This window comes from Polynucleobacter sp. AP-Feld-500C-C5 (assembly GCF_018882265.1).
Taxonomy (GTDB): domain Bacteria; phylum Pseudomonadota; class Gammaproteobacteria; order Burkholderiales; family Burkholderiaceae; genus Polynucleobacter.
This window is the reverse complement of the sequence record NZ_JACVOW010000019.1, coordinates 113,606-226,857: the sequence shown is the minus strand read 5'-3', so window position 1 is coordinate 226,857 and position 113,252 is coordinate 113,606. Positions and strand designations below refer to the sequence as shown.

The 113,252-nt window shown below is 46.2% G+C and carries 123 protein-coding genes, 3 tRNA genes and 1 pseudogene (1 of these 127 cut by a window edge); 88 read left to right on the top strand and 39 right to left on the bottom strand.

What is annotated here, in order from left to right:
* Window positions 1–8: 8 nt before the first annotated feature.
* Window positions 9–896, top strand: a complete 888-nt coding sequence (locus ICN21_RS02925; RefSeq protein ID WP_216176587.1) for a DMT family transporter — start codon at window positions 9–11, stop codon at window positions 894–896.
* A gap of 84 nt (window positions 897–980) precedes the next feature.
* Window positions 981–2,027: a serine hydrolase gene (locus tag ICN21_RS02920; protein WP_251372002.1), complete on the top strand. Its 1,047-nt coding sequence runs from the start codon at window positions 981–983 to the stop codon at window positions 2,025–2,027.
* Between the two features lie 10 nt (window positions 2,028–2,037).
* Here ICN21_RS02920 and ICN21_RS02915 read toward each other — a convergent pair whose 3' ends face one another.
* The 13 genes from ICN21_RS02915 to ICN21_RS02855 form a co-directional block, all read right to left on the bottom strand.
* On the bottom strand, window positions 2,038–2,862 hold the full coding sequence (locus tag ICN21_RS02915; RefSeq protein WP_216176585.1) for an IclR family transcriptional regulator: 825 nt from the start codon (window positions 2,860–2,862) through the stop codon (window positions 2,038–2,040).
* Window positions 2,863–2,972: 110 nt separating this feature from the next.
* Window positions 2,973–4,007 (bottom strand): quinone-dependent dihydroorotate dehydrogenase, encoded by a 1,035-nt coding sequence (locus ICN21_RS02910; protein WP_216176584.1) that lies wholly within the window; start codon window positions 4,005–4,007, stop codon window positions 2,973–2,975.
* A gap of 9 nt (window positions 4,008–4,016) precedes the next feature.
* Window positions 4,017–4,763 carry an arginyltransferase gene (locus ICN21_RS02905; protein WP_216176582.1) on the bottom strand — a complete coding sequence of 249 codons (747 nt, stop codon included), beginning with the start codon at window positions 4,761–4,763 and terminating at the stop codon, window positions 4,017–4,019.
* Window positions 4,760–5,497, bottom strand: a complete 738-nt coding sequence (gene aat / locus ICN21_RS02900; RefSeq protein WP_216176580.1) for a leucyl/phenylalanyl-tRNA--protein transferase — start codon at window positions 5,495–5,497, stop codon at window positions 4,760–4,762. The genes ICN21_RS02905 and aat overlap by 4 nt, the downstream gene beginning before the upstream one ends.
* Window positions 5,498–5,506: 9 nt before the next feature.
* Window positions 5,507–6,061 (bottom strand): NUDIX hydrolase, encoded by a 555-nt coding sequence (locus tag ICN21_RS02895; protein ID WP_216176578.1) that lies wholly within the window; start codon window positions 6,059–6,061, stop codon window positions 5,507–5,509.
* 9 nt (window positions 6,062–6,070) lie between these two features.
* Entirely contained in the window at window positions 6,071–7,894 is a 1,824-nt protein-coding gene (locus tag ICN21_RS02890; protein ID WP_216176576.1) for a bifunctional chorismate-binding protein/class IV aminotransferase, read from the bottom strand.
* A gap of 14 nt (window positions 7,895–7,908) precedes the next feature.
* Window positions 7,909–8,484, bottom strand: a complete 576-nt coding sequence (locus ICN21_RS02885; RefSeq protein ID WP_216176574.1) for a peptidylprolyl isomerase — start codon at window positions 8,482–8,484, stop codon at window positions 7,909–7,911.
* A 72-nt stretch (window positions 8,485–8,556) separates the two neighbouring features.
* The gene (locus ICN21_RS02880) at window positions 8,557–9,186 is read right to left on the bottom strand and encodes a 2-hydroxychromene-2-carboxylate isomerase (RefSeq protein WP_216176573.1); all 630 of its coding nucleotides are present in this window, start codon (window positions 9,184–9,186) and stop codon (window positions 8,557–8,559) included.
* A gap of 21 nt (window positions 9,187–9,207) precedes the next feature.
* Complete coding sequence (locus tag ICN21_RS02875; protein ID WP_216176572.1) at window positions 9,208–10,521, bottom strand: replication-associated recombination protein A; 1,314 nt, start codon at window positions 10,519–10,521, stop codon at window positions 9,208–9,210.
* Window positions 10,522–10,525: 4 nt separating this feature from the next.
* Entirely contained in the window at window positions 10,526–11,017 is a 492-nt protein-coding gene (locus ICN21_RS02870) for a DUF3429 domain-containing protein (RefSeq protein WP_323482114.1), read from the bottom strand.
* A 35-nt stretch (window positions 11,018–11,052) separates the two neighbouring features.
* The gene (locus ICN21_RS02865; RefSeq protein ID WP_216176571.1) at window positions 11,053–11,907 is read right to left on the bottom strand and encodes a 3-hydroxybutyryl-CoA dehydrogenase; all 855 of its coding nucleotides are present in this window, start codon (window positions 11,905–11,907) and stop codon (window positions 11,053–11,055) included.
* 1 nt (window position 11,908) lies between these two features.
* Window positions 11,909–12,649: a glutathione binding-like protein gene (locus ICN21_RS02860; RefSeq protein WP_216176570.1), complete on the bottom strand. Its 741-nt coding sequence runs from the start codon at window positions 12,647–12,649 to the stop codon at window positions 11,909–11,911.
* Between the two features lie 17 nt (window positions 12,650–12,666).
* A complete protein-coding gene (locus ICN21_RS02855) occupies window positions 12,667–13,875 on the bottom strand; it encodes a pyridoxal phosphate-dependent aminotransferase (protein WP_216176568.1) in 1,209 nt (402 codons plus the stop codon).
* A 98-nt stretch (window positions 13,876–13,973) separates the two neighbouring features.
* Between ICN21_RS02855 and yaaA the strand changes: the two genes are divergently transcribed.
* A complete protein-coding gene (gene yaaA, locus ICN21_RS02850; RefSeq protein WP_216176566.1) occupies window positions 13,974–14,750 on the top strand; it encodes a peroxide stress protein YaaA in 777 nt (258 codons plus the stop codon).
* The gene (locus tag ICN21_RS02845; RefSeq protein WP_215294840.1) at window positions 14,750–15,961 is read left to right on the top strand and encodes a DUF2863 family protein; all 1,212 of its coding nucleotides are present in this window, start codon (window positions 14,750–14,752) and stop codon (window positions 15,959–15,961) included. Before yaaA ends, ICN21_RS02845 begins: the two co-directional genes overlap by 1 nt.
* An 84-nt stretch (window positions 15,962–16,045) precedes the next feature.
* Here the strand turns inward: ICN21_RS02845 and ICN21_RS02840 are convergent, their stop codons facing one another.
* Both ICN21_RS02840 and ICN21_RS02835 read right to left on the bottom strand, forming a co-directional pair.
* Window positions 16,046–16,420 (bottom strand): hypothetical protein, encoded by a 375-nt coding sequence (locus tag ICN21_RS02840; RefSeq protein ID WP_215294839.1) that lies wholly within the window; start codon window positions 16,418–16,420, stop codon window positions 16,046–16,048.
* Between the two features lie 17 nt (window positions 16,421–16,437).
* Complete coding sequence (locus ICN21_RS02835; protein WP_215294837.1) at window positions 16,438–17,427, bottom strand: malate dehydrogenase; 990 nt, start codon at window positions 17,425–17,427, stop codon at window positions 16,438–16,440.
* 156 nt (window positions 17,428–17,583) lie between these two features.
* Here ICN21_RS02835 and ICN21_RS02830 point away from each other — a divergent pair, with 156 nt between their 5' ends.
* The 24 genes from ICN21_RS02830 (at window position 17,584) to ICN21_RS02715 (ending at window position 40,055) form a co-directional block, all read left to right on the top strand.
* The gene (locus ICN21_RS02830; protein WP_215318106.1) at window positions 17,584–18,321 is read left to right on the top strand and encodes a GntR family transcriptional regulator; all 738 of its coding nucleotides are present in this window, start codon (window positions 17,584–17,586) and stop codon (window positions 18,319–18,321) included.
* A gap of 131 nt (window positions 18,322–18,452) precedes the next feature.
* Entirely contained in the window at window positions 18,453–18,872 is a 420-nt protein-coding gene (sdhC, locus tag ICN21_RS02825; protein ID WP_216176564.1) for a succinate dehydrogenase, cytochrome b556 subunit, read from the top strand.
* A 24-nt stretch (window positions 18,873–18,896) separates the two neighbouring features.
* The gene (gene sdhD / locus ICN21_RS02820; protein WP_216125824.1) at window positions 18,897–19,262 is read left to right on the top strand and encodes a succinate dehydrogenase, hydrophobic membrane anchor protein; all 366 of its coding nucleotides are present in this window, start codon (window positions 18,897–18,899) and stop codon (window positions 19,260–19,262) included.
* 4 nt (window positions 19,263–19,266) lie between these two features.
* A complete protein-coding gene (gene sdhA, locus ICN21_RS02815) occupies window positions 19,267–21,045 on the top strand; it encodes a succinate dehydrogenase flavoprotein subunit (RefSeq protein WP_216176562.1) in 1,779 nt (592 codons plus the stop codon).
* A 16-nt stretch (window positions 21,046–21,061) separates the two neighbouring features.
* A complete protein-coding gene (locus ICN21_RS02810) occupies window positions 21,062–21,766 on the top strand; it encodes a succinate dehydrogenase iron-sulfur subunit (protein ID WP_215294049.1) in 705 nt (234 codons plus the stop codon).
* The gene (locus ICN21_RS02805) at window positions 21,763–22,032 is read left to right on the top strand and encodes a succinate dehydrogenase assembly factor 2 (protein WP_216176560.1); all 270 of its coding nucleotides are present in this window, start codon (window positions 21,763–21,765) and stop codon (window positions 22,030–22,032) included. The genes ICN21_RS02810 and ICN21_RS02805 overlap by 4 nt, the downstream gene beginning before the upstream one ends.
* A gap of 83 nt (window positions 22,033–22,115) precedes the next feature.
* On the top strand, window positions 22,116–23,429 hold the full coding sequence (gltA, locus tag ICN21_RS02800) for a citrate synthase (RefSeq protein WP_216176558.1): 1,314 nt from the start codon (window positions 22,116–22,118) through the stop codon (window positions 23,427–23,429).
* A 17-nt stretch (window positions 23,430–23,446) separates the two neighbouring features.
* On the top strand, window positions 23,447–24,856 hold the full coding sequence (gene leuC, locus ICN21_RS02795) for a 3-isopropylmalate dehydratase large subunit (RefSeq protein WP_216176556.1): 1,410 nt from the start codon (window positions 23,447–23,449) through the stop codon (window positions 24,854–24,856).
* An 11-nt stretch (window positions 24,857–24,867) separates the two neighbouring features.
* The gene (locus ICN21_RS02790) at window positions 24,868–25,077 is read left to right on the top strand and encodes a hypothetical protein (protein WP_215294821.1); all 210 of its coding nucleotides are present in this window, start codon (window positions 24,868–24,870) and stop codon (window positions 25,075–25,077) included.
* Window positions 25,078–25,104: 27 nt separating this feature from the next.
* The gene (leuD, locus tag ICN21_RS02785) at window positions 25,105–25,752 is read left to right on the top strand and encodes a 3-isopropylmalate dehydratase small subunit (RefSeq protein ID WP_215294819.1); all 648 of its coding nucleotides are present in this window, start codon (window positions 25,105–25,107) and stop codon (window positions 25,750–25,752) included.
* A 22-nt stretch (window positions 25,753–25,774) separates the two neighbouring features.
* Window positions 25,775–26,848 carry a 3-isopropylmalate dehydrogenase gene (gene leuB / locus ICN21_RS02780; RefSeq protein ID WP_216176554.1) on the top strand — a complete coding sequence of 358 codons (1,074 nt, stop codon included), beginning with the start codon at window positions 25,775–25,777 and terminating at the stop codon, window positions 26,846–26,848.
* Between the two features lie 32 nt (window positions 26,849–26,880).
* Window positions 26,881–28,038 (top strand): aspartate-semialdehyde dehydrogenase, encoded by a 1,158-nt coding sequence (gene asd, locus ICN21_RS02775; protein WP_216176552.1) that lies wholly within the window; start codon window positions 26,881–26,883, stop codon window positions 28,036–28,038.
* 8 nt (window positions 28,039–28,046) lie between these two features.
* A complete protein-coding gene (locus tag ICN21_RS02770; RefSeq protein WP_216176749.1) occupies window positions 28,047–29,426 on the top strand; it encodes a FimV/HubP family polar landmark protein in 1,380 nt (459 codons plus the stop codon).
* Window positions 29,427–29,435: 9 nt separating this feature from the next.
* Window positions 29,436–30,263, top strand: a complete 828-nt coding sequence (gene truA, locus ICN21_RS02765) for a tRNA pseudouridine(38-40) synthase TruA (RefSeq protein ID WP_216176550.1) — start codon at window positions 29,436–29,438, stop codon at window positions 30,261–30,263.
* Window positions 30,264–30,289: 26 nt separating this feature from the next.
* Entirely contained in the window at window positions 30,290–30,967 is a 678-nt protein-coding gene (locus ICN21_RS02760) for a phosphoribosylanthranilate isomerase (RefSeq protein WP_216176548.1), read from the top strand.
* Window positions 30,968–30,997: 30 nt separating this feature from the next.
* Complete coding sequence (gene trpB / locus ICN21_RS02755) at window positions 30,998–32,191, top strand: tryptophan synthase subunit beta (protein ID WP_071465577.1); 1,194 nt, start codon at window positions 30,998–31,000, stop codon at window positions 32,189–32,191.
* A gap of 12 nt (window positions 32,192–32,203) precedes the next feature.
* A complete protein-coding gene (gene trpA, locus ICN21_RS02750) occupies window positions 32,204–33,007 on the top strand; it encodes a tryptophan synthase subunit alpha (protein ID WP_215294805.1) in 804 nt (267 codons plus the stop codon).
* Window positions 33,007–33,894: an acetyl-CoA carboxylase, carboxyltransferase subunit beta gene (gene accD, locus ICN21_RS02745; RefSeq protein WP_216176546.1), complete on the top strand. Its 888-nt coding sequence runs from the start codon at window positions 33,007–33,009 to the stop codon at window positions 33,892–33,894. Before trpA ends, accD begins: the two co-directional genes overlap by 1 nt.
* A gap of 4 nt (window positions 33,895–33,898) precedes the next feature.
* Window positions 33,899–35,224 (top strand): bifunctional tetrahydrofolate synthase/dihydrofolate synthase, encoded by a 1,326-nt coding sequence (gene folC / locus ICN21_RS02740; RefSeq protein WP_216176544.1) that lies wholly within the window; start codon window positions 33,899–33,901, stop codon window positions 35,222–35,224.
* A gap of 3 nt (window positions 35,225–35,227) precedes the next feature.
* Window positions 35,228–36,040 carry an SPOR domain-containing protein gene (locus ICN21_RS02735; protein WP_216176542.1) on the top strand — a complete coding sequence of 271 codons (813 nt, stop codon included), beginning with the start codon at window positions 35,228–35,230 and terminating at the stop codon, window positions 36,038–36,040.
* Window positions 36,040–36,606 (top strand): CvpA family protein, encoded by a 567-nt coding sequence (locus ICN21_RS02730; RefSeq protein ID WP_216176540.1) that lies wholly within the window; start codon window positions 36,040–36,042, stop codon window positions 36,604–36,606. Before ICN21_RS02735 ends, ICN21_RS02730 begins: the two co-directional genes overlap by 1 nt.
* A gap of 4 nt (window positions 36,607–36,610) precedes the next feature.
* Entirely contained in the window at window positions 36,611–38,149 is a 1,539-nt protein-coding gene (gene purF, locus ICN21_RS02725) for an amidophosphoribosyltransferase (protein ID WP_215318072.1), read from the top strand.
* 59 nt (window positions 38,150–38,208) lie between these two features.
* A complete protein-coding gene (locus ICN21_RS02720) occupies window positions 38,209–39,417 on the top strand; it encodes an O-succinylhomoserine sulfhydrylase (protein WP_215294795.1) in 1,209 nt (402 codons plus the stop codon).
* A 14-nt stretch (window positions 39,418–39,431) separates the two neighbouring features.
* Window positions 39,432–40,055: a bifunctional 2-polyprenyl-6-hydroxyphenol methylase/3-demethylubiquinol 3-O-methyltransferase UbiG gene (locus tag ICN21_RS02715; RefSeq protein ID WP_216176538.1), complete on the top strand. Its 624-nt coding sequence runs from the start codon at window positions 39,432–39,434 to the stop codon at window positions 40,053–40,055.
* Window positions 40,056–40,061: 6 nt separating this feature from the next.
* Here ICN21_RS02715 and ICN21_RS02710 read toward each other — a convergent pair whose 3' ends face one another.
* Window positions 40,062–41,168: an ABC transporter ATP-binding protein gene (locus ICN21_RS02710; RefSeq protein WP_216176536.1), complete on the bottom strand. Its 1,107-nt coding sequence runs from the start codon at window positions 41,166–41,168 to the stop codon at window positions 40,062–40,064.
* Window positions 41,168–41,821, bottom strand: coding sequence for a molybdate ABC transporter permease subunit (gene modB, locus ICN21_RS02705; RefSeq protein WP_216176534.1), 654 nt, complete (start codon window positions 41,819–41,821; stop codon window positions 41,168–41,170). Before modB ends, ICN21_RS02710 begins: the two co-directional genes overlap by 1 nt.
* 107 nt (window positions 41,822–41,928) lie before the next feature.
* Between modB and ICN21_RS02700 the strand changes: the two genes are divergently transcribed.
* The 17 genes from ICN21_RS02700 (at window position 41,929) to mnmH (ending at window position 54,736) form a co-directional block, all read left to right on the top strand.
* Window positions 41,929–42,264 (top strand): metalloregulator ArsR/SmtB family transcription factor, encoded by a 336-nt coding sequence (locus tag ICN21_RS02700; protein WP_215318057.1) that lies wholly within the window; start codon window positions 41,929–41,931, stop codon window positions 42,262–42,264.
* A gap of 62 nt (window positions 42,265–42,326) precedes the next feature.
* Window positions 42,327–43,682 carry a sulfite dehydrogenase gene (soxC, locus tag ICN21_RS02695; RefSeq protein ID WP_370624044.1) on the top strand — a complete coding sequence of 452 codons (1,356 nt, stop codon included), beginning with the start codon at window positions 42,327–42,329 and terminating at the stop codon, window positions 43,680–43,682.
* On the top strand, window positions 43,666–44,754 hold the full coding sequence (locus ICN21_RS02690) for a c-type cytochrome (RefSeq protein ID WP_216176530.1): 1,089 nt from the start codon (window positions 43,666–43,668) through the stop codon (window positions 44,752–44,754). Before soxC ends, ICN21_RS02690 begins: the two co-directional genes overlap by 17 nt.
* A 67-nt stretch (window positions 44,755–44,821) precedes the next feature.
* The gene (gene soxY, locus ICN21_RS02685) at window positions 44,822–45,274 is read left to right on the top strand and encodes a thiosulfate oxidation carrier protein SoxY (protein ID WP_215294781.1); all 453 of its coding nucleotides are present in this window, start codon (window positions 44,822–44,824) and stop codon (window positions 45,272–45,274) included.
* 68 nt (window positions 45,275–45,342) lie between these two features.
* The gene (gene soxZ / locus ICN21_RS02680; RefSeq protein WP_087909856.1) at window positions 45,343–45,651 is read left to right on the top strand and encodes a thiosulfate oxidation carrier complex protein SoxZ; all 309 of its coding nucleotides are present in this window, start codon (window positions 45,343–45,345) and stop codon (window positions 45,649–45,651) included.
* Window positions 45,652–45,695: 44 nt separating this feature from the next.
* A complete protein-coding gene (soxA, locus tag ICN21_RS02675) occupies window positions 45,696–46,508 on the top strand; it encodes a sulfur oxidation c-type cytochrome SoxA (RefSeq protein WP_215294779.1) in 813 nt (270 codons plus the stop codon).
* Window positions 46,509–46,527: 19 nt separating this feature from the next.
* The gene (gene soxX / locus ICN21_RS02670) at window positions 46,528–47,166 is read left to right on the top strand and encodes a sulfur oxidation c-type cytochrome SoxX (RefSeq protein WP_216176528.1); all 639 of its coding nucleotides are present in this window, start codon (window positions 46,528–46,530) and stop codon (window positions 47,164–47,166) included.
* A gap of 56 nt (window positions 47,167–47,222) precedes the next feature.
* Complete coding sequence (gene soxB, locus ICN21_RS02665; protein WP_216176526.1) at window positions 47,223–48,953, top strand: thiosulfohydrolase SoxB; 1,731 nt, start codon at window positions 47,223–47,225, stop codon at window positions 48,951–48,953.
* A 21-nt stretch (window positions 48,954–48,974) separates the two neighbouring features.
* Window positions 48,975–49,412 carry a DsrE family protein gene (locus ICN21_RS02660; protein WP_216176524.1) on the top strand — a complete coding sequence of 146 codons (438 nt, stop codon included), beginning with the start codon at window positions 48,975–48,977 and terminating at the stop codon, window positions 49,410–49,412.
* Window positions 49,413–49,417: 5 nt separating this feature from the next.
* The gene (locus ICN21_RS02655) at window positions 49,418–50,395 is read left to right on the top strand and encodes an MBL fold metallo-hydrolase (RefSeq protein WP_216176522.1); all 978 of its coding nucleotides are present in this window, start codon (window positions 49,418–49,420) and stop codon (window positions 50,393–50,395) included.
* Window positions 50,396–50,453: 58 nt separating this feature from the next.
* Entirely contained in the window at window positions 50,454–50,771 is a 318-nt protein-coding gene (locus tag ICN21_RS02650; protein WP_216125898.1) for a hypothetical protein, read from the top strand.
* Between the two features lie 17 nt (window positions 50,772–50,788).
* On the top strand, window positions 50,789–51,910 hold the full coding sequence (locus ICN21_RS02645) for a YeeE/YedE family protein (RefSeq protein WP_216176520.1): 1,122 nt from the start codon (window positions 50,789–50,791) through the stop codon (window positions 51,908–51,910).
* Between the two features lie 18 nt (window positions 51,911–51,928).
* Entirely contained in the window at window positions 51,929–52,366 is a 438-nt protein-coding gene (locus ICN21_RS02640; RefSeq protein WP_216176518.1) for a YeeE/YedE family protein, read from the top strand.
* A 1-nt stretch (window position 52,367) separates the two neighbouring features.
* The gene (locus ICN21_RS02635) at window positions 52,368–52,805 is read left to right on the top strand and encodes a DUF6691 family protein (RefSeq protein ID WP_216176516.1); all 438 of its coding nucleotides are present in this window, start codon (window positions 52,368–52,370) and stop codon (window positions 52,803–52,805) included.
* Between the two features lie 60 nt (window positions 52,806–52,865).
* Window positions 52,866–53,210, top strand: coding sequence for a TIGR01244 family sulfur transferase (locus ICN21_RS02630; protein WP_215318038.1), 345 nt, complete (start codon window positions 52,866–52,868; stop codon window positions 53,208–53,210).
* 68 nt (window positions 53,211–53,278) lie between these two features.
* Window positions 53,279–53,650: a thioesterase family protein gene (locus ICN21_RS02625; RefSeq protein ID WP_255534177.1), complete on the top strand. Its 372-nt coding sequence runs from the start codon at window positions 53,279–53,281 to the stop codon at window positions 53,648–53,650.
* Window positions 53,651–53,659: 9 nt separating this feature from the next.
* Window positions 53,660–54,736 carry a tRNA 2-selenouridine(34) synthase MnmH gene (mnmH, locus tag ICN21_RS02620; protein WP_216176513.1) on the top strand — a complete coding sequence of 359 codons (1,077 nt, stop codon included), beginning with the start codon at window positions 53,660–53,662 and terminating at the stop codon, window positions 54,734–54,736.
* Here the strand turns inward: mnmH and ICN21_RS02615 are convergent.
* Complete coding sequence (locus ICN21_RS02615) at window positions 54,733–55,911, bottom strand: acyl-CoA dehydrogenase (protein ID WP_216176511.1); 1,179 nt, start codon at window positions 55,909–55,911, stop codon at window positions 54,733–54,735. The two genes, mnmH and ICN21_RS02615, sit on opposite strands and share 4 nt — an antisense overlap.
* 95 nt (window positions 55,912–56,006) lie before the next feature.
* On the opposite strand from ICN21_RS02615, the gene ICN21_RS02610 reads away from it, so the two are divergent.
* The gene (locus tag ICN21_RS02610) at window positions 56,007–56,717 is read left to right on the top strand and encodes a queuosine precursor transporter (protein ID WP_216176509.1); all 711 of its coding nucleotides are present in this window, start codon (window positions 56,007–56,009) and stop codon (window positions 56,715–56,717) included.
* Window positions 56,718–56,827: 110 nt separating this feature from the next.
* Window positions 56,828–58,435, top strand: coding sequence for an ABC-F family ATPase (locus ICN21_RS02605; protein ID WP_215294752.1), 1,608 nt, complete (start codon window positions 56,828–56,830; stop codon window positions 58,433–58,435).
* A 48-nt stretch (window positions 58,436–58,483) separates the two neighbouring features.
* On the opposite strand, the gene ICN21_RS02600 is transcribed toward ICN21_RS02605, so the two are convergent.
* Genes ICN21_RS02600 through ICN21_RS02585 form a run of 4 tightly spaced genes read right to left on the bottom strand, consistent with a single transcriptional unit; the run spans window position 58,484 to window position 61,988 of the window.
* Window positions 58,484–58,756, bottom strand: coding sequence for a DUF1289 domain-containing protein (locus ICN21_RS02600; protein ID WP_215294750.1), 273 nt, complete (start codon window positions 58,754–58,756; stop codon window positions 58,484–58,486).
* Window positions 58,753–59,925 (bottom strand): GNAT family N-acetyltransferase, encoded by a 1,173-nt coding sequence (locus tag ICN21_RS02595; RefSeq protein WP_216176507.1) that lies wholly within the window; start codon window positions 59,923–59,925, stop codon window positions 58,753–58,755. Before ICN21_RS02595 ends, ICN21_RS02600 begins: the two co-directional genes overlap by 4 nt.
* Before the next feature lie 2 nt (window positions 59,926–59,927).
* Window positions 59,928–60,314 (bottom strand): lactoylglutathione lyase, encoded by a 387-nt coding sequence (gene gloA / locus ICN21_RS02590; RefSeq protein WP_215318031.1) that lies wholly within the window; start codon window positions 60,312–60,314, stop codon window positions 59,928–59,930.
* Between the two features lie 3 nt (window positions 60,315–60,317).
* The gene (locus ICN21_RS02585; RefSeq protein WP_216176505.1) at window positions 60,318–61,988 is read right to left on the bottom strand and encodes an electron transfer flavoprotein-ubiquinone oxidoreductase; all 1,671 of its coding nucleotides are present in this window, start codon (window positions 61,986–61,988) and stop codon (window positions 60,318–60,320) included.
* Window positions 61,989–62,145: 157 nt separating this feature from the next.
* Here ICN21_RS02585 and ICN21_RS02580 point away from each other — a divergent pair, with 157 nt between their 5' ends.
* From ICN21_RS02580 to ICN21_RS02505, 16 genes are all read left to right on the top strand, one after another.
* Window positions 62,146–62,847, top strand: coding sequence for a CoA transferase subunit A (locus ICN21_RS02580; protein WP_216176503.1), 702 nt, complete (start codon window positions 62,146–62,148; stop codon window positions 62,845–62,847).
* Window positions 62,848–62,887: 40 nt separating this feature from the next.
* Window positions 62,888–63,538, top strand: a complete 651-nt coding sequence (locus ICN21_RS02575) for a CoA transferase subunit B (protein ID WP_215294741.1) — start codon at window positions 62,888–62,890, stop codon at window positions 63,536–63,538.
* Window positions 63,539–63,573: 35 nt separating this feature from the next.
* The gene (locus ICN21_RS11150) at window positions 63,574–65,436 is read left to right on the top strand and encodes an alpha/beta fold hydrolase (RefSeq protein ID WP_216176501.1); all 1,863 of its coding nucleotides are present in this window, start codon (window positions 63,574–63,576) and stop codon (window positions 65,434–65,436) included.
* Between the two features lie 24 nt (window positions 65,437–65,460).
* Window positions 65,461–67,497 (top strand): bifunctional (p)ppGpp synthetase/guanosine-3',5'-bis(diphosphate) 3'-pyrophosphohydrolase, encoded by a 2,037-nt coding sequence (locus tag ICN21_RS02565; RefSeq protein ID WP_216176499.1) that lies wholly within the window; start codon window positions 65,461–65,463, stop codon window positions 67,495–67,497.
* 18 nt (window positions 67,498–67,515) lie between these two features.
* Window positions 67,516–67,592: transfer RNA gene (locus ICN21_RS02560), tRNA-Val, on the top strand.
* A gap of 100 nt (window positions 67,593–67,692) precedes the next feature.
* The gene (gene thrS, locus ICN21_RS02555) at window positions 67,693–69,615 is read left to right on the top strand and encodes a threonine--tRNA ligase (protein ID WP_216176497.1); all 1,923 of its coding nucleotides are present in this window, start codon (window positions 67,693–67,695) and stop codon (window positions 69,613–69,615) included.
* Window positions 69,616–69,658: 43 nt separating this feature from the next.
* Window positions 69,659–70,183: a translation initiation factor IF-3 gene (gene infC / locus ICN21_RS02550; RefSeq protein ID WP_191904683.1), complete on the top strand. Its 525-nt coding sequence runs from the start codon at window positions 69,659–69,661 to the stop codon at window positions 70,181–70,183.
* A gap of 137 nt (window positions 70,184–70,320) precedes the next feature.
* Window positions 70,321–70,518: a 50S ribosomal protein L35 gene (gene rpmI, locus ICN21_RS02545; protein ID WP_011902674.1), complete on the top strand. Its 198-nt coding sequence runs from the start codon at window positions 70,321–70,323 to the stop codon at window positions 70,516–70,518.
* Between the two features lie 25 nt (window positions 70,519–70,543).
* A complete protein-coding gene (gene rplT, locus ICN21_RS02540; protein WP_215294733.1) occupies window positions 70,544–70,909 on the top strand; it encodes a 50S ribosomal protein L20 in 366 nt (121 codons plus the stop codon).
* A gap of 27 nt (window positions 70,910–70,936) precedes the next feature.
* Complete coding sequence (pheS, locus tag ICN21_RS02535) at window positions 70,937–71,983, top strand: phenylalanine--tRNA ligase subunit alpha (protein ID WP_216176494.1); 1,047 nt, start codon at window positions 70,937–70,939, stop codon at window positions 71,981–71,983.
* Window positions 71,984–72,007: 24 nt separating this feature from the next.
* Entirely contained in the window at window positions 72,008–74,464 is a 2,457-nt protein-coding gene (gene pheT, locus ICN21_RS02530; RefSeq protein ID WP_216176493.1) for a phenylalanine--tRNA ligase subunit beta, read from the top strand.
* A gap of 60 nt (window positions 74,465–74,524) precedes the next feature.
* A complete protein-coding gene (locus ICN21_RS02525; protein ID WP_215294729.1) occupies window positions 74,525–74,848 on the top strand; it encodes an integration host factor subunit alpha in 324 nt (107 codons plus the stop codon).
* Window positions 74,826–75,176, top strand: coding sequence for a MerR family transcriptional regulator (locus ICN21_RS02520; RefSeq protein ID WP_216176492.1), 351 nt, complete (start codon window positions 74,826–74,828; stop codon window positions 75,174–75,176). The genes ICN21_RS02525 and ICN21_RS02520 overlap by 23 nt, the downstream gene beginning before the upstream one ends.
* A 25-nt stretch (window positions 75,177–75,201) precedes the next feature.
* Window positions 75,202–75,278 (top strand) — tRNA-Pro (locus ICN21_RS02515).
* Window positions 75,279–75,310: 32 nt separating this feature from the next.
* On the top strand, window positions 75,311–75,730 hold the full coding sequence (locus ICN21_RS02510) for a PaaI family thioesterase (protein WP_251371998.1): 420 nt from the start codon (window positions 75,311–75,313) through the stop codon (window positions 75,728–75,730).
* A gap of 201 nt (window positions 75,731–75,931) precedes the next feature.
* The gene (locus ICN21_RS02505) at window positions 75,932–76,216 is read left to right on the top strand and encodes an H-NS family nucleoid-associated regulatory protein (protein ID WP_215294726.1); all 285 of its coding nucleotides are present in this window, start codon (window positions 75,932–75,934) and stop codon (window positions 76,214–76,216) included.
* Between the two features lie 75 nt (window positions 76,217–76,291).
* Here the strand turns inward: ICN21_RS02505 and ICN21_RS02500 are convergent, their stop codons facing one another.
* A complete protein-coding gene (locus ICN21_RS02500) occupies window positions 76,292–76,990 on the bottom strand; it encodes an excisionase family DNA-binding protein (protein ID WP_215318003.1) in 699 nt (232 codons plus the stop codon).
* Window positions 76,991–77,289: 299 nt separating this feature from the next.
* Between ICN21_RS02500 and ICN21_RS02495 the strand changes: the two genes are divergently transcribed.
* The 9 genes from ICN21_RS02495 to bamC all read left to right on the top strand — a co-directional run bounded on the left by ICN21_RS02495 (window position 77,290) and on the right by bamC (window position 88,687).
* On the top strand, window positions 77,290–80,145 hold the full coding sequence (locus ICN21_RS02495) for a 2-oxoglutarate dehydrogenase E1 component (protein ID WP_216176491.1): 2,856 nt from the start codon (window positions 77,290–77,292) through the stop codon (window positions 80,143–80,145).
* 39 nt (window positions 80,146–80,184) lie between these two features.
* Window positions 80,185–81,378 (top strand): 2-oxoglutarate dehydrogenase complex dihydrolipoyllysine-residue succinyltransferase, encoded by a 1,194-nt coding sequence (gene odhB / locus ICN21_RS02490; RefSeq protein ID WP_216176490.1) that lies wholly within the window; start codon window positions 80,185–80,187, stop codon window positions 81,376–81,378.
* A 12-nt stretch (window positions 81,379–81,390) separates the two neighbouring features.
* Window positions 81,391–82,827, top strand: coding sequence for a dihydrolipoyl dehydrogenase (gene lpdA, locus ICN21_RS02485; RefSeq protein WP_216176489.1), 1,437 nt, complete (start codon window positions 81,391–81,393; stop codon window positions 82,825–82,827).
* Complete coding sequence (gene zapE / locus ICN21_RS02480; protein WP_216125968.1) at window positions 82,828–83,931, top strand: cell division protein ZapE; 1,104 nt, start codon at window positions 82,828–82,830, stop codon at window positions 83,929–83,931. It abuts the gene before it with no gap.
* A gap of 9 nt (window positions 83,932–83,940) precedes the next feature.
* Window positions 83,941–84,789: a 3',5'-nucleoside bisphosphate phosphatase gene (locus ICN21_RS02475; RefSeq protein WP_216176487.1), complete on the top strand. Its 849-nt coding sequence runs from the start codon at window positions 83,941–83,943 to the stop codon at window positions 84,787–84,789.
* A 31-nt stretch (window positions 84,790–84,820) separates the two neighbouring features.
* The gene (locus tag ICN21_RS02470; protein ID WP_216176485.1) at window positions 84,821–86,023 is read left to right on the top strand and encodes a tryptophan--tRNA ligase; all 1,203 of its coding nucleotides are present in this window, start codon (window positions 84,821–84,823) and stop codon (window positions 86,021–86,023) included.
* 8 nt (window positions 86,024–86,031) lie between these two features.
* Window positions 86,032–86,562 (top strand): bifunctional 2-polyprenyl-6-hydroxyphenol methylase/3-demethylubiquinol 3-O-methyltransferase UbiG, encoded by a 531-nt coding sequence (locus ICN21_RS02465; RefSeq protein WP_216861634.1) that lies wholly within the window; start codon window positions 86,032–86,034, stop codon window positions 86,560–86,562.
* Window positions 86,563–86,672: 110 nt separating this feature from the next.
* Window positions 86,673–87,545 (top strand): 4-hydroxy-tetrahydrodipicolinate synthase, encoded by an 873-nt coding sequence (gene dapA / locus ICN21_RS02460; RefSeq protein ID WP_216176483.1) that lies wholly within the window; start codon window positions 86,673–86,675, stop codon window positions 87,543–87,545.
* Entirely contained in the window at window positions 87,542–88,687 is a 1,146-nt protein-coding gene (gene bamC, locus ICN21_RS02455) for an outer membrane protein assembly factor BamC (RefSeq protein WP_216176481.1), read from the top strand. The genes dapA and bamC overlap by 4 nt, the downstream gene beginning before the upstream one ends.
* Before the next feature lie 87 nt (window positions 88,688–88,774).
* Here bamC and ICN21_RS02450 read toward each other — a convergent pair whose 3' ends face one another.
* Window positions 88,775–88,972, bottom strand: coding sequence for a hypothetical protein (locus ICN21_RS02450; protein ID WP_215317994.1), 198 nt, complete (start codon window positions 88,970–88,972; stop codon window positions 88,775–88,777).
* Window positions 88,973–89,080: 108 nt separating this feature from the next.
* On the bottom strand, window positions 89,081–90,313 hold the full coding sequence (locus ICN21_RS02445) for a cupin domain-containing protein (protein ID WP_216176479.1): 1,233 nt from the start codon (window positions 90,311–90,313) through the stop codon (window positions 89,081–89,083).
* Between the two features lie 54 nt (window positions 90,314–90,367).
* Between ICN21_RS02445 and ICN21_RS02440 the strand changes: the two genes are divergently transcribed.
* Window positions 90,368–90,988, top strand: a complete 621-nt coding sequence (locus tag ICN21_RS02440; RefSeq protein ID WP_215297397.1) for a peptidylprolyl isomerase — start codon at window positions 90,368–90,370, stop codon at window positions 90,986–90,988.
* 15 nt (window positions 90,989–91,003) lie between these two features.
* Here ICN21_RS02440 and cysE read toward each other — a convergent pair whose 3' ends face one another.
* A complete protein-coding gene (gene cysE, locus ICN21_RS02435; RefSeq protein WP_215294706.1) occupies window positions 91,004–91,762 on the bottom strand; it encodes a serine O-acetyltransferase in 759 nt (252 codons plus the stop codon).
* A 23-nt stretch (window positions 91,763–91,785) separates the two neighbouring features.
* Entirely contained in the window at window positions 91,786–92,532 is a 747-nt protein-coding gene (locus tag ICN21_RS02430) for an RNA methyltransferase (RefSeq protein ID WP_216176478.1), read from the bottom strand.
* 131 nt (window positions 92,533–92,663) lie between these two features.
* On the opposite strand from ICN21_RS02430, the gene ICN21_RS02425 reads away from it, so the two are divergent.
* Window positions 92,664–93,452: an inositol monophosphatase family protein gene (locus ICN21_RS02425; protein WP_215294702.1), complete on the top strand. Its 789-nt coding sequence runs from the start codon at window positions 92,664–92,666 to the stop codon at window positions 93,450–93,452.
* On the opposite strand, the gene ICN21_RS02420 is transcribed toward ICN21_RS02425, so the two are convergent.
* Genes ICN21_RS02420 through ICN21_RS02410 form a run of 3 tightly spaced genes read right to left on the bottom strand, consistent with a single transcriptional unit; the run spans window position 93,449 to window position 95,593 of the window.
* Window positions 93,449–94,237 (bottom strand): UDP-2,3-diacylglucosamine diphosphatase, encoded by a 789-nt coding sequence (locus ICN21_RS02420; RefSeq protein ID WP_216176477.1) that lies wholly within the window; start codon window positions 94,235–94,237, stop codon window positions 93,449–93,451. The genes ICN21_RS02425 and ICN21_RS02420 overlap by 4 nt on opposite strands.
* Complete coding sequence (locus ICN21_RS02415) at window positions 94,234–94,737, bottom strand: peptidylprolyl isomerase (RefSeq protein WP_216176476.1); 504 nt, start codon at window positions 94,735–94,737, stop codon at window positions 94,234–94,236. The genes ICN21_RS02420 and ICN21_RS02415 overlap by 4 nt, the downstream gene beginning before the upstream one ends.
* A 4-nt stretch (window positions 94,738–94,741) precedes the next feature.
* A complete protein-coding gene (locus ICN21_RS02410; protein ID WP_255534176.1) occupies window positions 94,742–95,593 on the bottom strand; it encodes a tetratricopeptide repeat protein in 852 nt (283 codons plus the stop codon).
* Window positions 95,594–95,653: 60 nt separating this feature from the next.
* Between ICN21_RS02410 and cysS the strand changes: the two genes are divergently transcribed.
* From cysS to ICN21_RS02375, 7 genes are all read left to right on the top strand, one after another.
* Entirely contained in the window at window positions 95,654–97,075 is a 1,422-nt protein-coding gene (gene cysS / locus ICN21_RS02405; protein WP_216176475.1) for a cysteine--tRNA ligase, read from the top strand.
* Window positions 97,075–97,731, top strand: a complete 657-nt coding sequence (locus tag ICN21_RS02400; protein ID WP_216176474.1) for a DNA-3-methyladenine glycosylase — start codon at window positions 97,075–97,077, stop codon at window positions 97,729–97,731. Before cysS ends, ICN21_RS02400 begins: the two co-directional genes overlap by 1 nt.
* A 9-nt stretch (window positions 97,732–97,740) precedes the next feature.
* The gene (locus ICN21_RS02395) at window positions 97,741–98,712 is read left to right on the top strand and encodes an acetyl-CoA carboxylase carboxyltransferase subunit alpha (RefSeq protein WP_216176473.1); all 972 of its coding nucleotides are present in this window, start codon (window positions 97,741–97,743) and stop codon (window positions 98,710–98,712) included.
* Window positions 98,678–99,994 (top strand): tRNA lysidine(34) synthetase TilS, encoded by a 1,317-nt coding sequence (gene tilS / locus ICN21_RS02390; protein WP_216176471.1) that lies wholly within the window; start codon window positions 98,678–98,680, stop codon window positions 99,992–99,994. The genes ICN21_RS02395 and tilS overlap by 35 nt, the downstream gene beginning before the upstream one ends.
* 60 nt (window positions 99,995–100,054) lie before the next feature.
* The gene (locus tag ICN21_RS02385; protein ID WP_215317983.1) at window positions 100,055–101,305 is read left to right on the top strand and encodes an aspartate kinase; all 1,251 of its coding nucleotides are present in this window, start codon (window positions 100,055–100,057) and stop codon (window positions 101,303–101,305) included.
* Window positions 101,306–101,393: 88 nt separating this feature from the next.
* Window positions 101,394–101,488: transfer RNA gene (locus tag ICN21_RS02380), tRNA-Ser, on the top strand.
* Between the two features lie 201 nt (window positions 101,489–101,689).
* Window positions 101,690–102,262 (top strand): phasin family protein, encoded by a 573-nt coding sequence (locus tag ICN21_RS02375; protein ID WP_216176469.1) that lies wholly within the window; start codon window positions 101,690–101,692, stop codon window positions 102,260–102,262.
* A 99-nt stretch (window positions 102,263–102,361) separates the two neighbouring features.
* Here ICN21_RS02375 and ICN21_RS02370 read toward each other — a convergent pair whose 3' ends face one another.
* Window positions 102,362–102,898 carry a hypothetical protein gene (locus ICN21_RS02370; RefSeq protein ID WP_216176467.1) on the bottom strand — a complete coding sequence of 179 codons (537 nt, stop codon included), beginning with the start codon at window positions 102,896–102,898 and terminating at the stop codon, window positions 102,362–102,364.
* Between the two features lie 380 nt (window positions 102,899–103,278).
* On the opposite strand from ICN21_RS02370, the gene ICN21_RS02365 reads away from it, so the two are divergent.
* Window positions 103,279–103,575: a hypothetical protein gene (locus tag ICN21_RS02365; protein ID WP_215294684.1), complete on the top strand. Its 297-nt coding sequence runs from the start codon at window positions 103,279–103,281 to the stop codon at window positions 103,573–103,575.
* A 68-nt stretch (window positions 103,576–103,643) separates the two neighbouring features.
* Here the strand turns inward: ICN21_RS02365 and ICN21_RS02360 are convergent, their stop codons facing one another.
* Window positions 103,644–104,738 carry an alpha/beta fold hydrolase gene (locus tag ICN21_RS02360; RefSeq protein WP_216176465.1) on the bottom strand — a complete coding sequence of 365 codons (1,095 nt, stop codon included), beginning with the start codon at window positions 104,736–104,738 and terminating at the stop codon, window positions 103,644–103,646.
* A 44-nt stretch (window positions 104,739–104,782) separates the two neighbouring features.
* On the opposite strand from ICN21_RS02360, the gene ICN21_RS02355 reads away from it, so the two are divergent.
* Genes ICN21_RS02355 through ICN21_RS02340 form a run of 4 tightly spaced genes read left to right on the top strand, consistent with a single transcriptional unit; the run spans window position 104,783 to window position 106,272 of the window.
* A complete protein-coding gene (locus ICN21_RS02355; protein WP_216176463.1) occupies window positions 104,783–105,244 on the top strand; it encodes a Smr/MutS family protein in 462 nt (153 codons plus the stop codon).
* 26 nt (window positions 105,245–105,270) lie between these two features.
* The gene (locus ICN21_RS02350; protein WP_216176461.1) at window positions 105,271–105,612 is read left to right on the top strand and encodes a YqjD family protein; all 342 of its coding nucleotides are present in this window, start codon (window positions 105,271–105,273) and stop codon (window positions 105,610–105,612) included.
* A gap of 6 nt (window positions 105,613–105,618) precedes the next feature.
* Complete coding sequence (locus ICN21_RS02345) at window positions 105,619–105,987, top strand: phage holin family protein (RefSeq protein ID WP_216176459.1); 369 nt, start codon at window positions 105,619–105,621, stop codon at window positions 105,985–105,987.
* Window positions 105,988–105,990: 3 nt separating this feature from the next.
* Window positions 105,991–106,272, top strand: coding sequence for a YqjK-like family protein (locus tag ICN21_RS02340; protein ID WP_216176457.1), 282 nt, complete (start codon window positions 105,991–105,993; stop codon window positions 106,270–106,272).
* Window positions 106,273–106,280: 8 nt separating this feature from the next.
* On the opposite strand, the gene ICN21_RS11060 is transcribed toward ICN21_RS02340, so the two are convergent.
* Both ICN21_RS11060 and ICN21_RS11055 read right to left on the bottom strand, forming a co-directional pair.
* The gene (locus ICN21_RS11060; protein WP_255534175.1) at window positions 106,281–106,520 is read right to left on the bottom strand and encodes a phosphoribosyltransferase family protein; all 240 of its coding nucleotides are present in this window, start codon (window positions 106,518–106,520) and stop codon (window positions 106,281–106,283) included.
* 9 nt (window positions 106,521–106,529) lie between these two features.
* A complete protein-coding gene (locus ICN21_RS11055) occupies window positions 106,530–106,799 on the bottom strand; it encodes a hypothetical protein (protein WP_255534174.1) in 270 nt (89 codons plus the stop codon).
* Window positions 106,800–106,801: 2 nt separating this feature from the next.
* Between ICN21_RS11055 and ICN21_RS02330 the strand changes: the two genes are divergently transcribed.
* Both ICN21_RS02330 and ICN21_RS02325 read left to right on the top strand, forming a co-directional pair.
* A complete protein-coding gene (locus tag ICN21_RS02330) occupies window positions 106,802–107,368 on the top strand; it encodes a 5'-methylthioadenosine nucleosidase (protein WP_370624039.1) in 567 nt (188 codons plus the stop codon).
* A gap of 19 nt (window positions 107,369–107,387) precedes the next feature.
* A complete protein-coding gene (locus tag ICN21_RS02325) occupies window positions 107,388–109,058 on the top strand; it encodes an AMP-binding protein (protein WP_216176455.1) in 1,671 nt (556 codons plus the stop codon).
* A gap of 6 nt (window positions 109,059–109,064) precedes the next feature.
* On the opposite strand, the gene ICN21_RS02320 is transcribed toward ICN21_RS02325, so the two are convergent.
* The 5 genes and pseudogenes from ICN21_RS02320 to ICN21_RS02300 form a co-directional block, all read right to left on the bottom strand.
* Complete coding sequence (locus ICN21_RS02320) at window positions 109,065–110,813, bottom strand: IlvD/Edd family dehydratase (RefSeq protein WP_216176454.1); 1,749 nt, start codon at window positions 110,811–110,813, stop codon at window positions 109,065–109,067.
* Window positions 110,814–110,880: 67 nt separating this feature from the next.
* Window positions 110,881–111,318 (bottom strand): annotated as a pseudogene (locus ICN21_RS02315) (transporter); the annotation flags it as partial.
* 12 nt (window positions 111,319–111,330) lie between these two features.
* Complete coding sequence (locus ICN21_RS02310) at window positions 111,331–111,648, bottom strand: hypothetical protein (protein ID WP_216176450.1); 318 nt, start codon at window positions 111,646–111,648, stop codon at window positions 111,331–111,333.
* Window positions 111,649–111,781: 133 nt separating this feature from the next.
* Window positions 111,782–112,321 (bottom strand): hypothetical protein, encoded by a 540-nt coding sequence (locus tag ICN21_RS02305; protein ID WP_215294665.1) that lies wholly within the window; start codon window positions 112,319–112,321, stop codon window positions 111,782–111,784.
* 23 nt (window positions 112,322–112,344) lie between these two features.
* Window positions 112,345–113,252, bottom strand: the 3' portion of a protein-coding gene (locus ICN21_RS02300) for a U32 family peptidase (RefSeq protein WP_216176448.1). 412 nt of this gene lie beyond the right edge of the window; 908 of the gene's 1,320 nt are visible here — the last part of the coding sequence; its start codon lies off the right edge, out of view — the gene reads right to left on this strand; the stop codon is at window positions 112,345–112,347.

Here is a 113,252-nt window from a genome sequence, read left to right as displayed (position 1 = left end):
AGTTATCCATGAAGCTCGGTATAGACAACGTCATTGCACCCATTTTTGTATTAATTTGGAGTACGGGGTTTGTGATTGCACGCTTGGCTATGCCTTATGTAGAGCCTGCCACCTTCCTATTTTGGCGCTTTGTGGGTGTGATTGCCGCAATGGCTGCTTTGAGCCTTGTGTGGCGCATCTCTTGGCCTAGCTGGTCGCAAATCAAGCATATCGCTATCGCAGGAATACTTTTACAGTTCGGCTATCTATTAGGCGTCTGGTTTGCAGTCCGCCTTGGAATGACTGCAGGTTTGGCGGCAATCATCGTTGGTCTGCAACCGATTTTGACCGCCTGGTTTGCTGCTTGGATTTCGGAGACGGTGACGCCACGCCAATGGATTGGTCTCTGCTTTGGTTTTGCAGGCGTTGCCTTGGTCGTGGCTGAAAAGATTGGCTTTGCTCATATCCCTTTGGCTAGCTATCTGCTAGCGTTTACAGCATTACTCTCGATCACCTTTGGAACTCTTTATCAGAAAAAATACTGCCCAGTATTTGATCTTCGCGCTGGGTCTTCTATTCAGTTTGGTGTTTCAGCCGTGCTATGTTTCTTTTGCATGTATTTCTTTGAAACAGGTGTCATGGTTTGGAATGTACCCGTAGTGGCTGCTTTGTTATGGGCTATCTTTCCTTTGTCGATTGGCTCCATTAGCTTGTTATTCATGATGATCCGTAAAGGGGCGGCAACCAAAGTCACGAGTTTGCTCTATCTAACCCCCCCGACAACTGCATTGATGGCGTGGCTCTTGTTTGATGAGCCATTCACACTCCTGATGGCTCTGGGCCTCTGTTTGACAATGACTGGCGTAGTGCTGGTGAATCAGCGTCAGGCGAACACGGTAGCGACTATTGCAGAGTAGGGTCTCAATAGGGGTAGATTGGGGGGTTAACCAAGATGGGGCGCAGAAATCCGACTCCCTTTTGGAAATTAATTATCATTCCGTATGTTGAAAGTTTTGGAAGGTATTTTTGGGATGCATTTATATCGTTTTTGGCTCTTTGTCTTAGCCTTGGTTTTCGGCTATGGGGCACTCGGTGTTGCGTCAGCTATTGCCGCCAGTAAAGACAAAGAAAAGCAAACTCAAGCCCAAACCAAAACTACTAAAGTGGTGGTGAAGTCTCCTAAGAGACCGAAGACTGTTCGCGTTACTGTGACGCGTTCTACTGCACCAGCAGTTGCTGGACCCCCATCACTGGCTACTGCGCTAGGTTTGCGTGGTCAGCATGATGATCTCAGTCTGAAGTCCAGCGTAGCTATGGTAGTCAATCAAGATACCAAAGAGGTTTACTTCGAAAAGAATCCTACCGTGAGCTTGCCAATTGCATCCATCACGAAGTTGATGACCGCCATGGTGGTGCTCGACTCCAAGTTGCCTCTTGATGAAACCCTGGTGATTAATGCAGATGATGTGCATATCTATCGCACTTCACGTCTAGCTGCAGGCACCGTTTTGACACGTCAAGAAGCCTTGTTGTTAGCGTTGATGTCCTCTGAAAACCGCGCTGCCTATACCTTGGGTAGAAATTACCCAGGCGGTATCACAGCCTTTGTGGATGCCATGAATCGGAAGTCTAGAGAACTGGGCATGGAGCATTCTTATTTTGCCGATCCCACAGGCTTACTTAGTGAGAACGTTGCGACTGCTGAAGATTTAACTCGCATGCTCAATGCAGCATATCAATACAAGTTAATTCGTGAATATTCCACTTGGCCAGATTTAACGATGGTGATTGCAAAGCGCCCACAAAAGTTCTTGAATACCAATCGATTAGTACGTTCTGGGGACATGGATATTGGTTTGCAAAAAACAGGTTTCATAAATGCCGCTGGAAAATGTTTAGTGATGCAAGCGCGAGTGAACAACACCCCGCTATTATTGGTGTTCCTCGATTCTGTAGGAACACAATCCCGTTTTGCTGATGCAGTGCGTGTGCGTGACTGGTATGAGCGCATGCCTTCTGGCACGCAACCCATTCGTCGCTTAATGTAAGTTGAGTTGACTAGGCAGATGAGCCTGGCTCGGCAGACTTAGGCTTAAAGCCCATGCCCTTGGAGATTTGTAGAGCAGTGTCTTGTAATGATCTGAGCCAATCTGCTTGAATACGATCGGTTGGGGCGCTGAGTGATAAACCGGCAACCAATTTACCAGTGTCATCCAGAATGGCGGCAGCAAGACAGCTCACGCCAAGCTCTAATTCTTCATCATCCCTTGCACTACCCACTCTGCGAACGTGATTGAGTTCGGACTCGAGTTTAGCTAAATCCGTAATGCTGTTGCGAGTGTGACCTGAGAGACCCGTGCGAGTGACGTAGGCCCGTACTTGATTGGCGTCATCACTGGCTAGGAATAGTTTGCCAACAGAGGTGAGATGGAGAGGGGCGCGTCCACCAATGGCACGAACCACCTGCATGCCTGAACGCTCGCTGTAGGCACGATCAATATAAACAATCTCATCGCCTTGGCGAACTGAGAGATTGACTGTTTCGCCGGTGAGTTTGTGTAGGGTGCGCATCGGTACTTGAGCAGCTTCACGAACCGATAATCTTGCTTTCACTAGATTACCCAGCTCCAAGAGCTTTAAGCCAAGGCGATAGGTGCCACCATCGCCACGCTCAACCAATCGGCAGGCAACCATGTCATTTAAGATGCGGTGGGCTGTGGAGGGGTGTAAGCCCGTTTCCGCAGCCAAGTTTTTAAGGCTGCTAGATTCTTCATGAACCGCTAGGGCATCGAGCAAATTCATCATGCGCTCCACCACCTGGATCGCTGTTTTAGCAACTTCCCCGGTATTTTTAGAGGTTTTGATAGTTTTGCTTGTGCTCATAGGAATGATTGTAGCGATTTCATGCCATATTGCATATTATGAAATGAGATTATATGAAGGATCAAGGCGATAACCCCTATATCGGGTAACCATCATTCATCTAAGACTGCTTAGTGGTTTCTTAAAGCTTTAGCGCACTCATTGACAAGGTCCGGGCCACGATAAATCAAGCCGCTATAGACCTGAACCAAACTAGCCCCAGCCGCTATCTTTTCCTTAGCATCGGCACCACTCAAAATGCCGCCAACACCAATAATGGGCACATGATTACCCAGTCTTGCCTTGAGTGCTTTGATGACGATGTTGGATGCCGTGCGAACTGGCGCACCGGATAAGCCACCGATTTCTTGACCATGCTCCATTCCTTGCACAGCATCGCGAGCAATGGTGGTGTTGGTAGCAATAACGGCATCTATACCAAACTCCATTAAGAGGTCAGCAATGAGATTGATATCGCCATGATCCAGATCGGGTGCGATTTTCAAAAAGAGTGGCTTACGCACACCAAAGCGATCACTCAAGCGCTTGCGAGCCTCATCCAGGCTGCCAAGTAAGGTGCGTAACATTTCTTCGCCTTGCAGGGCACGCAGATTTTGCGTGTTTGGCGAAGAGATATTCACGGTGATGTAGGTAGCAATTTCATAAACGGCATCCATCGCTAATACGTAGTCGCTAGCTGCATCTTCAATCGGTGTAATGGCATTCTTGCCAATGTTCAAACCTAAAACGCCACCGCTTTGCCAAAAGCGTGAGCGACGAACTCTTGCTACGCAAGCCTCAACACCATCATTGTTAAAGCCCATACGATTAATAATGGCCTGAGCTTGCGTCAAGCGAAACATGCGCGGTTTTGGATTTCCTGGCTGAGGGCGGGGAGTCACTGTGCCGATCTCCAGAAAACCAAAACCTAGGGCAGCGAGTGCATCAATATGCTTGCCATCTTTATCTAAGCCTGCAGCAAGTCCCACTGGATTGGGAAAGGTAATACCGCACAATGTACGTGGATCTGCAAGCGGTTGAGTTAGAAACTTTTCTAGCAGACCCCAGCGTTGAGCACGGTCTAAATTCGTCAGCGTGAGATTGTGGGCTTGTTCTGGGTCAAGGCAAAAGAGCCAGGGGCGCAAGAATGAATAGCGATCGATCATGAATAGATATTATGAACCAGTCAGGGCTTGCCAATGATCGTCAATTAAGCCTTCCATGGGTTGATACTTCGCCTTATAGGACATCTTCTCGCTATCGTGAATGTAGTAGCCAAGATAAAGATAAGGTAGGTTGAGTATCCGAGCCTGTTCGATTTGCCACAGAATGCTGTAATTACCAAAGCTAGCAGAGCTATCAGCAGTATCGTAGAAGGTATATACCGAGGAGATGCCTTGTTCCAAGATGTCAATCATGCTCACCATGCGCAGACGTCCGGGGTGTGGATCGTGAGGACCATCTCTAAATTCAACGATGCGAGAGTTGACTCGACTTTGCAATAAAAATTGCATGTATTGATCTTGGTCATCGTTATCCATATCACCACCAGCATGGCGTTCATTTTGATAGCGTTGATAGAGTTGGTAATGCTCCTCTTGATAACCTAGGTTCAAAACAAACGCTTGTAGACCTGCATGCTTTTTCCAAGCACGCCGTTGACTGCGTGTTGGCGTAAATGGATTCACTAAGATGCGGGTGGCGATACAGGCTTTGCATTCATCGCAATAAGGGCGATAGGTGTATAAGCCGCTGCGACGAAAGCCTGCATTTAATAGTTCGTTATAGACGTCTGCGTGAATCAGGTGTGAGGGCGTGGCTACTTGGGAACGCGCAGTTTTATTGGGTAGATAGCTGCATGGATGAGGTGCAGTTGCATAAAACTGGAGGGCGGTGAGGGGGAGTTCTTTGAGCCGGGTCATAGCCAGTGGGTTAGGATATTTTTATCAAAGGTCCAAGGTTTATCAATATTAGTTTGATTTAAAGATATTTGCAGTTGTCCCAAGAATACAGCCCTGGATATTGGCGCAGCCCCCAAAGAGCTTAAGTGGGTGGTTTCTTGTTGGCAGTCAATCATGGCTACTTCATTTTGGATGCACCAAGCGCTTAAGGCAGCCAATGCTATTTTGGAGGCGTTGGCTTTACGACTAAACATCGACTCGCCAAACACCATCCCGCCTAAAGCTACGCAATACAAGCCGCCAACCAACTCACCTTGTTCGACTAGGGCAATGCTATGGGCATGACCTTGCTCATGAATGGTAGTGTATGCATCCATGATTTCATGGGTGATCCAAGTGCCATCCTGGTCTTTTCGAGAGCTGGTGGCACAAGCCCGAATCACAGCACCAAAATCGGCATCCACCAATAATTGACTATGCGTGTCCTGACAAAATAGGCGAATATTTTTTCTTAAAGACTCGCTGCACTTGAAATGGCCAGGCTTTAAAACCATCCGCGGATCAGGTGACCACCATAAGACGGGTTGCTCATCGGAGTACCAAGGAAAAATACCGAGTTGATAAGCTTGCAGTAATTGATCTGGATAAATACGCTCACTCACTGCAATGAGCCCTGGAACGCTCGGGTCAGGATCTGGCGTTAGTAGCGGGTTTGGAAAGGAGTTGTGTGGTCCTAGCCAAGTAATTTGACTCATGTGGCGTAATCAAATTCTCTCTGAAGGCAACACATCACGACTACGCACATGAAACTCACCATTCAATATGCCAGCAGCGCGATCAGCAAAAAACCACTCTAAGGTTTGTTTGACTGTTGGGAAGGCTAACTCACTCCACGGAATTTCATGTTCATGAAAGAGTGCCACTTCAAGACTTTCTTCGCCAGCAGAAAATTCTGGTGAAGTCATGGTGGCCAAATAGAATAAATGGACTTGTTCGGCATGTGGCACATTGAGTAAAGAATACAGTGGGCCCACTTCAACTACAGCGCCAGCCTCTTCAAGTGTCTCTCTGATGGCGCCATGGCTCGTGCTTTCGCCTAATTCCATAAAGCCAGCGGGAAGGGTCCAGTAGCCATGGCGTGGTTCAATCGCACGACGGCATAGCAATACTTGCTTGCCATAAACCGGAATACTGCCCACGACATTTCTGGGGTTCTGATAATGTATGCTCCCGCAGGCTTCGCATACATGGCGCTCACGAGAATCATCCGTCGGAATTTTGACTGTCAGGTTCGCAGCGCAGTTGGAACAATACTTCATGCAGACTTTCTAAAAGTGGGCCTTGAGGGTGCCTCGCAAGGCATTGCTAAGCATAATCTCATCAGCCATTGAAACATCTTTAATAGTCAGGTTGGCTTCACGGGCATTAATTTGGCGATCGTCTAGCAGGGCGGCACGCATCACACCGGGCAATAGTCCTGCAGATACTGGAGGAGTGAGCCACTCTGAATGATCTTTGGGTTTAATAAAAATGCTCGTTCTGCCGCCTTCAGTGACAAAGCCCTGTTCATTTACAAATAAGGCATCAAAGCCTCCAAGTTTGACTGCCGTTTGCCAAGCAGTATCGTAAAGAATGCGATGGTTGATCTTGTGGCGCAATAAGGCGTCCCCAGAGAACATGGTGCATTCTGAGGATAGGATATCTTGAGCCCAGAAAATTTTGACCGGCCCTTCTAGCGCATCAAGCGCAGCAGAAGTAATAGAGAGTGCACCATTGGCGGCGAGATCGAGTCGTAATCTCAAAAGAGAATGTTGATCAAGAGATGCACAGGCATTTAAAACAGTTTCTGTTGTATTGCCTCTCTTGAAAGGAATGCCCAAAGCAGAAGCTGAGGCTTGCATACGATCTAAATGTTGCTCTAATCGTTTTGGCTTACCCTGTGCTACAGCAATCGTTTCAAATAATCCCGTAGCGCTTGGAAGATTCATTAAGAAAGCAGACTTGATCCGGCATTCTTGCCATTCTTGTTGAGCCTCAGAATCAATCGTGATGCCCGCGCCCACTCCCAAAGTAAAAGTAGCGGCATGAGATAGATGATCTTCTTCAATCTCTACAGTTCTAATAGGCACACTAAAGGCAAAGTCACCACTTGGATCTAGCCAGCCTAAGGCGCCACAGTAATAACCACGATCTTCGGGCTCAAGCTCTTGAATAATTTCCATGCTGCGTTTTTTAGGTGCGCCTGTGACTGATCCACACGGAAAGATGGCATGCAATATATCGCTCAGCCCGATAGCGGGCTTTACTTGACCTTGCACAGTAGAGGTCATCTGCAATACATCGCCGTGCCTTGCTACTACAAATAAGTTGGGAACTGTCACTGTGTTTGGTAGAGAGAGGCGACTGAGATCATTGCGCAAAAGATCAACAATCATCACATTCTCTGCCTGATTTTTAGGATCATCTGACAAAGCACTAGCAGCTTGCGATAGTGCGCTTGCAGTCCCTTTCATGGGCATCGCTTTGAGTATGTCACCTTTGCGCTCAATAAAGAGCTCAGGTGACTGTGACAAAAGGTAATGTGAGCCTTGTTCAATATAGGCACCAAATCTCCCAGGCTGGCGCTCACGTAAGCGACTGTAGAGCGCTAGCGGTGCCCCATAAGTTTTCCCGCTAATGCGGTAGGTATGATTAATTTGATAGGTATCGCCATCACGGATGTATTCCTGAATCTTGGCAAGATCCGTAGAAAATTGTTTTTCAGTGATGGATTCCTGAGCATCTAAGACTCCAGCCATTCTTGCAGACTCTTGCAGCTGACTTAATTTTTGAGAAATGACTTGATCAATTTGCTCTTTAGACAGTTTTTTGAAATCTTGAAAAGACCAAGCTTCAATCAGGGGGTGAGGGTCACCCGCAGTCTTTCGATGGGGTAATTTGTGGATCAGCCTGCCCATCTCATAAGCAAAGGCAGCAACCACATACTCTCCTTTGCTAAGTGCATGGGATATTTCACTTAAACAATTTTCAATAGCCTTGTGATCATCGGCTTGATTCTCACTAGGTAATACGCACCAGTATTGCGATGCAGCCTCATAAAACCGACTAGTGGGATTAGTCGCCGTGCTTTGCGCATCATCGAGCAAAATCATGGCGACTGGTTTGTTTATTTCAGAATGGTGGCAGATTCAATCACGACTGTTTTGGTCGGGACATCAGCCATTCTGCCCATGCGTGGTGCAGGCGCAACCATGGTTGGCACTTTACGAATGGCATCAATGGTTTGTGTTCCAGAAATCACCTTGCCAAAGACGGTATAACCGTTACCCATCGCATTCGGGAAGTTGAGGCTTTCATTATCTTTCACATTGATGAAAAACTGTGCAGTAGCAGAATCCGGATCTGAAGTGCGAGCCATAGCAATGGTGTAAGTATTATTTTTCAGACCATTATTTGCCTCTGATACTACTGGCGCATCGGTTGGCTTTTGCACAAGGTCAGGAGTAAAGCCGCCACCTTGAATCATGAAGCTATCAATGACTCGATGAAAAATGGTACCGTTATAAAAACCACTCTTCACATAATTTAAAAAGTTAGCAGTAGTCTTAGGCGCCTTGGCATCGTCCAGTTCCACCACAAAATTTCCTAGCGTAGTTTTAAATTCAACCTTTGGCCCAGCAATTGCCGCTTGACTTGCAAAACAACTGGCGATGAGAATGAGACTAGCAAATAATTGACGCATATTGACTCCTTAATTCGTTCAGATTGATAAAGCAGATTGTATTGTGCAATCAAATGCTGTAGTGGGATTGCACTAGGAAAGCAAGCCATTAGGGATGGTTCCAGCATAGGCGTAAGAGGCTTCCTCAAACATGCCGGGACTTTCCAGGTAGTCAAGTACCCAGTCAATCGTATCAACACCCCAAAAACAATGTTGATTCACAACTAAGGTAGGAACTCCAAAAGCACCATCTGCTTTTGCTTGCAGACCATTACTCATTAATTGCGCTTTGATTTCAGGGCTGTTGGGTTTTTCAGTATCTGCTGGTAAGCCTAGGTAAAGGCAAAATTCCGACCAAGAAAGGTTGGGATCTTTACCTTCAATCCAAACATAATCAAATGCCCGCTCTACCATCTGCCAATCGGCTTGCTTTTGTAAAAGTAGGCGCTGCGGTGCCACAGTCAGAAAAGGGTGGTGCTCTGGAAAGCGCAAAGGAATTCCGAGTCGCTCTGCTTGCCAGATGCAAAACTGATATGTGTGAGGTCGCTTAGCAGCAACTTCTCCTGGACCTATGTTCTCAGTTGCTCTTAGTAGGCCGCCGAGTAAAACGGGTACTGGGGTGATATTGAGCTGATCCTCGAGACGATGCCTTTGTTTGACATACAAATAGGCAAATGGAGAAATAATGTCATAGTAAAAAGTTGCGGGGATCTTGGTGCTCATTTATGTCTTCGCTCTCGAGAGTTATTTCTTTTGATGCTCAGCATCGAGTTGACGTAAAAAAGCCATCTTTTCTTTAATTTGACTTTCCAAGCCACGCTCAACCGGTTCATACCAATGGGGTTGTGCCATGCCTTCGGGCAAGTAGGATTCACCGGCAGCATAGCCATGTGGCTCATCATGCGCATAGCGGTACTCTTTACCATGGCCGAGTTCTTTCATCAGCTTGGTGGGTGCGTTGCGTAAATGATTGGGCACAGATTTGGATTGGTCATTAGCAACGTAGGCGCGCGCAGCATTAAATGCTTTATAGCTTGCATTACTTTTAGAGGCTACCGCCAAATACACCACAGCTTGGCCTAGGGCGAGTTCACCCTCTGGCGATCCTAGTCTTTCAAAGGTGAGAGCGGCATCATTGGCCAGTTGCATCGCACGAGGATCAGCCAAGCCAATATCTTCCCAAGCCATACGAATAATGCGCCGCGCTAAATACCGTGGATCAGCACCACCATCGAGCATACGGCAAAACCAATATAGCGCAGCATCAGGGTCGGAGCCTCTGACAGATTTATGCAGAGCGGAGATCTGGTCGTAAAACTGATCGCCACCCTTATCAAAGCGACGCGCTTGCATAGTTAAGGCATTTTCAATAAAGACTTGATCAACTAGCTTCATATCAGAATTTGGTGTCAGCACGGCATTACGGACTTGCTCGACTAAGTTGAGTAGGCGACGGGCATCGCCATCGGCGTTATGAATGAGCGCATCAATTGCTGTGGCATCAAACTCAATATCAGGCATTGCATGTTGATGTGCGCGCTCAAATAGTTTCTTTAGCTCATCAGCACTTAAGGATTGCAGAACATAAACCTGCGCCCTAGAGAGCAGTGCCGAGTTCACTTCAAAGGAGGGGTTCTCGGTAGTGGCGCCAATGAAGGTGAATAAACCAGATTCAACATGGGGCAAAAGCGCATCTTGTTGGCTCTTATTAAAGCGATGAATCTCATCGACGAACAGAATCGTTTGCTTGCCGTATTGCGCCATACTGTGTTGAGCTTGCTCAATTGCTTCACGAATCTCCTTCACGCCAGCCAATACAGCGGAGATAGCAATGAACTCCCGGTCAAATGCTTTTGCAGATAAACGGGCCAGCGTTGTTTTACCAACACCAGGCGGCCCCCATAGAATCATGGAGTGAGGTTTACCAGAGGCAAAGGCTAAGTTAAGTGGCTTGCCCGCAGTTAATAAATGAGTCTGTCCAATGACCTCATCAATCGATTTTGGACGGAGTGCTTCCGCTAAAGGAGGAGGTGGCGTGCTATCAAAAAGACCGCTCATTCCATTAGGCTTGGATGAAAAGAATCACAATAGCTGCCCAAGTTAGGCAAGCAGCAGCAACATACGTTAAGCGATTGCGCATCGCCATGAACGCCATACGAGCTGCTTCATCTGAAAAATAGTAGTTGTAAGTATTCTGATCGATATTACGTTGAATGATCAAGGTTGATGCCATGATCAATAAGCCAACCGGAATATAAATATGTAAGGCTACCCAAGCTACTAATGCAGGGATCACACCCCAAACCCAAGCGTTACGGTCTATCCAGCGGTCACCAGAAGGCGCCTTGCCCAGGGTATGCAAACTAGCGCCCCAATGTAATGCACCCATAAAGGAAGTAATGACTGCGCCATAACCTGCTAGCGACTCTGCACTCAAATAATTCAAAGGAGTTGGAGCCAGCTGTACTAATAGTGCAAGACCCACAAAAGGAATCAAGCCCGCGTAGCCAAGTTTGAGTACGAGTGGTGGAATAGGATTGGCAGAAGGGTTCACGGGAGTTTGCTTAGGCTAAGAGAAATCAATCAAAATTATTGATCGTAGGTGTAAACGCCGCGACCGGTTTTGCGGCCAAGATAACCAGCGGCAACCATCTCACGTAGTAGTGGACAAGGGCGATATTTAGAATCACTAAAGTTTTCAAAATACACCTCCATGACTGCGAGGCAAGTATCCAAACCAATCAAGTCTGCTAAAGCCAGTGGGCCTATCGGTTGGTTGCAGCCCAGTTTCATACCGGCATCTATGTCTTCAGGACTCGCTAAACCCTCTGACAGCACGAAGAACGCCTCGTTAATCATTGGCAATAAGATGCGATTGACGACAAAGCCGGGTGAGTTCTTGACGGTTATGGGCTCTTTGCCAATGCGTTTTGCCATTTCAATAATGGCGGCATGAGTTTGGTCGCTAGTTTGCAGACCACGAATTACCTCAACTAACGCCATCAAAGGTGGCGGGTTAAAGAAGTGCATGCCGATAAAGCGTGTTGGGTTGGAATCTAAGGCTGCCAGCTTAGTGATAGAGAGCGATGAAGTGTTGGTGGCAATGATGGTGTCCTTGCTCACTATCTCGTCGACTTGCTTAAGAATTTTTTCTTTAATCGCTTGATTCTCAGTAGCAGCTTCAATCACAAGACTAAGACCTTTGAGGTCAGCGTAAGAGGTGCTACCTTGAATCCGTTTGACTGCAGCCACTTTGGCATCTGCAGTCAGCATTTCTTTTTTAATGAGCCGATCTAAACTTTTGCTGATGTGATCTAGGCCACGCTGAACAGCAGCATCATTGATGTCTACCATGACGACCTTTAGACCAGCAACAGCGCAAACTTGCGCAATGCCATTGCCCATGGTCCCTGCACCAATTACACCAACCGACTGAATCTTCATCTTATTTCCTTCTTTGATACTGGGTTGATCCAAAGAGTTGCTCTCTCGCCTTGTCATCATGCAAAGGTTTGCGTAATGCGGTGAGTACTTCACACCCGCGCTGTACAGCAGGCCGTTTACCAATCATCTCAAACCAGCGTTTGAAATTGGGGTAATCGTTGATCTCGATCCCCTGATTTTTCCAATTGCGTGTCCAAGGATAAATTGCCATATCAGCGATTGAATACGTTTTACCGGCAATATAGGGATTATCTTTCAGTTGAGTATCTAGCACCCCATAAAGACGCTGTGCCTCATTGGTATAGCGATTGATGGCATATTCAATTTTCTCAGGGGCATACAAGCGAAAGTGGTGGTTTTGGCCAAGCATGGGGCCTAGACCACCCATCTGGAACATAAGCCATTGCAAGACATCGTATTTGCCACGAATGGTCTTGGGTAAGAATTTGCCAGTTTTACTGGCTAGGTAAAGCAAGATGGCGCCGGACTCAAAGATGCTGATGGGCTTGCCATCAGGACCGTAAGGATCAACTAATGCAGGGATCTTATTGTTAGGGCTGATTTTTAAAAAATCAGGGGTAAATTGATCGCCAGCGCCAATATCAATTGGGTGCGCAATCCAATCACGACCTAAGCGATAGCCACATTCCTCTAGCATGATGTGCACTTTGTGGCCATTGGGAGTTGGCCAACTGTATACATCAATTACCTTTTTTGCGGCGTTTGATTTCTTGATTGTCATGGATCTTCCCTTGATTTTTATAAGGCTTGTAAACGTTCTAAGGCAGTAGATAAGGTTTGCTCTTGCTTAGCAAAGCAAAAACGAATGACGCCTGACTCCGTAGGCTGTTCATAAAATGCTGAAACTGGAATGGCAGCAACACCAACTTCAGTAGTTAACCATTTGCAAAATTCAGCTTCTGGTAATTTAGCTTCAGGAATATTCAGCGCCGTGTAATCAACGCATTGAAAGTAAGTCCCCGGTGTTGGTAGTAACTTGAATTTTGTTTTCTCTAGTCCTGCTTTGAAAAAATCTCGCTTGGCTTGATAAAAAGCAGGGAGGTTTAAGTAGTGCGATGCCTCGGAGAGGTATGAAGCTAAACCGTATTGCATGGGTGTGTTCACAGTGAAGACATTGAACTGATGAACCTTGCGAAACTCTGCTGTCAGTGGGGCGGGTGCTGCGACATAGCCTACCTTCCAGCCAGTGACGTGATAGGTCTTACCAAAACTGGAGATTAAAAAACTTCGTGCAGCTAATTCAGGATGGGAGGCAACACTATGATGGTGAGCGCCATCGTAGACCATGTGTTCATAGACTTCATCACTCAAGACAAGAGTTGAGGTGTTCTGTAACAAGCTTGCTAAACGATCTAAATCAGCCTTCTGCCACACCATGCCAGTGGGGTTATGCGGCGAATTGATCATCAGCAGTCGAGTCTGAGGACTGATTGCTTTTTGCAGTGCATCCCATGGGATGTTGTATGAAGCAACCTGTCCATTAGCATCACGTACTGCCTCTAGAGAAACCGCAATCGTTTTGCCACCGGCTAATTCAATCGAAGGCCTATAGCTATCGTAAGCAGGCTCGATGATGACAACTTCATCACCAGGGCTCACGCAAGCCAGAATGCTTGTCAGAATTCCTTGTGTGCCACCAGCAGTGATAGTGATTTCAGATTCAGCATCATATTGATGGCCATATAAGTTTTGAATCTTCTGTTGAATACCATTGCGTAAATTGGGAATCCCAATCATGGGTGGATATTGATTGTGATCAGCCAGCATCGCCCCATTCACTTTGGCAATTAAATTGCGATCGCAGGGAAAGTCCGGAAAGCCTTGACCTAAATTAATAGCCTGATGTTTGGTGGCAAGCGCAGACATCACCGTAAAAATCGTTGTACCGACATTCGGAAGTCGGCTTGGAAACGATGGGGTGGAAGGGGTAATGTCTTGCGAGCTCATATAGTCAATAGAGAGTGGTTAGATGATCGCGAAAGCGCTTTTGTGCGCATAAATCCGGTAATCGCTAGAATGGAAGAAATACATATACAAATTGTGCCATGTTGATCGTACTTTCTCCCGCTAAATCCTTAGATTACAAGACCCCTGTCAAGGTCAAGGCGCCCACCTTGCCTGAGTTTGTCTCAGAATCTGCAAAGTTGATTGCCGAACTCCGGAAGTTAGCCCCTCAGGACATCGCCAAACTGATGGGTTTGTCTGACCAGCTGGCTACCTTAAATGTGGGGCGCTATCGAGATTGGTCTAAAAAATTCACGGCTGAAAATAGCAAGCCAGCGATCTATGCATTCGATGGCGATGTTTATGATGGTTTTGATGTCAAAACGCTGAACGCCAAGGCGGTCGATTTTGCCCAAGACCACATTCGTATTTTGTCTGGCTTGTATGGCGCCCTAAGGCCGCTTGACTTGATGCAAGCCTACCGCCTGGAAATGGGCACCGCTTTTAAGAACGCCAGGGGAAAAGATCTGTATGCCTTTTGGGGCAGCAGGGTGACAGATTCCCTAAAGCAGATTTTGGATCAGCAAAAGAAGCCCGTTTTACTGAACTTGGCTTCTGAAGAGTACTTCAAGGTCTTGCAGCCCAAAGAGTTGGGTTGCCAGGTGATAGCCCCCGTCTTTCAGGATGGCAAAGACGGTAAGTACAAGATTATTTCTTTTTATGCGAAGCGTGCTCGCGGCTTAATGGCTAGGTATGTGGTGGAGAATCGTATTACCGATCCGGCAGATTTAAAAGGTTTCAATTTGGATGGTTATAAATACTATGCTGCAGAATCTAAGCTAGATAAACCCATTTTTAGACGGGCAGAGAAAAAATAATGGCCGTACATCGCACTAAACCTTCTCAACGCAGTTCGCCAGAAGTAGAAAAGCTGGTCGCCGATGCTATCTCTCTAGCCGCTTCAGGTAGTCAGATTGAAGATCGTTTTTGGGAGGAGCGCTTGAATGTACGCTTGATGCGTTTGCTTAAAAGTCAAAACCAAAATGTGATTGATGCCGCCTTGGATCAAACCTTTCGTATCAATACCGTAGCGTTTGAAGTCCTAGCGGATATCGCTGAAACGCTTGCTGAGTCCCTCAAGATGGAGCACGAAGGCCAGGAGTGGGATGTGTTGTTATTGGCTATGCCCATCGTTGCGCATACCCGCTATCAAATTCCTTCGGGTCCTTTGCCATCGAGCATTATTGAAGCGACTGCTGGCGCATTAAACGCCTCAATCGCTGCTACCGATACGCGTTTAGCAATTGTTCCTTGGCTCTACAGCATTGATCAAATGCCACATTCTCATTGCCAAACACGTGTGTTAACTGAAGCATTGGCAACTGCGGCCATCTCTGGCAAGGATGTCAAACTCGAGTTGCGCGATATGTCGGAGACGATTGCAGTTCTGGCTGATCCGCGTTTCATTATTGCCGCACTGAGCGCCCCTAGCGGATCACCCATTTTTAAATGGCAAGAAGAATCGCCGGCAAGACAGGAGCGTGGTGTCAGTCTCATTGGCTGGCAAAACGCGATGCAAGAGCCACTCGCAGCAATGCTGCCTGGATGCGAGTTTGAGCTCTTGTTACCGGAGGCCTACTTTACTAACTGCCGTTTGGCAGATAAGCATGTGCGGCCATTAAGTATTCGTGCAGGCGTTAATTTCCTCGAAAGCACGCTAGGCATCTTGCCTGCTGGCTTATCTTGCGTGGTTGGTGCCTTTGGTGAAGAGCAGGCCGATGAATACCGCATCTCCTTTAGCGTCAAGGGTTCCTCCGAAATTATGTATGGTGTGATTTGGCCTTTATATGATCGTGAGAGCGTGGCGAGTGATGCCTTAAATGATTTATCGGATGACGAGAGCCCGATTAAAAAAATCTGTGATGCCTTGCATGACGCAGGAGTAGAAGATGTATTTCGTCATGCGATGCTATTTGACCCAGAGCTCTGCGACGATTGCGGCGCGCCTCTTTTTCCAGATCGATCTGGTGAGGCCGTGCATGCAGAAATGCCGGAAGATACGCCAACACAGCAACCACTCTTTCATTAAGTAGTTATAACAAACTCGAAAATATTAACCGAGTAATAAAAAAGCCGAGGATCTCTCGGCTTTTTTATTTGATGCTATTAAAACTTAGTTCTGAACAAAAGGCTCTGCACCAGCAAACAAATGGGGCAATTTGCCAGATTTCATTTCTGCTGTTTGGCAGAAATCAGCTAAGCGATTACCCGTCTTGATATTAAATAACATGGCTTTATTGCCAAGCACTACCAGGTCATGCCCAGTGTCAGTGTTCTTGTAACGCAAGCTACCTGGCAATGAGGTTTGACGATTCAAGTCGTAAGTCTTGGCTTCCCAAGTCAGACGAACTTTCTCGAGAGTGCCAGTTGTTTTGAATTGCTTACTCTCGCTGCAAGTCCACGTAAATACTTCTTCACTAGCGCTCACATTTGTAACGCCAATGAGGGCGGCAAATACAAAGCTTAAGGACAGAAGAGATTTGTTCATGTATTTTCCTAAGAGGATTAAGAAAGCAAGTGCTTAACGCCTGCTTGCTCTTCAAGCAATTCATTTAAGGTGTGATTCATGCGCTCGCGTGAGAACTCATCGATCTCTAAACCTTCGACCATTTTGTACTCGCCGTTTTCACATGTCACTGGGAAACCATAAATCACTTCAGCTGGGATACCGTATTCGCCTTTAGAGGCAATTCCCATGGTGACCCATTTGCCATTGGTCCCTAGAACCCAATCATGAACGTGGTCAATTGCTGCATTAGCTGCGGAAGCTGCAGAAGAGAGGCCGCGCGCATCAATAATCGCCGCACCACGCTTACCCACTGTAGGAATAAAGACATCTTTATTCCATGCTGCATCGTTGATGGAGTCTTTCACTGACTTGCCGTCAACCGTTGCAAAGCGATAGTCAGGGTACATGGTTGGGCTGTGATTGCCCCAAACGACTAGCTTCTCAATGCCAGCAACGGGTTTATTTAATTTAGTAGCCAATTGCGAGAGCGCGCGGTTGTGATCAAGGCGCAACATCGCGGTAAAGTTTTTCGCAGGAATATCTGGTGCAGATTTCATGGCGATGTAAGCGTTCGTGTTTGCTGGGTTGCCAACCACCAATACCTTGACAGTCTTTTTGGCAACTGCATTGAGTGCTTTACCTTGGGCAGTGAAGATCTGTGCGTTAGCGGAGAGCAGATCTTTGCGTTCCATGCCGGGACCGCGGGGACGTGCGCCAACCAATAGGGCGACATCAATCTCTTTAAATGCGGTCAAGGGGTCAGAGTGAGCGGTAACGCCAGCCAAGAGTGGGAATGCACAATCTTCGAGCTCCATGATCACGCCACCCAATGCTTTTTGCGCTTTTTCGTCTGGAATTTCAAGTAATTGCAGAATGACGGGCTGATCCTTGCCCAAAAGGTCGCCATTGGCGATGCGGAATAAAAGGGAATATCCGATTTGACCGGCTGCACCGGTTACGGCGACACGCATTGGGGCTTTTGCCATTACTAATAACTCCAGAGGATGGTTAAGAGGTTAATTAAGGAAACTTTTCTATTATCCATTCAAGTGTAGGAACTTTCGCTTTACACTGTCAAAGATGTCTTATACAAGACTAGAATTACACTTAATTTTATCCAATTGCTTTCCGCTGGAGCCGATTTGTCAGAAGTAAATTTGCCGATTGCCTCTTTTAGCCCTCTGTACGAACAGATTAAGGCAATGATTTTGGCTAGCTTGCAAGCCTCTGAGTGGCTGCCAGGGGAGGCTATTCCCAGTGAAATGGAGTTAGCGGCCCGCTATGCCGTTAGTCAGGGCACGGTTCGCAAGGCGATAGATGAGCTGGCTGCACAAAATTTATTGGTGCGACGCCAGGGTAAGGGCACCTATGTAGCCACCCACCAAGAAGACGATTGGCAATACCGATTCTTACGCTTGGCACCTGATTCTGGTGAGAAATTTCATCTCACTAGCCGATTCTTGGTTTGCCAGCAGACTAAGGCAAGCGCCTACGTCGCCAGTTTGCTGAAATTAAAGGCAGGTGACACCGTCATTTACATTGATCGTGTTCAGAGTTTTGCTGGGCAAGCCATTGTTTATGAAGAGATTTGGCTGCCTGGAGCGCGCTTTAAAGATTTAAATCTGGATACTCTGAATGAATGGCATGGGCCAGTTTACGCTCTATATGAGAGCCAGTACGCTACTCACATGGTGCGTGCTGAGGAAAAAATCAAAGCAATTGCGGCCGATGAGACTCTGGCTAAGCACCTCCAACTGGCAGTAGGCGCCCCATTGCTTTCGGTAGAGCGGGTGGCGTTCACATATGGCAGTAAACCAGTAGAAATTCGACACGCAAGATACGACACCGCTGAGCAACATTACGAAAACAAATTGAACTGAACTTATCCGTAAAACCCCCTTTAAACCCCTATAAACCCTTAAAAACCCCCAATAGCCTCAAGGTTTCCAATAGAATATGTTGCGACACAACAAAATCAAACTGAACCTCCACCTAAAGATAGAGATTACCCATGGTTGAAGCACAGCAAAATGTAAAAAAAGATCGACAGGTTTATCGCAATATTGGTCTGGCCCAGTTGATTAAATATCGCCTGCCTTGGGCCGGAAAAGTCTCCATCCTTCACCGCATTAGTGGGGCAGTCTTATTCCTCTTGTTGCCATTCATTTTGTACCTCTTCGACCAAAGTCTGGCTTCTGAGGTGAGCTATCAGAAATTTCAAGCCTTCACCAGCAACATCTTGGTAAAAATCATTTGCCTCGGTTTGATCTGGTCTTTCTTACATCACTTCTGTGCTGGTATTCGCTACCTCTTGCTCGATTTAGAAATCGGCGTAGAGAAGTCTGAGTCCAATCGTTCCGCCATCATCGTGTTGGTGCTTGGTATCGCTCTCACTACTGTAGTGGGTCTCAAATTATTTGAGTTGTACTAAGCGCTCATTATTTAAGGAAATTTCATGCCTATTTATCAAATTGGACCAAAGCGCTTAGTAGTTGGTGCTCATTACGGACTTAAAGAATGGATCATCCAACGCGTTACTGCGATTGTGATGGTGGTATTTACAGTTGTCTTGCTAGTCGACTACTGCGTAACTGGTAGTGCTAGCTACGAGGGTTGGGCTGGTCTGTTTAGTAATCAGTTCATGAAGTTGCTGACTTTTTTGGCTTTCTTTAGCTTGTTCTATCACGCTTGGATTGGCGTGCGTGACATCTGGATGGATTACATCAAGCCCGTCAGTATTCGTTTGACACTGCAAGTGTTGACCGTTCTGTATCTCGTAGCCTGTGCGGCTTATGCCGTTCAAATTTTGTGGAAAGTGTAATTCGATGACTGCGATTCAAAAATCATTGCCACGCCGCCGTTTTGATGCGGTCATTATTGGGGCGGGTGGCTCGGGTATGCGTGCTTCATTACAGTTAGCGGAAGCCGGCCTCAATGTGGCGGTATTAACTAAAGTCTTCCCAACCCGTTCACATACAGTAGCTGCGCAAGGTGGTATTGGTGCTTCATTGGGTAATATGAGTGAAGACAATTGGCACTATCACTTTTATGACACCATCAAAGGATCTGACTGGTTAGGTGACCAAGACGTGATCGAGTTCATGTGCCGTGAAGCGCCAAAAGTGGTTTACGAGTTAGAGCATTTCGGTATGCCTTTCGATCGCAATCCAGATGGCACGATTTATCAGCGTCCATTTGGCGGTCACACCGCAAACTACGGCGAGAAACCAGTACAACGTGCTTGTGCTGCCGCTGACCGCACTGGTCACGCCATGTTGCATACCTTGTATCAACGTAACGTCCGCGCTAAAACGAACTTCTTCGTAGAGTGGTTGGCGCTCGACTTGATCCGTGATGACGAGGGTGATGTGGTTGGTGTTACTGCCCTTGAAATGGAAACAGGTCAGGTATACATCTTGGAAGCCAAAATTGTGATGTTGGCTACTGGTGGTGCAGGTCGCATTTGGGATGCATCGACTAATGCCTTTATTAATACCGGTGACGGTATGGGGCTTGCAGCTCGCGCAGGTATCCCATTGGAAGATATGGAGTTCTGGCAATTCCACCCAACAGGTGTAGCTGGGGCAGGTGTATTGTTAACTGAAGGTTGCCGCGGTGAAGGTGGCATCTTGCGTAATAAAGATGGCGAGCGTTTCATGGAACGTTATGCGCCAACCTATAAGGATTTGGCTCCTCGCGATTTCGTATCGCGGTGTATGGATCAAGAAATCAAAGAGGGGCGCGGTTGCGGTCCTAACGGTGACTATGTTGTGCTGGATTTGACGCACATTGGTGCCGAGACCATCATGAAGCGTTTACCTTCGGTTTATGAAATCGGTATGAACTTCGCAAACGTTGACGTCACTAAAGAGCCAATCCCTGTTGTGCCAACGATTCATTACCAGATGGGTGGTATTCCAACCAATATCAATGGTCAAGTGGTTGTTCCAGCAAATGGCAAACACAATGAAGTCGTTCATGGTTTGTATGCCATTGGCGAGTGTTCATGCGTTTCTGTGCACGGCGCAAACCGCTTAGGTACTAATTCATTGCTCGACCTCTTGGTATTCGGTCGTGCAGCAGGTAACCACATCGTTGGTTTGAATCTTAAGAATCGTGAGTTCAAGAAATTACCTGCGAATGCGGGTCAGCAAACCTTGGAGCGTATTGCGAAGTTGGATAACTCTCATTCTGGCGAGTATGCACAAGATGTCGCTAACGATATTCGTAAAACGATGCAGAAATACGCCGGTGTATTCCGTAACCAAGAGCTGATGGATGAAGGTGTTCGTCAAATGGCGAAACTCACCGAGCGTGCAAAAAACTTGTGGGTTAAAGATAAGTCTGAGATTTTTAATACCGCCCGTATTGAAGCTTTGGAAGTGGCTAACTTAGTTGAGACAGCAAACGCAACTATGATTTCTGCGGCAGCTCGCAAAGAAAGTCGTGGCGCACACTCGCATGACGATCACCAGCATCGCGATGATGACAACTGGATGAAACACACTCTTTGGTATAGCGAAGGCAATCGCTTGGGCTATAAGCCAGTCCAATTGAAACCATTGACTGTTGATTCAGTTCCTCCAAAAGAACGTACTTTCTAAGTAAGAGAGATAGAAGATGAGTGATATCCGTATATTTGAAATTTACCGCTACGATCCAGATGTCGATGCAGCACCACGCATGCAGCGCTATGAGTTAGAGCTTACTGGTGAGCGTATGTTGTTGGACGCCTTGATCTCTTTGAAGAAACAAGATGAAACTATCTCGTATCGCCGCTCATGCCGTGAGGGTGTATGCGGTTCAGATGCAATGAACATCAACGGTAAAAATGGTTTGGCTTGCTTGACCAATATGTTGACTTTGCCTAAGGTCATCACATTGCGTCCATTACCTGGCTTGCCAGTCGTACGTGATTTGATCGTCGACATGACTTTGTTCTTCAAACAATATTTGTCTATCAAGCCTTATTTGGTAAACGACAATCCACCACCAGAGAAAGAGCGTTTGCAGAGCCCTGAAGAGCGTGAAGAGTTGAACGGCTTGTATGAGTGCATTCTGTGCGCATCTTGCTCAACCTCATGCCCCTCTTTCTGGTGGAATCCTGATAAGTTTGTGGGCCCTGCAGGTTTGTTGCAGGCCTATCGCTTTATTGCTGATAGTCGGGATGAAGAGACCAGTCAGCGCTTGGATAACTTGGAAGATCCATACCGCCTATTCCGTTGCCACACTATTATGAATTGCGTAGATGTATGTCCTAAGCATTTGAATCCAACCAAGGCGATTGGTAAGATCAAGGAGTTGATGGTTCGTAGGGCAGTATGACCCTCGGTAATGCAGAGTTATATCGCTTAAAAAGTGATGCTCGCAGGGGCTTGCTAGAGAACGATTTAATTCTGCAGCGTTTCTTTGAGCGTTACGGCGCTCAGTTAAGCGTGGAAGATGGCAAAGTATTGAGCCAGTTATTGGCCTTAGATGACAATGACCTGATGGATTTATTAATCGGTCGTAAAGATTCGGTGGCTGGACTGGAGCAGGAGATGCAGTCTGACTCCTTTAAAACAGTTTTACAAAAGCTGAGAGTGAAGTAATTCAGTCTTTTGGTGCAAGTAGTAGTGCAAGCGTGTGATCGAATAGTGTATTAATCATAATTTTGAATGACTAAGGATTAGAAATGATTGAATCGGACATCAAGGCAAAACTCTCGTTTTCGGATGGAACACCAGATATTGATCTGCCAATTTATAAAGGCACGGTTGGTCCTGATGTCATCGATATTCGCAAGCTCTATGGTCAAACTGGTAAGTTCACTTACGACTCAGGCTTTCTATCTACTGCATCCTGCAATAGCAAAATTACTTACATCGATGGTGACAAAGGCGAGTTGCTCTATCGTGGTTACCCGATTGATGATTTGGCTGCGAACTGCGACTTCTTAGAGGTTTGCTACCTTTTGATTAATGGCCAATTGCCCAACGCGACCGAGAAAAAAGATTTCGATCAAATGGTGATTCACCACACCATGGTCCACGAGCAATTGCAATTCTTCTTGCGCGGTTTCCGTCGTGATGCCCATCCCATGTCTGTGTTAACTGGTTTGGTTGGTGCCATGGCTGCGTTCTACCATGATGAGATTGATTACAGCGATTCCTATGCACGTGAAGTGGCGCAGATTCGTTTGATTGCGAAGATGCCAACCTTAGTGGCAATGTCGTACAAGTACTCCGTAGGACAACCTTTTATCTATCCAGATAACTCTTTGTCATACACCGCAAACTTCATGCGCATGATGTTTGCTACGCCGTGTGAAGAGTACAAAGTAAATCCAGTTTTAGTACGCGCTTTGGATCGCATCTTTATCTTGCATGCAGATCATGAGCAAAATGCCTCCACCTCAACCGTTCGTTTGTGCGGTTCTTCAGGTACGAACCCTTTTGCTGCCATTTCTGCCGGTATTGCTTGTCTTTGGGGTCCAGCCCACGGTGGTGCTAACGAAGCTTGCTTGCAAATGTTGAATGATATTCAAGCACAAGGCGGCGTGGATAAGATTCATGAGTTCATCGCTCAGGTGAAAGACAAGAACTCGAGCGTACGTTTGATGGGCTTTGGTCACCGCGTTTACAAAAACTTCGATCCACGCGCTAAATTAATGCGTGAGACTTGCTATGAAGTTTTAAATGAACTTGGCCTACAAGACGATCCATTATTCAAACTGGCGATGACCCTGGAGAAGATTGCCTTGGAAGACGAGTATTTTGTGAGCCGCAAGCTCTATCCAAACGTGGACTTCTACTCAGGTATTGTGCAGCGCGCACTGGGTATCCCAACGGATATGTTCACTTGTATTTTTGCGTTAGCAAGAACAGTTGGCTGGATTGCTCAGTGGGAAGAAATGATTACGGATTCCGAGTACAAGATTGGACGTCCACGTCAGTTATATGTTGGTGAAACTTCACGTAAGGTTCCTAACATTTCCGTTCGTAAATAAAGGTTTTAAGGGTACTCATGTCTCGTACGCTTTATGACAAATTGTGGGATGACCACGTTGTTTACTCGGAAGAAGATGGCACAGCCACGATCTATATTGACCGTCAGTTGCTCCATGAGGTAACCAGCCCTCAGGCATTTGAAGGCTTGAATCTGGCTGGTCGTCCGGTATGGCGCATCTCCGCCAACTTGGCTGTTTCGGATCACAATGTTCCAACCACAGACCGCTCGGCAGGAATTGCAGATCCCATATCTAAGCTGCAAGTCGACACCTTAGATCAAAACTGTGATGCATTTGGTATTACCCAATACAAGATGAATGATGCTCGCCAAGGCATTGTTCACGTGATTGGACCAGAACAGGGTGCAACCTTACCTGGCATGACTGTTGTCTGCGGTGATTCACATACCAGCACGCATGGCGCATTTGGTGCCTTGGCATTTGGTATTGGTACATCGGAAGTGGAGCACGTCTTGGCCACTCAAACCTTGCTCATGAAAAAGAGTAAGAACATGTTGGTGCGGGTAGATGGCCGTTTGCAACCCGGTTCTACAGCTAAAGATATCGTCTTGGCGGTGATCGGCAAGATTGGTACTGCGGGTGGCACTGGTTACTGTATCGAGTTTGCTGGTGAAGCGATTCGGAATTTGTCTATGGAAGGTCGTATGACCCTCTGCAATATGGCGATTGAAGGTGGCGCAAGATCTGGTTTGGTGGCTGTGGATGAAACTACGATTGAATACATTCAAGGTCGCCCTTATGCTCCTCAAGGTCAAGCCCTATTGCAAGCAATGCAGTATTGGAGAACATTGCATTCGGATGCAGATGCCCAGTTTGATGCGGTAGTGGAATTGCGCGCTGAAGAAATCGCTCCACAAGTCACCTGGGGCACCTCTCCTGAGATGGTGCTTGCTATCAGCGACCGTGTTCCTGATCCGGAAAAAGAGCGTGATCCAAACAAGCGCTCTGCGATGGAGCGTGCTTTGGAATATATGAATCTCATACCGAATACGCCACTGAGCAGTATCTCTGTGGATAAAGTATTTATTGGTTCCTGCACTAATAGCCGCATTGAAGATATTCGGGCTGCTGCAAAAGTGGTGGATCGCATTGGCAAGAAAGTGGCTGCTAATGTGAAGCTGGCATTGGTAGTTCCTGGCTCTGGTTTGGTGAAAGCCCAAGCAGAGCGGGAAGGCTTAGATCGAATTTTTAAAGCTGCTGGCTTTGAATGGCGCGAGCCCGGTTGCTCTATGTGTTTAGCCATGAATGCTGATCGCTTAGAGCCTGGTGAGCGATGTGCCTCTACATCGAATCGTAACTTCGAAGGTCGTCAAGGTAATGGCGGTCGCACCCATTTGGTCAGTCCGGCAATGGCGGCTGCTGCGGCGATTGAGGGCCATTTTGTTGATGTTCGTAAGATTTCATAAAGGTAATCCAGATGAAATTTCCTTCAGTCTCATTGATTTCTCGATTAGCCATCGTTGGCATTGCAGGTGTGATCATCTCTGCTTGCAGTAATACCATGGAAGGCATGGGCAAAGATTTGCAAACCATGGGTAGTGCCATGGGCGGATCCGGTGCAAATTCTACTCAGCAGAATCAATCTCAAACTAAGGGTAAGGACGTTGTCATTACCCCTGTGAAGTAAACAAAAAATATAGATAGAGTCAGAGTCATGGAAAAATTTACGGTATACAAAGGTTTAGTTGCTCCACTGAATCGTGAGAACGTGGATACCGATGCCATCATTCCGAAGCAGTTTTTAAAGTCCATCAAGAAAACGGGCTTTGGTCAGAACCTATTCGATGAATGGCGTTATTTAGACCATGGCGAACCTGGTCAAGATTGCAGTACTCGTCCAATTAATCCTGACTTTGTGCTCAATCAGCCGCGCTACAAAGGCGCCGGTATTCTCTTGGCTCGCAAGAACTTTGGTTGCGGTAGTTCACGTGAACATGCGCCATGGGCTTTAGACCAATTTGGCTTCAGGGCCGTGATTGCCCCTAGCTTTGCCGATATTTTCTATAACAACTGCTTCAAAAATGGTGTTTTACCCATCGTTTTGACCGAAATGCAGGTAGATCACCTCTTTAACGAGACGATGGCTTTTAGTGGTTATCAACTGACAATTGACCTAGACGCTCAACAGGTTATCGCCCCTGACGGCAGCGCCTATAGCTTTGAGGTAGCCCCCTTTAGGAAGTATTGCCTCCTCAACGGTTTGGACGATATTGGCTTAACTCTGCGTCATGCAGATAAAATCAAGGCTTATGAAGCTGAGCGCATCCTCAAGATGCCTTGGCTTGCGACACAATTGCCGTAATTCGTTGATTTAAAGGCCTTTCATGAAAATTGCAGTTCTCCCGGGCGATGGGATCGGCCCGGAAATTGTTGCTCAAGCCGTTCGCGTTCTTCAAGCGTTAGGCCCAAAGTTTGATCTAGAGGAAGCTCCTGTGGGTGGCGCTGCCTATGACCAGGCTGGACATCCTTTGCCGCCAGCGACTTTAGAGTTGGCAAAAAAAGCTGACGCTATTTTGTTTGGCGCAGTCGGTGATTGGAAATACGACACGCTTGCTCGTGAACTTCGCCCAGAGCAGGCCATCTTAGGATTACGTAAACACTTAGAATTGTTTGCTAACTTTAGGCCAGCGATTTGCTATCCAGAACTCACAGCAGCATCCAGCCTCAAACCAGAAATTATTGGTGGCTTGGATATTTTGATTGTGCGTGAACTCAATGGCGATATTTACTTTGGTCAACCACGCGGTATTCGTAGCTCAGAGTTGCCATTATTTAAAGGTGCTCGTGAAGGTTATGACACCATGCATTACAGCGAGCCAGAAGTAGAGCGGATTGGTCGCGTTGCATTTGAAGCGGCACGCAAGCGCGGTAAAAAAGTGTGCAGCGTGGATAAAGCGAACGTATTAGAGACTTCGCAGTTGTGGCGTGAAGTCATGATTCGGGTTTCTAAAGACTATCCTGATGTTGAGTTATCCCACATGTATGTCGATAATGCAGCAATGCAATTGGTGAAGGCGCCTAAAGCATTTGATGTAGTCGTGACCGGCAATCTGTTCGGTGACATTCTGTCGGACGAAGCAGCGATGCTCACAGGCTCGATTGGCATGTTGCCTTCTGCGTCATTGGATAAGAACAACAAAGGCTTGTATGAGCCAAGCCACGGCTCTGCGCCTGATATTGCTGGTCAAGGGATTGCTAATCCTCTGGCAACGATTTTGTCTGCAGCCATGATGTTGCGTTATTCCTTGGGTATGCCTGCAGAAGCTGACCGGATTGAAAAAGCAGTACAAAAAGTGTTGGCACAAGGCTTACGTACTTCTGATATTTATACAGAAGGCACTCAAAAGGTATCTACTGTACAAATGGGTGATGCAGTAGTTGCGGCACTCGCTGGATAAATAAGTCAATATTTTCACTAGGTAGTTAAATCATGGCAAATACAAAAACACCGTTGGTAGGTTTAGTTGGCTGGCGAGGAATGGTTGGCAGTGTTCTCATGGAGCGCATGCTCGCCGAGAAAGATTTTGATTTGATCGAGCCGGTTTTCTTTAGCACGAGCCAAGTAGGCGGCGAAGTTCCCTTGCTCAATGGTAAAAAAGTCACCAAGAGTGAAAGTACTTTGCAAGATGCCAATGACATCAAGGCATTGTCCCGTTGCGACATCATTCTGACTTGCCAGGGTGGTGATTACACCAATGAGATCTTCCCCAAGCTGCGTGCGGCTGGTTGGAATGGTCATTGGATTGATGCTGCTAGCGCATTGCGCATGAAAGATGATGCTGTATTGATTCTCGATCCAGTCAATCGTCCCGTGATTGATAAGGCATTAGCTGCGGGTGGAAAAAATTGGATCGGTAGCAACTGCACAGTCAGTTTAATGATGATGGCTATGGGTGGTTTAGTGAAGGCTGACATGGTTGAGTGGATTAGTGCCATGACTTATCAAGCAGCTTCTGGTGCAGGCGCTCAAAACATGCGCGAGCTACTATTACAAATGGGCGCTTTGCGTGACAGCGTGGCTGCAGAATTGGCAGACCCATCTTCCTGGATTTTGGATATTGATCGTAAGGTGACTGAAACCTTACGTTCACCCGATTTTCCGAAACAGAATTTTCGTAATACTGCTTTAGCTGGAAGTTTGATTCCGTGGATCGACGTACCTCTCGAGCATGGGCAAACCAAAGAAGAGTGGAAGGGTGGCGCTGAGTTCAATAAGATCTTAGGTCGCCCTGCATTCCGGACTCCTGGCAGCATTCCAGTTGATGGGATATGTGTGCGGGTTGGAGCGATGCGCTGCCATTCCCAGGGCTTGACAGTGAAGTTGAAGAAAGATGTTCCCCTCCAGGAGATTGAAACGATCTTGGCAAACGATAGTCAGTGGGTAAAAGTCGTGCCTAATGATCGTGAAATAACTGAGCGTGATTTATCGCCAGCAGCCGTTAGCGGTACCTTAACAGTACCTATCGGACGTTTGCATAAATTGGCGATGGGTCCAGAGTATTTAGGTGCATTTACCGTCGGCGATCAGCTATTATGGGGAGCAGCTGAGCCCTTGCGCCGCATGCTCAGAATCTTACTGGAGAGGTAATTACATTGATGCTAGGTCTTGGCCAATCGAGATTGCTCAAAGTAATTTGCTTTACTTTGCTCAGTTGGTCCTGTGCGGCCAGTGCGATTCATTTGGGCGTTCCTAAATTACAGTCAGTACCTGGTGAGCCCTTACGCGTAGAAATTCCCATTAGAAGTGGAGTGGACGAAAAGGATGCATTGCCATCCCTTACTGTTGAACTTCCAGGTAAGACGGCCTTCGAAAAACTGGGGATCTCGCAAAAAATTCTGGATTTGAATCCGCAGGTAATGATTTATCGAAATCGTCAAGAGCAGTTGATGGTTTTAGTAGAAACTGTAAATCCCGTACCAATCACTGATGATCCATTCCTAGATGTCTTAGTGAAGATGAATTGGTCAAGTGGAAGTCTCACTAAAACATATACCTTCCTCTTAGGTGATACGCAGAAGGTGACTGTAAAACCTGGTCAAAGTCTTTCTGAAATTGCCACCATCATGGCGCCACGCCTAGAGGGTGCTAGCTTAGATCAGACCATGCTGGCTTTATATAAAGCAAATCCTGATGCGTTTGCCAGCGGTAGTGTGAATAGATTAATTTCTGGAGCCGAGCTGAATAAACCAAGTCAAGCACTCTTGCGCTCCATTAGTCCTGTTGAGGCCAATCAGTTCGTGGCTGATGCTAATGAGCAGTGGCGCTCTGAGAAGGGTGGTAAAGGCGATAAAGGTGTAGATGGTTCTAGTAAGGGTGGAAAAAATAAAGCTGCTGAGAATGCTGCAAAAGATCGCTTGAAAATTGGCTCCAGTGCAGAAGGCAGTGCTGAGGAGCGTCGTTATACAGAAGACCTAGTCGCACAAGAAAAAGAACTAGAACAAGCTAAAGCACGTGTTGCAGAACTGCAAAAGAATATTGCTGACTTACAGCGCCTCTTGGAAAAATCCAAAGGAAAAAAATCATCTGAAAATAATTATGGCTTGGGTGGTTTTGGGCCAGCCGCTTTGGCGATTGGCTTAATTGCATTCACGGGACTTTTACTTTGGGTTTTGGCGCGTAACGCCCGTAGCTCAGAATCGGCTTCATTTGAGGAGAAAGATCTAGACCCCCAGAAGCCTACCCCTGCACCCCATTTTGAAATGCCTGAGCGTGCCAAGACATTATTTTCAGGAATCGATCTTGATCTTTCTAAGCCACCGAAAGAGTCGCATCCCGAAGTTGCGCCAGACAATAATCCTTTGGCGGATACCTTGCGTGTCAAACTGAATCTGGCTCGCGCTTACATCACGATTGAAGATTTCTCGGCAGCGAAGAAGTCTTTAGAGGACATTATTCGTTCTAGCAGCTCGGTAGATCCAGCCATTACGATTGAAGCGCAAGGCTTATTGTCAGAGCTTTCACATCGTCAGACTTAGGTGTGAGCGATGCGTATAGCGCTCGGTCTCCAATATGATGGTAGTCCTTATGCTGGATGGCAAGTTCAGCACAATCAAAATACCGTACAAGCAGAACTAGAAAAAGCAATTACGGCTTTTATTGGTGAAGAGGCCAAAGGCTTTCCGGTACAAACCATTACTGCCGGTAGAACAGATGCTGGAGTTCATGCTCTCGGACAGGTAGTTCATTTTGATGCTCAGGTTGAGCGTGAAGATTTTTCTTGGGTGAGGGGGGTGAATTCTTTTTTGCCCGGATCTATTGTGGTGAACTGGGCTAAGGTCGTCCCCGAAGAGTTTAGTGCCCGCTTCTCAGCATATAAGCGAACCTATATTTATGCATTGCATGCAGGCCCTTGCCGTTCTCCTATGATCGATGCGCGTGCAGGTTATGTGATGCTGCCACCCAATCAATGGTTCGATATAGATGCCATGAAAGAAGCAGCCCTATGTCTCATTGGCGAACATGACTTCACATCATTTAGATCTTCCGAGTGTCAAAGCAAGACCCCAGTCAAAACGATGTATGCGATTGACATCATTTCTGCAGAACCTTGGTTGTATTTTGTGATTCGTGGGAATGCCTTCTTGCATCACATGGTACGTAATCTGGTCGGTAGTTTTTTGCAAATAGGGCGGGGTAAGCAAAAGCCAGAATGGATGGCGCAATTGTTGGCCGCAAAAGACCGCCATCTTGCTGCGCCTACCTTTATGCCGGATGGCCTATATTTAAGCAAAATTGCTTATCCACCGGAATTTGATATTCCTGCCCCTTGGCTAAAAAACTCTTGGTTGCCAGATCGGGTCACCGGAAAATAGGCTCCCGAAAGCCTTATCATTGATCTATGGGCTTATTGACATACTCGCCGGGGCGAACCCGGGTCAAAATCTGTGGTTTAAAGACCTCAGCGGATATTGATGCCGCCGTTTTGGCTGGAGTAGATGCCGTTGGATTTGTCTTTTACCCTCCCAGTGTCCGAGCCGTAAGCCCCAATATTGCCGCCCAACTGATTTCTAGGCTCCCAGCGGGGGTAGATGCGGTTGGATTGGTAGTCAATGCTTCAGATGAGGAGTTTGCCGCTATCCGCGCTACGGCTGCAATCACTTTATGGCAGTTTCATGGGGATGAGACCCCGCAAAGATGCGTGCAGTTGGCACAAGGCCAGCATTGGATAAAGGCGGCGCGTGTAGGAGCCCAGTTCGCTTTTGATGATTTTTCCCTACAATATAGGGATGCAAACGCTTTTCTGCTGGATGCTCTCGTTGAGGGTTATGGTGGCGGAGGCGTTCCTTTTGATTGGCAAGGAATTCCACAAACATGGGTAAGCGAAAACGCGCCTCGGGTCGTTTTGAGTGGTGGATTGAACACGCACAACGTGGGCGAGGCAATTGCACGCCTGCATCCTTGCGCAGTTGACGTCTCTAGTGGCGTAGAAAGCAGCAGGGGTGTCAAAGATCCTGGGCTCATGGCTGATTTTGTAAAAGCAGTGCGCGCAGCAGATGCGAAAGCATCATCCCAATAATTTGCTGTAGATAAATCAAAAGAGGTAGCTATGTACGACAAGCCAGATGCACGAGGACACTTCGGTCCTTATGGTGGTGTGTTTGTTTCTGAGACATTGATGTATGCATTAGATGAGCTCAAAGAAGCCTATGCAAAATATCAACATGATCCTGAGTTCATTGAAGAGTTCCACTACGAACTGAAACACTTTGTCGGTAGGCCTTCACCGGTCTATCATGCGAAGCGTTGGAGCGAAATGCTCGGCGGCGCACAGATCTATCTCAAGCGTGAAGACTTAAACCACACTGGTGCCCATAAGATTAATAATGTCATTGGTCAAGCGATGCTCGCCAAGCGCATGGGTAAGCCACGCATCATCGCCGAGACAGGAGCAGGGCAACACGGTGTTGCTACTGCCACGATTTGCGCGCGCTTTGGTCTGGACTGTACTGTGTATCAAGGTTCTGTAGATGTAGCGCGTCAAGCACAAAACGTATTTCGGATGAAGTTACTAGGCGCCAAGGTAGTTCCCGTTGAGTCTGGAACCAAAACCTTAAAAGATGCACTGAATGAAGCGATGCGCGATTGGGTGACCAATGTAGATAACACTTTTTACATCATCGGTACCGTTGCAGGTCCGCATCCTTATCCGATGATGGTGCGTGATTTCCAAAGCGTGATTGGTGAAGAGTGCAAAGTACAAATGCCAGAGATGACTGGTCGTCAACCAGACTTTGTATTAGCTTGCGTTGGCGGCGGCTCAAATGCTATGGGTATTTTCTATCCCTATATTGATTTTCCAGAAGTGAAATTGGTTGGTGTAGAGGCTGCAGGCCATGGTCTGGGTAGTGGTTTACATTCAGCAGCACTGTGTGTTGGTAAGCCAGGTGTATTGCACGGTAATCGCACTTACTTGCTTCAGGATGAGAATGGTCAGATCTCGGAAACGCATTCTGTTTCTGCTGGCATGGACTATCCAGGTGTTGGTCCTGAGCATGCTTGGTTGAAAGATTCTGGTCGTGCTGACTATGTGGCTATTACGGATGAAGAAGCACTCAAGGCTTTCCATGACTGTTGCCAAATTGAGGGCATCATTCCTGCGCTAGAGTCTTCCCATGCGATTGCTTATGCCTGCAAGCTTGCTAAGACTTTGCCAAAAGATAAAACCATCTTGGTCAATCTCTCAGGCCGTGGCGACAAGGACATGCACACCGTTGCACAAGCAACAGGATCAGAAGGTTAATTAAAAAATAGCATGTCAAAAATTACTGCACTCTTTAAAGAGTTAAAAGCAACGGGTAAAAAAGGCTTGATTCCGTTTATTACGGCTGGTGATCCCGATCCTGGAATGACGGTAGAACTCATGCACGCATTAGTGCGCGGTGGTTCCAGCGTCATTGAATTGGGTGTGCCATTCTCTGATCCAATGGCTGATGGCCCTGTCATTCAAAGATCATCTGAGCGTGCATTAACGCATGGCGTCACTTTGCATTCTTGTTTAGAGATGGTCAAAGAGTTCCGTAAAAAAGATGCGACTACTCCAGTGGTACTCATGGGCTATGCCAATCCGGTTGAGCAAATGGGAACAGAGCGTTTTGCAACCGAAGCTAAAGCAGCGGGTGTGGATGGTGTCTTGGTGGTGGATTACCCGCCAGAAGAGTGCGTTGACTTTGCAGCACGTATGCGCGTTGCGGGAATCGATCCCATTTTCCTATTGGCACCAACTTCATCACACGAACGTATTAAAGATGCTGCCAAGATCGCCTCTGGATACATTTACTATGTATCTATGCGCGGAGTAACTGGGGCCTCACATCTGAATACCCAAGATGTCGCTAGCATCATTCCTAAAATCCGCGAAGAGACTGATATTCCCATTGCGGTGGGCTTTGGAATTAGCGATGCTGCGAGCGCTAAGGCAGTATCTGCTAGCGCTGATGCGGTGGTCATTGGTAGTCGGATTATTCGTCTTTTGGAGGATGCGCCCCCAGGGCAGGCGGTACAATCACTGGAAACCTTCATTCGTGAGATTCGAGACGCATTGGATAGTCAAAACTAATGAGCTGGATAGATAAATTACTCCCTCCCCAAATTCAACATACTGATCCTGCGAATCGCAAATCAGTACCAGAGGGATTGTGGGTAAAGTGCCCTAGTTGCGAAACGGTTCTCTACAGCACGGATATCGAAGCCAATCTTTCAGTCTGTCCAAAATGTAGTCATCACATGCGCATCGGCGCACGTCAGCGTCTGGAGAATTTACTCGATCCAAAAGGTCGTTACGAAATCGGTGCTGATATCTATCCAACTGATCCCCTAGAATTTAAAGATTCTAAAAAGTATCCAGATCGGATTAAAGAAGCAAATGACGCTTCTGGCGAAACGGAAGCTCTGATTGTGATGGGTGGAAAAATTGAAGCCATTCCAGTAGTCGCAGCTTGTTTTGAGTTCCAATACATGGGTGGCTCTATGGGCTCCGTGGTAGGTGAGCGTTTTGCACGCGGTGTGCAAGAAGCTATCAATAAAAAATGTGCTTTCATTTGCGTAACCGCTACTGGCGGCGCTCGTATGCAAGAGAGCTTGCTGTCCTTGTTTCAGATGGCGAAGACTAATTCGATGTTGACCTTGTTGTCTAAAAAAGGTTTGCCTTATATCAGTGTATTGACCGACCCAACCATGGGTGGCATCTCCGCTAGTTTTGCTTTTATGGGTGATGTGGTAATGGCGGAGCCAAAAGCCTTGATTGGTTTTGCTGGCCCGCGCGTGATTGAGCAAACCGTTCGGGAAAAATTGCCAGAAGGTTTCCAGCGCTCTGAGTTCTTAATGCAAAAAGGGGGCATCGACATGATTGTGGATCGCCGTCAAATGCGTGGTGAGATTGCGCGACTCTTAGCACTCTTGCAGAAACTTCCTGAGCCTGCGATCGCGGGTAGCGCAGCTGTCTAAGCGCTTGAGCACAGCACACCAAGCCCCAATTCTTTTCACCAGCCTCGAGGCTTGGCTGAGTCACCTCGAAACCGCTCATCCCCTTGGTATCGATATGGGTCTTGAGCGTATTAATCGCGTTAAGGCTGCACTAGACCTTCACTTTGATTGTCCAGTTATTACTGTCGCCGGTACGAACGGCAAAGGTTCTACCTGTGCCTATCTAGAAAGTATCCTGCTGGCTTCTGGCTATCGAGTGGGTTGTCACACTTCACCCCATTTACTCAGTTTTAATGAGCGGGCTCGCCTTAACGGCGAAGAAGTGAAAGATGCTCTTTTGTTAGAACACTTTGTAGCGGTCGAACAAGCCCGTGTGAGTCTGGTCGATGCACCAACGCTGACCTATTTTGAGTTCACCACTCTGGCGATCATGCATTTGTTTGCTAAAGCAAATTTAGATGCCGTGGTACTTGAGGTGGGCATGGGTGGTCGTTTAGATGCCGTCAATATTGTGGATGCAGATTGCGCCATCGTGACAAGTATTGATATTGATCATGCGGATTTTTTGGGTGATACGCGTGAGGCAATTGCTTTGGAAAAAGCCGGGATCTTTCGCTCTGGCCACATTGCTGTCTGCGGTGACCCCGTGCCGCCACAATCTTTAATTGACTATGCAGAAAAGTTGGGTTGTGATCTTTGGTTGCAGGTTCGGGACTATAACTTCCAGGGTGATAAACAGCAATGGGGTTGGGCTGGCCGGAATAAACGCTTTAGTGGGCTTGGTTACCCAGCACTGCGCGGTGCTAATCAGATTCTGAATGCTTCTGCTGTGATTGCTGCCTTAATGGCTTTGCATCAACGTTTGCCAGTCAGCGCGCAGGATATTCGCAATGGTTTTGCCATGGTCGAGTTACCGGGTCGTTTTCAGGTTCTACCAGGTCAACCGACGGTGGTCTTGGATGTTGCTCATAACCCCCATGCTGCCGCCACTCTAGCTCAGGGTTTAGACAAAATGGGCTATCACCCCTATACCTATGCCATTTTTGGCGCTATGGCTGATAAAGATATCGAAGGCGTGATAAAGCCGTTGCTGGACATCGTGGATTTCTGGTTTTGTACGGATTTGCCAACCCCTCGGGCAGCGTTGGCAAAAACCTTAGCCCAGCAACTTGAGGCTCTGGGAGTAAAGCCAAAAAATGGGGCTGATGGTGGTATCGAAATCTTCGAAAATCCAGCTTCAGCGTATCAAAAAGCGCTATCTCAGGCTGGTGAGGGTGATAGAATTGTGACCTTCGGATCCTTCTATACTGTTGCAGGCGTAATGGCTTATCGAAACAACCAGGCGCATTGATCCATGATTCGTTTACCGAGCTTTTTTAAGCGAAAAACTCAGGCTGATGACCTTGAATTGGGTTCAGCTAGGCGTCGTTCTGCTCAGCGGACCGCTCCCCGTAGTTTCCAACGAGCCCTTGAAGCTGAAGAGCTTGCCCTCACCGAAGATCCAGAACAACAAAGAGCGCGCCATCGATTGATTGGCGCGGCAGTATTGGTTCTGATTGCCGTTGTTGGTTTACCTCGCATTCTCGATAGTCGGCCAAAGTCTGCGCCTAACGATATTGCAGTCAATATCGTCACGAGTTTGCCAATCCCTGGTATTGAAGCAAAGCCGGAAGCCAGAACTGAAGAAAGAGTAAAAGTAGACACCCCAGTGGAGTCTGCTAAAGAATCCACGCCTGCTCCCGAAATAAAGTCTGAAGCAAGGACAGAACCTAAGTCAGAAACAAAGCCTGCTCCTAGCAAGGCTGCTGGTCTTGGATTGGCAACAGGAGAAGAGGTGGTTTCTGCTTCTAATGCTAAAGCAAAGACGGATGATGCGACCAAAGACAGTGTCAGTAATGCTAACAGTGCAAATACTGCAAGTGGCTCTGGTAAGTTCATCATTCAGCTTGGCGCATTTGCATCTGAAGATCGCACTAAAGGCTGGGTTGCTAAACTGAAAGATCAAAAGATTCCAAACTACGTGTTTAATAAAACAGGTAGTGATGGGACTAAGCTTTATGTTTTGCGAGCTGGTCCATTCACAGATAAAGATTCTGCAGAAGCAGCAGAAAAGAAAACCAAGGCAATGGGTCTTTCACCAAGACTTGTTGAGACTGGTAAGCAGTAATGGAATACTTATCCACCTTAAAGCTAACATCGGTGGATTATTTCACCCTAGTGGTACTTTTGGTGTCTGCCCTAGTGGGTATCTCACGCGGATTATTTAAAGAAGTTCTGGCGCTTGCTTCTTGGTTCGTCGCTGCTTGGGTGGCTTATCACTACAGTAACTATCTTTCTACTGAATGGCTTTCAACCTTTCATCTAGACGAATTGCTCAGCCTTGGTTTGAGTTGGTTCATTCTGTTTGTATTGACTTTGATTATCTGTGGATTGTTCGGCGGCTTAGTGCAAAAGATTATTTTGTCAGCAGGCTTAAGTTTGACGGACCGTTTTTTAGGCTTGGCGTTTGGTTTATTACGCGGTGGCTTGATTGTGGTGGTACTTGCCACCTTGGCAGCCCTGACTCCTATTCCACAGAGTGTGGCATGGAAAAACGCGCTTACCAGGCCGACCGTTGATATGGCTACTGGATTAATTAAAGGTTGGTTACCAGCCGATTGGGCAAAGCAATTGAGTAATACAATGCCTAAGATCACCCCAACCATTACTCCTACATTAACAATAGGAAATTAGAGATATGTGCGGCGTCGTCGGAACTGTTTCCCACTCCCCAGTCAACCAACTTCTCTATGATGCTTTGTTGCTCTTGCAGCATCGCGGACAAGATGCTGCCGGCATTGCAACGATGAACGGTAATTCGTTCACGATGCATAAAGCCAATGGCTTAGTGCGAGACGTGTTTAGAACTCGCAATATGCGCAGCTTAGTAGGTAATGCTGGTATTGGCCAAGTACGTTATCCCACCGCTGGTTCAGCAAGTAGCGAAGAAGAAGCGCAACCGTTTTATGTCAGTGCCCCTTACGGCATTATTTTGGCTCACAACGGCAACCTCACCAATGCTCCAAGCTTACGTGTAGAGATGGCTTATCGAGATCGTCGCCACATTAACACCAGCTCAGATACCGAAGTATTGCTAAACGTCTTAGCAGATGAACTTCAAAAAGAAACAAATAGTGCTGCCTTGGATGAGGGCGCGATGTTTAATGCTGTCACCGGCGTAACAAGTCGCGTTAAGGGTTCATACGCCGTAGTCTCTTTGATTGCTGGCTATGGCTTGCTAGCATTCCGCGATCCATTTGGTATTCGTCCTCTTTGTATTGGGCGGATTGATACACCGCAAGGTCCAGAATGGATGGTAGCCTCTGAATCCGTTGCACTGGAAGGTCTCGGATTTACCTTTGTGCGGGATGTTAATCCTGGTGAAGCCATCTATATTGATTTAGACGGCAACTTCTATGCGCGTCAATGTGTGCCGAATGCTGTTCTGACGCCTTGTATTTTTGAATACGTCTATATGGCTCGTCCAGACTCCACCATCGATGGAGTCACGGTCTATAACGTGCGTATGCGCATGGGTGATTACTTGGCAGAGAAGATTCGCAAAGAGACTAATGTCGATGAAATTGATGTAGTTATGCCGATTCCGGATTCTAGTCGTCCTGCAGCAATGCAAGTGGCTAAGAAATTAGGCGTGGATTATCGCGAAGGCTTCTTTAAGAATCGTTATATCGGTCGTACTTTCATCATGCCGGGACAGGCTGTGCGTAAAAAGTCTGTTCGTCAGAAACTCAATGCCATGCGGATTGAGTTTAAAGATAAGACTGTCTTGATCGTGGATGATTCTATTGTCCGTGGCACTACCTCATTTGAGATTGTGCAAATGGCACGCGAGTCTGGCGCTAAGAAAGTGATCTTTGCCTCTGCTGCACCTCCAGTGCGCTTCCCGAACGTCTACGGTATTGATATGCCAACGCGTAGCGAGTTAGTTGCCTATGGTCGCACTGATGAAGAAATTAACAAGATGATTGGCGCCGACCAACTCATCTATCAAAGCGTTGAAGATATGAAACAGGCGGTAAGGGATATCAATCCCAATCTCCATAATTTCGAAGCCTCTTGTTTTGATGGGCATTACATTACTGGCGACATTAATGAATCGTATTTGGATGCCTTGGAAGCGCAGCGTAATTCTTCTGCTGCACAGGCAGACCGTCAGCGTGATTCAAGCGACTTTGCTCGCTCCCAGCTCCACCTACATTTGGCTACCGAAGACTAAAAAGCGACAAGAATTGCCTCACTCGAGGCAATTCTGCAATTCGGTGTCAAAATAGCAGTATGAAGAGCAAACCTACCCGCAAAAAACCTGATTTTTCTAAGCTAGCGCTCGAGACCTTAGCGGTCCGCGCTGGTACTCGTCGCACAGCTGAATATCAAGAGCATTCAGAGGCCATGTTTCTGACTTCCAGTTTCTGTTTTGATAGTGCTGAGTTAGCGGCTGATGGCTTTGCCCATGCGGACCAAGGTTTTATCTATTCACGCTTTACCAATCCAACTGTCAGTATGTTCCAAGATCGCTTGGCCGCTTTAGAAGGTGGTGAAGCTTGCATTGCAACTGCTTCTGGTATGTCTGCCATTTTGACGATGGCGATGGCGCATTTGCAAGCGGGCGATCATGTAGTTTGCTCACGTTCTGTCTTTGGTGCAACGATTCAGTTGTTCACTAACATCCTCAGTCGCTTTGGAATTACCACTACATATGTTGATTTGGCAGATACCAAGTCATGGCAAGCTGCTGTCCAGCCAAACACCAAACTGTTTTATCTTGAGACCCCATCAAATCCTTTGACTGAGATTGCCGATATCAAAGCGATTTCTAAGATTGCCAAGAAAGCAAAAGCCTTATTTGCGGTAGATAACTGTTTTTGCACACCAGCTCTCCAAAAGCCATTGGCTTTAGGTGCTGATGTCGTGATTCATTCAGCAACCAAGTATTTAGATGGTCAGGGTAGAGTGGTTGGCGGTGCGATTGTGGGCAGCAAAGATTTTGTTATGGGTAAGGTATTCCCATACGTTCGAACCGCAGGACCAACACTGTCTGCTTTTAATGCTTGGGTGTTTCTCAAAGGTCTGGAGACACTTGAGCTTCGTATGAAGCAGCAGAGCGAGAATGCCCTTGCATTAGCGCAATGGCTCGAGAAACAGCCTGGTGTGGAGCGCGTCTACCATCCAGGCCTTAAATCACATCCGCAACATGCTTTGGCAATGCGCCAACAAAAAACGGGTGGGGCTATTCTCTCCTTTGTTCTCAAGGGCGGAAAAAAAGCGGCTTTCAACCTAATCAATCAAACCAAGCTTTGCTCTATTACAGCTAACTTAGGCGATACCCGTACCACGATTACTCATCCAGCGACGACAACGCATTGCCGTGTAACGCCAGAGGCTCGCAAAGTTGCAGGAATTACAGATGGCTTAGTACGTATTGCAGTAGGCCTTGAGAATATCAACGATCTTAAAAGCGATCTTGTTGGCGGCTTGAAGAAGTAAGGTATTCGCTTCTCATGAGCTTTGCTGACGCAACCCAGTTCTGGAATGAGCGCTTTGATAAAGAAGAGTTCATCTTTGGAAAAGAGCCGAATGAGTACCTTGTTGAAAAGGCAAATCAGTATCTCAAGACTGGTGACAAGGTGCTTTGTATTGCTGATGGCGAGGGTCGCAATGGTGTCTGGCTGGCAAAGCAAGGTATGCAGGTGGTTGGCTTTGATGCATCGGATATTGCGCTAGCTAAAGCAAAACAGTTTGCTAAAGATAATCAGGTAGAAGTTGAATATGTATTCTCCGATACTGATAGCTTTATATGGCATGCTAATACTTATGATGCTGTCATCGGAATCTTTATTCAGTTTGCTGATCCGGCAATGCGTAAGCGGATCTTTCAAAAGACTTACGAGACTCTGAAGCCAGGTGGCCTCTTTATTCTGCAGGGTTACACGCCCAAGCAGTTGGAATATAAAACGGGTGGCCCGTCATTGATAGAACATCTCTATACAGAAGAGCTGATTCGCGATTTAGCTCAAGACTTTAATATCCTGGAGCTTCATTCTTACGAAAAAGCATTATCAGAAGGTCCAAGACATACAGGTATGTCTGCCATACTCGGTTTGGTGGCTCAGAAGCCCATTTAGTAATGACTAATTACTGAAGCGCCTTGGGTCGTTGATTGGGCGCAGTGGCATGATGTGAATCTTGCCTCCATCAATTTCAATATAAGACTTATTGCCAGCCTCCAAAGATAAGCGTTTTACCTCAGCAGCAGATGCTTCCCAAGTAATGACATGATTACCTGCGAGTGTGCGTAGTTGAATGACGGCAATCTGACCTAATGAACTGATGTGCTCCACTTTGGCTTCAATTGCTATTTTACTGGGTGTTGCATCAAGGCTGATGCCATCTGCAGGGATGACCCAAGCAACGGGAGTGTGCGGGGGGATCTTGCCCTTATCAACCACATTAAATATCTGATTACATCCACTCCAAGTCAGTTTGCCTTCAGTAAATACGCCTTCAAACTTATTATTGATGCCTACTAGCTCTGCAACGCGAGAATTTCTAGGTCTTTCAAAAAGAACCTGTGGTGGAGCAGTCTGCAGTCCAACACCTTGGTCGATGACAGTAATACGATCTGCTAATAAATCGGCTTCGCGAAGATCATGAGTCACCAACAGAATCGGAATATTTAAATCTTTGCGCAGTTCAGCTAAGGTTTTATAGAGACCTTGGCGTGTTGGCGCATCTACCGCAGAAAAAGGTTCATCCAATAATAAGATCTTGGGTGTTCTTGCCAAGGCTCTTGCTAATGCCACCCGTTGTTGCTGACCGCCAGAGAGTTGATTGGGCATGCGAATGGCTAAATCACCAATACCCATTCGGTTCAGCCATCGTTGTGCTTGTACTTTACGCTCCGTAACATCAGCCACCGAGTTATATAGTGGTATGCAGACATTCTCGAGCGCAGATAAATGTGGAAAGAGGGCGTACTGCTGGAATAAGAATCCGCAAGAGCGTTGGGCAGGGCTGAGTGACGTAGTAATGCCCTTCACTTCATTGGCTTCAAACCAGATTTCGCCGCCACATTCGATTTTTCCCGTTTCAGCATTATTAAGGCCAGCAATAGTTCTTAAGGCGGTTGTCTTGCCGCTACCTGATGGTCCGACCAAGGCATGGAGTTCTCCGGGGACGCATTCGAGACTGAGTTGCAAAGGGTTAGGCGTGGTCTGAGAGAGCTTAATTTTGAACATCAGCTTCTCCACTCTTTAGTGCGCGAGGGGTGACGACCAAACACGCCATATGAAATGGCAATGGCAATTAGCGAAGTGGCTAGCAAGATGAATGAGAGTGCGCCAGCGCCAACGGTATCAAAACTTTGGACTTTGTCGTAAATGGCAATCGAAACAGTTTTAGTTTCTCCTGGAATGGCGCCACCGACCATCAGGATGACACCGAATTCACCAAGGGTATGGGCAAAAGTCAGAACAGCTGCACTGGTAATGCCGCGCCAAGCTAAAGGTAATTCAATGAGGCGAAAGATTTGCCACTGAGAGAGACCGCTCACTTGAGCTGCTTCCCGAATTTCTGGATTAATTGCCTCAAACGCGCGCTGGATTGGTTGAATGGCAAAAGGCAAGTTAACAATCAGTGAGGCAATCAAAATTCCAGTGAATGAAAACACCAGAGGAATACCCAAGATACTTTTGCCACTCAGGCCAACTAGAAGATAGTAGCCTAAAACAGTTGGTGGCAGAACCAGAGGAAGAGCTAGAGCGGCCTCAATCCATGACCTAGCCTTACCCATACTTTGCAGATGATGTGCTACCCAAACTCCAAAAGGAAGAATGAGGACCAAAGTCCAAATAGCTAGCTTTAATGAGAGGATGAGTGCTTCCATGTCCATCGCTGGATTGTATCGTCAGACGCTCTTAGGGTATCTCACTATATAAATAGGGTGGATATAAGCGTTAAATATGCTTTTATACGCATATATTCATATTAATAGACCGCATGAAAGCCAGAGCTCAAAAAGCGACAAAGAACCTAACTCCAAAGCAAATGGAGGCGGTATTTTTAAAGGTAGCCGCTTATTTCAACGTGCTATCAGAGCCTTCTCGCCTGCGGATCATGTATGCAGTTTGTAGCGGGGAAAAATCGGTCTCTGAAGTGATCGAATTGTGCGGTTCAAGTCAGGCCAATGTTTCAAGACATCTTTTGGCATTACACAAAGCAGGCATTTTGCTCCGGCGTAAAGAAGGCGTAACCGTCTATTACTCAATAGCAGATAACGCAACCGTAGATATGTGCCAATCAGTGTGTGCCAAGATTGCTGAAGGTATTCATTAATGATAGAAAAAGATGCTATATCAAACAAGCAAATTGAACTGCGTCCTGAAGATATCTCTGCAGTGGAGAAGTCTGCCCATCGAGCTCGTTTAGTCAAAGCGCCAGAACACTTTGTCTCTCAGGACTTAATTGCTGATATCAATGCCAATGGTATTGATGAAACCCGTCGTGGCTTTTTACGCAAAGGCTTTCTATCGGCTGTCGGCGGGGCAGCAGCAGGCTTGACCGCACCAATGGCTTTTGCAGTCGGCGAAGGTGATCCTGCCATTTTGGAAAAGCAAGAGTGGCAAACCACCTTGGGAAAAAATGTCGCCACCATGCCTTACGGTGTACCTTCAATCTATGAAGCTAATTTAATACGACGTGAGTCACCTGGTTTGACGAGAGTATCAGCTTCCTCAGTAGCATTTACTCCGCTGCAAGGTTTGTTTGGAACCATTACTCCCAATGGTTTGCACTTTGAGCGTCATCACCAGGGTTGGTACAACCTGAATCCAGAAACCCATCGCTTGATGGTGAATGGCATGGTCAAAAATGCGCGCGTGTTCACCATGAATGATTTAATGAGACTGCCATCAGTCTCCCGTAACCACTTTATTGAGTGCGGCGCTAATACCGGCCTAGAGTGGGGCAACGTCGCTGTGCCAACAGTGCAGTACACCCATGGCATGCTTTCTTGTTGCGAATTTACGGGTGTGCCACTCAAGGTATTGCTGGAGGAATGTGGGGCAGATCTGAAAAAAGGAAAGTTCCTGCTTGCTGAGGGAGGTGACGGATCTGGCATGACTCGCACGATTAATCTAGAGAGCTGTTTGGAAGATACGATCGTAGCCTGGAGCATGAATGGTGAAATGTTGCGCCCAGAAAATGGCTTCCCATTGCGTCTAGTAGTTCCGGGTGTGCAGGGCGTTAGCTGGGTGAAGTGGTTACGCCGTTTAGAAGTAGGGGACATGCCTTGGAATACCAAAGATGAAGCGGTTCACTATATTGAATTGATGCCAAATGGTATGCATCGCCAATATGCCTCAATTCAGGAATGCAAGTCTGTGATTACCACTCCATCTGGCGGTCAGCAGTTACTCGACAAAGGTTTTTACAACGTCAGCGGTATGGCTTGGTCCGGACGAGGAAAAATTAAACGCGTTGATGTGTCATTTGATGGCGGTAATAACTGGCGTACCGCACGCCTAGAAACACCAGTCCTCACAAAATCCATTACCCGCTTCAATATCGACTGGGTTTGGGATGGATCCCCCGCAATCTTGCAATCCAGAGCGGTGGATGATACTGGCTATATTCAGCCTTCGATAAAAGTACTGCGTGATTTACGTGGTAATCGCTCGATTTATCACAACAATGCAATTCAGTCCTGGAAATTAGACTCCAATGGCGAGGTGAGCAATGTCCAAGTTGGATAAATTATTTGCTCGTCTAGCGCTATTAGCCCTTGCGGTATTTTCTTCCCAGCTTGCCTATGCGCAAAGTTCACAAGGCGCTACTCAGTATTCAGGCATCGGCCGTAATGCCACACCGGCAGAAGTGATTGCATGGGATATTGATGTTCGTTCTGACTTTAAGGGTTTGCCGAAGGGATCTGGCTATGTAGAACAAGGGCAGGCAATTTGGGAATCTAAATGTGCTAGCTGTCATGGCGTCTTCGGGGAATCTAATGAGATCTTCACCCCAATCGCTGGCGGAACGACAGTAGATGACATCAAAACTGGCAGGGTTGCGTCCTTGTCGGATCGTAAGCAACCACAGCGTACTACCTTGATGAAAGTTCCCACCGTTTCTACTTTATGGGATTACATCTATCGCGCCATGCCTTGGAATGCACCTAGATCTTTAACGCCGGATGAAACCTATGCACTTGTTGCATTTATTTTGAGCTTGGGTGAAATTGTTCCGGATGATTTCGTCTTGAGTAATACCAATATCGCTGAAGTACAGAAAAAGATGCCGAACCGAAATGGCATGACTCGAAATCACGGCTTTTGGAGCGTCAATGGTAAGCCAGATGTGAATGGTTCTTCATGTATGAGCAATTGCATCAAGTTTGTGCAAATCGGGTCTACGCTCCCTGACTTTGCCAGAAATGCCCATGGCAACATTGCAGAGCAAAATCGCCTCTATGGTCCATACCGAGGTGCAGACACAACCAAGCCGCCAATGGACAAGTTACCCGGTTCTGCGGGTGAGGGCTTGGCCCATGCCGCTGATACCCATGCTGCATCTATAAAAGGGCCAGCAGCATTATTTAAGAATGAAAACTGCTCTGCTTGCCATGCGTCAAATGCGAAGTTAGTAGGCCCATCGATTGCCGATATTGCAGCAAAATATAAAGACCAGAACGGGGCTCAGGAGAAGCTCATGGCTAAAGTCAAAAATGGCGGTTCAGGCGTGTGGGGAGCAATTCCGATGCCGCCACAGCCACAGTTATCCAATGAAGATAGGGCAATACTTGTGCGCTGGGTACTTACGGGACAATAGTTTTGCAGAGGGTTTTTTGAAATACCGCTATATTTGATACTAAGAGTAGATTATTTAAGGAGTTTTTATGAATCAGCAGCGACGCAGTTTATTGAAATATTCAGCCGTTTTTGGCTTGATGGCTTCTGCGGGTCTTATCAGCGTAGCCCAAGCGCAAGAGTGGAATAAAGCCGCTTTTGAAGGCAAGAGCTTAGATGATGTATTCAAAATCTTAGGCGCAGGTAGCCCAGATAAATCTGCTGCCGTCACTTTGAATGCTCCTGATATTGCAGAAAATGGCGCAGTAGTTCCCGTTGGCATTACAACTACTCTCAAGGCAGAGCAAATGGCTATCTTGGTTGAAAAAAACCCAAGCTCCTTGGCTGCACAATTCTTCATTCCTGCTGGTACTGAGCCGTTTGTAACTACTCGTATCAAAATGGGTCAAACCTCCAATGTTTATGCTTTGGTAAAAGCGGATGGCAAGTGGAGCATGGCCGTTAAGGAAGTGAAAGTCACATTAGGTGGTTGCGGCGGTTAATTGCCGCGCTTAATTACTCTAAACCCCAATCAATACTATTAACGAATCACTAGATACAAGAGGAAAACATGGCTGATCCAATGCGCGTTAGAGCTGCTGAGAACGGTGGAATTGTGGATGTAAAAATTTTGATGAAGCACGATATGGAATCTGGTCAGCGTAAAGATGCTGCCGGTAAAACGATTCCTGCATGGTTCATCAGCACAATTAATGTCAAAGCAAATGGTAAAGATGTATTGAATGGTCAATTTGGTCCAGCAGTTTCTAAGGATCCATTTTTGAACTTCAAATACAAAGGCGCCAAAGGCGACAAGATTGTGGTGAGTTGGGTCGATAGCAAAGGTGACAAGCGCACCGATGAAGCAACTGCTTCTTAATGCCAAACATCTTTGCCACCTTTATAGTTTTGAAAGGGTAATAAATGCAGCGTAAATTCACCTTAGGCTTAGCCTCAGGAGTATTGGCAACAATCTTGTCAATTTCATCTTCATCGTATGCGCAAAATGCAACAGACGATATTGCAAAGTATCGCGAGATGATTGCAGATGGAAATCCTTCCGAGCTGTATGAAGCTGCGGGTGAAGAGTTATGGAAAAAACCAGCCGGTCCTAAAAACGCCACACTTGAGAAGTGTGATTTAGGTCTAGGGCCAGGAGTTGTGAAAGGTGCAGCAGCACAACTGCCACGCTACTTCAAAGATACTAATAAAGTTCAAGATCTTGAGTCACGCTTGATGACGTGTATGCAAAAGCTACAGGGTCGTGACCTGCAAGAAATAGTTGATGCCCCCTTTCAAAAGGGACCTAAGAAGGATATGGAGGCGATTGTGGCTTACGTTGTCACTTTATCTAAGGGTGACAAGATTAAAGTGAGCACGAATCATCCTAAAGAAAAAGAAATGTATGAGCTTGGTAAGCGTGCATTCTATTTCCAGGGTGGTCCCATGGATTTTTCCTGCGCGTCTTGTCACGGTGAGGATGGTAAGCGGATTCGCTTGCAAGACCTACCCAACATCACTACACAAAAGGGTGCTGCTTTGGGTTGGGGCTATTGGCCAGCATATCGCGTCTCAAGCGGACAGTTTTGGACCATGCAACAGCGTTTGAACGATTGCTATCGTCAGCAGCGTTTCCCATTCCCGATTTATGGCTCTGATTTGACTGTAGCTTTGTCGATGTATATGGCAAAGAATGCCAATGGTGGAACAGTTGAAACTCCTGGTTTGAAGCGTTAATGGATAAGAGACAGAGAATATGAATATGAAGAACATCAAATCCCTCTTAGCTATTACTACTTTTGCAGTAGCAGCATTCAGCATGCAAGACTTTGCAATCGCTCAGCAAGCGAATGACCCTAAATTCAATAAGATGATGAAGGATGGCTTTAGAGCAGATGGTATCGCTGGCTTGGATCGTATTGATCAAGATGCAACCCAAAAGTTCTGTTCTGATCCTGTTTTCTCGACCAGCAAGCAAGGCGAAAAAATGCGCGAGAAGATTCAGAAGATGAATATGGATTCAATCAAGCAGCCTTCTGACGGTAAATATATTGGCGATTGGAAGAAGGGTGAAGCGATTGCACAGAGCGGTCGCGGTGCAACCTGGACTGACAAAGCAGATACCCCAGTCGGCGGTGGTTGTTATAACTGTCACCAGATCGATAAGAAAGAGATTTCTTATGGAACGATTGGCCCCACTCTCTGGAACTACGGCAAGCTCCGTGGGTACTCGCCTGAAGTGGTGACCTATACCTGGAATCGCATCAATAACTCTAAGGCCTATAACGCATGCAGCAATATGCCGCGTTTCGCCCACTTCAAGCTCTTAAATGAGCAGCAAATTCAGGATGTGATAGCTTTACTGTTGGATCCTGCCTCTCCAGTCAATCAGTAAGTTAATAGAAAAAATAAAGAACAGGCCGACAGGCCTGTTTTTGCAAGGGGAACTTTATGTCTTTAAGTCGTCGCGATTTTTTGCAAGCTTTGGCGATTGCATCTGCTGGCGGGATGAGTTTGCAGTCCAATTTTGTGAATGCACAAACCGCTGTCCAAAAATTTTACGATCTACCTAAATTTGGTAATGTCCATTTTCTGCATTTCACAGATTGCCATGCGCAGTTGTTGCCAATCTATTTCCGTGAACCCAATGTGAATCTTGGTATTGGCACTCAAGAAGGCAAGACTCCACATTTAGTTGGTGAATACTTCTTAAAAGCGAATGGTATTGCCCCAGGTACTCATGATGCTTATGCGTTCACCTATTTAGATTATGTGGCTGCTGCGCAAAACTACGGCAAGATGGGTGGCTTTGCTCATATGGCTAGCTTGATTAAACAAATGAAAGCCACTCGCCCAGGAGCGCTACTGCTCGATGGTGGGGATACTTGGCAAGGCTCTGGTACTGCACTCTGGACGAATGGTCAGGATATGGTGGATGCTGCCCTTGCCTTGGGTGTTGATGTGATGACGCCGCATTGGGAGATGACCTTAGGTGAGAAGCGCGTGATGGAAATTGTCAATGGTGACTTCAAAGGTAAGGTTTCTTTCATTGCACAAAACATCAAGACAGCGGACTTTGGCGACATAGTATTTAATCCCTATGTCATGAAAGTACAGAATGGAATACAAGTTGCCATCATTGGCCAAGCGTTCCCATATACACCAATTGCAAACCCTCGCTACTTCACTCCTGATTGGACCTTTGGTATTCAAGAAGAGAATATGCAAAAGACGATTGATGAAGTGAGGTCAAAAGGTGCCAAGGTTGTGGTTCTTCTATCCCATAATGGTATGGATGTGGACCTGAAGATGGCATCCCGAGTGCGGGGCTTAGATGCCATTTTAGGTGGCCATACCCATGATGGCGTTCCTATTCCAGTCAAGGTGAAGAATGCTGGCGGCATCACTCTAGTGACTAACGCTGGCTCAAATAGCAAATTCTTGGGTGTCTTAGATTTTGATGTGAAGGGTGGCAAGCCAGTTGATTTCCGTTACAAGCTGCTGCCTATCTTCTCCAATATGATTCCAGCTGATCCAGCCATGAATAAGTTAATCGCTAAAGTGAGAGCTCCATACGAAGCGAAGTTAGGTGAAAAGTTAGCCACCACTGAAGGTCTTTTATATCGTCGCGGTAATTTCAACGGTAGCTTTGACCAGCTGATTTTGGATGGCCTCATGGCGCAGAAGAATGCAGAGATTGCTTTCTCACCAGGCTTCCGTTGGGGTACCAGTCTGTTGCCAGGCCAGCCGATCACCCGCGAGAACTTGCTTGATCAAACAGCCATTACTTATCCATACACTACTGTCACTAATATGACTGGTGAGACTATAAAAACCATTCTCGAAGATGTTGCGGATAATTTATTTAATCCTGACCCGTATTACCAGCAAGGTGGCGATATGGTGCGGGTTGGCGGCATGCAATACACGATTGATCCAGCTCAAAGTGCAGGTAAGCGTATTACCGATATGCGACTTCATGGCAAACCCATCGAAGCCAATAAGACATATAAAGTTGCTGGTTGGGCACCGGTGAGCGAAGAAGCAAAAAATACTGGTGGCGAACCAATTTGGGATGTAATGGAACGTCATTTACGTGACGTGAAAGTTGTCAAAGCAGTGAAGCTCAATGAACCTGTCATTAAGGGTGTTTCGAATAACCCCGGTATGGCTCCAATCTAATTAACTTCATCGAATAGTCATATGAAAAAACTACTTTCCTTTCTTACTGCTCTGGTCCTTGCTTTAGGGTTTTGCTCCACTGCTTTAGCTCAACCTACGGGCAATACTAAAGTGGTGTATCACATTGATGACGCTGAGACTCAAGGTCTAAAAGGTCTGCGCAACATTCGTAACCATTTGGATACTTCCCCCAATACCATCATCATCGTTGTGACTCATGCCAATGGCGTTGACTTGTTGATGGAAGGTGCTAAAGATAAAAAGAATGGCACAGAATATGCCCCATTGGTTGGTGCATTGAAATCCCGCGGTGTGAAATTTGAAGTTTGTGAAATTACTCTGAAAAATCGTAACCTGAAGAAAGATCAATTCACCCTTGACGCGGATTTCACGCCATCAGGAGTGGTACGTGTAGCTGATCTTCAATATAAAGATGGCTTTGCCTACATCAAGCCTTAAGCATCATGAATAGCTTCAATAGCTATATTCGGTTTGTAAGTCATTTGATAGGGATCCTAATAGGATCTCTCGTCTTTAGTAGTGTCGCTTATGCACAAGCAACTAATCCTGTTGATGCAATCCAACTGAAGCCGGTGCAAGTGGCTCCCCATACTTATTTTGTGCAGGGTTTTGCGCAAATGGGCAGTAGTGCCAATCAGAACTTTATTTCTAATGCGGGTTTTGTGGTTACGCCAGGTGGTGTAGTAGTGATGGATGCATTGGGCTCGCCGATCTTGGCGCAAAAGCTCATTGCTGAGATTAAGAAAGTGACCAAGCAAAAAGTGGTGGCAGTGATTGTGAGTCACTACCATGCCGACCATATTTATGGCTTGCAAGAATTTAAAAAGATTGGCGCCAAGATCTATGCCCAAGGTGAGGGCAGAAACTATCTCTCTTCTGAGACAGCGAAGCAACGTTTGATTGCCTCCAGGATTGACTTTGCACCTTGGGTGAATACAAATACTCAGTTGATATCGGCAGATGTTTGGATTGATAAACAATCTAAATTGAACATTGGTGGGGTGGAATTTTTGATTAGTCGAGTCGGTCCTGCGCATGCCCCAGAGGATTTGATGGTGTATGTTCCCTCAGAAAAAGCCCTCTTTGCTGGCGATCTCGTCTTTCGGGGCCGTATTCCATTTGTGGGCAATGCTGATAGCAAAGGTTGGTTAATTGCCTTAGATGAGATTGCTAAACTCAATCCCAATGTTGTGATTCCAGGCCATGGCGGCTTTTCAGTTAAGCCCAAGGAAGACATTGCTTTTACAAAAAACTATTTGAAGTATCTGCGGGACTCAATGGCTAAGGCCGCTATCAATATGGATCCTTTTGAGGAGGCGTATCAACAGACTGATTGGTCAGAATATGAAGGAATGCCCTTATATAGAGCTGCCAACCGCATGAATGCCTATAACGTTTATCTGTCGATCCAGGCGGAGTAGGGCAATTTTGGCTATTGGGCCTTAAAATAGAGGATTAATTCTAAATCCTTGATTTGTAATGAAATTGATTTTTATCCAAACCCTCTCAGTAGTAGCTCTGAGTGTACTAGTGAGTGCACCAGTATTTGCTGCACCCGATTTGGCAAACGGTAAAACCATTGATCAGCAAAAATGCTATGCCTGTCATGCCAAGAAATCCGGTTTTAGTAATGGCGACATGATTTATACGCGCAGCGATGGCAAGGTGAAGTCGATGGCCAATTTGAAGAAGATGGTGAGCCTTTGTAATACCGAGCTTCGCCTAGATCTTTTTCCTGAAGATGAGGCTGATGTTGTTGCCTATCTCAATCAACAGTTTTATAAATTCAAACCTTAACTTTTTATATAGTCGCTATGGATGTTGTCGATATCAATTCATTAAGCAAGTCAGTCCTTTGGGCGACTTTTGCTATTACTTTTTTGCTTGGTGCAGTGATGCAAAAGACTGGCTTTTGCAGCATGGGTGCAGTATCTGATGTATTCATCATGTCTAGCTGGGAACGCTTAAGGCAGTGGTTTTTAGCCATTGGTGTAGCGATGATTGGTTTTGCCTTAATGTCTTATCTGGGCCTGGTTGATCCTCTGAAGAGTTTTTATACCGGCAATAAGTTTTTATGGCTCTCTACGATAGTAGGCAGTATTTTGTTTGGCTTTGGGATGGTCTTAGCGTCTGGTTGCGGTAGTAAGACTCTAGTGCGGATTGGTGGCGGTAATTTGAAGTCTGTAGTCGTCTTTATGGTCTTAGGTTTAACTGCCTATATGACGATGCGTGGCTTTTTGGGTGTCATCCGGATTAATACTTTGGATACCATCTTCATTGCATTTAATACGCCACAAGATTTGCCGAGTCTTCTGAGTGCTCCATTGGGAATGGCACGCTCACATCTTCATCTGGCTTTGGGTTTCATGATCGGCTTTGCATTCATTGCTTATGCGCTTGCTAGCAAAGCATTTTGGACTGCTAATAATCTATTCGCTGGCGTAGCGGTAGGTCTTGCTATCTGTGCAGTCTGGTGGATATCTGGCAATCTAGGATATGTTGCTGAGGATCCCAATACGCTTGAGGAAGTGTTCTTAGTCACCAACTCTGGTCGCATGGAGAGCTTATCTTTTGTAGCGCCATACGCATATTCTCTAGACTGGCTCATGATGTATAGCGATACCTCTAAAGTATTGACGGTTGGCATTGTTGCAGTGGTGGGGATGATCTTGGGCTCAGCATTTATCTCATTAGCCACAAAATCTTTTCGCTTTGAATCCTTTCGGGATGCCGAAGATACTGGCAATCATTTAGTGGGTGCTGCATTGATGGGGTTTGGTGGTGTTACTGCCTTAGGCTGCACTGTAGGTCAGGGTTTAAGTGGCATCTCTACCCTTGCAGTCGGCTCTCTGTTAGCTTTACCAGGTTTTATCTTTGGTGCCTACTTAGCACTCTGCTATCTCAAAATGCGCCATGCTCCTAACCCCTGCGCTTAATCAGACTAGGCAAAATACATGCAAATTGATTGGCTCTCATTCACACCCATTCCTTCTTTGTTAGGGGGAATAATTCTGGGTGTTGCAGCAGCCCTTTATGTATTGTTTCATGGTCGAATTTTAGGTATCAGCGGAATTATTTCTGGTCTCTTGCGTCCCAAGTCAGGCGATCGCGCATGGCGCATGGCTTTGATTTTGGGATTACTCACTGCTCCATTATTGGCAGCATTATTTTTTGAAATACGTCCCATTGTTGAGGTAGAGGCTGATTGGCTTGCGGTAGTTATTGCCGGTCTTTTGGTGGGCTTTGGCACTCAATATGGCTCTGGTTGCACCAGTGGCCATGGTATTTGTGGACTCTCGCGTTTATCACCTCGTTCTTTAGTGGCTACGGTCTCGTTTATGACTGCTGGCTTTTTGATTGTTTTTGTTCTGCGTCATGTGATCGGAGGCTGATGTGAAAAGGCACTTCGGTTTGTTGAGTCAATATCTCATTGGCGTCCTTTTTGGGGTGGGCTTGATTATTTCTGGCATGAGCAATCCACAGAAAATCTTAGGATTTCTGGATTTAGCAGGAACGTGGGATCCATCCTTAATATTTGTCATGGCGGGTGCTGTGATTGTGGGTCTTGGCGGCTTTTATGTCGTCAGCAAAAGAACAGAAGCCTTTTTTGGTGACGCCTTGCATATCCCCCAAAGACGAGACATCAGCAAACCTCTCATCATTGGCAGTCTGATATTTGGGTCAGGCTGGGGGATTGCTGGATTTTGCCCAGGCCCAGCCATCGTTGCTCTTGGTGCTGGCCACTTGAAGGCGCTGGTATTTGTGCTTGCGATGTTGGCTGGAATGGCGCTTTGCGACCGGTTCTTTGGCGCCCATAAACACGCGGTCTAGTTCGGCCTGATTTAGAATCACTCCTATTCATAGTGTTAATTCTTAATTGAAGAGGGTGTCATGAGTCTTCCTATTACTTGTCATAACGATCAATTCGGCACACTTGGTCAAATTGATCCAAGCCATCTTGCTGAAATTGCTCAGCAAGGCTATAAAAGCGTCATCAATAATCGCCCTGACGGTGAAGGCGGTCCTGATCAGCCAAAGAATGCTGATATTCAAGCTGAAGCAGAAAAATTAGGCTTGCAATACGCCTACTTGCCAGTGGTGCCTAGCGCGATGACTGTTGAGCAAGTGAGAGAGATGGCACGTTTGTTAAACACGATGCCTAGTCCAGTTCTTGCATTTTGCCGATCAGGTGCTCGATCAACCAATTTATATCAACTTGCATTGCAAGTGAAATAAATCCACAGTACTGCATCACAATGCGCATCGCCATCCCAGAGGAGCGAAAGCTTGTTCATGAAATGATCATGCCCATTCGTTGGGGTGACATGGATACTTATGGACATGTTAACAACACTGTGTACTTTCGGTATATGGAGCAATCGCGTGTTGAATGGATTACTTCAATGGGTTATCAAGTAGCCCCTGGGCGTGAGTCGATGTTGATGATGAATGGTTTTTGTAACTTCTATAAACAACTCTCTTACCCAGGTGAATTGATCCTCAAAACATCGATTGGTGCTATCGGTAGAACCAGTATGGATGTCTATACCAGCATGTCTTTAACCACTTCGCCTGAAGAAGAGGCTGCGATTGGTGGTGCTACGATGGTTTGGGTAGATCTCGCTACCAATAAATCAGCGCCTTGGCCTGAACACATTTTGCAGAAGATTAGCTAACGCTGCGATATGCAACCTAGCAATCCGCATATTTTAAAGTTAGATCAATTTCTGACAGAGTTAGATCGTTTTGATCTCATTATTGATGTCAGATCACCCGCTGAGTTTGCTCTCGATCACATTCCAGGCGCTGTCAACTACCCCGTTTTAGATAATGAAGAACGCGCCAAGATTGGTACTTTGTATAAGCAAGTTTCTCCTTTTGCAGCAAAGAAGCTGGGTACCGCTTTAGTTTCTCGCAATATTGCTCATCATCTAGAAGACTATTTATTGGAAATGCCCCGTGAATGGCGACCATTGATTTATTGCTGGCGCGGTGGTGAGCGGAGCGGGGCGTTTACTCATATCCTCAATCGTATCGGCTGGAAAGCGATGCAGTTAGAAGGTGGTTATCAAGGGTTCAGAAGAACTGTGATTGATGGATTAGAGGCCGCAGCAAAGCATTTCTCTTTTCAAGTGATTTCTGGCATGACGGGTAGCGGTAAAACAAGAGTACTCCAAGAGGCGCAGCAGTATGGTGCTCAGATCCTAGATTTAGAAGACCTCGCGATTCATCGTGGCTCGGTTCTAGGCAATGAGCCCAATATCGAGCAGCCTTCACAAAAAGGTTTTGAAACTGCGCTTTGGAATGCGCTGCGCTCACTAGACCCAACTAAGCCCGTGCTCGTAGAATCAGAAAGTAAAAAGGTAGGCGGTGTTCACATCCCCGATGCCTTGATGGAAAAGATTCGCAATGGCGCCTGCATTGAATTGAGATCAAGCACCCAAACACGGGTGTCATGGTTAATTCGTGAATACCATCATTTTTTAAGTGATACTGATAATTTCAAGCGTAAATTAGCACTACTCACAGCACATTATGGAAAAGTGCAAATTGCCCAATGGAATGAAGCAATTGACGCAAAGCAGTTTCCATCTTTAGTTGAAGAGTTGTTGGTCATGCACTATGACCCTTCCTATCAATCCTCCATAGTGCGCAACTTTCCTCAATATAAGATTGAGAATTTTGTACAACTAGAGAATGACAGTGATGAGGCCTTTGCTAAAGCAGCAAAGGCCATCGTGGCAAAGCTAAACCTAAATTAGCTAAAAGCTTGAATGCCGGTTTGAGCACGACCCAAAATGAGAGCGTGAATGTCATGTGTACCTTCGTAGGTATTCACAACCTCCAAGTTCATCATGTGACGCACCACGCCATACTCATCCGAGATGCCGTTACCACCATGCATATCACGTGCCATACGGGCAATCTCTAGAGACTTGCCGCAAGAGTTACGTTTCATAATGGAGGTAATTTCAGGAGCAGCGATGCCTTCGTCTTTCATGCGACCTAAACGCAAGCAACCTTGCAATCCGAGTGCAATCTCGGTTTGCATATCCGCTAATTTCTTTTGAATCAGTTGATTGGCAGCCAAGGGTTTGCCAAACTGCTTGCGATCTAAGGTGTATTGACGCGCTGCATGCCAGCACCATTCAGCTGCACCTAGTGAGCCCCAAGAAATACCGTAACGTGCAGAGTTTAAGCAGGTGAAGGGTCCTTTCAGGCCAGTAACTTCTGGGAATTCATTTTCAGCGGGCACAAACACTTCATCCATCACAATTTCACCGGTAACAGAAGCGCGAAGACCCATCTTGCCACTGATCTTTGGAGCGCTTAAGCCCTTCATCCCCTTTTCTAAGATGTAGCCGCGAATAACGCCTTCATCATTTTTAGACCACACTACAAATACATCAGCGATTGGGGAGTTAGAGATCCACATCTTGGAACCCGTCAAAGAAAATCCACCGGGTACTTTCTTAGCGCGAGTAATCATGCCGCCAGCATCTGACCCATAGTTTGGTTCAGTTAAGCCAAAGCAGCCAATCCATTCGCCCGTGGCTAATTTAGGTAAGTACTTTTGCTTTTGTGCTTCACTACCAAACTCATTGATAGGCACCATCACCAAAGAGGACTGCACGCTCATCATGGAGCGGTAACCAGAATCGACCCGCTCGATTTCACGAGCAATCAATCCATAAGAGACGTAATTTAAATTGGCGCCGCCGTATTGTTCCGGAATGGTGATACCTAAGAGACCGAGCTCACCCATCTCACGAAAGATAGAGGGGTCAGTAGTCTCATTGCGATAGGCCTCCAAAATGCGGGGCATGAGACGCCCTTGAGCGTATTCAGCGGCAGCATCACGGATCATGCGCTCTTCTTCAGTTAACTGGGTATCAAGTAAGAGGGGGTCTTCCCAATTAAAGCTGGCTTTGCTCATGTTTCTAGTTGTCCTATAGATTGTTTTCTGACCGCTTCCTGCGTAAGTTCAGGAATGCGGATATTCTTCTTTCTATTATCCATTTTTCTTGACTTATGGACTCGCCGAGACGACACCATCGCTATTACGACCTGATTTTGGCTGCCTTTGTGGTCGTGCTTCTGTGCTCGAACTTTATTGGTGCTGGTAAAGCGGCAGTGGTGAACTTGCCGTATTTTGGTGAATTGACCTTTGGCGGCGGTATTTTGTTTTTCCCGATCGCCTATTTCTTTGGCGACATTCTCACAGAAGTTTATGGTTACGCTTATGACCGTCGAGCTGTTTGGGCGGGATTTGCTGCTTTAGCATTTGCAGCCATCATGGCACAGATCGTGATTGCGTTACCAGTGGCACCCGGCACTTACATGGCCAACTATCAGCATGGTTTAGAAACCGTCTTTGGCAACTCTTGGCGCATTGCCCTGGCTTCCATGTTCTCATTTTGGTGCGGTAGTTTTGCCAATAGCTTTGTATTAGCCAAGATGAAAATTTGGACTCAAGGGCGTTTTTTATGGATGCGCACGATTGGTTCGACTGCAGTAGGGGAGATGGTTGATTCTTCATTCTTTTATATGTTGGCTTTTTATGGCATCTGGCCAACCCACGAAATTATCCAGGTAGCCTTAGCTCAATATGCTCTGAAAACGGCTTGGGAGGTTTTGGCGACACCTTTCACCTATTGGATCGTCAATTTCCTTAAGCGCAAAGAGAATGAGGATTATTACGATATCCACACGAATTTCACCCCATTTAGGGTCAAAGTCTAATCAGCACTTGATTTAAGGCTTTCCTCGCTCTAAACCGTTAAAATATCGGTCTTTGCTCCCAATACTGGGGGTATCTATTGAATTGAATTTCAGAAAGCTAGAAAACATCCGTGTTGTCCGCATCTAATATCACCATGCAGTTCGGGGCGAAGCCCTTGTTTGAAAATATTTCCGTGAAGTTTGGCGGTGGTAATCGTTATGGCCTCATTGGTGCCAACGGTTGCGGTAAGTCTACCTTCATGAAAATTCTGGGTGGCGAGTTAGAGCCAACTAGCGGTAATGTGAGCTTAGACCCCGGCATTCGTTTAGGTAAATTGCGTCAAGATCAGTTTGCTTATGAAGACGTGCGGGTACTCGATGTAGTGATGATGGGTCATGAGGAGATGTGGAAAGCTGCCGCTGAGCGTGATGCCATCTACGCCAACCCAGAGGCTACTGACGAAGACTACATGAAGGCTGCTGAGCTCGAGGGGAAGTACGCTGAGTATGGTGGCTATACCGCGGAAGCAAAAGCGGGTGAGTTGTTATTGGGTATTGGTATTCCGATTGAGCAACATGATGGCCCCATGAGCAACGTTGCTCCGGGTTGGAAATTGCGTGTCTTGCTTGCTCAAGCTTTGTTCTCAGACCCAGATGTTTTGCTCTTAGATGAGCCAACCAATAACTTGGATATTCACTCCATTCATTGGTTAGAAGATATTTTGAATGAGATCAAAAGCACGATCATCATCATTTCCCATGATCGCCACTTCCTCAATGAAGTCTGTACGCATATGGCCGATATGGACTATGGAACCTTGAAGGTCTATCCAGGAAACTACGACTCCTACATGCTGGCATCGGTTCAGGCACGAACACAACAGTTAAGCAATAACGTGAAAGCCAAAGAAAAAATTGCTGAATTAGCGGCTTTCGTAGCCCGCTTCTCAGCAAATGCTTCTAAAGCACGTCAGGCAACTTCACGCCAGCGTCAGTTAGAGAAGATTGAGGTTGTTGAAGTAAAGCCATCCTCGCGTCAAAACCCGTTCATTCGTTTTGATACTGAGAAAAAGCTGCATAACATGGCCGTCGAGTGCAATGCACTCACTAAGGCCTATGACCGCGTGATCTTCAAGAACTTTAAGTTAGGTGTGCGTGCTGGCGAAAAAATTGCCATCATTGGTCAAAACGGAGCAGGTAAGACAACACTTCTAAAAACTATTCTCAGCAAGCGCTTCGATGGTATCAGCGCAGATAGTGGAGATGTGAAGTGGGCAGAGAATGCGAACGTCGGCGTAATGCCGCAAGACAATACGGATATGTTTGCTAAAGATGAGCTGCTCATGGATTGGATGAATGAGTGGCGCAACACTGGTGACGATGATCAAGTCATTCGTGGCACTTTGGGACGCCTCTTATTTTCCGGTGACGATATTGGTAAGTCAGTAAAAGTCCTTTCTGGTGGTGAAAAGGGCAGGATGATTTGGGGCAAACTCATGCTCCAAAAATATAACGTGCTAGCAATGGATGAGCCAACCAATCACATGGATATGGAATCGATTGAAAGTTTGCAAATTGCGCTTGAAAAATTTGATGGTACTTTAATCTTTGTTTCCCACGACCGCGAATTTGTTTCTGCTTTGGCTAACCGTATTTTGGAAGTGAAGATGGACGGTACGGTTGTCGATTACTCGGGCACTTACGAAGAGTATTTACGTAGCCAGGAATTAACTGGTTAAGCTGCTAAGTCAGTAATGGAGATTTAAAAGAAAATAAGCCTGCGAAGATTACGCAGGCTTATTTTCTTTGGCCTGTCGCTGAAAGCGGGTAGCAGTACCATCCTCGCGGATGCGCTTCCACACAGAGGCTTTTTCTGCATCAGAGAAAAAGACCCAATTACTCACCTCATGCAAGGTTCGGCCGCAGCCTTGGCAAATCTCATCGTAGAGAGTCGTGCAGACACCAATACAAGGTGAATCTGATTCATCGTCTCCAGTTGATAAGGAGTGTGATCCATCTTGCACTTGGGGAGATTTAGGTTCGTTGCTTCCAGAATTCATGGAAGTACTTTAGTCGATTTCAGCGGACTATGCTCGGCAAGCTCATCGACATAGGCACCAATGCCTTGGTGCTCACGATCTAGGAAATGTCCAATGGCCTTTGCAAATCTTGGGTCTTTAAGAAAGTGGGCGGATTGCAGGGTGGTGGGTAAAAATCCGCGCGCCATCTTGTGCTCACCTTGTGCGCCCCCCTCAAATGTCTGAATCCCTTCTTTAATGCAGTATTCAATCGCCTGGTAATAAGCAGTCTCAAAGTGCAAACAAGGGATGCGTTCTAGTGCACCCCAATATCTGCCATAAGCTTTGGAAGATTGTTGATCAACCACTAGCAATGACGCAGCTATCGCAATTCCATTGCGCTCAGCCAGTATGAGGTGCAAGTTCTCTGGCATCTGTTTTACCCAGAGCTTGAAGAATGATTCGCTTAAGTAGGGGCTCGAGTGGTGTTCTAAATAGGTATTTTGATAGCACTCAAAAAAGAATTCCCAATCTAGATCGCTTGAATCTTTTCCAGGCACATGCCTAAACGTAATAGCCTCTTTTGCGACTTGCTCACGTTCACGACGAATATTTTTACGGCGTTTCATGGTGAGCACTGATAGAAATTGCTCAAAGTTCTGAAAGTCTTGGTTATGCCAGTGAAACTGTACTGAATCTCGTAATAAGAAGCCTTGCTCTTTTAGATGAGCTGCCTCATTAGGCATTGGAAATAGAATATGCGCCGATGAAAGATCATTGTCTGTCAACAAAGACTTGAGACCAGCAATCAATACCTTCCGAATTTCGGTAGCGCTTGAGTCAGCTCTACATAAGATACGTGAGCCCTGTACAGGGGTGAAGGGAATGGCGCAAAGTACCTTTGGATAATAGTTCAGGCCCTGTTGCTCGTAAGCCTGCGCCCATGACCAATCGAAGACAAACTCACCATAGGAATGCCGCTTTAAGTAGAGCGGCATTGCACCAACTAATTTACTTGCTTGTTTTAAAACAAGATGGGCTACTTGCCATCCCGTAATGCCGCCAACGCAACCGGTCTCTTCGAGGGCGCTTAAAAATTCATATCTCAGAAAAGGGCCAGCATCGGCATCGAGGAGGGCATTCCAATCTGCGGCAGATACATCAGATAGATGATCTAGTATTTCTAAAGAGTATTGTTCAGAGCCTGACACTGTTAGCGTTGAATGAATTCAATTTTGTAACCATCAGGATCTGTCACAAAAGCAATGATGGTATCTCCGCCCGCAACGGGTCCAGCTTCACGGGTGACGTTACCACCTGCCGCTTTAATCTTGTCGCAAGTAGCGTAGGCGTCAGGAACACCGATGGCAATATGACCATAGGCTGTACCCAAGTCATAAGAATGAACCCCATGGTTGAAGGTCAACTCAATCTCAGCCTGCCCATCGGCATTGCCTTTACCAAAGCCCACAAATGCCAAGGAGTACTTTTGCTCTGGACGCTCGGTAGTGCGCAATAAATTCATGCCGAGTACTTTGGTGTAAAAATCAATTGAGCGCTGGAGGTCGCCAACGCGTAACATCGTGTGTAGCATCATCATAATTTACATCGCTCCGTAGTTAGGGCCGCCACCACCTTCGGGGGTAATCCAAACAATGTTCTGACTTGGGTCTTTAATATCGCAGGTTTTGCAGTGGACGCAGTTTTGTGAATTAATCTGTAAGCGTGGTTGACCATCTGCCTCAATGTATTCATAAACGCCAGCAGGGCAGTAGCGTTGCTCTGGACCCGCATAGGTTTTGAGATTGAGGCTGACTGGAATCGTTGCATCTTTTAGGGTGAGGTGTATCGGTTGATTCTCAGCATGGTTCGTATTAGAAATAAACACTGAGGAGAGACGATCAAAGCTGATTTTGCCATCAGGTTTTGGATAATCTATAGGCTTGTGCTGCGCTGCTGGCTCTAAGCACTCATGATCAGCATGTTTGAGATGCACAGTCCAAGGCATATTGCCACCGAGCACTTTTTGCTCAAGACCAACCATCAGCGTTCCTAAGTAGAGTCCTTTCGACATCCAAGCTTTGAAGTTGCGCGCTTGATTGAGCTCAGTATGTAACCAGCTGTTTTGGAAAGCAGCTGGATAGCCTGCCAAAATATCGGCAGAACGATTGTCATGAAGTGCTGCAACTGCAGCTTCTGCAGCCAGCATGCCTGTCTTAATCGCAGCGTGGCTACCTTTAATGCGTGAGGCATTTAAGAAGCCAGCATCGCAACCAATAAGTGCGCCACCCGGAAATACAGTTTTAGGAAGACTATTCAAGCCGCCGGCAGTCAGCGCTCGTGCACCATAAGCAATTCGTTTACCACCTTCAAACGTGTCACGAATCTTCGGATGTAATTTATAGCGTTGGAATTCTTCAAAGGGTGAGAGGTAAGGGTTCTTATAGGAGAGGCCAACTACTAAACCAACAGCAACTTTGTTATCCCCTAAGTGATACAGGAAGGAGCCACCATAGGTGTCACTTTCTAATGGCCAACCAGCGGTATGCACTACCAATCCAGGCTTGCTCTTGGAAGGCTCAACCTCCCAGAGTTCTTTAATGCCGATGCCATAACTTTGAGGATCAGAATCTTTATCTAAGGCGAACTTAGCAATTAACTGTTTACCAAGGTGGCCCCGAGAACCTTCAGCGAATAGGGTGTATTTGCCACGCAATTCCATACCTAGCTGAAATTGATCGGTAGGCTTACCTTCTTTATCTAAACCCATCGAGCCAGTGATCACGCCGCTGACTGCACCTTGTTCGTTGCACAAGATATCTGCTGCTGGAAAGCCTGGGAAAATTTCTACACCAAGTGCCTCAGCTTGTTCACCTAGCCAACGGGTTACGTTAGCCAAGCTCACAATATAGTTACCCTCATTTTTAAAGCATTCGGGCAAGATCCAGTTGGGAACTTGATATGAGTGATCAGCACTTAAAAATAGAAATTGATCTTGTGTGACTTTCGTAGTGAGTGGCGCCCCTAATTCTTTCCAGTTGGGAAAAAGTTCGTTTAACGCTTTAGGGTCCATGACAGCGCCAGACAAAATATGAGCACCGATTTCAGAGCCTTTTTCTAAAACACAAACGCTGATGTCATTGCCAGAGGCATTCGCAAGCTGCTTGGCTTTAATTGCTGCTGAAAGACCGGCTGGACCACCTCCAACAATAACCAGGTCGTAATCCATGGATTCTCTGGGCCCGAATTGTTCTAGTAGCTCCACCTGGTTCATGCAATTTCTCCGAGATTTCTTAAAAATAGGGTATTTCAGCCCAGATAGTTTAGTTCTAAGTGCTAAAAACCAATTTAGTGCCAGGACTATCAATGCTTAAAGCCTGAGGCGTTATGATTACTTTTTTACCCTTTTTGGCAATATTAGGACAAAAGTTATGAATAAAACTTACCCATCGGCAGTAGATGCCCTGCGGGATATCTTGAAGGATGGACAAAAGCTAGCGGTTGGTGGTTTTGGTCTTTGCGGAATCCCGGAGGCTCTGATCCAGGCGGTGAAAGATCTCGGAGCCCAAAATTTGACTGCCGTATCGAATAACGCTGGGGTGGATGGTTTTGGTCTTGGAATACTGCTGAATTCACGTCAAGTAAAAAAGATGGTTGCATCCTACGTTGGTGAAAACAAAGAATTTGAACGTCAATTTCTAGCTGGTGAGTTAGAACTCGAGTTCACGCCACAAGGAACTTTGGCCGAAAAATTGCGCGCTGGTGGATGCGGCATTCCTGCCTTCTATACCAAGACGGGTGTTGGCACCTTAGTTGCTGAAGGCAAAGAGCTAAAAGAATTTGATGGCGAAAAATACATTATGGAGCGCTCTATTGTTTCTGATATTTCCTTGGTGAAGGCTTGGAAAGCGGACCGTTCAGGAAATTTGGTCTATCGCCATACCGCTCGTAATTTCAATCCAGTAGTTGCGATGGCAGGAAAGATCACGGTTGCAGAGGTAGAAGAGATTGTTGAGAACGGTGTCTTGGACCCTGCTGAGATTCATACTCCAAGCATCTATGTGCATCGCTTGGTTATCAATAGCACCCCTGAAAAGCGTATAGAACAGCGCACACTTTCAGCGACTCGCTAGTTATCTAAAAGAACAATCAAAAGAATTTAGGAAGATCAATATGCCTTGGAATAGAGATGAGATGGCGGCAAGAGCCGCTAAACAATTAAAAGACGGTTTTTACGTGAACCTGGGAATTGGTATTCCCACTCTAGTGGCTAACCACGTACCAGAGGGCATGGAAGTTTGGCTGCAGTCTGAAAATGGTTTGTTAGGTATTGGACCGTTTCCAACAGAAGATCAGATTGATGCTGATTTAATTAATGCGGGTAAGCAGACTATTACGACCTTACCGGGCTCATCGATTTTTTCGTCAGCTGATGCCTTTGGCATGATTCGTGGCGGCAAAATCAATATCGCTTTTTTAGGTGCCATGCAAGTGAGTGAGCATGGCGATATTGCGAATTGGATGATTCCAGGAAAAATGGTGAAGGGTATGGGCGGTGCCATGGATTTGGTTGCTGGCGTGAAACATGTCGTAGTACTGATGGAGCATGTAGCCAAGAAAAAGGATGGCACTGAAGAGCTTAAAATTTTGCCTAAGTGCACCTTGCCTTTGACAGGTGTAGGCGTCATTAGTCAGATCATCACAGATCTTTGTGTTCTTGACATCACCCCTCAGGGTTTGAAGTTAATCGAATTGGCTCCTGGTGTTACAAAAGAGGAAGTGATCGCCAAAACAGGTGCCCCTGTTGATACAACGGGTTTCTAACTACCGTCATCATTTAATGGAATAATGGGTTCACCATGTCGGGTTCCCATCATTCCAGCCACTCAAAACCGCAGAATTTATCTGGGGCAGACACTTCTCTGCATGCGCATAAAAAAGGGGATGCTAAGCATTCTCATAGCAAAGAAGTCTCCAATCAAAATCTCCTCTTCATTGCCTTAATTCTGACCTTAGGTTTTTCTGGGGTTGAAGGTGCAGCGGCTTACTTTGCAAATTCCTTAGCATTGATCTCAGATGCGGGTCATATGGTGACCGATGCAGCTGCCTTAGGCTTGGCACTCTTGGCGCAAATTATTTCTCGCAGGCCTCCCTCCCCAAAACATTCCTTTGGTTTCGGTAGAGCAGAAGCTTTAGTAGCATTTGTGAACAGCATTGTGATGCTGGCCTTAGTGGCTTGGATTGTGTTTGAAGCCATTAGTCGCTTCTATGATCCCCATAAGGTGGATGGACTAACGGTTACCATTGTGGCTGGCATTGGCCTTGTCATGAATATCGTAGTAGCTTGGGTTCTCTCACGTGATAAGAAGAGTGTGAACACGCGTGCAGCATTAGTCCATGTCATGGGTGACTTATTGGGTTCCGTCGCAGCACTGATTGCTGGTGTTGTGATTCAGCTCACCGGTTGGATGCCCATTGATGCGATTCTCTCTATCTTGGTCTCATTACTCATCCTCAAGTCAACGATCTCGATTCTGCATGAGTCCTATCACTTCTTAATGGAAGGTGTGCCACTGCATATTGATTATTTAGAAGTGGGTAAAGATTTAAAGAATATTCCTGGTGTATTGGCCGTACATGATTTGCACGTATGGGAAATGACGCCCAGCTTTCCTGCGCTGATAGGCCACATTGAGATAGCAAATATTCGCGAGTGGCCAGAGATTATGGTCAGAATTAACACCATGCTTTTAGATAAGCATGGGATCGATCATGTCACCTTGCAACCCGAAGAGGTGGGTGACTTACATGATCATGACGACGCTCCTGAATCCCATCAATCACCTCAGAGTACAAATATCTTGCATGATGGCGATACTTTCTTTGTGCAGTGCTCTAGTGGTGATGCGCGGCATCGTATGGCATATCACGCATGGGGTGACCCCAATAACTCTAAAGTATTGCTTTGTGTTCATGGCTTAACTCGGCGCGGGAGCGACTTTAAAACCCTTGCGCAAGCGATGTGCAAAGACTATTACGTGGTTTGTCCTGACGTCGTTGGTCGTGGCGATTCAGATCGATTAAGTAATCCGATGCTGTACGCCATTCCACAATATGTTGCAGATATTACCGAGCTTGTTAAAAAACTAGGTGTATCACAGGTCGATTGGTTTGGTACTTCAATGGGCGGCTTGATCGGTATGGTCTATGCCGCGATGCCGAAGTCTCCTATTCAGAGAATGTTGATTAATGATGTCGGACCCAAAATTGAGCCTGAAGCAATCAAGCGTCTAGGCTCTTATGTCGGTCAGCCATTTGCTTTTGCTAATCGTGCTGATGCGCTGACTCGTTTGAATCAGATCTGCGCTTCTTTTGGCGTTCATAGCCCTGAAGAGTGGGAGATTTATAACGGACCCATGTTGATTCAGCGCGATGGCGTGTGGATCATGCACTATGACCCGAATATCTCGGTGCCGTTTGCTGCTGTAAACCCCATCATGGCGAAGGCTGGCGAGATGGCGATGTGGCATGCCTTTAAGCAAATTCATATTCCGATGCTGATTGTGCGGGGTGGCGATTCTGATTTGCTATCTGCAGCAACGGTTGCCGAAATGTGTAAAGTTAATCCACATGCACGTAGTATTGAAATTCCCAATGTTGGTCATGCCCCCGCATTTGTGAAGCCAGAGCAGATTGCTTTAGCAAAAGAATTTTTCAGTTAATCTTTTTTAGTTCATTTTTTGCCTATGGCAAATCCTCCTGCCTCTCTAGCGAAAACCGAAAAAGTGGCTCTATTTCAGGATGCCTGGTTTGGTGAACCTGCAGAGTCGCATGCAGATGGTGTTTCACAAATTCTGCAGTCCCTGAATTTAGACGAAGCCACTTTAATTGCAGCAAATAATATTGCTCGCACTCATGGTAAAGAGGCCCTCATCAAACTGATTGGTGAGGAGTCGGCCAAACTCCTGATTGGCTATCGCGGTTTGCGACATGCACAAGCAAAACTGGTTCGCGAAGATGGCGGTCTGAGTGTCTCTGGTCAAGAAGAAATGTTACGCAAGATGCTCTTAGCATTTGGTGATGACTTACGTGTAGTACTGATTTATCTCGGCTCGCGTTTGCAAACTCTCCGTTGGGTTACACAAGAACAACTGGAAATGCCAGGCGCTTGGGCCCAAGAGATTCTTAGTATTGATGCATCTTTGGCAAATCGTTTGGGTATTTGGCAAATGAAGTGGGAGATGGAAGATCTGGCCTTCCGCGTTCTATCGCCGTTGGTCTACCGCGATATTGCCAAGATGCTGGATGCAAAACGCATAGAACGACAAGCCTTTATTGAACGCATTGTGCGTGAAATTAGGGAAGAGTTAAAGGCTGCCCATATACAGGGCGAAGTCTTAGGTAGGCCAAAACATATCTACAGTATCTGGAAAAAGATGCAAGGCAAGTCTCTTGACTTTGCTAATCTGTATGACGTCAGAGCATTTCGAGTATTAGTGGATGATGTCAAAACCTGTTATGCCGTTTTAGGCATTGTGCATAACGTCTGGCAACCTGTGCCACGCGAGTTTGATGACTACATTGCAAGACCTAAGCCTAACGGCTATCAATCGCTGCATACCGTAGTGATGAATGAAGACGGCACTGCATTTGAAATTCAGGTGCGTACCCATGAGATGCATCAACAGGCAGAGTATGGTCTAGCTGCTCACTGGCGTTACAAAGAGGGGGCTTATGTTGGTATGGCTACGCCACCCAATCTTGCGAACCCTAACAAACCGAGCATCCATCATCAGCTCGGTACCCATAGTGCAGAGGTAGCCTATGAAAGACAGATTGCCTGGGCTAGGCAGCTGATCTCTTGGAAAGAAGACGCTTGGGATCAGCTCAAGCATCATGAGATTGATGATCATATTTATGTACTCACGCCCTTAGGTAAAGTTATTTCTTTAGAGAAGGGCTCAACTCCTATTGATTTTGCTTACGCGGTTCATACCAATTTAGGTCATCGTTGTCGCGGGGCACGTGTTGATGGTGCCATGGTCCCCCTGGAAACTGCATTACAAAATGGACAGACTGTTGAAATCATTGCAGTCAAACATGGTGGCCCATCGCGCGATTGGATTAGTCCAGATAAACACTACATACGGTCTCAAAGAGCGCGTCAACGCGTACGCGCTTGGTTTAATGCGCTCGATGATGAAGAGGCCGGTCAGATTGTAAAAGCTCCCGATAGTAAGTCTGATATCGCCATTGATCCGAAATCTGCTGCTCCAGAAATTATTCTGCGGAGCAGTAGTCGTAAAACAGGGCAGAGTGGTGATGTTTTAGTGGTGGGGGTTGATTCTTTATTAACGCAATTAGCGCGTTGCTGTAGGCCCGTACCACCAGACTTGATTGCAGGATTTGTGACCCAAGGAAGAGGGGTGTCGATTCATCGACGTTCCTGCAAAACGTTTCGAGGGCTTTTAGAGCGAGCGCCTGAGAGAGTGATTCAGACGGCTTGGACTGCATCAGCTGCCGACCCTGTGGTGAATTCTGAGCAAAAGCGCGTCTTCCCAGCAGATTTAGTAGTGAGCGGCTTGGATCGACCTGAGCTCATGAGAGAGTTGTTTGAGATTCTGACTCGCCAAGGTGTTCATGTGATTGATTTACGCAAATCAGCCAAAAAGGGCTTGGCACAGATCCTTTTAACCGTTGAAGTCAAGGATTCTGAAGTCTTGAGAGCAGTTCAAAATAGCTTAGAAGAGGTTAAAGGCGTTACCCAAGTGCGTCGCCGGTGATAAACTCTCAGGCTGTATAGGCTCGTAGCTCAGCTGGTTAGAGCACCACCTTGACATGGTGGGGGTCGTTGGTTCGAGTCCAATCGAGCCTACCAACGAATAATGACCCAGAGGCGCGGTTGCCCATAAGCTACCGCGCTTTCTTTTTAAGATGATGTAGTGAAGCTGAAGTTCAGTTAATAAGATGGAGTTGTCATGCCAGTAGTTACTCTGCCCGATGGATCAAAACGTGAGTTTGATGCTCCCGTTCGTATAGCGGATGTTGCCCAAAGCATTGGTAGTGGCCTTGCCAAAGCTGCTCTGGGTGGCATCGTCGATGGCAAGATGGTTGATACCAGCTTTATGATCAATCAAGATAGTCAGCTCGCCATCATCACGGATAAAAGTCCTGAAGCATTAGAAATCATTCGTCACTCTACGGCCCATTTGTTGGCCTATGCTGTTAAAGAACTCTTTCCTGAAGCGCAAGTGACGATTGGTCCAGTAGTTGATAACGGCTTCTATTACGATTTCTCTTATCACCGTCCATTTACGCCAGATGACTTGGTGGCACTTGAAAAGAAAATGACTGAGCTTGCTAAAAAAGATGAGCCAGTAGTACGCAGCGTTCTGCCGCGCGATGAAGCGGTGAAATTCTTCAAAGATCAAGGCGAACATTACAAAGCTGAAATTATTGCCAGCATTCCGCAAAATGAAGATGTATCTCTCTATGCTGAAGGCAAGTTCACTGATTTATGTCGTGGACCACACGTACCATCCACTGGTAAGTTGAAGGTATTTAAGCTGATGAAGCTTGCTGGTGCTTATTGGCGTGGCGATAGTAAGAATGAGATGTTGCAGCGTATTTACGGTACTGCTTGGTTACGCAAAGAAGATCAAGATGCCTATTTACATATGTTGGAAGAGTCTGAGAAACGTGATCATCGTCGTCTCGGTAAACAACTGGATTTATTCCATTTTCAAGAAGAAGCGCCCGGTTTAATTTTCTGGCACCCAAAAGGCTGGTCTATTTGGCAAGAGGTTGAGCAATACATGCGTCGCGTGTATCAGAACGAGGGCTATCAAGAAGTCAAAGCCCCGCAAATCCTAGACCGCACCCTTTGGGAAAAATCCGGTCACTGGGAAAACTACAAAGAGAATATGTTCACGACGGAGTCAGAGAATCGCGCTTATGCCTTAAAGCCGATGAACTGTCCTGGTCACGTTCAAATTTATAACTCTGGCTTGCATAGCTATCGTGAGTTGCCATTACGTTTTGGTGAGTTTGGGCAATGTCATCGTAATGAACCATCTGGTGCCTTGCATGGTTTGATGCGGGTGCGGGGTTTTACGCAAGATGACGGTCATATTTTCTGTACCGAAGATCAGATTCAGTCTGAAGTGGCTAATTTTGATAAGGCAGTGCGTGCTGTGTACCAAGATTTCGGCTTTACCGAAGTAGCGGTGAAGTTGGCTTTGCGTCCTGCCAAGCGAGTTGGTGAAGATGCGATCTGGGATAAAGCGGAAGAAGCTTTGCGTGGCGCCTTGAAGGCTTCCGGTCAAGAATGGGAAGAATTGCCAGGCGAGGGTGCTTTTTATGGTCCAAAGATCGAATATCACCTCAAAGACTCGATTGGCCGAACTTGGCAATGCGGCACGATTCAGGTGGATTTTTCAATGCCAGCCCGTCTTGGGGCTGAATATGTGGCCGAAGACAATAGCCGCAAGACCCCAGTGATGCTCCATAGGGCAATTGTGGGTTCTTTAGAGCGTTTTATCGGTATTTTGATCGAAAACCACGCTGGAAACATGCCGGTTTGGCTTGCTCCGACCCAGGCTGTAGTCCTCAATATCTCCGGAAATTCTGCTGCATATGCACAACAAGTGCAGCAATTGCTGAAAAAACAAGGGTTTAGAGTGGAATCGGATTTGCGGAACGAGAAGATTACGTATAAAATACGCGAGCACGCATTACAGAAGATCCCATTTTTGCTGGTTGTTGGTGATAAAGAGTCTGAAAGTAATACGGTGGCCGTTCGTGCCCGTGGCGGAGTGGATTTGGGTGTAATGCCTATTGATGCCTTCGTTGCCCGACTCCAGCAGGATACATCCCAAAAAGTCGGACCCGAGCCTAGCTAGGGGTAGAGCGGTTTTTTATTGTTTTTTTAAAGGAATTAAGAAGATCGCTACTGAAAAATTGCAGCGCATTAATCGGGAAATTACTGCTCCTGAAGTGCGTTTGATTGGAATTGATGGAGAGCCCATCGGTGTAGTTAAGTTGAGTGAAGCCTTGGCAGCAGCAGAAGAGAAAGAGACCGATCTGGTTGAAATTGCTCCAACAGCTGTACCACCTGTAGTCCGGATTATGGACTTTGGCAAATTCAAGTACCAAGAAGCGAAGCGGATGCACGAAGCTAAGCTGAAGCAAAAAGTGATTCAGGTGAAGGAAGTTAAATTCCGTCCCGGCACTGATGATGGTGACTACGGTGTGAAGCTACGCAATTTAATCCGCTTTTTGGAAGATGGCGATAAAACAAAGATTACGCTACGCTTTCGGGGTCGTGAAATGGCCCACCAAGAAATCGGAGCAAGAATGTTGGAACGTTTGAAGTTGGACTTACAAGAGTTTGGTCAAGTTGAACAGTTTCCAAAAATGGAGGGTCGCCAGATGGTGATGGTATTAGCCCCCATTCGTAAGGCTAAGTAACCAGGTTTACCTGGTTCTGATGTAGCGAGGCACTTTTGTAATTACTGAAGGTGCTGGTAGTGAGAAGTGCTTCTGGGTACAGGAAGAGTAGCCGTCGGTTACCACCTATGTTGCACAAGTAGAAGAAGGGGTGCTTTATGCCCAAGATGAAGAGCAAGAGTAGCGCGAAGAAGCGCTTCACGGTTCGCGCAGGCGGAACGATCAAACGAGGTCAGGCTTTCAAACGCCACATCCTCACCAAGAAGACCACAAAGAACAAGCGTCATTTGCGTGGTTCCACAGAAGTTGCGAAAGCTGACGTTAAGTCAATTCGCTCCATGCTTCCTTACGCTTAACCTCAGACTAGATTAGGAGAATCAAATGCCAAGAGTCAAACGTGGGGTTACAGCAAGAGCCCGTCATAAGAAAATTACCGATGCCGCAACAGGTTACCGCGGTCGTCGTAAAAACGTATTCCGGATTGCTAAGCAAGCGGTTATGCGTGCTGGTCAATATGCCTATCGTGACCGTCGCAACAAGAAACGTGTTTTCCGCGCTTTGTGGATTGCTCGTATCAATGCGGCAGTACGTGAGCATGACATGACCTATAGCGTATTCATGAATGGCATGAAGAAGGCTGCGATCGAACTTGACCGCAAGGTGCTTTCTGATATGGCCATTGCTGACAAAGCGGCTTTCGCTGCTTTGGTTACTCGGATCAAATCCGTAGTAAGCGCTGCAGCTTAATTCTTAGTTTCTAAAAACTAAGCTGCAATGGTTTCTCTCGACCAAATTGTCGAGGATGCTAAACGTGATTTCTCTGGAGCTGCCGATTCGGCGGCTCTTGAGGACGCGAAAGCCAAGTATCTCGGTAAATCAGGTGTTCTCACCGAGCGTCTCAAAGCGCTTGGTGGAATGTCGCCTGAAGAGCGCAAGAGTGCTGGCGCCCAAATTAATCAAATCAAAACTCAAGTAGAGACTGCATTACAAGAGCGCCGTCAAGCTTTGGCGGATGCCGTATTGCTCCAACGTTTAGCTGCTGAATCGATTGACGTCTCCTTACCAGGGCGCGGTCAGACAGTGGGTAGCTTACATCCCGTCATGCGGACTTGGGAGCGTGTTGAGGAGATCTTTCGCTCCATTGGTTTTGATGTGGCTGATGGTCCTGAAATTGAAACTGATTGGTTTAACTTCACAGCACTCAATAGCCCAGAAAATCATCCTGCGCGTTCAATGCAGGATACCTTTTATATCGATGGCAAAGATGCTCATGAGAAGCCTTTGCTATTGCGTACCCACACCAGTCCAATTCAAGTGCGCTATGCAAGTGAGCATGTCAAGAAATATGCCAACGCTGATGTGATGCCACCGATTAAAGTGATTGCCCCTGGTAGAACCTATCGAGTGGATAGTGATGCAACCCACTCACCCATGTTTCATCAGGTTGAAGGTTTGTGGATTGCTGAAAGTGTTTCATTTGCAGATCTTAAGGGCGTCTATACCGACTTCTTGAGAACCTTCTTTGAAACAAACGAATTACAAGTGCGCTTTCGCCCTTCGTATTTCCCATTCACGGAGCCTTCTGCAGAAATTGATATGGCCTTTGGCAGTGGCAAGCTTGCCGGCCGTTGGTTAGAGATTTCTGGTGCAGGGCAGGTTCATCCGAATGTGTTGCGCAATATGGGCATTGATCCAGAGCGTTACACCGGCTTTGCCTTTGGTTCTGGTTTAGAGCGTTTAACTATGTTGCGTTACGGTATAGATGACTTACGCCTCTTCTTTGAAAACGATTTACGTTTTCTAGCGCAATTTCCTGCATAAGAACAATAATCCTTATAAAAACATATGCAATTTTCTGAATCTTGGCTCCGACACTATGTGAATCCAGCGCTTGATAGCGATGCTTTGGGTCATGCTATGACGATGGCAGGTTTAGAGGTTGAAGAGCAACATTCAGTAGCGCCTGCATTTACGAAGATTGTGGTTGCGCAGATTTTGTCTGCCGAGCAACATCCCGATGCTGATCGTTTACGTGTTTGTAAGGTAGATGCTGGTACGGGTCAAGAGTTACAAATTGTTTGTGGGGCGCCGAATGCGCGCGCTGGCATCAAAATTCCATGCGCTTTAGTTGGCGCTGAATTACCTCCAGCAGAAGCAGGTGGTAAGCCTTTTATGATTAAAGTCGGCAAGTTGCGTGGGGTAGAGAGTCAAGGCATGCTGTGCTCAGGTCGTGAGCTTGGTCTTGGCGATGATCACGAAGGTATTTTGGAGTTGCTAGCGGATGCACCAATTGGTGAAGATATTCGCAAGTATCTTGACTTAGACGATCAAGTCTTCGTCATTAAGTTAACCCCAAATAAAGCGGATTGCCTCTCCTTAATGGGTATGGCAAGAGAGGTCTCTGCGATTACTGGTGCCCCCCTTTGTGCGCCTAAATGGAATGCGCCAGCAGCATCAATTGGTGACAAGCGTATGGTTACTGTAGAGAGCAAAGAGCTCTGCGGACGTTTTGCTGGTCGCGTGATTCGTGGCGTCAATCCTCAGGCTAAAACACCTGATTGGATTGTGCAGCGTTTATCACGTGCCGGCCAAAGAAGTATTTCTGCATTGGTTGATCTCTCTAACTACGTGATGTTAGAGATGGGTCAACCTACACACGTATTTGATATCGATAAGTTAGAAGGTGATATTACTGTGCGCTGGGCTAAAGCTGGCGAAACACTTGAACTCCTCAACGGTCAAACAGTAACCCTCGTTGGCCCCGACTCTGCAGGTAAGCTGCAAGAAGCAGGTGTGGTTGCCGATCAAAAAGGTCCAGTAGCCTTAGCTGGAATCATGGGTGGTAATCATTGCGCTGTGAGCGATGACACCATAAACATTTATGTAGAGGCAGCATATTGGTTGCCTTCAGCCATTCAAGGGCGTGCCCGTCGCTTCAATTTCAGCACTGATGCTGCCCATCGTTTTGAACGTGGCGTAGACCCGCAAAATACCGTCAATTGTCTTGAATACCTCTCTTCCTTAATTCTGGAAGTCTGTGGCGGCCAAGTTGGCCCTGTAGATGATCAAGTGCTGAATGTGCCAGAACGTAAGCCAGTCAAAATGCGTTTGGCACGTGCAGAAAAAGTGATTGGCATCCCCCTCACTAAAGAAGTAGTTACAGATGTATTCCAGCGGCTTGGTTTTGAATTTAAGCAAGAAGGGGATGTATTTGTAGTTACGCCTCCTAGCTATCGCTTTGATATTGAAATTGAAGAAGATTTGATTGAAGAAGTTACTCGGATGTACGGCTTTGAAAATATCCCTGATCAGCCACCGATAGCTTCACTCAAGATGAGCGCTAAAGCTGAAGCAAGGCGTGGCATTCATTTATTACGTCAGCGCTTAGCTTTGCAAGGTTATCAAGAAGCAGTCAATTTTGGTTTTACTGATCTTGAAAGCGAGCAGCGCCTAGCTGGCGCGCAAGAGCAAGATGTGATTCAGGTTCTCAATCCCATTGCTAATCAGTATGGCGTGATGCGAAGCAATCTTTGGGGTGGCTTACTGTCTAACCTCAAATCTAATTTAAATCGGGGAGCAGGGCGAGTGCGCCTGTTCGAGACGGGTCGTGTATTTAAGCGAGATTCCAAGGTTCAAGAAGCCTCTGGCATAGTAGCAGGCTTTCATCAGCCCCAAAAGATTGGTGGTTTAGCTTATGGGTCATCCGTTCCAGAGCAGTGGGCGAGCATGACGAGAGCGGTTGATTTTTTCGATGTCAAGGGCGACCTAGAGCGTGTTTTAGACCCATTGCATTTTGTAACTGAATCAGCCCAACATCCTGCCTTACATCCGGGGCGCAGTGCAAAAGTATTGATTAATATCGGCAAAAACACGATTGAAGTTGGCTGGATTGGTGAGTTACATCCAGGTTTACAGCAGGCGTATGAACTTCCTCAAGCACCTGTGCTATTTGAACTAGATTTAGAGTCTATACGTGAACTTGGTTTGCCTGTACCAGAGGAGTTGAGTAAATTTCCCGCAGTGCAACGAGATTTAGCGCTAGTAGTGAAGCAAAGTGTTTCTGCTCAGTCCTTATTGGATGCAATGACTTCAACAAAACAGAATTTTGTCCGCTCTATTGAACTCTTTGATGAATTTAAGCCAAAAGCAGGCTCAAGTAGTATGGCGGATGATGAAAAGAGTTTGGCATTTCGAGTGACTTTACTTAACCCTCAGGAAACATTGCAAGACCCTCAAATTGATGCTGTTATGGCTGCATTATTGGGTGCAGTAGAAAAAAAATGCACAGCTCGTCTGCGCTAGGTTTACTATTACAGTTATCAAGAGAAATATCAAGATACAAAGCTACATAAGAGACTATCAATGAACGAATTACTTGCCAGCGATACCGTTACCAAAAACGAACTTTCAGAAGCGCTCTTCGATCAAGTGGGCTTAAACAAACGTGAAGCAAAAGATATGATCGACGCGTTCTTTGATCGTATTGGTAAATCACTTGAGGCTGGTACTGAAGTAAAGATTTCTGGCTTCGGTAATTTTCAGTTGCGTAATAAATCGGCTCGTCCTGGCCGAAATCCAAAGACAGGTCAAATGATTCCAATTGCTGCTAGACGTGTAGTTACCTTTCACGCAAGTCAAAAGCTTAAAGATGTAGTGGAGTCGCATGCTCGAGAAAACCGAGTTTGATACTAGCTCGGCACTCCCGAGCTCTCAACTTCCCCCCATTCCAGCCAAGCGCTACTTTACTATTGGTGAGGTAGCTGACCTCTGCGGCGTGCGTTCACACGTTCTCCGTTACTGGGAACAAGAATTCTCTCGGCTGAGCCCGCAGAAGCGTCGTGGTAATCGTCGCTACTATCAGCACCATGAAGTGGTATTAATTCGTAAAATTCGTGCCTTGTTGTACGAAGAGGGCTTTACTATCAGCGGCGCTCGAAATCGCCTTGAAGAAGCGCGCGGAGAACTCCGTTTGCGTGATGAATTGCAAGCCGTTCTGCAAATTCTGTCGAAATAGATACTGATACAATTTTGTCTTTCGTCGGGGCGTAGCGCAGCCTGGTAGCGTACATGCATGGGGTGCATGTGGTCGGAGGTTCAAATCCTCTCGCCCCGACCATTTATTTTTTTAGTCTTTTAATGTATTCCAATATGAATCCATCAAACCCCAGCTCGCAAAATCACAATAGAACAATTTACTTTGGCTTGGACATACCCTTTTTGGATCATTTGGGTGTAGTGCCCGAATATGCAGAAGCAGGCAAAGTACGAATTAGCTATACCGTGAAGCCAGAACATACCAATAGCTTTCATGTTGCTCAAGGCGGCCTCATCATGACTCTTTTGGATTTTGCGATGGGGGCTGCCGCGCGAACCGCTTCAAATCATGAGTTAGGTGCAATTACCATTGACATGACTACCAGTTTCTTAAGGCCTAGCTTAGGAAAAATCATCGTTGAAGGCAGCCTTTTGAAAGCCGGCAAGTCCATTAACTACTGTGAGGCTGTTGCTCTGAATGAGGCTGGAGAGATCACCGCGAAGGCTAGCGGGACTTTCATGTTGAGAAGGTAATATTCACCATAATTAATAATAGTATTTATAATGATTATGTTTAATTAATAACTATTATTACTATAAACCCTTGATAAATATGGGTCTATATTCATAATCCATTTATATTTCTCCATTAAGAATGTTTATCTATATAATTGGGACACGAAATACATTATCAATAAGATATTTCTAATAACCTATTATTGGAGTAATCAATAGATGTCTTCTTATAAAGAACTTTTAGCTCAACGCGAGCAATTAGATAAGCAAATTAAAGAAGCAATTAACCGTGAAAAAGCCGACGGAATTGCAAAAGCGAAGCTCATTATTGAGCAATATCACCTAACTGCCTCAGATTTATTTAGTCGCAAATCAGGTGGTAAAAGTGCTGGCGGCAAGGTAGCACCTAAGTATCGCAACCCATCTACCGGTGAAACTTGGACAGGACGTGGTAAGGCTCCTAAGTGGATTGAGGGTAGAGATCGCAGTAATTACCTCATTTAAGTGGCTTGGAAAGTCAGCAAGCTAATGAAATGATTAAAAAAGGCCGCTTCAGCGGCCTTTTGTATTTTTGTATTACTAGGCACATTTCCTAGCTAAAGCCTCCAGAAAGAGCGGTTCCAACAGCTCATGGCGACTGCTCTGGGCTAATGAGGCTTCTAGGTCAGGATTTGTGGCTGGGTAGCCAATAATCAGGGGGTTTAGGTCTATCAAGCCATTTTCAAGCTCTTCTTTAATGGATTCTGAGAGTGGTGACCTGTTTCCGTGGTTTTCGTCCGCTAAGGCAACTACGCCAGGGTGAAGCTTAATAAAACCTTCATCTACTAGTATAGGAATGCGCTGTGTATCCTTGTTTTTACTAAGATAATGGATTAAATGAACTTGCTCAACTGGCGGGATTAGCGCGTCCAGGAAGATTAAATCCGGTGCTATGGAAACCGCCTTCATTAAGCCTTCTAAACTATCTACCGCCACCTCCATATGGACTTTGAGGTGCCAATCTTGAATGGATTGCAATAACTCCTCACTATTCTCAGTTCTCCTAAAAATACCCATAGCGATGCAGTTTTGGGTAGTTTTCTGCCGCATAGCCCGTTTTCTTCTCTGAAGTTGCTGCTCAAGTGAGCTAGCGAGAATGCGGCGATGGCCGCCACGGGTCTTCCAGGCGATTAATTCGCCTAATTCCACCATTTTTTGAACAGTTCCTAAAGAGACCTGTAGGACTTTGGCGCTTTGCCTAGTACTGAGATATTCCATTTCTGGCGTAATTGCTTTCATATTCCCCTTAATTTCATTAATTCACTTGAAGATTTAGAGAATAAAAATCAATTTGAATTCTATCTGTCCGTAGTTATTGAAAGCTGAGTAGGAAAGTTCTTATTCATTTCTGATTTGTGGGGGGAAACCCCGAAATCCTCTTCATCAGGGAAAGTCCTTTATCCAGCAATGGGCAATCGTGTTAAATTACTGCTGTAGTGTTTGTATATGCACAGAGCAATTCGTGAAACGGTAGAGCCGCGTAACGGAAGGTTATAACCACAGTTTTTAATCGGGAAACCCGATGAAAGGTGAGCATCATGATGCAGGACCAAAGGGATAATTCCTATCTCTTCGGCGGAAACGCCCCCTATGTAGAAGAACTCTACGAATCCTACTTGCACGATCCAGCTTCTGTTGCTGATCATTGGCGAGATTATTTTGATAACGTGAAACAAGTCCCGGCTGTGGATGGTTCATCTCGAACCGACATTGCGCACGGACCGATTGTTGCATCATTTGCTGAACGGGCTAAACAAGGTCCTATTAGAACAATTTCTGATTCAGCTGACTCAGAAATGGGTCGTAAACGGGTTGCGGTTCAACAGTTAATTGCGGCGTATCGTAACGTCGGCAACCGCTGGGCCAACACTGATCCCTTAAAGCGGACCGAGCGCCAGGATATTCCTGAACTCGATCCAGCTTTCTATGGCTTTACTGATGGCGATATGGATATCGTCTTCAATACCAGCAATACATTCTTCGGAAGAGCTGAAATGAGCTTGCGTGATTTACTGCAAGCATTGCGTGAGACCTATTGCGGCACGATTGGTGCTGAATATATGTTCATCACTGATCAAAAGATTAAAAAGTGGTGGCAAGAGAAGCTGGAATCGATTCGCTCAAAGCCCTCATTTAACGTTGATAAAAAGCGTCAGATTTTAGATCGCATTACTGCTGCTGAGGGCTTGGAACGTTATCTTCAGGCGAAGTATGTTGGTCAAAAACGCTTCTCTCTTGAGGGGGGTGAAAGTTTTATTGCCTGTATGGATGAATTGATTCATGAGGCTGGTGCCAAAGGTGTTCAAGAGATTGTGATTGGCATGGCTCATCGCGGTCGTCTGAATGTTTTGATAAATACTTTAGGAAAAATGCCTAAAGACTTGTTTGCTGAGTTTGAGCATAAAGGTCCTGAAACCTTACCGGCTGGTGATGTGAAGTATCACCAAGGTTTTTCAAGTGACATCTCGACACCAACCGGTCCAGTGCACGTTTCTTTGTCTTTTAATCCCTCTCACTTAGAGATTGTGAATCCTGTAGTGGAGGGTTCAGCTCGTGCTCGCATGGATCGTCGCGGGGACGTATTAGGGCAGCAAGTACTTCCTGTCTTAGTGCATGGAGATGCTGCCATTGCTGGTCAGGGCGTGATGCAAGAAACTTTAGCGATGGCTGAAGTGCGTGGCTATTCGACTGGCGGCACAGTTCACATTGTGATTAATAACCAAATTGGTTTCACGACTTCAGATCCGCGAGATTTGCGCTCTAGTTTGTACTGTACGGACATCATGAAAATTATTGATGCGCCGGTATTGCATGTGAATGGCGATGATCCTGAGGCAGTCGTTTTAGCAACTCAGCTGGCTATCGAGTTCCGCACACAATTTCATAAAGATGTGGCAATCGATATTGTTTGCTTCAGAAAACTGGGTCATAACGAGCAAGATACACCCTCGATGACTCAGCCCTTGATGTATAAAATTATTGCTGCGCATCCTGGTACACGCAAACTATACGGCGATAAGCTAGAGGCAGAAGGAACGCTACCTGTTGGCACGGGAGATCAGATGGTCAAGGACTACCGAGCTGCGATGGATGCTGGTAAACAGACCTCTGACCCAGTCCTGAGTAATTACAAAGGCAAGTTCTCAGTGGATTGGTCACCATTTTTGAATAAGAAATGGACCGATGAAGCTGACACAGCGATACCGCTAACGGAGTGGAAGCGCTTGGCAGAACGTGTTTCAACTGCCCGCGAAGGTTTTAAAGTACATCCCTTAGTTGAAAAGGTATTAAATGATCGCGCTGCAATGGGTCGCGGTGAAACGAATGTCGACTGGGGTATGGGTGAGCATATGGCCTTCGCATCCCTAGTGGCGAGCGGTTATCCAGTGCGTTTATCTGGTGAGGATAGTGGTCGTGGCACCTTTACGCATCGCCATGCAGTTTTGCATAATCAAAATCGTGAGAAGTGGGATACCGGTGTTTATATTCCCTTACGTCATATTGCAAAGGATCAAGCACCATTTCTCGTGATTGACTCCATCCTGTCTGAAGAGGCTGTGCTTGGATTTGAATATGGGTATGCTTCCGCTGAACCGAATACGCTGACGATTTGGGAAGCACAGTTTGGTGACTTTGCTAATGGCGCTCAAGTGGTGATCGATCAGTTCATCGCCTCTGGCGAAGTGAAGTGGGGTCGTGCCAATGGCTTGGTCATGATGTTGCCGCATGGTTATGAGGGACAAGGTCCAGAGCATTCTTCTGCGCGTCTTGAACGTTTTATGCAGTTATGTGCAGATACCAATATGCAGGTCATTCAGCCAACCACAGCATCACAGATCTTCCATGTATTGCGTCGCCAAATGATTCGTCAGTTCCGCAAACCGCTGATCTTGATGACGCCTAAATCATTGCTGCGCAATAAAGAGGCTGCGTCACCTTTATCTGAATTTACTAAGGGCGGATTTCAAACGGTTTTGGGTGAGCGTGATGACACGATTGACGATAAACAAGTAACTCGTTTAATTATGTGCTCTGGTAAGGTCTACTACGACTTAGTGAAGCAGCGGGCTGAGAGAAAGATTGCTGATGCAGCGATCATTCGCTTGGAGCAGTTGTATCCATTCCCGCACAAAGCACTAACTGCTGAGTTGAAGAAATATCCAAAATTGGAAGAGGTAGTCTGGTGTCAAGATGAACCACAAAACCAGGGCGCCTGGTTCTTCGTGCAACACAACATCTTAGAGAACATGTCTGATGGTATGAAGTTAGCGTATGCGGGCCGTCCTGCATCTGCTTCGCCGGCTTGTGGATATGCTCATCTGCATCAAGAACAACAGAAGTCTCTTCTCAATACGGCATTTGCCAAGTTAAAAGGTTATGTGATTACGAAATAATCGTCTTCATTACTCATATACATATAAACAGGATTAATCATGGCTATTTTTGAAGTTAAAGTTCCTCAACTCTCCGAGTCAGTTGCTGAAGCAACTTTATTACAGTGGAAAAAGAAAGTCGGTGACGCAGTGGGTCAAGACGAGATCTTGATTGAAATTGAAACCGATAAAGTCGTGCTAGAAGTGCCATCACCTTCCGCAGGAGTTTTGACAGAAATCATTGTTGCCGATGGCGGCACTGTTGTTGCTGAACAATTGATTGCAAAGATTGATAGCACTGCTGTAGCCTCTGCTCCTGCCGCTGCTTCAATTGCTCCTGTCGCCGCTCCTGCGAAAGCTGCTGCACCTGCTAAATCTGCTGGCGTAGCTGCTGCTCCTTCAGCAGCGAAGATCCTCGCTGAAAAAAATGTCAGCGCTGCGCAAGTAGCTGGCTCTGGTCGTGATGGTCGTATTACCAAGGGCGATGCTTTGAATGCCACTGCAGGCGGAACAAAGTCTGCTGCCTTGCCGAATGTATCTATTCCAACTGGCGATCGTCCAGAAGAGCGCGTACCGATGAGTCGCTTGCGTGCTCGTATTGCTGAGCGTTTACTGGAGTCACAGGCCAACAATGCCATCTTGACCACCTTCAACGAAGTCAATATGGCTCCCGTGATTGCCATGCGCAATAAATATAAAGACCAGTTTGAGAAAGTTCATGGCGTGAAGTTAGGCTTTATGTCTTTCTTTGTAAAGGCAGCTACGCATGCTTTGAAGAAATTCCCATTGCTGAATGCTTCTGTTGATGGCAACGATATTGTTTACCACGGCTACTTTGATATTGGTATCGCAGTGAGTTCGCCCCGTGGCTTGGTAGTGCCTATTTTGCGCGACGTTGACCAAATGAATTTGGCCGACATCGAGAAGAAAATTGCAGAGTTCGGTACCAAGGCTCGCGAAGGTAAGTTGTCGATTGAAGAGTTGACTGGTGGCACCTTCTCCATCTCTAACGGCGGTGTGTTTGGTTCTATGCTCTCTACCCCAATCATCAACCCTCCACAATCTGCCATTTTGGGTATTCATGCGACTAAAGATCGTGCTGTTGTTGAGAATGGTCAAGTGGTAGTTCGCCCCATTAACTATTTAGCTCTGTCTTATGACCATCGCATCATTGATGGTCGCGAGGCGGTACTTGGTTTGGTTGCCATGAAGGATGCTTTAGAAGATCCCTCACGCCTTCTCCTTGATTTATAAGAAGGGAAGATCATGAGCCAAGCTTTTGATGTTCTTGTAATCGGTGGTGGCCCGGGTGGCTATATCGCCGCAATTCGTGCAGCGCAACTGGGTTTTAAAGTAGCCTGTGCTGAGTCAAATGCCTTTGATGACCCTAAGGGTGAGCCCCGTTTAGGCGGTACTTGTTTGAATGTCGGCTGTATCCCTTCCAAAGCCTTGCTGGCTTCTTCTGAAGAGTTTGAGAAGATCAGTCATCATGCTGCTGATCATGGCATCAAAGTGGGCTCTGTCAGTATTGATTCTAAAAAGATGATTTCTCGTAAAGATGAGATCGTTACTAAGATGACTGGCGGTATTCAGTATTTATTCCGCAAGAACAAGATCACCTTGCTCAAGGGCCATGCTTCTTTTGAGAGTAAGGGTGCCGACGGTTATCAAGTGAAAATTGATGGCAAGGACAAAGAAACGGTTTCTGCCAAGAACGTGATCATTGCTACTGGATCTAAAGCACGTCATCTGCCTGGTTTGCCTGTAGATAATGTATTGATCTGCGACAACGAAGGTGCATTGAAGTTTGATTCTGTGCCTAAGAAATTAGGTGTGATTGGTGCCGGTGTGATTGGTTTGGAACTCGGCTCTGTATGGCGTCGGTTGGGCTCCGAAGTCACTGTGCTAGAAGCATTGCCTTCATTCTTAGCTGCTTGCGATACCGGTATTGCTAAAGAAGCGCAAAAACTGTTTGTGAAGCAGGGCCTGAACATCAATATGGGTGTGAAGATCGGTGATGTGAAGGTCGACAAAAAGGGTGTTGTCGTTAACTACACTGATAGCGCTGGTAAAGCTGCAAAATTGGAATGCGATCGCTTGATTGTTTCTGTTGGTCGCATACCGAATACCGATAAATTAGGTTTGGACAAGATTGGCCTCAAAGTAGACGAGCGCGGTTTTATTCCAATTGATGACCACAACTGCGCTACAGCAGCGCCTGGCGTTTACGCTGTGGGTGATGTTGTTCGTGGACCCATGTTGGCCCATAAAGCAGAAGACGAAGGTGTCCTGGCTGCTGAAATCATTGCTGGCCAAAAACCACACATTGATTACAACTGTATTCCGTGGGTAATTTACACAGATCCTGAAATTGCTTGGGTTGGTAAAACAGAGCAAGCTCTCAAAGAGGCTGGCATTGCTTATAAAGCGGGTCAATTTCCATTTGCAGCGAACGGTCGTGCATTGGGTATGGGTCGTGCTGATGGTTTCGTGAAAATATTGGCTGATGCCAAAACCGACGAGATTCTTGGAGTACACATCATTGGACCAAACGCTTCCGACTTAATTGCTGAAGCTGCGGTTGCCATGGAATTCAAAGCGGCAGCAGAAGATATTGCTCGCATCTGTCATCCGCACCCAAGTTTGTCAGAGGTGATGCGCGAAGCAGCATTAGCGACAGATCAACGTGCACTCAATATGTAATTGAAAACCATTGAGTATTACCATCAAGAGTTAAAAGCCCGCGGGTATCATAGCGATCCCGCGCAGCTTCGCGCTGTAGAGCGTTTACAGCAGTGCGAAGATGAATGGATTGCCTATAAAGAGATCCGCAGTAACAATCTCAAAAAAGCGCTGTTTAAGCCTGCCTTGCCGCAAGGGCTTTACCTCTGGGGTGGAGTTGGACGTGGTAAATCTTTTCTCATGGACTGTTTTTATGCAGCCTCCCCAATAGAGAAAAAGATTCGTGTTCACTTTCATGAGTTCATGCGAGAGGTGCATCGAGAATTGCATGAGCTCTCAGGATTGGCAGATCCGCTAGATGAGCTAGCAAGGCGTATTTCCAATCGCTATCGCTTAATTTGCTTTGATGAGTTTCATATCAATGACATTGCTGATGCCATGATTTTGTACCGCTTACTCAATGCGCTCTTTGTGGATCGCGTGCAATTTATCATGACGTCGAATTATCGGCCAGATCAACTGTATCCAAACGGCCTTCACCGTGATCGCTTGCTGCCCGCAATCAAACTGTTAGAAGAGAAGTTGGATGTTCTGAATGTCGATGCGGGTAATGATTACCGCCGCGTGCAAATGGCTCAAGTTGAAGCGTACTTAGCACCTGTTAATGCGCAAACTCAGGTTACCCTGGGTCAAATGTTTCAAACCCTGATAGGTAATCAAAAAGAGGCGCGTAACCCTGTCTTATATATCGAGTCTCGTGAGTTACGACCGCTCCATATGGCTAACGGCGTAGTGTGGTTTGATTTTCAAGTCCTCTGTTGTGGTCCACGCTCTCAAAATGACTATCTTGAAATCGCCAAGCAGTTTCATACGGTGATTTTGTCTGGGGTGCCTTATATGCCGCCCAGAATGACCAATGAGGCGCGACGCTTTATTTGGCTGATTGATGTCCTATATGACCATAAAATCAAGCTCATTATGTCTGCTGAAGTCCCGGCGCCGGATTTATACACTGAGGGTCAAATTACCGCTGAATTCTCCAGAACCGTGTCCCGTTTGATTGAGATGCAGTCTCGTGACTACCTGGATGCGCCCCGTCGGCTCATTGACACCAGCTTGACCTAAAATAGGGTCATGAGTAGCTTTTCTACCTTAAATGCCGATTTGCACTGCCACTCAGTAATTTCTGATGGTACTTTGACGCCTGAAATATTGGCAGAACGTGCCAAAGCCAACGGAGTGAACTTATGGGCGCTGACCGATCATGATGAGTTGGGTGGTCAGCGGCGTGCCAAAGCAGCGGCTAGTGCTCTCAGTCTGGATTATTTAGCTGGCGTCGAAATTTCAGTGACCTGGATGGGGCAAACCATCCATATCGTTGGCCTTGGGATTGATGCGGACCATGTGGGCATCATTGAAGGTTTGCGTCGTACTCGTGATGGTCGTGGCAATCGCGCGAAGTTAATGGGCGAGCAATTGCTCAAAGTGGGTATACCGGGCGCATACGAAGGTGCATTACATTACGCTGGTAATCATGAACTCATCTCCCGAACCCACTTTGCTCGCTTTTTGGTTGAGCAGGGTGTTTGTAAAGATACAGAGCACGTCTTTAAAAATTATTTGGTTGAAGATAGACCTGGCTATGTGCCGCATATGTGGGCTAAGCTAGATGATGCAGTAGCATGGATTAAGGCTGCCGGTGGTGTGGCAGTGATTGCGCATCCTGGTCGCTATAACTTCAATGCCATGCAAATGGACGAGTTATATAAACACTTTAAAGATATTGGTGGTCTTGGTATCGAGGTGATTACCGGCAGTCATAGCCCAGATCAATATCTGACCTATGGCAAGATAGCCCAGCAATATGGTTTTCTGGCCTCACGTGGATCAGATTTTCATGATCCTGACGAAAGTCATATTGATTTAGGCACCTTGCCCCATTTGCCTGAGCACTTGACGCCAGTTTGGTCAGTGTTTCACTAATATAACTTCACAATAAAGATAAAGAAAAACGATGTTTGCTGAACGTGTTTTATCCGGTATGAGGCCTACGGGCAATTTACATCTTGGCCATTACCACGGCGTATTAAAAAATTGGGTGCGCTTGCAATCGGAATATCCCTGCTTTTTCTTTGTTGCGGATTGGCATGCCCTCACTACTCATTACGAAACCCCCGATGTCATTGAGCAATCCGTTTGGGATATGGTGATCGATTGGTTGGCTGCTGGTGTAGATCCCAATCAAGCCACTTTATTTATTCAGAGTAAGGTGCCTGAGCATGCTGAATTGTTCTTATTGCTCTCAATGGGAACTCCTTTGGGCTGGTTAGAGCGGGTGCCGACCTATAAAGATCAGATCGAAAAGCTCAAAGAAAAAGACCTGCAAACCTATGGTTTCTTGGGCTACCCCTTACTCCAGGCTGCTGATATTCTGATTTATCGGGCTCAGCATGTACCCGTCGGGGAAGACCAGGTTCCTCACGTAGAAATGACTCGTGAAGTTGCACGTCGTTTTAATTATCTTTATGGTCGTGAGCCTGGCTTTGAAGAAAAAGCACTCGATGCGGTGAAGAAATTGGGTAGCAAGCGCGCCAAGATGTATTTAGAGTTACGCATTGCATATCAAGAGCGCGGTGATGATGAGGCCCTAGAACAGGCCAAGGCACTACTGCAAGAGGCGCAAAGTTTGTCGATGGCTGACCGCGAAAGACTCTTTGGATTCTTAGAGGGTGCACGCAAAATCATTCTCCCAGAACCACAAGCTTTATTAACTTCTGCTTCCCGTATGCCTGGTATAGATGGTCAAAAAATGTCCAAATCTTATGGTAACACCATTGGCATTCGTGAGCTGCCCGAAGAGGTGGTTAAGAAAATTAGAACCATGCCTACAGATCCTGCTCGAGTCCGCAGAACAGATGCTGGAGATCCAGCGCGTTGTCCTGTATGGCAATTGCACACCGTCTATTCAAATGAAGAAACTAAGCAATGGGTAGACCAGGGTTGTAAGTCTGCTGGGATTGGCTGTCTTGAATGTAAGCAGCCGGTCATCGATGCAATTTTGGCTGAACAGCAACCGATGTTTGAGCGTGCCCAAAAGTATTTGGACGATCCAAGTCTTTTGCGTTCGATCATTGCTGATGGTTGCGATAAAGCGCGGAAAGTCGCCCAAGAAACTATGCGTGAGGTCCGCGAAGCAATGGGTCTTGCGTACGATTGAGGCCTTGCTTGACAGCGCAGCATGATGCTCAGCTAAATGCCTCCCCTTGGGTGAGGCGCTTTGCCTCACATATTCCTAAAGAGGGTTTGGTATTAGATCTGGCATGCGGTGCAGGTCGCCACGCTACTTTCTTAGCTGACATGGGCTACTCCGTGTTCGCTGTTGATCAAGATATCGCGTTGATTAAGCAAAATAAGAGCCCCCTAATTACTAGCAAAGCTTTCAATTTAGAGCTGGAAGAGTGGCCTTTAGAGGGTCTCGAATTTAGCGGTATTGTGGTGACTAATTACCTTTACAGACCCCATTGGGATCGTCTGCCCCCAATGTTAGCCAATGGCGGTGTTTTGATCTATGAAACCTTTGCCCTTGGCAACGCCGAATTTGGTAAACCATCCAATCCAAATTTCCTTTTAAAAACTGGGGAATTACTAGCTTTAGCAGCTCGCCATGGCCTAAAAGTCATTGCCTACGAGGATATTTATATAGATGAACCCAAACCAGCCATGGTTCAGCGCCTTTGTGCTCTAAAAGAAGGGTGAAAAGGGCGCATTCCGTTACAATTTCAAGCTTAAGACAGTTATCAATCGGTAAACATTCGGTGACAAATCCAGTTCATTCCAAAACTAGTAAAAAGACCATTTCAGGCAGCATGCCCGCTATTGTTACGCCGATGTTTGACGACGGCAGTTTGGACTTTGCTAGCCTCAAATCTTTGCTTGATTGGCATGTTGCCGAAGGAACTGATGGAATCGTCATTGTTGGCACTAGTGGTGAGTCGCCGACCGTCTCTGTAGAAGAACATTGCGAATTAATTCGAGTAACGGTAGAACATATCGCAGGACGTATTCCGGTGATTGCTGGTACTGGCGGTAATTCCACAGCTGAAGCAATTGAATTAACAGAGTTTGCTAAAAAGGTTGGTGCTGATGCCAGCCTTCAAGTAGTTCCTTACTACAACAAGCCTACGCAAGAGGGCATGTATGCCCACTTCAAAAAGATTTCTGAGGCTGTAGATTTGCCAGTCATTTTATATAACGTACCTGGACGCACAGTGGCTGATTTATCTGGTGATACTGTGGTCCGTTTGGCGGCTGTGCCAGGCATCATTGGCATTAAAGATGCAACTGGTAGTCTAGAGCGTGGCACCTTATTGATCAATGATCTCAAGCGAGCAGGTCACAGTGATTTCTCGGTATTCTCCGGTGATGACTTAACGGCTGCGATGTTGATGTTGATGGGTGGTAAAGGCAATATCTCCGTCACTGCTAATGTGGCACCTCGTCTCATGCATGAGTTGTGTGTTGCTGCGATGTCTGATGATGTTCAAAGAACGCGTGAGATTCAATATCAATTAATTGCTGTGCATAAAGCCATGTTTACCGAGGCCAACCCAATTCCAGTGAAATGGGCGCTTCACGAAATGGGTAAGATTACCGCGGGTATTCGTTTGCCCTTAACCCCTTTGAGTACCTCACTAATAGAGCCATTAAAGGCAGCATTAAAACAGGCTAACTTACTATGATGAATTTGCTTTTACTCTCTCGCCGATGGTTGTCTTTATTGGCTTTGCCGATGGCTGCTCTTGCATTAATTTCTTGCAAGTCGGTTACTAGTAACGATACGGTTGACTATAAGAGTTCTGGAGTCGTTCGTGGTCCTAATTTGTCCTACCCACCAGATTTGATTACTGCCCAGGCTGATCGCCGTTATATCGTGCAAGATGGTACGGCCACCATGTCTGAGTACAACGCAGCTGTTAAAAAATCAGCACAAATGCGAACCAATGTGATGACGGGTATTCCGGGCATGCGTATTGCGAAAGATGGTGAGCGCAGATGGCTGGTGGTAGAAAAACCTGCGCCTGAACTGTATCCACAAGTAAAAGATTTCTGGCAAGAGAATGGCTTCTTACTAGTAGTGGATTCGCCTTCGACCGGCATTATGGAAACCGATTGGGCTGAAAATCGTGCAAAGATTGCGCAGGATTGGATTCGTTCGACCATTGGTAGTGCGCTAGATTCAATGTATGACACTGGTGAGCGTGATAAATATAAAACCCGTTTAGAGGTCACCAAGCCTGGTGAAACAGAAATTTATATTACTCAACGTGGTGCGATAGAAAAATGTACCACTGATACAACTGGCGCTTGCATCTCTACTATTTGGACATCTCGCCCTAATGATCCAGAGCTTGAAGCTGTCTTCTTGGCACGCCTAATGGAGCGCCTAGGGATGACTCAGGAGCAGGCTAAGGCCATGGTTGCTGCTCCATTAGGTCCTAAGACTCCTAAGGCGAAGTTTGTACAAGAAGGTAATAACAAGGGTTATATTGAGTTGAGCGCTGGTTTTGATCGCTCATGGCGCGATATTGGTTTGGCACTTGACCGCTCCAACTTCACCGTTGAAGATCGTAACCGCTCACAAGGCGTGTATTTTGTTCGCTATGTGAATGCTAAGGATGTGGGCGATTCCAAAGGATTCTTCTCGAATCTTTTTAGCAGTAAAGATGATTCAAAACTGCAGGCTAAAAAATACCAAGTGATCGTGAAGAGTACTGGTGAGAATTCTTCTAACGTCTATGTTCAAGACGCTGATGGTAAGCCTGAAAATACACCCGCTGGCTTCCAGTTATTGACACTGCTGACCGAGCAATTAGCTAAATAGGAAGCGCACGCTTTTTGATAACTACAGTTCATTTTTGACTCAATAAAAAAGCCGCTTTTCAGCGGCTTTTTTTCTTCATGAAGAAGATTACTTCTTAGCGTCAGCAGCAGGAGCGGCTGGAGCAGCAGGTGCTGCAGGGGCGGCTGGAGCAGCAGCAGGAGCTTCAGCAGCAGGGGCGGCAGGAGCTGCAGCAGCAGGAGCTTCAGCAGGTTTTGCTTCTTCTTTTTTACCGCAAGCGGCCAAAGCGATAGCTAACATTGCAGCAAATACGAGTGACTTCTTCATTTGTAATTTCCTCTAAAAAAATTAAACACCAATTATCGATAATTGTTGTGGGAGATACCAAGGGCAAATCCCTAGGTAGTTTCCTGTATTTATTATAGCCATACCTGATTAATCTTCGAAAATCAGCCAACCAGCGAGGTAGGCTTCGTAAAGACTTGTTTTGCTGCTATTTTTAAGCCGGTTAGTTTGTAGTCTTTTGGTGGACGATAGAGCGTTCCAGGCAGATATGATCTCGATGGTTTGATCTTTTGTGACATTGTCACCATTGCAAAATACCTGTTTGCCAAGGCTCAAAATACGGCTTTGGGGGCTTGTAATGAGTGATGTATTAGCAAGCTTCCTGAGGAATTGGCTCGGGCTTAAGGGCTGCTTGGGGCCATCAAAAAATGCCTGCTGTTTGGGTTCGGATAGGTATGCGGTGATGCCGGGTAAAAATCGATCAATTTGGTTTAAGTTCAGGCTAGCTAACTGTTCACGTAGTTGTTTGATGAGCTCTTGTGGAAGTTGCTCAGGGCTGTCGGTTGACCCCTGTTTTGGGTCAGCAAATTTACGCTCTAATTCGGGAATGTCTTCCAAGGATTCGGCGAGTCGCCATAAACCCTCTTGAAGTAATTCTTTAAAGCTAGGAGAGCGAAACCCTACAGACCAAGTTTGACAGCCAGCATCTAAAGCGATCCCATCATGAGCCACATGGGGTGGGAGATACAGCATATCGCCGGGCTCAAGCACCCACTCTTGTTCGCATTGAAAATTCTGCAGAATCTTCAGCGGTAACTTAGTATCGAGGCTCAAGTCTTTCTGTTGAGAGATGCGCCACTGTCTTCTTCCTGAAATTTGGATGAGAAAAACATCATAGGAATCAAAGTGGGGTCCCACGCCTCCACCAATGCCAGCAATGCTGATCATCAAGTCATCTAAGCGAGCATCAGGTATAAAGCGAAACCAAGAAAGCACTTTTGCAGCTGCGGGATGATGGGCTTCCATACCTTGGAGCAAAAGTGTCCAGTCCCGCATATCGAGCTTAGGTAAGGATTTTTTTTGGAAGGGTCCCTGATCAAAGCGCCAAGGCTTAGATTGAATGAGGCGAGACTCTACTTCCTCTTGAGCGGCAAAGTGAACTAATTGTTCATAAGAAATCGGGCTTTCTAGCGACCACTCGTTTTGAGAGCAAAGCGCAAATGCTGGAATCGCCCCCCGAACAAGCAAGGGCTTTTTATGCCAATACCGTTTCATGAACTGCTCAGGGCTCATTCCGCCAAATAGGGCCCAGGACGCGTTTAAAGGGAGCTTTTGGGGTGCTTGGGGCGGCTGATAAGGCTTGCTCAAGTAAAATGAACTCATAAAGTAAAGGCTAGTGTTAAATCATTAAAAAAACGAATGTACGACAAATTGCGCATGAAGATTGAAAAAAATACTATCGTATCCCTTCGATATAAATTAACCGATGCTCAAAATAATGTCATCGAGGAGCCAGATGCTCCGATGGTATACCTGCACGGTGGCTATGAAGGCACTTTCCCCAAAATTGAATCGATGTTGGACGGTCAAGACATTGGCTATGAAGCCACTATTCAATTAGAGCCTAATGAGGCTTTTGGCGAATATGACCCAGAACTACTGAAGATAGAACCACGTACGCGCTTCCCAGAGCCATTAGAAGTAGGCATGCAATTTGAAGGTGTTCCAGATTCTGATGCAGATGAAGAGTCTGAAGATATCTCTGCATCTGCTGATGATGCAGACGAAACTGACGATGAACCTTTGATCTATACCGTGACTGATGTGGCTGATAACCAAGTTGTTCTAGATGGTAACCATCCCCTGGCAGGGATGGCTCTTCGCTTCTGGGTGCAGGTAGAGGATGTGCGCGCAGCGACTGATGATGAAATTCAAAATCGCTATCCCGAAGGAAGTGAGAACTTCACCTTTGGTATGCCCAATGAGGACGCAGATGAGGAAGATTTTCTTGAGAAAGCACTGAGCTTAAAAACCCAGGCACCACGCACCTTGCATTAATCCGCAAGATAGACATTACTCTTTAAGCCATTCCTTAATGGCATCCAGATCGCGCTTGGTATCGCTGTTGGCAGGAGAATCTGTCGGAAGATTGCTTAACTTGGCGAGCGCCTTTTCAAGCTGAGCAATTTTGGCCTCTTGTTCGATCGTGGCATCAATTAAACCCTTGAGCGCCATCGATACTGGATCGTCTACATTGGGCGTGACACCATAAGCAGAAAAATACTCTTTCGTTTTGCTATCTGCGCTTTGAGGCAGATCAGGATGCAAGATGCGTGCAGGGATGCCCACTGCAGTAGCTCCTGGAGGAATTTCTTTTAAGACGACGGCGTTTGATCCAACGCGTGCACCATCGCCCACAGTAAATCCACCGAGTACTTTTGCACCAGCACTCACAACTACACCTTTACCCAGGGTGGGGTGACGTTTCACCCCTTTATAGAGAGAGGTGCCACCTAAAGTCACGCCTTGGTAAATGGTGCAGTCATCACCAATTTCTGTAGTCTCGCCAATCACAATGCCAAGACCATGATCTAAAAAGACGCGACGACCAATCTTGGCGCCCGGATGAATTTCAATGCCGGTGATAAAACGTGACAGCATCGATAGAACCCGTGCAATCCACTTCAGACCTAGGTTCCATAAAAAATGAGAGATACGGTGCAGCCAAACTGCATGTAAGCCTTGATAGCAGGTGATCACCTCGAGACGGTTTCTAGCTGCGGGGTCTCGGAGGATGATGGAGTCGACTTGGTCGAAGAGTGAATTAAACATGGCTAGATTTTAACGGGGCTGGCTTATTTTCTCAGGAGCATCTGTTTGGCAATTCCGCGCAAGAGGTCGATTTCTTCCTGATGGAGGCGGCTGCGAGCAAATAAGGCCTCCAAGCGGGGCATCAGCTTCTTAGGATTGGCGGGATCAAGATAGCCAATAGCCTCTAGACCCTGACGCCAATGCTCCAACATAGCAGCCACCGCAGCTGGATCAGCATAGTCCGACAAATCCCGACTATTGCTTGAGTTCTGCGAGATGCCTGCTAAAAACGCTTCTCTCAGCGTGTAGGCGCAGACCATCAGCGCTTGCGCAAGATTTAAGGATGGGTAATCGGGGTTGGCGTCCAACCAGACGCGATGAGTGCATAAGGAAAGATGATGGTTTTCTAAACCCGTTCTTTCGGGGCCAAAGACAAGAGCGACTTGCCCCTGATTGCGTACTGTGTCGGTAATCAGGCCTCGAGCGGTTTCCCAATCTATGGCGGGAGGGCCAAACTCTCGTTCACGGCTAGTAAGACCCAGAACAAGTGAGCAACCCTGCACAGCGCTATCAAGAGACTCTGACTCTTGTGAAGATTCGAGTAGGTCAGCAGCGCCGCTAGCCAAAGCAATTGCCTCAGCTTGATTAGCAATACCTGGAATTTTTGGCTTAATCAGATGAAGGTAGTGAAAGCCCATGGTTTTCAGGGCTCTTGCTGCCGAACCCACATTGCCAGGGTGGCTTGTTTCTACGAGAACCCAGCGTATCAGGTGGGCTTGGTCGATTTCCATGAGTTTCTTAGCTGTTTAGTCAGGAGGAGGGTAAATTGCAAATCGTTTAGAATCAGCGTATTAGCTTCGTATTGTCGTGCAGTTTTGGCAATGTGACAGGCTCGTTCTTATTTAATTTGTCCATCAATACTATGCATCCCATGTTAAATGTGGCCGTAAAGGCTGCCCGTCGTGCTGGAACCGTGATTAATCGCGCCTCTCTCAATTTAGAGCGTCTCCAAGTCGATCGTAAACAGCACAATGACTTTGTAACTGAGGTGGACAAGGCCGCAGAAGCGGCCATCATCGAAACCCTGAGCGAGGCCTATCCAACACATGGATTTTTGGCTGAAGAGACGGGTGAACACAATGCCGATGCAGAGAACGTATGGATCATTGATCCATTGGATGGCACAACTAACTTCATTCACGGCTTTCCGCAGTATGCGGTGTCAATTGCTTTAGCAGTCAATGGCGTAATTCAACAGGCTGTTGTCTACGATCCAACTCGCGATGAACTATTTACTGCAACTCGAGGAGCGGGCGCTTATTTGGATCGCCGGCGTTTACGGGTTGGTGCACAAGATCGTTTAGCGAATTCTTTGATTGGCACTGGCTTTCCCTATCGAGAAGATCAAGACCTCGAAAAATATCTCAACATATTTGCAGAGATGTCTCGTCAGTGCGCAGGCTTACGTCGTCCTGGTGCAGCTTCATTAGATTTAGCTTATGTTGCTGCGGGTCGTTACGATGGTTTCTTTGAGAGTGATCTCAAGCCTTGGGATATGGCTGCAGGCGCTCTGTTGATTACTGAAGCCGGTGGCTTGATTGGTAATTACCGCGGTGAAGAGGGATTTTTAAAGAGCGGCGAAGTGATGGCTGCAAATCCACGTATCTACGCGCAAATGGTGCAAACGCTTTCTAAATATTCTGCTTCTTAAGATTTAATCAAGTCGATAGCGCGCACGCCTTGAGCATTAATCATGAGTGCACTCGCTCTCGGGCGAGCACCTTCCGGATGATCTAAGTCCCAGTCAGACAAAACCCAGCGTTGCCAAGATTGTTCGCCTAATTGCTCTTGATGATGAGCGGGTAAATGGGTATGTCCATGTATCAGCTTATCGCCTGAATGACTGCGTAGTATTGCGGCACAAGCTTCTTGAGTGACATTCGTTTTCATCTGATTCTTCTGATGGGAAGCTCTCGCATTGCGTTGATATTGCGCATGACTATTACCCCGTAAATGATTCGCAACGGAACGGCGCCAGGCCAAGGGGAGACAGAGGAATCCTTTTTGCAACCAAGGTTTTCTAGTCAAGCTACGAAATATCTGATAGCCCACATCTGCGGTACATAGAGCATCCCCATGTGAGAGCAGGTATTTTTGACCGGCAAGTTCCACCAGCGAGGGATCTGATAATGCAGTCATGCCAGTTTTTTTCAAGAAGGCAGGACCCACTAGAAAGTCACGGTTGCCATGAATGTAATAGGTTTTGGTTTTGGCAGAAAGATTCGCGAGGGCGCGTTTTACTTCTTGTTGAAAAGGCGAATGCGCTGAAGCATCATCGCCAATCCAAAATTCAAAAAGATCGCCCAGAATAAAAACAGCTTCTACCTGAGAAGCATCTTTTTCACAAAAGTCAAAAAAGCGTTGAGCCGTCAAGGGCATTGACGGCGTCAAGTGTAGGTCTGAGATGAGCAGTGCGCTCGCGTATTGCGGGATCATTCCTCGAGAACAGAGGCTTTCTCAATCACAACATCTTCTGCTGGCACATCTTGATGAAAGCCAGTATTACCAGTCTTCACTTTGCGAATCGTATCAACTACATCCATACCCTCAGTGACTTTGCCAAAGACAGCATAACCCCAGCCTTGCGCATTTTGAGCAGTATGGTTTAGAAATTCATTGTCATTCACGTTGATGAAAAACTGCGCAGTAGCAGAATGTGGATCGCTCGTGCGAGCCATCGCAACGGTACCAAGTTCATTCTTGAGACCATTATTAGCCTCATTCTCAATTTCTGCACCAGTCGGCTTTTGCTTCATGCCAGCAGTCATGCCGCCACCCTGAATCATGAAGTTATTAATCACCCGATGAAAAATTGTGCCATCGTAGTGACCGCTCTTTACATACTGCAAAAAATTTGCAACGCTTATGGGTGCTTTAGCTGCGTCAAGAGTGAGGGTGATATCGCCCTGATTGGTTTTAAGGAGAACCTTCGCCATTGTTTTATTTGCTTTCTAGAGTGTTAGTGGATGGGTTGCTTGAAGAAGAACTGGGGTTTGTAGGACCTCTGGTCTGAGGTTTTAATAAATTGAGTAGATATTTAGCGCGATTGGCATACAGACGCTGATTGAGTTGGGTATTAGCGGCAGCATCTTCGTAAGCCTTAGCACCCAAGCGCACATAGACTTCGCCTAAGTTCGCTGCAGCAGTGCTGTAACTAGGACGCAGCTTCAGTGCGAGCTCTAAATAGTCGCGTGCTTCAATCCATTTATCTTGATTCGCGACGATCGCTGCAAGATTGTTATAAGGCTCTGGCAGCTCTGGAAATTGTTGAGTAATTTCAATTAAGGTTTTCTTGGCCCTATCAAAATCACGTAGCTCAAGTTGCAAGCGGGCCTTGATATAACGTAATTGGACATTACGAGGAGTCTTTTTGAGGCGAGTATTAATTAAATCTATCGCATCTTGATACTTTCTCGCCTTCACTAATTTTTCTATGTCCGATGGCACCGCATTTTTAGTCACCGGATCTGGCTCAATAATCAAGAAAGATAAAAAGGGCACACCAACGGTTTCAGAGAGCTCTGGATTTAATGGATCGTATGGAGTATCCGCAGAGAGTCTGGGAGGATCACTGGGCCCATAGCCGCCCAGGTAGGCTTGAGTTTTAGCTTGTGGAGAAGTTGCTTCTTGCCTATTGACGGCGGCGATTTCAGCATTTGCCTGTTGTTGGGCAGGGGTACTGCATCCAGTCAGCAATAAAAAGCTCAGGGCAATAGCAATTGCTAGAAAAGTGGTGACGATCGGTGCTTTGAGGGTTGCAAACATAAGGGAAGGGGTGAAAAACTGGCTCATTCGATATACTCAGCGCTCAGTCTAACAAATTGGCGCTACTTGCCTCACCTTTATAGCCCTATGCTGCAAATCTATAACACCCTAAGCCGTTCTAAACAGGTTTTTAAGCCCATCGAACCGGGTAAGGTGAAGATGTATGTCTGCGGCATGACGGTCTATGATTTTTGCCATATTGGCCACGCCAGGGTCATGATCGTCTTTGATATGGTTGTTCGCTGGCTCAGAGCCAGTGGCTACCAGGTTCTCTATGTTCGCAATATCACCGATATTGACGACAAAATCATTAAGCGTGCTCTAGAAAATGGCGAGCTGATTACAAGCTTAACCAATCGCTTCATTGCTGCTATGCATTCTGACTCTGATGAGTTAGGTTTAATGCATCCAGATCAGGAGCCGCGTGCTACGGATTACATCAAACAAATGCAAGGCATGATCGGCAAGCTTATTGATAATGAATTGGCGTATCAAGCAGAAGACGGCGATGTCAATTTTGCAGTTCGTTTACTGCCCCGTTACGGTCAATTGTCTGGCAAATCTCTCGATGAACTCAATGCAGGTGAGCGCGTTGCAGTAGGAGGAGGTAAACGCGATCCATTGGATTTTGTATTGTGGAAGAGCGCTAAGCCAGAAGAGCCTGCAGATACCCGTTGGAAATCCCCTTGGGGCGAGGGCCGACCAGGTTGGCATATCGAGTGCTCAGCCATGTCATGCGACTTACTTGGCGAACACTTTGATATTCATGGTGGTGGCGCTGATTTGCAGTTTCCGCATCATGAAAATGAAATCGCCCAAAGCGAAGGGGTTTTGTACGGGCAAAATCGAAAAGATGATGATCCCCCTTTTGTGAACTATTGGATGCATAACGGTCATATTCGAGTGAACCAAGAGAAGATGTCTAAGTCATTGGGTAACTTCTTCTTAATACGTGATGTCTTAAAAAGTTTTGATCCCGAAGTTTTGCGATTCTTTATGCTGAAAGCCCATTACCGCAGCCCCATCAATTACAGTGATGCGCAATTAGAAGAGGCGCGTGCTGGCTTGGTGCGCTTATATACCGCCTTAGCACAGGTACCCAGCCTAGTAAACGTCGCGCTTGATCCCAATAATTCCTGGTCACAGCGCTTTGCCGATGCCATGAACGATGACTTTAATACATCAGATGCGATTGCGGTGTTGTTTGATTTGGCAAGTGAAGTCAATCGAGCTCAAGGTGATGAGAGACAGATACTCGCAAGCACCCTCAAATCTTTAGGTGGCGTTTTGAATTTCTTGCAACGAGATCCAACCACATTTTTACAATCAGGCACTAAAGACAAAGGCGGCTTCAGTCCGGAGCAAATCGAAGAACAAATTGCTGCTCGGGTTGCGGCTAAGCAAGCAAAAGATTTTGCTAAAGCCGACCTTATTCGTAAAACTTTATTAGAACAGGGCGTTGTCTTGGAAGATAAGCCTGGCGGTCTCACAGAATGGCGGAGGGCTTAATGGCGCCTGTTAAAGAGGAGTCAATCCTGAAAGAGGTTGCGCCTGATTATTGGGCGCAGGCTTGTCGTGAGCTGATGAAGCATGATCGTATTATGAAGAAATTGATTCCCAAATATGGATCTGGTTTTTTAGTTACTCGGGGCGATGCATTTACAACGCTTGCTCGTGCGATTGTTGGGCAACAAATCTCCGTAGCTGCTGCCCAAGCAGTGTGGGATAGGGTGCTTATCGCTAGCAAGAAAAAAGTGAACCCAAAAAATATCTTGGCGCTCACGGTGGAGGATTTAAGGACAGCTGGCTTATCAGGTCGCAAGGTCGAGTACATCCGCGACTTGGCCGATCACTTTGATTCTGGTCGTCTCCATGCTAATCAGTGGAAAGATATGGACGATGAGAACGTAATCAAAGAATTGAGCGCAATTCGGGGAATTGGACGCTGGACCGCAGAAATGTTCCTCATTTTTAATCTGGTTCGCCCTAATATTCTGCCGCTAGATGATGTTGGCCTCATTAAGGCAATTTCCCTCAATTACTTCAGTGGTGAGCCTGTTAGCCGCCATGAGGCAAGGGAAGTGGCGGCTAATTGGGCCCCATGGCGTACGGTTGCTACCTGGTATATGTGGAGAAGTATCGATCCCATCCCGGTTGAATATTAAAATTAGACTATGAAAACGACTTTCCTAGATTTTGAGCAGCAAATCGCCGAATTAGAGTCAAAGATTGAAGAGCTGCGTTTTGTGCAAGATGAATCATCGGTAGATATCTCTGATGAGATCAAAACGCTTTCTGAAAAAAGCCTGCAACTCACCAAGGATGTTTATGCCAACTTAACGCCTTGGCAGGTATCGCAAGTTGCGCGTCACCCGCAACGTCCGTACACCTTGGACTATGTTGACGCCTTATTCACTGACTTCCATGAACTCCACGGTGATCGTACGTTTGCAGACGACCAATCGATCATTGGCGGTCTAGCGCGTTTTGATCATCAGCCGTGCATGGTGATTGGTCATCAAAAAGGTCGCGATACTAAAGAGCGTGCCTTGCGTAATTTCGGTATGAGTCGCCCTGAAGGGTATCGCAAAGCTATGCGCCTTATGCGCCTTGCAGAAAAGTTTGGTATTCCTGTATTTACTTTCGTAGATACACCAGGTGCATTTCCCGGCATCGATGCAGAGGAGCGCAATCAATCTGAAGCGATTGGTCGTAACCTCTATGTGCAAGCTGAGCTTGAAGTGCCGATCATCGCTACGATCATTGGTGAAGGTGGTTCGGGCGGCGCTCTGGCAATTGCCATGGGTGATGTTGTCTTGATGTTGCAGAACTCTACTTATTCTGTCATTTCTCCAGAAGGATGTGCCTCTATTCTTTGGAAGACCGCTGATAGAGCCTCTGAGGCTGCTGAACAGTTGGGCTTAACTGCGCAACGCTTGAAAGCCCTGGGCTTAATCGACAAGATTGTGGCTGAGCCAGTTGGTGGGGCTCATCGGGATTACGATGTCATGATGAGTAACATGAGCAAAGCCCTTGCCGAATCGATCAAAACTTTTGATGGCATGAAGGCTGACGCATTACTTGAACGTCGTCATGCGCGTCTAATGAGTTATGGCAAGTTCAAGGAAATCACAGCCAAGTCTTAAGTCTACAAATCGAATTGCGGTCGCCTTAAGTGGTGGCCTCGATTCGGTTGTATTACTCGACACCGTTTGCAAAGCGCAAGCAAAAAATAAAAATACCGAAATTTTTGTTTTCCATATTCATCATGGTTTGCAAAAACCTGCAGATGACTGGCTCATCTTTTGCGAGAAGCTCGCTCAGAAATACAAAGTTCATTTTGACTTTCGCTTACTTCATCTAAGTCAAGAAGAAGGCAATATCGAAGCTAGAGCAAGAGCAGGGCGTTATGAGGCTCTAGCGGATCTCTGTGAAGAATATGGCATTGAAGATTTACTGCTAGCGCATCATCTGAACGATCAGGCAGAAACTGTTTTGTTGCAACTCTTACGTGGTGCCGGGGTGGCTGGTTTATCAGGCATGCCTGCTATCAGGGAGATCAAGGTAGGCAGTAATACTGTCACCCTTTGGCGTCCACTGCTGAATCAAAGTAGAGCGGAATTGGAAACCTACGCTAAAGAACATAAGCTTCAATGGATAGAAGATCCTAGTAATCAAAATCGTCAATTCAGACGTAACGCGATTCGCAAAGACATCATTCCAAGGCTGGTAAAGATTCAGCCAGAAGCGATTATGAATTTGGCACGCAGTGCAAATCTACTGAGTGATGCACAAACATTGTTAGATCGCCTAGCAATTCAAGATAGCAAAGATATTCTTTTAAAAGACTCCCTGAAAACAAAACCACTATTGAGTTTAGCTAAGTTAGACCAGGCAGCAGCAAACAATATTCTGCGCTATTGGCTAAGGCTGAATGAATTAGCCATGCCATCCCAAGAGCGGCTTGACGCTTGGTGGCGTGATCTGCGTTCAGTGAAAAGTGATGCTCAGCTTGAGTGGGCTCATGATGGCAAAGCCATTCGGCTGTGGCGCGATCAATTGCAAGTGTCTAGCCCTAGCTCAGGGCTGTGGGTTTTTAAACCCATTGCATCTAGAAGTAAAAATCTGGGCTTGCCGGCTGCCTGGGTAAAAAGTGCTCAAAAAGAAGGGCGTATTCATACCAAAACCAGGTCGGGTACTGAAAAGCTACAAATTAAACCCAATACTCCGCGAAAAACCTTGAAAAATCTCTTCCAGGAAGGCGACATACCGCCCTGGCAACGCAATGCGCCTCTGCTGTATATCGACAATCAACTGATTGCGGTTGCTGGTGTAGGCCTTAGTCATCCACACTCAGTAGATTCTGGATCACGCGTTTTGCCCGTGTGGCAAGAGAAGGCTTTGCAGGTTCAAAACCCTGTAAAATAAGCCCTTTTTAGATCCTCGGGTAGTAAATTCCCGCTTACAGAGAATTGAATAGACGGTTTTATGGCTCTTATCGTTCATAAATACGGTGGCACCTCAATGGGCTCGGTTGAGCGCATTGCGAATGTCGCTAAACGCGTTGCCAAATGGATGCGTGCTGGCCACCAGGTGGTCGTAGTACCTTCGGCTATGTCAGGTGAAACCAATCGCTTGCTAGGCTTGGCAAAAGAAATTAATCCTGAGGCAAATCCCCGCGAGTTAGATCAAATTGCCTCAACGGGTGAGCAGGTCAGCTCTGGTTTGCTTGCCTTAGCGTTGATGCGCGAAGGTATTGATGCAGTGAGCTACGCTGGTTGGCAAGTTACTGTGCATACGGATTCTGCTTTTACCAAAGCGCGCATTAAGAGTATTGATGATAAAAAGATTCTGAATGATCTCAATGCAGGTCGCGCAGTAGTCGTCACTGGATTCCAGGGAGTGGATTCAGAAGGAAACATCACTACTTTAGGTCGCGGTGGTTCTGATACGTCCGCGGTAGCGATGGCTGCTGCACTCAAAGCTGATGAGTGCTTAATCTATACCGACGTCGATGGCGTATACACCACTGACCCACGCGTCTGTGAGGATGCGCGTCGCTTGGATAAGATTACCTTTGAAGAGATGCTAGAAATGGCTAGCCTCGGTTCTAAGGTATTGCAAATTCGTTCAGTTGAGTTTGCCGGTAAGTACAAAGTTAAAACCCGTGTTCTGTCATCGTTGACAGATCCATTGATGCCCTTAGACCAAGAGATGAAGTCGGGCACCTTGATTACATTTGAAGAGGACAGCACTATGGAAGCCGCAGTTATTTCCGGCATCGCCTTTGCGCGTGATGAAGCGAAGATTACCGTGTTAGGAGTTCCTGATCGTCCAGGTATCGCCTATCAAATTCTGGGTCCAATCGCTGATGCAAATATTGATGTGGACATCATCATTCAAAATCAATCTGTAGATGGTAAGACTGACTTCACCTTCACAGTTCCAAGAGCTGATTATCAGAAAGCTTTGGATATTTTGAAGAACACAGTTCAAGCACATATCGAAGCAAAAGAAATCTCAGGTGATCCTAAGGTTTCCAAAGTTTCAGTTGTGGGCGTTGGCATGCGTTCCCATGTAGGCATCGCTAGCAAAATGTTCCGCACCTTGTCAGAAGAGGGCATCAATATCTTGATGATCTCCACAAGTGAAATCAAAATTTCAGTAGTGATCGACGAGAAGTACATGGAGTTAGCAGTACGCGCCCTGCACAAGGCATTTGAGCTCGACCAGAAGTAAACCAATCAAAAGGGCATTAAAGCCCCTCAGAAGCGGTTATCCGTTAAACTGTGTGGCGTTGTTGTATCAAAAGAGCTGTAAAAAGTACGGAGACGTGGCCGAGCTGGTCGAAGGCACTCCCCTGCTAAGGGAGCATCGGGGCTAAAACTCTGATCGGAGGTTCGAATCCTCTCGTCTCCGCCAGTACTTTTCAAATAAACCCAGTAAATTCAATGAGTTACTGGGTTTTTTGTTTTCATAAATTCCTTAAATTATCACAAATCCAACAGTTTTTTACAAATTATGCTGCTTCGCACCAAATAAATGTTGCAACACAACAAAATATTTCTTACAATGGTGCATCGCAACAAGTTATACAACCATCTACTAAATAAAGGATTAACCATGTTCCAGAATCAATTAAACGATCAAATCGCTCAAGCTCAAGCTAAAGCTGTTGAAAACGCTAAACATTTGGCACAAGTTGCTGTTGAAAGTGCGCAAGAATTAGCAGAAATCAACCAAGCTGCTGCTAAAGATGCATTAGCTGCTGCACAAGATACAAGCTCACAATTGCTGGCAATCAAGGATCCACAACAATTGGCTAAATTAGCTCAACCTGAAACTGCTCAAGAAGCTGTTAAGTATGCAACTGCATACCAAGCTAAAGTTAGCAAAGTTGTTCGTAACGGTAACAAAGAAGTTGCTCAAGTGATTGACGCTTCAATCGATGATGCACGTGATGATATGGTTAACTTTGTTAAAGAAGCTACTAAGACAGCTCCTGCTGGTTCTGAGGCATTTGTTGCTGCATTCAAAACTGTATTTGAAGCTTCAGTTCAACAGTTTGACCAAGTTCGCGCAACTGCAACTGATGCATTCGCAAGCTTTGAGAAAAGTGTTGACGCTGCATTGGCTAACATTCAAGGTCAATACGCTGTAGCTAAGCCAGCTGCAAAAGCACGTAAAGCTGCTTAATTCTTAGACTTACTTGCTTCAATAAAAAACCGTCTTCGGGCGGTTTTTTATTTCTCTGCAATAAGCTGCAAAGCTATATGCAGCAATGCATAGCAGGCTCTAATAGTTGATACCGTCAACCGCTTTTAGGTAGCCTTTTAAATATTGCGGTGGAACATATATCACCGTACTGATACCAGCCTTTGAGGAGAGGGTCAGTTGAAAACCGTCCTTCACACGCTCCTTTAGAAAAGCATCAGTCAGATTAATCGACACTAATTCCTTGAAAATGCATCCTCTGGCTTCACACAGACCGGCCTCTTTAGAGATCATCTTAAAAGTGGTAACTGGTCCATTGAGTAGGGTTGCAGAATCGTAATTCCGCATTTGCGTGAAATAAGTCAAGTGAACCTGGAGTTCATAGGACTTCACTCCTTGCTGGGTTTTCTCGCTACGCAAGTTAAACATTTCATAGGTATTGGATTCATCCATCGTATTGATCGATGGCCCTACATAGGTCTTTCCACCAGAGGTATTAGGGGTGACTATCGTAGATTGATAGACATCATTGACCTCCCAAGCACTAATCTTTTTATCGTTATTGGCACAGGCGATTAGCCCACAGCTGATTGCTAGTAATAATGCAAAACGGTACATATTTAGCTCCTTAGATACTCAAATCATACTATCGTCTGCCTGCTTCCCTGACCATTCTCTTCAAATCAGGTTGAAGACCTTCGTTTTATCAAGTTCAGCGTTTTAGTTCAAAACCTAGGGTTTTTCATGATTAAGTTACTACACTTCACAACTTCACAACTTATGAAGTTGTGTTATAGTCTGATGACTGGGAGAAAAAATGAAGAGACAAATACCGAAAACACATCAAGCCTTGGAGTGGATAGGGAAGGGCATGAGCGCAGCTCAGGCCGCTCGAAAGATGGAGATTTCAGAGTCCAGTGTGTATGCGGCCCTCAGAAAAACGAAGGCAAAAGATATGGGTTGTTGCCCAACATGTGGTCACAAAATAAGGAACTAAGTTGAAAAAGACTCTATTAGTTGTTGTTACTATTTCAGTCGCTGCCTTTGCATACGCAAATACCGCATCCGATTCCTCTGCATTAGTAACTCAGCAGTGCAAGATTTCTGCGGAAGCGGTATCTACATTGAAAGGCCTGCAATACGGCAATACTTCAATCCGTAAAGATGTTGCCAGTTTGATTGATCGTCATTTGAAGACTCAGGAAAATAGAGAGAGCGCTCATAAGAAGTTGAGCTTGATGGTTGACGACAAATCTACTGACGCCAGCGTTCTTGAAGTGAAGTACTGCTCCTAATTCTGGACAGGGAGGTTAAAAAACCCGCACTAGGCGGGGTGTGAATAGTTGACGCAATTTTTATCCAGTTAATTCTTGAGAGTGGATAAAAAATCTTTAATCACTTTATTCTGAAAAGTATTTTCATCTGGAGTTGCGCCAGCGCCGGACAAGTGACCCATTGGCAGACGATCATTGATTGCTATGTACTTGGCTCCAGGAATGAGTTTTGCTGAAGACTTGGCATCTGACTCTGGATTAAGCAAGTCACCGGTACCTGCCAATATCAATGTTTTAGCTTTGATAGATTTCAGTGCCGCCGCCGTATTATTGTCGAAGCCTTTAGTTTGTCCTACGTCATGACGGTCATAGGCACGTGATTGCCAGATCCAGTCATTAGCATCCATTCTTTTCCAGCCAGCATCTTGCACTCTTTTAAGGTATTCAATTTCTGCTGCAGGCGTTGGATTTAATTGTTCCTGATAAGCGGGTGTTCTGACGATTACTCCACTTAACCAACCAGACCATAGACGCATGCCTTGCTCCACTGGTTTATCGTATTTTCCGCCTTGGTAGCCAGGGTCAGTCATGATGCTTTGACGAAGCATCTCTAACACGCCGGTAGTCCATGCTGGGGTTTTAGCTAAAGGGATAATCGGGATGATTGCTTGCATGGCATTTGGGTAGGAGACAGCCCACTGTAAGGCTTGCATACCACCCATAGAAGCTCCGATTACCGCAACTAATTTTTTAATACCAAAGTGATCTACAACTAACTGATGTTGTGTGTTGACCATATCCCGTATATTAAATTCTGGAAAGCTAACATTAGCTTGTGCTTTGCTATTGGATGGCGAGGTACTCAAGCCATTACCAATAGCATCAGTGCAGATGACAAAGTACTTGTCAGTATCTAATGCTTTACCGGGACCAATCAGGTAATCAATGCGATGATGATTGCCGCCAATGGCTGTCACCATCAAAATGGCGTTACTCTTATCGGCATTCAGGGTGCCTTGTGTCGTATAGGATAAATTAAAGTCTTGAATGATGGAGCCATTCTCTAGTTGAAAGTTGCCCTCAGAATAGAGTTGATGAGCCGGTTCAGTCGGCTTATGGGCTAGTGCATTGAGTGAGGTAATTGTGAGGGCGAGCGCAACGCCCTTCATAATGGCTAAATACATACTTGTCTCCTTTTATTATTATTTATTTATAGCAGGATTTTCTGATGACCCAGGCATTTGAGTGTGCAGAGTGCGGTAATCCTAGATTTTTAATGGGCTCCTGTCAGCATTGTGGGAGCACAGAGTTACCCAGCGTGTTTGTAGATGTCACCGAATTCAATATTAAGCAGGGCTTTCCAAATGTTGAAGAGGCCTTGGACCATTTAACAGAATATCTGAGAGCTGCTTATGAGCTTGGTCTGAAGGCGATCGTTTTAATACACGGCTATGGCTCATCTGGTGAGGGTGGTCGTATTAAATGGGCGATCCATGGGGCGCTCGAAAATAATCGGTTTGCTGATCGGGTTGAGGAGTATTTCTATGGGGAGAATGTTCCCTATGCAAGCCCAGCTTGTCAGGATTTATTGAAAAAGCGCCCAGGTTTAAAACGGCATTTAAAGCACTTCAAGGCTGGCAATGCAGGTATGACAGTTTTATTGTTAGGTTCTGCCCCCAGAAGTACTTAGAATAGACAGGTATCTAGGAAACTCTTATGACTACTCAGGAATCACAACACGCCATTTCTCAAGAAGCATCAGCTTCTAGCGCAGATCAATTAATCGGTGAATTTAAATCTCTGATGGCCGATGCTGAGGCTTTAATTCAGGCTACTGAAGATCATCCCAGTGAGACAATTGGCGCTATTCGCCATAAGGCGCTTGAAACTATCTCAGGCGCTAAGGAAAGCCTATCAAATCTTGAGGAGACTTTGACCGAAAAAGCTAAGGTTGTTGCTGAAGGTGCGGATGATTTTGTGCATCGTAATCCGTGGGAGGCAGTTGGTGTTGCTGCTGGCTTAGGCTTATTAATTGGTCTTTTGATCCGTCGTCGCTAGGTTCGCATGTCTCAAGAAAATTTACTCTCCTCCATTAAAAACCTTGCATCAACGAGTGCATCAATAGCGCAAACTCGTTTAGAGCTTTTGTCGGTTGATGTGCAAATTGCCAGAAACAAATTGATTAGCCTGCTGGTAATGATTGTGAGTGCCTTATTCTTTTTATTCTTTGGCTTGGTAATGTTGGCTTTACTCATCGTCATCTATAGTTGGGAATCTGATCGGATGCTAGCTTTAGGCTTGCTCACTACGGCATTTATCTCCATCGGCTTAATTTTGGCGCTTGTGATTATGCAAACGCTACGCAACATGCCTAAGTTATTCGAAGCATCGATTGCAGAATTCGCTAAAGACAGGGAAGAGCTTTCGCGCTAAGGTATGAGTAATACACTCAAAGCCCTGGAGGCTCGTCGTCAAGAGCTTCAAAAAAGATCCAGCCATGAGCGCCTTGAATTTTCTCAGCACTTTGAGCCTTGGGAGAAGCCACTCTCATGGGCTGATAAGGGTGTTGATGCCTTTCACTTTCTCAAAGACAACCCATTACTATGGACGAGTGCCTTTGCGGCCCTGGCTCATTACAGACCTAAATTGGCTAGCAAGGTTTTGGCTGTTGGTTGGGGTGCTATGAAGTTGCTCAAGAGTGTCAAGCGCTTAGTCTAGGTCAAGATTTAGCTAATCAATACAGATTTATTCAGTATTCCATGTTGATTGAGAATAGCACTGCCATTGAGTGCGCCTATTTCAAGCAGCGTAATCGCACCACAGACAGTAAAGCCAGCATTGCGAATCAGCTTATCAGCAGCTATCAAAGTACCTCCAGTTGCCAGTACATCATCAATCATCAAGACCCGAGCATCTTTTGGCAGGGTTGACTGCTGAATTTCTAAGGAGTCTGAGCCGTATTCCAAGCCATAAAACTATCGATGGGTCACTAAGGGAAGTTTATTGGGCTTTCTGGCGAGGGCTAGGCCTTTATGGGCATGATGTGCAAGGGCGGAGCCAAAAATAAAGCCTCGCGATTCAATCCCTAAAATATGGGTATAGTCAAATGATTGGGCTAATTCATCGAGCTTCGCAATCGCTTCTTTGAAGGCTGCTGGGTCTGCTAATAAAGGGGAAATATCTCTAAACAGAATTCCAGGTTTCGGAAAATCGGGTACACCGGGTAGATAATCTAATAAATTCATATATGGCAGACATGAAAACGAATTACCTCATTATTACCGCATTAGAGAGTGAGCTCAAGCGCGAGGCACTCCCGTCAGGCGTTGAGATTATCTACTCTGGGATTGGCAAAATAAACGCAACGATCGCCTGTGTCAAAGCAATGCATCAATATGCGCCTAATCAGATTATTAATTTTGGGACCGCTGGGAAGGTGAACCCTCAAATTCATGGCTTAATAGATATCGGCAAGGTCATTCAGCGTGATATGGATACAGAGCCGCTTGCTCCTCGAGGCCAAACCCCGTTTTGTAATAGGCCATCAGAATATCTCTCATCTGGAAAATTTCTATGTGGTACTGGCGATAGCTTTGTGACTGCGCAGGATCCTTGGCTCAATAGCCAAGGGGTTGATGTTGTCGATATGGAGTTGTTTGCACTCGCAGCGGTAGCGCATCAGCATCAGATTGTATGGCGGTCATTCAAATATATTACTGATGATGCTAATGAAAATTCTGGTAATGATTGGCAAGAAAAAGTAAATCACGGGCAAGAGCTATTCATTGATAAACTCAAGCAAATCATGAGTTAAGCCTATCAATAGGATTTGTATGAATACTCCAAAACCTTGGCTAAAAAACTATCCTGCAGGAGTCCCGCAGGAAATTGGCGACCCTTCTCATGCATCCTTAACCGAATTCTTAGAAGAATGCTTTGATCGCTTTAGTAATCGCAAGGCAGTGGAGTCGATGGGCAAGTTTTTCACGTATGGTCAAATTGATCGATTATCAAAAGACTTTGCTTCCTATCTTCAAACCCTGGAATTAGATCGGGGAGCACGGGTAGCCTTGATGTACCCCAACGTGATTGAGTATCTGATTGCGATGCTTGGAACACTGCGTGCGGGCTATACAGTCGTCAACATTAATCCACTCTATACCTCACGAGAGCTTGAGGCTCAATTGCAAGATAGCGGAGCTAGCGTATTGGTGCTGATGGAAAACTTTGCTAATACATATCAGCAAATAGCAGAACGGCTGACTTTAAAACAAGTCATTATCAGCAGTCCCGGGGAGCTCTTGGGTTTAAAAGGACATATCGTCAATTGGGTAGTCCGGAATATCAAAAAGATCGTGCCAGCATGGAATGTTGCGCACACCAACTTTAAAGACGCCCTGACCATAGGTAGTCGACATCCATTTCATCGACCTGAGATTAGCCTGGATGATATTGCCTTCTTGCAATATACCGGCGGCACTACTGGAACCTCCAAAGGGGCAGTTTTACTCCACCGCAATATTCTTTCTAATGTGATGCAAATTGAGTCTTGGTTAAATCCGGGTCTCAAACATAAACCAGATCAACAGCTGAGTTTTTTATGTGCGTTACCCATGACTCATATCTTTGCCCTCACAGCTTGCGCTCTTTTGGGAATGGCTAAAGGGGCCTTGTTAGTCCTGGTAGCAAACCCAAGAGATATTGATGGCTTTATTAAGTTGCTGATCAAACATCCCAAGATCAATATTTTTCCAGGCGTCAATACGCTCTTTCATGCATTGATACATCGCCCCGAGTTTAAGAGGGTCAAGCTACCGCATTTATTGGTCACTATTGGTGGGGGCATGGCGGTGCATAAGAAAACTGCCGATCATTGGCAGGCGCTGACAGGTTCGCCCATTGCCCAAGGCTATGGCTTATCAGAAACATCACCCGTAGTTTGCGTCAATAGCCCTTTAGAGAAACACTTTACAGGACATATTGGTGTGCCCATGCCCAGTACAGACCTTGTGATTCTGGATGATGATGAAGTGGAACTACCCCAGGGCACTCCCGGCGAGATTTGCATTAAAGGGCCACAGGTGATGGCGGGCTACTGGAATAAACCAGAAGAAACTGCGCACTGCATGACGGCTGACGGCTACTTTAAATCTGGCGATATTGGTCTGATGACTGAGGATGGCCATATTCAAATTGTTGACCGCAAAAAAGACATGATCGTGGTTGCCGGCTTTAAGGTTTTCCCAAATGATGTGGAAGATGTCTTATCTCAAATGCCTGGCATTAAAGAATGCGCAGTGATTGGCGTTCCGCACCGCAAGCTTGGTGAGATTATCAAAGCTTATATCGTCAAATCAGATCATCACATCACTGAAGCAGACGTTTTGCAATATTGCAAAGAGCATCTCACTAGCTACAAGAGACCAAGAAAAGTAGTATTTATTCACGAGCTCCCAAAATCTAATGTTGGGAAAATTCTCAGGCGCGAACTCAGAAATATTTGAGGAAAATTACTTGCTAGGAGTTTTGCCCACCATCTTGGCAGCTCTTAAGAAGTCAAAGTCCACGCCTTTATCTGCTTGAGTAACAGTGTCGAGGAATAGCTTCTTGTAGCCGCGCTCAGCAGTTGGGGAGATGACTGGATTTTCTTTGACGCGTTTTTCTAATTCTGCTTCAGAAATCAAGAGGCTAATCTCCCGGTTTTTGACGCTGAGACGAATGCGATCACCATTACGGACATGGGCTAAGGGGCCGCCAATCGCAGACTCAGGGGTGACGTGCAGCACAATCGTGCCAAAAGCAGTGCCACTCATACGGCCATCCGAGATACGCACAATATCTTTAACGCCAGCACGAGCCAACTTCATCGGAATCGGAATATAGCCAGCTTCGGGCATTCCAGGTGCGCCTTTAGGGCCAATATTTTTTAGAACAATAATATCGTCGGCAGTGACATCCAAATCTGGACTATCGATGCGATTGGCTAGGTCTTCTGAGTTTTCAAAGACTACGGCTCGACCTTCATGCTCCATGAGTTTTTCATCTGCAGCAGATTGCTTAATAATGGCGCCACCGGGAGCAAGGTTGCCATGCAGAACGGCAATGCTGCCGCGGGGATAAATCGGATTACTCATTTTTCGAACGACATCTTGCTTGAAGCTTGGCGGGCCCGCATCGATTTCCTCGCCCAAGGTTCTTCCCGTTACAGTCATCGTACCCAGTTTTAAGAGTGGTTTCAGTTCACGTAAAAGCGTCGTCATGCCACCTGCATCATGAAAATTTTCCATGTAATGGTCACCGGATGGTTTTAAGTCAACCAAGACCGGGGTCTCATTACCCATTTTGTCGAGCGCATCAAGATCAATTTCTAGACCCATGCGTCCAGCAATAGCTGCTAAATGAACAATGCCATTCGTAGAGCCACCAATCGCCAGCAATACCCGCATCGCATTTTCAAAGGCATCTGCTGTCAAAATCTGATCAATCGTTAAACCATCTTTGGCCATCTGTACTGCGCAGGCACCAGTTTCTTCAGCAACCCGAATACGGTCTGCAGTCACAGCAGGAGGTGTGGCACCCCCAGGCACTGTCATGCCAAGTGCTTCGGAGATACACGCCATGGTGCTAGCGGTACCCATCACAGAACAAGTGCCGACGCTGGCGACCAGTTGATCGTTCACTTCATCTTTTTCAACTTCATCAATCTCGCCGGCGCGGAATTTACCCCAGTAGCGGCGACAGTCAGTGCAAGCGCCAACCCGTTCATTCCGATGTGAGCCCGTGAGCATAGACCCAGTAATCAGTTGAATAGCAGGTAGACCCGCTGAAGCTGCGCCCATCATTTGGGCAGGAACAGTTTTATCACAGCCGCTAATCATCACAACGGCATCCATCGGTTGTGCACGTAGCATCTCCTCGGTATCCATCGACATCAAGTTACGTAGATACATGCTGGTTGGTGCCGCAAAACTTTCATGAATGGATATTGTCGGAAATTCCATGGGCAAACCACCAGCCAACATCACACCACGTTTAACGGCCTCGAGTAATTGCGGCATATTGCCGTGGCAGGGGTTGTAAGCGCTACCGGTATTAATGATGCCAATGACTGGGCGATCTAAAGCACTATTGGTGTAACCAGCCCCTTTAATAAATGCTTTGCGTAAAAATAATGAGAAGCCTTTATCGCCATAACTCGTTAGACCTTTGCGCAGTCCTGTTTCTGATGGAGTTTTGTTGTCTTTTGGTTTGGTACTCATGCTTGTCTCAAAGGTTGATGATTAAAAGGCTGTTTTGCTCATTGTAGCTATTTGGGCGTAGTATGACCTAGGGGTTGCCACCCCAACGGTATTGCCAGGAGATGCCAACAGCGTTGTAGCTCGTATCAGTGCGTGAGTAGACTCCCTTGCTACCAGTGAGTCGAATTGAGTTTTGCTTATCAATTGGATAGGAGAGGGTGCTACCAAAGCGCCAATTTTCTTGTGTACCGTTAACGGGAATCCCATTGACATAAGTTTGACCGCCAGTGAAATAGGTGGCATCAGCAGAGACCCATGCCGTATTGGGGAAGTAATAAATCACATGGGTTTCACCAGAGTAGATTGGGCTTTGTGAAAGGGTGTTATTACCTAAATAATTAGTATTGCTGGTATAAATGGTTGCCATGCTAGCTAACTCTAGCCTCCAAGGTCCTAGTGCTTGGGAAAGTCCCATAGCTGGTTGAATCAGGGAGCGATTGGCACCAACATTAATCATCTGATTGCTGTTGTACTCACCCTAGGGAATAGTGGCAGCGATACTCGCCCCAATGATTAAGTCCTGTTGATAGTCTCTGAACTGACTGTTGGATAGTGCAGGCGCGCCATAGAGATTGACAGAGGCTTTGATCATGGGATCTGAGAGTCCTTCCGCTGAGGCGTTTATCGCTTGGCCACCAACATGACCTGTACCCGATAGCTCCCCATAAGGCAGTGCCAAGGTAAGTCTGCCAGATTGTCCGGCGAAGTCAATGACGTGAGTCAGACTAACTGCTTGAGTATGGAGGGTGTAAGAGCCACTTTTGGCCTGTGCAATACCACCGGTGACAAAGTTCATACCAATAGGCGCATTAGAGTATGCGCGGGCTTCTATTTCTTGGGCTTGAACATGAGCGATAGAAAAAGATAAAACTTAGATCAAGCAAAGGCGGGCAGCTAGCGCTCGCAAAGATGACTGCCTTAAATACAAATTATTTACTTTCTGAAATGCGGCTGCCGAAAAATAAGCTCAGTACATTTTCTTTGCCCATCATCATTTGCATAGCAGTAAAAATGAGATAGGGCCATACTATCAACCAATAGACCAAAGCCATTGCAATAACATGTAAGGGGTCAGCTTGTCCAAAAGCAGCCATAGAAGCCAAAAAGTTTTTGCCATGAATGGCGCCATCAATCCCAGCTTCGAGATAGTTTAGAGATAAAACAATCGCCAGATAAATGAAGGATTCAACAAAAAGTGATTTCAGAATGCCATAAGTCTTATTCACTTTGATCGGGAAAATCGCTTGGCCAATCAACATAAATTTTGCCGAAAGCCCAGCCTTGATCAGTGCTAGGCCAAAAATAGTCAGAGAAATAGGGCGCTCATGTAATGAGGTGACGCCCAAAAACGTGAGAGAGCAAAACCAAATACCAAAATAAATAGAAAGGGCTAATGCCTTTTCAGCTTCACCTATTAATCCTTGCAGCAGGCTACGTTTAGGATCAGTTGTAGCTGGTGTATTGGTCATGAGGGCAATCTATAGGACTGCGATTAAGCATTACAACAAGATTCGCCACTTGAGCATGCAGAACTCACTTCAACGGGTGCAGGTTCATTGGTATAGCGAGCAATATAGGCCTTCTTATCTTTTAAGTCCAGCTTGATCCATACAAAGTGTCCTGAGCCGGGTGCAACAGTAATGGGTTCTCCCTGCATATTCCACATCGCATCTAAAACCATATCTTGATTGCCTTGAGGCTCGATGACTTCGAGTTTGTCGCCAACAGAAAAACGATTCTTGACGTCGACCTTTACGCGACCATCAGACTGATCTATATCGAGAGTTTCACCAACATATAAGCTTCTGCCTGAGAGCGAGTAACCTCGCATATAGAGTTGATACTCTTTATCATGGTGGCGTTCATAGAACCCATCGGTATACCCACGGTTGGCTAAGCCTTCAAGATTGCCAAGCAATGTTGTGTTGAATGGTCTGCCTGCAACAGCGTCATCAATCGCTGAGCGATAAGCTTGGCAAGTACGGGAAACGTAATAAGGTGACTTGGTACGACCTTCAATCTTAAAAGAATCTACACCCATCTTAGTGAGCCGTTCAATATGTTCAACCGCTCGCAAGTCTTTAGAGTTCATGATGTAAGTACCATGCTCATCCTCTTCCATGGGCATCAATTCATCCGGCCTTCTGGCTTCTTGGAGCAATACAACATCACCACTTTGATTTTGTTGTCCTGGTTTTACTTTATAGTCCCAACGGCAAGCATTAGTGCAGGCACCCTGATTCGAATCACGATGTGACATGTAACCTGAGAGTAAGCACCGTCCAGAGTAGGCAATGCATAAAGCACCATGTACAAAAACTTCTAGTTCCATTTCTGGACAGTCTTGACGAACCTCTTCAATCTCATCGAAAGAGAGTTCGCGAGACAAAATGACACGAC

Coding starts and splice junctions, on each gene's coding strand:
- dapA (WP_216176483.1), top strand. CDS start 86,673: ATGCCCGCTATTGTTACGCCGATGTTTGACGACGGCAGTTTGGACTTT.
- ICN21_RS02770 (WP_216176749.1), top strand. CDS start 28,047: ATGCTAGGTCTTGGCCAATCGAGATTGCTCAAAGTAATTTGCTTTACT.
- tilS (WP_216176471.1), top strand. CDS start 98,678: ATGGCAAGTTCAAGGAAATCACAGCCAAGTCTTAAGTCTACAAATCGA.
- ICN21_RS02505 (WP_215294726.1), top strand. CDS start 75,932: ATGTCTTCTTATAAAGAACTTTTAGCTCAACGCGAGCAATTAGATAAG.
- ICN21_RS11055 (WP_255534174.1), bottom strand. CDS start 106,799: ATGAATTTATTAGATTATCTACCCGGTGTACCCGATTTTCCGAAACCT.
- ICN21_RS02840 (WP_215294839.1), bottom strand. CDS start 16,420: ATGAACAAATCTCTTCTGTCCTTAAGCTTTGTATTTGCCGCCCTCATT.
- sdhA (WP_216176562.1), top strand. CDS start 19,267: ATGACTGCGATTCAAAAATCATTGCCACGCCGCCGTTTTGATGCGGTC.
- pheT (WP_216176493.1), top strand. CDS start 72,008: ATGCAATTTTCTGAATCTTGGCTCCGACACTATGTGAATCCAGCGCTT.
- ICN21_RS02410 (WP_255534176.1), bottom strand. CDS start 95,593: ATGAGCCAGTTTTTCACCCCTTCCCTTATGTTTGCAACCCTCAAAGCA.
- ICN21_RS02495 (WP_216176491.1), top strand. CDS start 77,290: ATGATGCAGGACCAAAGGGATAATTCCTATCTCTTCGGCGGAAACGCC.
- leuB (WP_216176554.1), top strand. CDS start 25,775: ATGAAAATTGCAGTTCTCCCGGGCGATGGGATCGGCCCGGAAATTGTT.
- ICN21_RS02865 (WP_216176571.1), bottom strand. CDS start 11,907: ATGAAGATTCAGTCGGTTGGTGTAATTGGTGCAGGGACCATGGGCAAT.
- bamC (WP_216176481.1), top strand. CDS start 87,542: ATGATGAATTTGCTTTTACTCTCTCGCCGATGGTTGTCTTTATTGGCT.
- ICN21_RS02805 (WP_216176560.1), top strand. CDS start 21,763: ATGACCCTCGGTAATGCAGAGTTATATCGCTTAAAAAGTGATGCTCGC.
- purF (WP_215318072.1), top strand. CDS start 36,611: ATGTGCGGCGTCGTCGGAACTGTTTCCCACTCCCCAGTCAACCAACTT.
- ICN21_RS02905 (WP_216176582.1), bottom strand. CDS start 4,763: ATGACCCGGCTCAAAGAACTCCCCCTCACCGCCCTCCAGTTTTATGCA.
- ICN21_RS02880 (WP_216176573.1), bottom strand. CDS start 9,186: ATGAGCACCAAGATCCCCGCAACTTTTTACTATGACATTATTTCTCCA.
- ICN21_RS02835 (WP_215294837.1), bottom strand. CDS start 17,427: ATGGCAAAAGCCCCAATGCGTGTCGCCGTAACCGGTGCAGCCGGTCAA.
- ICN21_RS02890 (WP_216176576.1), bottom strand. CDS start 7,894: ATGATTTTGCTCGATGATGCGCAAAGCACGGCGACTAATCCCACTAGT.
- ICN21_RS02600 (WP_215294750.1), bottom strand. CDS start 58,756: ATGAATTCTGGAAGCAACGAACCTAAATCTCCCCAAGTGCAAGATGGA.
- ICN21_RS02910 (WP_216176584.1), bottom strand. CDS start 4,007: ATGATCGATCGCTATTCATTCTTGCGCCCCTGGCTCTTTTGCCTTGAC.
- ICN21_RS02715 (WP_216176538.1), top strand. CDS start 39,432: ATGAGCTTTGCTGACGCAACCCAGTTCTGGAATGAGCGCTTTGATAAA.
- ICN21_RS02510 (WP_251371998.1), top strand. CDS start 75,311: ATGAATCCATCAAACCCCAGCTCGCAAAATCACAATAGAACAATTTAC.
- ICN21_RS02375 (WP_216176469.1), top strand. CDS start 101,690: ATGTTCCAGAATCAATTAAACGATCAAATCGCTCAAGCTCAAGCTAAA.
- ICN21_RS02720 (WP_215294795.1), top strand. CDS start 38,209: ATGAAGAGCAAACCTACCCGCAAAAAACCTGATTTTTCTAAGCTAGCG.
- soxA (WP_215294779.1), top strand. CDS start 45,696: ATGCAGCGTAAATTCACCTTAGGCTTAGCCTCAGGAGTATTGGCAACA.
- ICN21_RS02420 (WP_216176477.1), bottom strand. CDS start 94,237: ATGATCCCGCAATACGCGAGCGCACTGCTCATCTCAGACCTACACTTG.
- modB (WP_216176534.1), bottom strand. CDS start 41,821: ATGGACATGGAAGCACTCATCCTCTCATTAAAGCTAGCTATTTGGACT.
- ICN21_RS02580 (WP_216176503.1), top strand. CDS start 62,146: ATGAATAAAACTTACCCATCGGCAGTAGATGCCCTGCGGGATATCTTG.
- ICN21_RS11150 (WP_216176501.1), top strand. CDS start 63,574: ATGTCGGGTTCCCATCATTCCAGCCACTCAAAACCGCAGAATTTATCT.
- ICN21_RS02655 (WP_216176522.1), top strand. CDS start 49,418: ATGAATAGCTTCAATAGCTATATTCGGTTTGTAAGTCATTTGATAGGG.
- ICN21_RS02355 (WP_216176463.1), top strand. CDS start 104,783: ATGACCCAGGCATTTGAGTGTGCAGAGTGCGGTAATCCTAGATTTTTA.
- ICN21_RS02920 (WP_251372002.1), top strand. CDS start 981: ATGTTGAAAGTTTTGGAAGGTATTTTTGGGATGCATTTATATCGTTTT.
- ICN21_RS02660 (WP_216176524.1), top strand. CDS start 48,975: ATGAAAAAACTACTTTCCTTTCTTACTGCTCTGGTCCTTGCTTTAGGG.
- soxB (WP_216176526.1), top strand. CDS start 47,223: ATGTCTTTAAGTCGTCGCGATTTTTTGCAAGCTTTGGCGATTGCATCT.
- ICN21_RS02615 (WP_216176511.1), bottom strand. CDS start 55,911: ATGAGCAAAGCCAGCTTTAATTGGGAAGACCCCCTCTTACTTGATACC.
- ICN21_RS02360 (WP_216176465.1), bottom strand. CDS start 104,738: ATGTATTTAGCCATTATGAAGGGCGTTGCGCTCGCCCTCACAATTACC.
- ICN21_RS02895 (WP_216176578.1), bottom strand. CDS start 6,061: ATGAAGTATTGTTCCAACTGCGCTGCGAACCTGACAGTCAAAATTCCG.
- ICN21_RS02330 (WP_370624039.1), top strand. CDS start 106,802: ATGGCAGACATGAAAACGAATTACCTCATTATTACCGCATTAGAGAGT.
- ICN21_RS02690 (WP_216176530.1), top strand. CDS start 43,666: ATGTCCAAGTTGGATAAATTATTTGCTCGTCTAGCGCTATTAGCCCTT.
- asd (WP_216176552.1), top strand. CDS start 26,881: ATGGCAAATACAAAAACACCGTTGGTAGGTTTAGTTGGCTGGCGAGGA.
- ICN21_RS02440 (WP_215297397.1), top strand. CDS start 90,368: ATGAAGATTGAAAAAAATACTATCGTATCCCTTCGATATAAATTAACC.
- ICN21_RS02425 (WP_215294702.1), top strand. CDS start 92,664: ATGCATCCCATGTTAAATGTGGCCGTAAAGGCTGCCCGTCGTGCTGGA.
- ICN21_RS02790 (WP_215294821.1), top strand. CDS start 24,868: ATGAAATTTCCTTCAGTCTCATTGATTTCTCGATTAGCCATCGTTGGC.
- ICN21_RS02735 (WP_216176542.1), top strand. CDS start 35,228: ATGATTCGTTTACCGAGCTTTTTTAAGCGAAAAACTCAGGCTGATGAC.
- ICN21_RS02925 (WP_216176587.1), top strand. CDS start 9: ATGAAGCTCGGTATAGACAACGTCATTGCACCCATTTTTGTATTAATT.
- yaaA (WP_216176566.1), top strand. CDS start 13,974: ATGTTGATCGTACTTTCTCCCGCTAAATCCTTAGATTACAAGACCCCT.
- ICN21_RS02760 (WP_216176548.1), top strand. CDS start 30,290: ATGGGCTTATTGACATACTCGCCGGGGCGAACCCGGGTCAAAATCTGT.
- ICN21_RS02430 (WP_216176478.1), bottom strand. CDS start 92,532: ATGGAAATCGACCAAGCCCACCTGATACGCTGGGTTCTCGTAGAAACA.
- cysS (WP_216176475.1), top strand. CDS start 95,654: ATGCTGCAAATCTATAACACCCTAAGCCGTTCTAAACAGGTTTTTAAG.
- ICN21_RS02700 (WP_215318057.1), top strand. CDS start 41,929: ATGAAAGCCAGAGCTCAAAAAGCGACAAAGAACCTAACTCCAAAGCAA.
- ICN21_RS02885 (WP_216176574.1), bottom strand. CDS start 8,484: ATGCGTCAATTATTTGCTAGTCTCATTCTCATCGCCAGTTGTTTTGCA.
- ICN21_RS02350 (WP_216176461.1), top strand. CDS start 105,271: ATGACTACTCAGGAATCACAACACGCCATTTCTCAAGAAGCATCAGCT.
- ICN21_RS02475 (WP_216176487.1), top strand. CDS start 83,941: ATGAGTAGCTTTTCTACCTTAAATGCCGATTTGCACTGCCACTCAGTA.
- ICN21_RS02370 (WP_216176467.1), bottom strand. CDS start 102,898: ATGTACCGTTTTGCATTATTACTAGCAATCAGCTGTGGGCTAATCGCC.
- ICN21_RS02500 (WP_215318003.1), bottom strand. CDS start 76,990: ATGAAAGCAATTACGCCAGAAATGGAATATCTCAGTACTAGGCAAAGC.
- ICN21_RS02915 (WP_216176585.1), bottom strand. CDS start 2,862: ATGAGCACAAGCAAAACTATCAAAACCTCTAAAAATACCGGGGAAGTT.
- soxZ (WP_087909856.1), top strand. CDS start 45,343: ATGGCTGATCCAATGCGCGTTAGAGCTGCTGAGAACGGTGGAATTGTG.
- soxY (WP_215294781.1), top strand. CDS start 44,822: ATGAATCAGCAGCGACGCAGTTTATTGAAATATTCAGCCGTTTTTGGC.
- trpB (WP_071465577.1), top strand. CDS start 30,998: ATGTACGACAAGCCAGATGCACGAGGACACTTCGGTCCTTATGGTGGT.
- ICN21_RS02585 (WP_216176505.1), bottom strand. CDS start 61,988: ATGAACCAGGTGGAGCTACTAGAACAATTCGGGCCCAGAGAATCCATG.
- ICN21_RS02445 (WP_216176479.1), bottom strand. CDS start 90,313: ATGAGTTCATTTTACTTGAGCAAGCCTTATCAGCCGCCCCAAGCACCC.
- ICN21_RS02395 (WP_216176473.1), top strand. CDS start 97,741: ATGAAAACGACTTTCCTAGATTTTGAGCAGCAAATCGCCGAATTAGAG.
- trpA (WP_215294805.1), top strand. CDS start 32,204: ATGTCAAAAATTACTGCACTCTTTAAAGAGTTAAAAGCAACGGGTAAA.
- ICN21_RS02310 (WP_216176450.1), bottom strand. CDS start 111,648: ATGAACTTTGTCACCGGTGGTATTGCACAGGCCAAAAGTGGCTCTTAC.
- ICN21_RS02320 (WP_216176454.1), bottom strand. CDS start 110,813: ATGAGTACCAAACCAAAAGACAACAAAACTCCATCAGAAACAGGACTG.
- ICN21_RS02710 (WP_216176536.1), bottom strand. CDS start 41,168: ATGTTCAAAATTAAGCTCTCTCAGACCACGCCTAACCCTTTGCAACTC.
- ICN21_RS02610 (WP_216176509.1), top strand. CDS start 56,007: ATGGACTCGCCGAGACGACACCATCGCTATTACGACCTGATTTTGGCT.
- ICN21_RS02385 (WP_215317983.1), top strand. CDS start 100,055: ATGGCTCTTATCGTTCATAAATACGGTGGCACCTCAATGGGCTCGGTT.
- ICN21_RS02625 (WP_255534177.1), top strand. CDS start 53,279: ATGCCCATTCGTTGGGGTGACATGGATACTTATGGACATGTTAACAAC.
- leuC (WP_216176556.1), top strand. CDS start 23,447: ATGTCTCGTACGCTTTATGACAAATTGTGGGATGACCACGTTGTTTAC.
- ICN21_RS02400 (WP_216176474.1), top strand. CDS start 97,075: ATGGCGCCTGTTAAAGAGGAGTCAATCCTGAAAGAGGTTGCGCCTGAT.
- gltA (WP_216176558.1), top strand. CDS start 22,116: ATGATTGAATCGGACATCAAGGCAAAACTCTCGTTTTCGGATGGAACA.
- ICN21_RS02345 (WP_216176459.1), top strand. CDS start 105,619: ATGTCTCAAGAAAATTTACTCTCCTCCATTAAAAACCTTGCATCAACG.
- ICN21_RS02845 (WP_215294840.1), top strand. CDS start 14,750: ATGGCCGTACATCGCACTAAACCTTCTCAACGCAGTTCGCCAGAAGTA.
- mnmH (WP_216176513.1), top strand. CDS start 53,660: ATGCAACCTAGCAATCCGCATATTTTAAAGTTAGATCAATTTCTGACA.
- ICN21_RS02470 (WP_216176485.1), top strand. CDS start 84,821: ATGTTTGCTGAACGTGTTTTATCCGGTATGAGGCCTACGGGCAATTTA.
- ICN21_RS02855 (WP_216176568.1), bottom strand. CDS start 13,875: ATGAGCTCGCAAGACATTACCCCTTCCACCCCATCGTTTCCAAGCCGA.
- ICN21_RS02325 (WP_216176455.1), top strand. CDS start 107,388: ATGAATACTCCAAAACCTTGGCTAAAAAACTATCCTGCAGGAGTCCCG.
- sdhD (WP_216125824.1), top strand. CDS start 18,897: ATGCCTATTTATCAAATTGGACCAAAGCGCTTAGTAGTTGGTGCTCAT.
- ICN21_RS02565 (WP_216176499.1), top strand. CDS start 65,461: ATGGCAAATCCTCCTGCCTCTCTAGCGAAAACCGAAAAAGTGGCTCTA.
- ICN21_RS02450 (WP_215317994.1), bottom strand. CDS start 88,972: ATGAAGAAGTCACTCGTATTTGCTGCAATGTTAGCTATCGCTTTGGCC.
- ICN21_RS02575 (WP_215294741.1), top strand. CDS start 62,888: ATGCCTTGGAATAGAGATGAGATGGCGGCAAGAGCCGCTAAACAATTA.
- thrS (WP_216176497.1), top strand. CDS start 67,693: ATGCCAGTAGTTACTCTGCCCGATGGATCAAAACGTGAGTTTGATGCT.
- ICN21_RS02730 (WP_216176540.1), top strand. CDS start 36,040: ATGGAATACTTATCCACCTTAAAGCTAACATCGGTGGATTATTTCACC.
- ICN21_RS02520 (WP_216176492.1), top strand. CDS start 74,826: ATGCTCGAGAAAACCGAGTTTGATACTAGCTCGGCACTCCCGAGCTCT.
- sdhC (WP_216176564.1), top strand. CDS start 18,453: ATGGTTGAAGCACAGCAAAATGTAAAAAAAGATCGACAGGTTTATCGC.
- gloA (WP_215318031.1), bottom strand. CDS start 60,314: ATGATGATGCTACACACGATGTTACGCGTTGGCGACCTCCAGCGCTCA.
- ICN21_RS02810 (WP_215294049.1), top strand. CDS start 21,062: ATGAGTGATATCCGTATATTTGAAATTTACCGCTACGATCCAGATGTC.
- ICN21_RS02415 (WP_216176476.1), bottom strand. CDS start 94,737: ATGGCGAAGGTTCTCCTTAAAACCAATCAGGGCGATATCACCCTCACT.
- ICN21_RS02860 (WP_216176570.1), bottom strand. CDS start 12,649: ATGACAATCAAGAAATCAAACGCCGCAAAAAAGGTAATTGATGTATAC.
- cysE (WP_215294706.1), bottom strand. CDS start 91,762: ATGTTTAATTCACTCTTCGACCAAGTCGACTCCATCATCCTCCGAGAC.
- ICN21_RS02340 (WP_216176457.1), top strand. CDS start 105,991: ATGAGTAATACACTCAAAGCCCTGGAGGCTCGTCGTCAAGAGCTTCAA.
- ICN21_RS02525 (WP_215294729.1), top strand. CDS start 74,525: ATGAACGAATTACTTGCCAGCGATACCGTTACCAAAAACGAACTTTCA.
- accD (WP_216176546.1), top strand. CDS start 33,007: ATGAGCTGGATAGATAAATTACTCCCTCCCCAAATTCAACATACTGAT.
- lpdA (WP_216176489.1), top strand. CDS start 81,391: ATGAGCCAAGCTTTTGATGTTCTTGTAATCGGTGGTGGCCCGGGTGGC.
- aat (WP_216176580.1), bottom strand. CDS start 5,497: ATGAGTCAAATTACTTGGCTAGGACCACACAACTCCTTTCCAAACCCG.
- odhB (WP_216176490.1), top strand. CDS start 80,185: ATGGCTATTTTTGAAGTTAAAGTTCCTCAACTCTCCGAGTCAGTTGCT.
- leuD (WP_215294819.1), top strand. CDS start 25,105: ATGGAAAAATTTACGGTATACAAAGGTTTAGTTGCTCCACTGAATCGT.
- truA (WP_216176550.1), top strand. CDS start 29,436: ATGCGTATAGCGCTCGGTCTCCAATATGATGGTAGTCCTTATGCTGGA.
- ICN21_RS02875 (WP_216176572.1), bottom strand. CDS start 10,521: ATGAGCGGTCTTTTTGATAGCACGCCACCTCCTCCTTTAGCGGAAGCA.
- ICN21_RS02305 (WP_215294665.1), bottom strand. CDS start 112,321: ATGACCAATACACCAGCTACAACTGATCCTAAACGTAGCCTGCTGCAA.
- ICN21_RS02645 (WP_216176520.1), top strand. CDS start 50,789: ATGGATGTTGTCGATATCAATTCATTAAGCAAGTCAGTCCTTTGGGCG.
- pheS (WP_216176494.1), top strand. CDS start 70,937: ATGGTTTCTCTCGACCAAATTGTCGAGGATGCTAAACGTGATTTCTCT.
- ICN21_RS02630 (WP_215318038.1), top strand. CDS start 52,866: ATGAGTCTTCCTATTACTTGTCATAACGATCAATTCGGCACACTTGGT.
- soxX (WP_216176528.1), top strand. CDS start 46,528: ATGAATATGAAGAACATCAAATCCCTCTTAGCTATTACTACTTTTGCA.
- ICN21_RS02650 (WP_216125898.1), top strand. CDS start 50,454: ATGAAATTGATTTTTATCCAAACCCTCTCAGTAGTAGCTCTGAGTGTA.
- rplT (WP_215294733.1), top strand. CDS start 70,544: ATGCCAAGAGTCAAACGTGGGGTTACAGCAAGAGCCCGTCATAAGAAA.
- rpmI (WP_011902674.1), top strand. CDS start 70,321: ATGCCCAAGATGAAGAGCAAGAGTAGCGCGAAGAAGCGCTTCACGGTT.
- ICN21_RS02640 (WP_216176518.1), top strand. CDS start 51,929: ATGCAAATTGATTGGCTCTCATTCACACCCATTCCTTCTTTGTTAGGG.